The sequence below is a fragment of the Gemmatimonadales bacterium genome (genome assembly GCA_036279355.1).
GTDB lineage: Bacteria > Gemmatimonadota > Gemmatimonadetes > Gemmatimonadales > GWC2-71-9 > DASQPE01.
Genome location: DASUJH010000034.1, coordinates 56,560 through 165,677, shown reverse-complemented (window position 1 = coordinate 165,677; position 109,118 = coordinate 56,560). Strand labels below are relative to the sequence as shown.

The 109,118-nt window shown below is 69.8% G+C and carries 103 protein-coding genes, 1 pseudogene and 1 riboswitch (1 of these 105 running past the window's edge); of the genes and pseudogenes, 38 read left to right on the top strand and 66 right to left on the bottom strand.

Going from position 1 to position 109,118, the window contains the following annotated elements; genetic code table 11:
- On the top strand, positions 1–318 hold a 318-nt coding region (locus VFW66_09855; GenBank protein ID HEX5386992.1), incomplete at its 5' end, for a hypothetical protein.
- 45 nt (positions 319–363) lie between these two features.
- On the opposite strand, the gene VFW66_09850 is transcribed toward VFW66_09855, so the two are convergent.
- The 8 genes from VFW66_09850 to VFW66_09815 all read right to left on the bottom strand — a co-directional run bounded on the left by VFW66_09850 (position 364) and on the right by VFW66_09815 (position 9,731).
- The gene (locus tag VFW66_09850) at positions 364–1,782 is read right to left on the bottom strand and encodes an HD-GYP domain-containing protein (protein ID HEX5386991.1); all 1,419 of its coding nucleotides are present in this window, start codon (positions 1,780–1,782) and stop codon (positions 364–366) included.
- 380 nt (positions 1,783–2,162) lie between these two features.
- A complete protein-coding gene (locus tag VFW66_09845; protein HEX5386990.1) occupies positions 2,163–2,912 on the bottom strand; it encodes a hypothetical protein in 750 nt (249 codons plus the stop codon).
- 89 nt (positions 2,913–3,001) lie between these two features.
- Positions 3,002–4,693, bottom strand: coding sequence for a diguanylate cyclase (locus tag VFW66_09840; protein HEX5386989.1), 1,692 nt, complete (start codon positions 4,691–4,693; stop codon positions 3,002–3,004).
- Between the two features lie 240 nt (positions 4,694–4,933).
- Positions 4,934–6,460 (bottom strand): sigma-54 dependent transcriptional regulator, encoded by a 1,527-nt coding sequence (locus VFW66_09835; GenBank protein HEX5386988.1) that lies wholly within the window; start codon positions 6,458–6,460, stop codon positions 4,934–4,936.
- A gap of 52 nt (positions 6,461–6,512) precedes the next feature.
- On the bottom strand, positions 6,513–7,007 hold the full coding sequence (locus VFW66_09830; GenBank protein HEX5386987.1) for a MogA/MoaB family molybdenum cofactor biosynthesis protein: 495 nt from the start codon (positions 7,005–7,007) through the stop codon (positions 6,513–6,515).
- 37 nt (positions 7,008–7,044) lie between these two features.
- The gene (gene gcvT / locus VFW66_09825) at positions 7,045–8,145 is read right to left on the bottom strand and encodes a glycine cleavage system aminomethyltransferase GcvT (protein ID HEX5386986.1); all 1,101 of its coding nucleotides are present in this window, start codon (positions 8,143–8,145) and stop codon (positions 7,045–7,047) included.
- On the bottom strand, positions 8,138–9,106 hold the full coding sequence (gene argF / locus VFW66_09820; protein HEX5386985.1) for an ornithine carbamoyltransferase: 969 nt from the start codon (positions 9,104–9,106) through the stop codon (positions 8,138–8,140). The genes gcvT and argF overlap by 8 nt, the downstream gene beginning before the upstream one ends.
- A 7-nt stretch (positions 9,107–9,113) precedes the next feature.
- Entirely contained in the window at positions 9,114–9,731 is a 618-nt protein-coding gene (locus VFW66_09815) for a helix-turn-helix domain-containing protein (protein HEX5386984.1), read from the bottom strand.
- 238 nt (positions 9,732–9,969) lie between these two features.
- Between VFW66_09815 and VFW66_09810 the strand changes: the two genes are divergently transcribed.
- Positions 9,970–11,271, top strand: a complete 1,302-nt coding sequence (locus VFW66_09810) for an amidohydrolase family protein (GenBank protein HEX5386983.1) — start codon at positions 9,970–9,972, stop codon at positions 11,269–11,271.
- Here VFW66_09810 and hslU read toward each other — a convergent pair.
- The 20 genes from hslU to VFW66_09710 form a co-directional block, all read right to left on the bottom strand.
- The gene (gene hslU, locus VFW66_09805; GenBank protein ID HEX5386982.1) at positions 11,259–12,761 is read right to left on the bottom strand and encodes an ATP-dependent protease ATPase subunit HslU; all 1,503 of its coding nucleotides are present in this window, start codon (positions 12,759–12,761) and stop codon (positions 11,259–11,261) included. The two genes, VFW66_09810 and hslU, sit on opposite strands and share 13 nt — an antisense overlap.
- A gap of 44 nt (positions 12,762–12,805) precedes the next feature.
- Positions 12,806–13,354, bottom strand: a complete 549-nt coding sequence (gene hslV / locus VFW66_09800) for an ATP-dependent protease subunit HslV (GenBank protein HEX5386981.1) — start codon at positions 13,352–13,354, stop codon at positions 12,806–12,808.
- Positions 13,355–13,431: 77 nt separating this feature from the next.
- Positions 13,432–14,373, bottom strand: coding sequence for a tyrosine recombinase XerC (locus tag VFW66_09795; protein ID HEX5386980.1), 942 nt, complete (start codon positions 14,371–14,373; stop codon positions 13,432–13,434).
- Entirely contained in the window at positions 14,355–15,650 is a 1,296-nt protein-coding gene (gene trmFO / locus VFW66_09790) for a methylenetetrahydrofolate--tRNA-(uracil(54)-C(5))-methyltransferase (FADH(2)-oxidizing) TrmFO (GenBank protein ID HEX5386979.1), read from the bottom strand. Before trmFO ends, VFW66_09795 begins: the two co-directional genes overlap by 19 nt.
- A 13-nt stretch (positions 15,651–15,663) precedes the next feature.
- On the bottom strand, positions 15,664–18,174 hold the full coding sequence (topA, locus tag VFW66_09785) for a type I DNA topoisomerase (protein ID HEX5386978.1): 2,511 nt from the start codon (positions 18,172–18,174) through the stop codon (positions 15,664–15,666).
- 112 nt (positions 18,175–18,286) lie between these two features.
- Positions 18,287–18,805 (bottom strand): shikimate kinase, encoded by a 519-nt coding sequence (locus tag VFW66_09780; GenBank protein ID HEX5386977.1) that lies wholly within the window; start codon positions 18,803–18,805, stop codon positions 18,287–18,289.
- Positions 18,805–20,034, bottom strand: coding sequence for a chorismate synthase (gene aroC / locus VFW66_09775; GenBank protein ID HEX5386976.1), 1,230 nt, complete (start codon positions 20,032–20,034; stop codon positions 18,805–18,807). Before aroC ends, VFW66_09780 begins: the two co-directional genes overlap by 1 nt.
- A 96-nt stretch (positions 20,035–20,130) precedes the next feature.
- On the bottom strand, positions 20,131–21,990 hold the full coding sequence (locus VFW66_09770; GenBank protein HEX5386975.1) for an AMIN domain-containing protein: 1,860 nt from the start codon (positions 21,988–21,990) through the stop codon (positions 20,131–20,133).
- Entirely contained in the window at positions 21,987–22,592 is a 606-nt protein-coding gene (locus VFW66_09765) for a hypothetical protein (GenBank protein ID HEX5386974.1), read from the bottom strand. The genes VFW66_09770 and VFW66_09765 overlap by 4 nt, the downstream gene beginning before the upstream one ends.
- Positions 22,582–23,220, bottom strand: coding sequence for a type 4a pilus biogenesis protein PilO (gene pilO, locus VFW66_09760; GenBank protein ID HEX5386973.1), 639 nt, complete (start codon positions 23,218–23,220; stop codon positions 22,582–22,584). The genes VFW66_09765 and pilO overlap by 11 nt, the downstream gene beginning before the upstream one ends.
- A 2-nt stretch (positions 23,221–23,222) precedes the next feature.
- Positions 23,223–23,942 (bottom strand): PilN domain-containing protein, encoded by a 720-nt coding sequence (locus VFW66_09755; protein ID HEX5386972.1) that lies wholly within the window; start codon positions 23,940–23,942, stop codon positions 23,223–23,225.
- A 25-nt stretch (positions 23,943–23,967) separates the two neighbouring features.
- On the bottom strand, positions 23,968–25,011 hold the full coding sequence (gene pilM / locus VFW66_09750; protein HEX5386971.1) for a type IV pilus assembly protein PilM: 1,044 nt from the start codon (positions 25,009–25,011) through the stop codon (positions 23,968–23,970).
- 298 nt (positions 25,012–25,309) lie between these two features.
- Positions 25,310–26,476 carry a hypothetical protein gene (locus VFW66_09745; protein HEX5386970.1) on the bottom strand — a complete coding sequence of 389 codons (1,167 nt, stop codon included), beginning with the start codon at positions 26,474–26,476 and terminating at the stop codon, positions 25,310–25,312.
- Complete coding sequence (locus VFW66_09740) at positions 26,473–27,363, bottom strand: prepilin-type N-terminal cleavage/methylation domain-containing protein (GenBank protein ID HEX5386969.1); 891 nt, start codon at positions 27,361–27,363, stop codon at positions 26,473–26,475. Before VFW66_09740 ends, VFW66_09745 begins: the two co-directional genes overlap by 4 nt.
- A 1-nt stretch (position 27,364) precedes the next feature.
- Positions 27,365–27,754: a prepilin-type N-terminal cleavage/methylation domain-containing protein gene (locus tag VFW66_09735; protein ID HEX5386968.1), complete on the bottom strand. Its 390-nt coding sequence runs from the start codon at positions 27,752–27,754 to the stop codon at positions 27,365–27,367.
- Positions 27,751–28,230 (bottom strand): GspH/FimT family pseudopilin, encoded by a 480-nt coding sequence (locus VFW66_09730; protein ID HEX5386967.1) that lies wholly within the window; start codon positions 28,228–28,230, stop codon positions 27,751–27,753. Before VFW66_09730 ends, VFW66_09735 begins: the two co-directional genes overlap by 4 nt.
- 169 nt (positions 28,231–28,399) lie before the next feature.
- Entirely contained in the window at positions 28,400–29,803 is a 1,404-nt protein-coding gene (locus tag VFW66_09725) for a sigma-54 dependent transcriptional regulator (GenBank protein ID HEX5386966.1), read from the bottom strand.
- Positions 29,784–31,055, bottom strand: coding sequence for a HAMP domain-containing sensor histidine kinase (locus tag VFW66_09720; protein ID HEX5386965.1), 1,272 nt, complete (start codon positions 31,053–31,055; stop codon positions 29,784–29,786). Before VFW66_09720 ends, VFW66_09725 begins: the two co-directional genes overlap by 20 nt.
- Positions 31,056–31,060: 5 nt before the next feature.
- Positions 31,061–31,471, bottom strand: a complete 411-nt coding sequence (locus VFW66_09715) for a prepilin-type N-terminal cleavage/methylation domain-containing protein (GenBank protein ID HEX5386964.1) — start codon at positions 31,469–31,471, stop codon at positions 31,061–31,063.
- Between the two features lie 132 nt (positions 31,472–31,603).
- Positions 31,604–32,011, bottom strand: coding sequence for a prepilin-type N-terminal cleavage/methylation domain-containing protein (locus VFW66_09710; GenBank protein ID HEX5386963.1), 408 nt, complete (start codon positions 32,009–32,011; stop codon positions 31,604–31,606).
- Between the two features lie 425 nt (positions 32,012–32,436).
- Between VFW66_09710 and VFW66_09705 the strand changes: the two genes are divergently transcribed.
- Positions 32,437–34,059: a tetratricopeptide repeat protein gene (locus tag VFW66_09705; protein ID HEX5386962.1), complete on the top strand. Its 1,623-nt coding sequence runs from the start codon at positions 32,437–32,439 to the stop codon at positions 34,057–34,059.
- Positions 34,060–34,110: 51 nt separating this feature from the next.
- Here the strand turns inward: VFW66_09705 and VFW66_09700 are convergent, their stop codons facing one another.
- Positions 34,111–36,003, bottom strand: coding sequence for a hypothetical protein (locus VFW66_09700; GenBank protein ID HEX5386961.1), 1,893 nt, complete (start codon positions 36,001–36,003; stop codon positions 34,111–34,113).
- A 249-nt stretch (positions 36,004–36,252) separates the two neighbouring features.
- Here VFW66_09700 and VFW66_09695 point away from each other — a divergent pair, with 249 nt between their 5' ends.
- Genes VFW66_09695 through VFW66_09685 form a run of 3 tightly spaced genes read left to right on the top strand, consistent with a single transcriptional unit; the run spans position 36,253 to position 39,856 of the window.
- Positions 36,253–37,476, top strand: a complete 1,224-nt coding sequence (locus VFW66_09695) for a glycosyltransferase family 2 protein (GenBank protein ID HEX5386960.1) — start codon at positions 36,253–36,255, stop codon at positions 37,474–37,476.
- On the top strand, positions 37,473–38,186 hold the full coding sequence (locus tag VFW66_09690; protein HEX5386959.1) for a class I SAM-dependent methyltransferase: 714 nt from the start codon (positions 37,473–37,475) through the stop codon (positions 38,184–38,186). The genes VFW66_09695 and VFW66_09690 overlap by 4 nt, the downstream gene beginning before the upstream one ends.
- Positions 38,183–39,856 carry a glycosyltransferase family 39 protein gene (locus tag VFW66_09685; GenBank protein ID HEX5386958.1) on the top strand — a complete coding sequence of 558 codons (1,674 nt, stop codon included), beginning with the start codon at positions 38,183–38,185 and terminating at the stop codon, positions 39,854–39,856. The genes VFW66_09690 and VFW66_09685 overlap by 4 nt, the downstream gene beginning before the upstream one ends.
- Here VFW66_09685 and VFW66_09680 read toward each other — a convergent pair.
- The 5 genes from VFW66_09680 to VFW66_09660 form a co-directional block, all read right to left on the bottom strand.
- Complete coding sequence (locus VFW66_09680) at positions 39,853–41,220, bottom strand: sigma-54 dependent transcriptional regulator (GenBank protein HEX5386957.1); 1,368 nt, start codon at positions 41,218–41,220, stop codon at positions 39,853–39,855. The two genes, VFW66_09685 and VFW66_09680, sit on opposite strands and share 4 nt — an antisense overlap.
- A complete protein-coding gene (locus VFW66_09675) occupies positions 41,217–42,917 on the bottom strand; it encodes an ATP-binding protein (GenBank protein ID HEX5386956.1) in 1,701 nt (566 codons plus the stop codon). Before VFW66_09675 ends, VFW66_09680 begins: the two co-directional genes overlap by 4 nt.
- A 116-nt stretch (positions 42,918–43,033) precedes the next feature.
- Entirely contained in the window at positions 43,034–43,711 is a 678-nt protein-coding gene (gene nth, locus VFW66_09670; GenBank protein ID HEX5386955.1) for an endonuclease III, read from the bottom strand.
- Positions 43,712–43,787: 76 nt separating this feature from the next.
- Positions 43,788–47,096, bottom strand: coding sequence for a PAS domain-containing protein (locus tag VFW66_09665; GenBank protein HEX5386954.1), 3,309 nt, complete (start codon positions 47,094–47,096; stop codon positions 43,788–43,790).
- A gap of 58 nt (positions 47,097–47,154) precedes the next feature.
- On the bottom strand, positions 47,155–49,578 hold the full coding sequence (locus VFW66_09660; GenBank protein ID HEX5386953.1) for a transglycosylase SLT domain-containing protein: 2,424 nt from the start codon (positions 49,576–49,578) through the stop codon (positions 47,155–47,157).
- A 63-nt stretch (positions 49,579–49,641) separates the two neighbouring features.
- Here VFW66_09660 and VFW66_09655 point away from each other — a divergent pair, with 63 nt between their 5' ends.
- Positions 49,642–50,043 carry an RNA-binding S4 domain-containing protein gene (locus VFW66_09655; protein ID HEX5386952.1) on the top strand — a complete coding sequence of 134 codons (402 nt, stop codon included), beginning with the start codon at positions 49,642–49,644 and terminating at the stop codon, positions 50,041–50,043.
- 29 nt (positions 50,044–50,072) lie between these two features.
- Here VFW66_09655 and icd read toward each other — a convergent pair whose 3' ends face one another.
- Positions 50,073–51,329, bottom strand: a complete 1,257-nt coding sequence (icd, locus tag VFW66_09650; GenBank protein ID HEX5386951.1) for an NADP-dependent isocitrate dehydrogenase — start codon at positions 51,327–51,329, stop codon at positions 50,073–50,075.
- Between the two features lie 24 nt (positions 51,330–51,353).
- Here icd and aceK point away from each other — a divergent pair, with 24 nt between their 5' ends.
- Positions 51,354–53,132 (top strand): bifunctional isocitrate dehydrogenase kinase/phosphatase, encoded by a 1,779-nt coding sequence (gene aceK, locus VFW66_09645; GenBank protein HEX5386950.1) that lies wholly within the window; start codon positions 51,354–51,356, stop codon positions 53,130–53,132.
- On the opposite strand, the gene VFW66_09640 is transcribed toward aceK, so the two are convergent.
- From VFW66_09640 to VFW66_09625, 4 genes are all read right to left on the bottom strand, one after another.
- On the bottom strand, positions 53,118–53,483 hold the full coding sequence (locus VFW66_09640) for a hypothetical protein (protein ID HEX5386949.1): 366 nt from the start codon (positions 53,481–53,483) through the stop codon (positions 53,118–53,120). The two genes, aceK and VFW66_09640, sit on opposite strands and share 15 nt — an antisense overlap.
- Positions 53,484–53,585: 102 nt before the next feature.
- On the bottom strand, positions 53,586–55,151 hold the full coding sequence (locus tag VFW66_09635; GenBank protein HEX5386948.1) for a mercuric reductase: 1,566 nt from the start codon (positions 55,149–55,151) through the stop codon (positions 53,586–53,588).
- Positions 55,126–55,902: a TVP38/TMEM64 family protein gene (locus VFW66_09630; protein ID HEX5386947.1), complete on the bottom strand. Its 777-nt coding sequence runs from the start codon at positions 55,900–55,902 to the stop codon at positions 55,126–55,128. Before VFW66_09630 ends, VFW66_09635 begins: the two co-directional genes overlap by 26 nt.
- A gap of 83 nt (positions 55,903–55,985) precedes the next feature.
- Entirely contained in the window at positions 55,986–56,396 is a 411-nt protein-coding gene (locus tag VFW66_09625) for a hypothetical protein (protein ID HEX5386946.1), read from the bottom strand.
- Between the two features lie 141 nt (positions 56,397–56,537).
- Between VFW66_09625 and VFW66_09620 the strand changes: the two genes are divergently transcribed.
- The 5 genes and pseudogenes from VFW66_09620 to VFW66_09600 all read left to right on the top strand — a co-directional run bounded on the left by VFW66_09620 (position 56,538) and on the right by VFW66_09600 (position 59,819).
- Positions 56,538–57,320, top strand: coding sequence for a 5-oxoprolinase subunit PxpA (locus tag VFW66_09620; protein ID HEX5386945.1), 783 nt, complete (start codon positions 56,538–56,540; stop codon positions 57,318–57,320).
- 3 nt (positions 57,321–57,323) lie between these two features.
- Positions 57,324–57,974 carry a 5-oxoprolinase subunit PxpB gene (gene pxpB / locus VFW66_09615; GenBank protein HEX5386944.1) on the top strand — a complete coding sequence of 217 codons (651 nt, stop codon included), beginning with the start codon at positions 57,324–57,326 and terminating at the stop codon, positions 57,972–57,974.
- Complete coding sequence (locus VFW66_09610; protein ID HEX5386943.1) at positions 57,971–58,927, top strand: biotin-dependent carboxyltransferase family protein; 957 nt, start codon at positions 57,971–57,973, stop codon at positions 58,925–58,927. The genes pxpB and VFW66_09610 overlap by 4 nt, the downstream gene beginning before the upstream one ends.
- A gap of 131 nt (positions 58,928–59,058) precedes the next feature.
- Complete coding sequence (locus VFW66_09605; protein HEX5386942.1) at positions 59,059–59,322, top strand: GlsB/YeaQ/YmgE family stress response membrane protein; 264 nt, start codon at positions 59,059–59,061, stop codon at positions 59,320–59,322.
- A 20-nt stretch (positions 59,323–59,342) separates the two neighbouring features.
- A pseudogene (locus tag VFW66_09600) lies at positions 59,343–59,819 on the top strand (anthrone oxygenase family protein).
- Between the two features lie 94 nt (positions 59,820–59,913).
- Here the strand turns inward: VFW66_09600 and VFW66_09595 are convergent.
- The gene (locus VFW66_09595) at positions 59,914–61,740 is read right to left on the bottom strand and encodes an ATP-dependent metallopeptidase FtsH/Yme1/Tma family protein (protein HEX5386941.1); all 1,827 of its coding nucleotides are present in this window, start codon (positions 61,738–61,740) and stop codon (positions 59,914–59,916) included.
- Positions 61,741–61,910: 170 nt separating this feature from the next.
- Here VFW66_09595 and VFW66_09590 point away from each other — a divergent pair, with 170 nt between their 5' ends.
- Complete coding sequence (locus tag VFW66_09590; GenBank protein ID HEX5386940.1) at positions 61,911–62,690, top strand: CpsB/CapC family capsule biosynthesis tyrosine phosphatase; 780 nt, start codon at positions 61,911–61,913, stop codon at positions 62,688–62,690.
- On the opposite strand, the gene VFW66_09585 is transcribed toward VFW66_09590, so the two are convergent.
- On the bottom strand, positions 62,691–63,302 hold the full coding sequence (locus VFW66_09585) for a hypothetical protein (protein ID HEX5386939.1): 612 nt from the start codon (positions 63,300–63,302) through the stop codon (positions 62,691–62,693).
- Positions 63,303–63,933: 631 nt separating this feature from the next.
- Here VFW66_09585 and VFW66_09580 point away from each other — a divergent pair.
- Positions 63,934–64,539, top strand: a complete 606-nt coding sequence (locus VFW66_09580) for a hypothetical protein (GenBank protein HEX5386938.1) — start codon at positions 63,934–63,936, stop codon at positions 64,537–64,539.
- Positions 64,540–64,569: 30 nt separating this feature from the next.
- Here the strand turns inward: VFW66_09580 and VFW66_09575 are convergent, their stop codons facing one another.
- The 8 genes from VFW66_09575 to VFW66_09540 form a co-directional block, all read right to left on the bottom strand.
- On the bottom strand, positions 64,570–66,192 hold the full coding sequence (locus VFW66_09575) for a Do family serine endopeptidase (protein ID HEX5386937.1): 1,623 nt from the start codon (positions 66,190–66,192) through the stop codon (positions 64,570–64,572).
- Between the two features lie 196 nt (positions 66,193–66,388).
- Positions 66,389–66,634 (bottom strand): hypothetical protein, encoded by a 246-nt coding sequence (locus VFW66_09570; protein HEX5386936.1) that lies wholly within the window; start codon positions 66,632–66,634, stop codon positions 66,389–66,391.
- Positions 66,635–66,677: 43 nt separating this feature from the next.
- Complete coding sequence (locus VFW66_09565) at positions 66,678–67,040, bottom strand: P-II family nitrogen regulator (protein ID HEX5386935.1); 363 nt, start codon at positions 67,038–67,040, stop codon at positions 66,678–66,680.
- A gap of 32 nt (positions 67,041–67,072) precedes the next feature.
- Positions 67,073–68,425 carry an ammonium transporter gene (locus VFW66_09560; GenBank protein ID HEX5386934.1) on the bottom strand — a complete coding sequence of 451 codons (1,353 nt, stop codon included), beginning with the start codon at positions 68,423–68,425 and terminating at the stop codon, positions 67,073–67,075.
- A 364-nt stretch (positions 68,426–68,789) separates the two neighbouring features.
- Positions 68,790–69,311 carry an arsenate reductase ArsC gene (locus VFW66_09555; GenBank protein ID HEX5386933.1) on the bottom strand — a complete coding sequence of 174 codons (522 nt, stop codon included), beginning with the start codon at positions 69,309–69,311 and terminating at the stop codon, positions 68,790–68,792.
- The gene (locus VFW66_09550) at positions 69,308–70,213 is read right to left on the bottom strand and encodes an arsenite methyltransferase (GenBank protein HEX5386932.1); all 906 of its coding nucleotides are present in this window, start codon (positions 70,211–70,213) and stop codon (positions 69,308–69,310) included. The genes VFW66_09555 and VFW66_09550 overlap by 4 nt, the downstream gene beginning before the upstream one ends.
- Before the next feature lie 54 nt (positions 70,214–70,267).
- Positions 70,268–70,591 (bottom strand): metalloregulator ArsR/SmtB family transcription factor, encoded by a 324-nt coding sequence (locus VFW66_09545; GenBank protein HEX5386931.1) that lies wholly within the window; start codon positions 70,589–70,591, stop codon positions 70,268–70,270.
- 72 nt (positions 70,592–70,663) lie between these two features.
- The gene (locus VFW66_09540; GenBank protein ID HEX5386930.1) at positions 70,664–70,867 is read right to left on the bottom strand and encodes a hypothetical protein; all 204 of its coding nucleotides are present in this window, start codon (positions 70,865–70,867) and stop codon (positions 70,664–70,666) included.
- A gap of 164 nt (positions 70,868–71,031) precedes the next feature.
- Here VFW66_09540 and VFW66_09535 point away from each other — a divergent pair, with 164 nt between their 5' ends.
- The 4 genes from VFW66_09535 (at position 71,032) to VFW66_09520 (ending at position 75,992) form a co-directional block, all read left to right on the top strand.
- Positions 71,032–71,982, top strand: a complete 951-nt coding sequence (locus tag VFW66_09535; protein HEX5386929.1) for an ATP-binding cassette domain-containing protein — start codon at positions 71,032–71,034, stop codon at positions 71,980–71,982.
- Between the two features lie 3 nt (positions 71,983–71,985).
- Positions 71,986–74,217 (top strand): Gldg family protein, encoded by a 2,232-nt coding sequence (locus VFW66_09530; protein ID HEX5386928.1) that lies wholly within the window; start codon positions 71,986–71,988, stop codon positions 74,215–74,217.
- On the top strand, positions 74,214–75,185 hold the full coding sequence (locus VFW66_09525) for a DUF4340 domain-containing protein (protein ID HEX5386927.1): 972 nt from the start codon (positions 74,214–74,216) through the stop codon (positions 75,183–75,185). The genes VFW66_09530 and VFW66_09525 overlap by 4 nt, the downstream gene beginning before the upstream one ends.
- 216 nt (positions 75,186–75,401) lie before the next feature.
- On the top strand, positions 75,402–75,992 hold the full coding sequence (locus VFW66_09520; protein ID HEX5386926.1) for a sigma-70 family RNA polymerase sigma factor: 591 nt from the start codon (positions 75,402–75,404) through the stop codon (positions 75,990–75,992).
- On the opposite strand, the gene VFW66_09515 is transcribed toward VFW66_09520, so the two are convergent.
- Positions 75,989–76,456 (bottom strand): BON domain-containing protein, encoded by a 468-nt coding sequence (locus VFW66_09515; protein ID HEX5386925.1) that lies wholly within the window; start codon positions 76,454–76,456, stop codon positions 75,989–75,991. The two genes, VFW66_09520 and VFW66_09515, sit on opposite strands and share 4 nt — an antisense overlap.
- Before the next feature lie 182 nt (positions 76,457–76,638).
- Here VFW66_09515 and VFW66_09510 point away from each other — a divergent pair, with 182 nt between their 5' ends.
- Positions 76,639–77,016: a hypothetical protein gene (locus tag VFW66_09510; GenBank protein ID HEX5386924.1), complete on the top strand. Its 378-nt coding sequence runs from the start codon at positions 76,639–76,641 to the stop codon at positions 77,014–77,016.
- 244 nt (positions 77,017–77,260) lie between these two features.
- Here the strand turns inward: VFW66_09510 and VFW66_09505 are convergent, their stop codons facing one another.
- The 5 genes from VFW66_09505 to VFW66_09485 all read right to left on the bottom strand — a co-directional run bounded on the left by VFW66_09505 (position 77,261) and on the right by VFW66_09485 (position 83,120).
- Positions 77,261–78,463, bottom strand: coding sequence for a type II secretion system F family protein (locus VFW66_09505; GenBank protein ID HEX5386923.1), 1,203 nt, complete (start codon positions 78,461–78,463; stop codon positions 77,261–77,263).
- 16 nt (positions 78,464–78,479) lie between these two features.
- Positions 78,480–79,613 (bottom strand): type IV pilus twitching motility protein PilT, encoded by a 1,134-nt coding sequence (locus VFW66_09500; protein ID HEX5386922.1) that lies wholly within the window; start codon positions 79,611–79,613, stop codon positions 78,480–78,482.
- Positions 79,610–81,274: a type IV-A pilus assembly ATPase PilB gene (pilB, locus tag VFW66_09495; protein ID HEX5386921.1), complete on the bottom strand. Its 1,665-nt coding sequence runs from the start codon at positions 81,272–81,274 to the stop codon at positions 79,610–79,612. Before pilB ends, VFW66_09500 begins: the two co-directional genes overlap by 4 nt.
- 118 nt (positions 81,275–81,392) lie before the next feature.
- The gene (locus VFW66_09490; protein ID HEX5386920.1) at positions 81,393–82,118 is read right to left on the bottom strand and encodes a helix-hairpin-helix domain-containing protein; all 726 of its coding nucleotides are present in this window, start codon (positions 82,116–82,118) and stop codon (positions 81,393–81,395) included.
- 84 nt (positions 82,119–82,202) lie between these two features.
- Positions 82,203–83,120, bottom strand: coding sequence for a M28 family peptidase (locus VFW66_09485; GenBank protein ID HEX5386919.1), 918 nt, complete (start codon positions 83,118–83,120; stop codon positions 82,203–82,205).
- A gap of 40 nt (positions 83,121–83,160) precedes the next feature.
- Between VFW66_09485 and VFW66_09480 the strand changes: the two genes are divergently transcribed.
- Together VFW66_09480 and VFW66_09475 are read left to right on the top strand one after the other, a co-directional pair.
- Positions 83,161–84,738, top strand: coding sequence for an LptF/LptG family permease (locus tag VFW66_09480; GenBank protein ID HEX5386918.1), 1,578 nt, complete (start codon positions 83,161–83,163; stop codon positions 84,736–84,738).
- Positions 84,735–85,817 (top strand): LptF/LptG family permease, encoded by a 1,083-nt coding sequence (locus VFW66_09475; protein ID HEX5386917.1) that lies wholly within the window; start codon positions 84,735–84,737, stop codon positions 85,815–85,817. Before VFW66_09480 ends, VFW66_09475 begins: the two co-directional genes overlap by 4 nt.
- Here VFW66_09475 and VFW66_09470 read toward each other — a convergent pair.
- The gene (locus tag VFW66_09470) at positions 85,814–87,352 is read right to left on the bottom strand and encodes an FAD-dependent oxidoreductase (GenBank protein ID HEX5386916.1); all 1,539 of its coding nucleotides are present in this window, start codon (positions 87,350–87,352) and stop codon (positions 85,814–85,816) included. The two genes, VFW66_09475 and VFW66_09470, sit on opposite strands and share 4 nt — an antisense overlap.
- Before the next feature lie 51 nt (positions 87,353–87,403).
- On the opposite strand from VFW66_09470, the gene VFW66_09465 reads away from it, so the two are divergent.
- Genes VFW66_09465 through nadC form a run of 3 tightly spaced genes read left to right on the top strand, consistent with a single transcriptional unit; the run spans position 87,404 to position 90,791 of the window.
- A complete protein-coding gene (locus VFW66_09465; protein HEX5386915.1) occupies positions 87,404–88,942 on the top strand; it encodes an L-aspartate oxidase in 1,539 nt (512 codons plus the stop codon).
- The gene (gene nadA, locus VFW66_09460) at positions 88,942–89,943 is read left to right on the top strand and encodes a quinolinate synthase NadA (GenBank protein HEX5386914.1); all 1,002 of its coding nucleotides are present in this window, start codon (positions 88,942–88,944) and stop codon (positions 89,941–89,943) included. The genes VFW66_09465 and nadA overlap by 1 nt, the downstream gene beginning before the upstream one ends.
- Positions 89,940–90,791: a carboxylating nicotinate-nucleotide diphosphorylase gene (gene nadC / locus VFW66_09455; protein ID HEX5386913.1), complete on the top strand. Its 852-nt coding sequence runs from the start codon at positions 89,940–89,942 to the stop codon at positions 90,789–90,791. The genes nadA and nadC overlap by 4 nt, the downstream gene beginning before the upstream one ends.
- A 106-nt stretch (positions 90,792–90,897) precedes the next feature.
- Here nadC and VFW66_09450 read toward each other — a convergent pair whose 3' ends face one another.
- Entirely contained in the window at positions 90,898–92,232 is a 1,335-nt protein-coding gene (locus tag VFW66_09450; GenBank protein HEX5386912.1) for an amino acid permease, read from the bottom strand.
- A 138-nt stretch (positions 92,233–92,370) separates the two neighbouring features.
- Here VFW66_09450 and VFW66_09445 point away from each other — a divergent pair, with 138 nt between their 5' ends.
- Positions 92,371–93,360, top strand: coding sequence for a heme o synthase (locus tag VFW66_09445; protein HEX5386911.1), 990 nt, complete (start codon positions 92,371–92,373; stop codon positions 93,358–93,360).
- Between the two features lie 22 nt (positions 93,361–93,382).
- The gene (locus tag VFW66_09440; protein HEX5386910.1) at positions 93,383–95,233 is read left to right on the top strand and encodes an ABC transporter transmembrane domain-containing protein; all 1,851 of its coding nucleotides are present in this window, start codon (positions 93,383–93,385) and stop codon (positions 95,231–95,233) included.
- Here the strand turns inward: VFW66_09440 and VFW66_09435 are convergent.
- From VFW66_09435 to VFW66_09425, 3 genes are read right to left on the bottom strand one after another with little or no spacing between them, the layout of a single operon-like run.
- A complete protein-coding gene (locus VFW66_09435) occupies positions 95,128–96,051 on the bottom strand; it encodes a hypothetical protein (GenBank protein HEX5386909.1) in 924 nt (307 codons plus the stop codon). The two genes, VFW66_09440 and VFW66_09435, sit on opposite strands and share 106 nt — an antisense overlap.
- Positions 96,052–96,089: 38 nt before the next feature.
- Positions 96,090–97,265: a M24 family metallopeptidase gene (locus VFW66_09430; protein HEX5386908.1), complete on the bottom strand. Its 1,176-nt coding sequence runs from the start codon at positions 97,263–97,265 to the stop codon at positions 96,090–96,092.
- Positions 97,262–97,891 (bottom strand): hypothetical protein, encoded by a 630-nt coding sequence (locus VFW66_09425; GenBank protein HEX5386907.1) that lies wholly within the window; start codon positions 97,889–97,891, stop codon positions 97,262–97,264. Before VFW66_09425 ends, VFW66_09430 begins: the two co-directional genes overlap by 4 nt.
- A gap of 115 nt (positions 97,892–98,006) precedes the next feature.
- On the opposite strand from VFW66_09425, the gene VFW66_09420 reads away from it, so the two are divergent.
- From VFW66_09420 to VFW66_09375, 10 genes are all read left to right on the top strand, one after another.
- Positions 98,007–98,582 carry a sigma-70 family RNA polymerase sigma factor gene (locus VFW66_09420; protein ID HEX5386906.1) on the top strand — a complete coding sequence of 192 codons (576 nt, stop codon included), beginning with the start codon at positions 98,007–98,009 and terminating at the stop codon, positions 98,580–98,582.
- Positions 98,582–98,830 (top strand): zf-HC2 domain-containing protein, encoded by a 249-nt coding sequence (locus tag VFW66_09415; protein ID HEX5386905.1) that lies wholly within the window; start codon positions 98,582–98,584, stop codon positions 98,828–98,830. Before VFW66_09420 ends, VFW66_09415 begins: the two co-directional genes overlap by 1 nt.
- Before the next feature lie 4 nt (positions 98,831–98,834).
- A complete protein-coding gene (locus VFW66_09410) occupies positions 98,835–99,626 on the top strand; it encodes a DUF92 domain-containing protein (protein HEX5386904.1) in 792 nt (263 codons plus the stop codon).
- 158 nt (positions 99,627–99,784) lie between these two features.
- Positions 99,785–100,048, top strand: a complete 264-nt coding sequence (locus VFW66_09405; GenBank protein HEX5386903.1) for a hypothetical protein — start codon at positions 99,785–99,787, stop codon at positions 100,046–100,048.
- Complete coding sequence (locus VFW66_09400) at positions 100,038–101,264, top strand: FAD-dependent monooxygenase (protein HEX5386902.1); 1,227 nt, start codon at positions 100,038–100,040, stop codon at positions 101,262–101,264. The genes VFW66_09405 and VFW66_09400 overlap by 11 nt, the downstream gene beginning before the upstream one ends.
- Positions 101,261–101,743, top strand: coding sequence for a flavin reductase family protein (locus tag VFW66_09395; GenBank protein ID HEX5386901.1), 483 nt, complete (start codon positions 101,261–101,263; stop codon positions 101,741–101,743). Before VFW66_09400 ends, VFW66_09395 begins: the two co-directional genes overlap by 4 nt.
- On the top strand, positions 101,740–102,432 hold the full coding sequence (locus VFW66_09390) for a methyltransferase domain-containing protein (GenBank protein HEX5386900.1): 693 nt from the start codon (positions 101,740–101,742) through the stop codon (positions 102,430–102,432). Before VFW66_09395 ends, VFW66_09390 begins: the two co-directional genes overlap by 4 nt.
- 57 nt (positions 102,433–102,489) lie before the next feature.
- Positions 102,490–102,978, top strand: a complete 489-nt coding sequence (locus VFW66_09385) for an SRPBCC family protein (GenBank protein HEX5386899.1) — start codon at positions 102,490–102,492, stop codon at positions 102,976–102,978.
- Positions 102,971–104,215: a beta-ketoacyl-ACP synthase II gene (fabF, locus tag VFW66_09380; protein ID HEX5386898.1), complete on the top strand. Its 1,245-nt coding sequence runs from the start codon at positions 102,971–102,973 to the stop codon at positions 104,213–104,215. Before VFW66_09385 ends, fabF begins: the two co-directional genes overlap by 8 nt.
- Before the next feature lie 75 nt (positions 104,216–104,290).
- On the top strand, positions 104,291–104,977 hold the full coding sequence (locus VFW66_09375; GenBank protein HEX5386897.1) for an aquaporin: 687 nt from the start codon (positions 104,291–104,293) through the stop codon (positions 104,975–104,977).
- A 4-nt stretch (positions 104,978–104,981) separates the two neighbouring features.
- On the opposite strand, the gene VFW66_09370 is transcribed toward VFW66_09375, so the two are convergent.
- From VFW66_09370 to VFW66_09345, 6 genes are all read right to left on the bottom strand, one after another.
- A complete protein-coding gene (locus VFW66_09370) occupies positions 104,982–105,113 on the bottom strand; it encodes a hypothetical protein (protein HEX5386896.1) in 132 nt (43 codons plus the stop codon).
- Positions 105,103–105,840: a cytochrome c biogenesis protein CcsA gene (gene ccsA / locus VFW66_09365; protein ID HEX5386895.1), complete on the bottom strand. Its 738-nt coding sequence runs from the start codon at positions 105,838–105,840 to the stop codon at positions 105,103–105,105. The genes VFW66_09370 and ccsA overlap by 11 nt, the downstream gene beginning before the upstream one ends.
- Positions 105,841–105,850: 10 nt before the next feature.
- Positions 105,851–106,531, bottom strand: a complete 681-nt coding sequence (locus tag VFW66_09360) for a heme exporter protein CcmB (GenBank protein ID HEX5386894.1) — start codon at positions 106,529–106,531, stop codon at positions 105,851–105,853.
- Positions 106,532–106,571: 40 nt separating this feature from the next.
- Positions 106,572–107,288, bottom strand: a complete 717-nt coding sequence (gene ccmA, locus VFW66_09355) for a heme ABC exporter ATP-binding protein CcmA (GenBank protein ID HEX5386893.1) — start codon at positions 107,286–107,288, stop codon at positions 106,572–106,574.
- On the bottom strand, positions 107,275–107,643 hold the full coding sequence (locus tag VFW66_09350; GenBank protein HEX5386892.1) for a response regulator: 369 nt from the start codon (positions 107,641–107,643) through the stop codon (positions 107,275–107,277). The genes ccmA and VFW66_09350 overlap by 14 nt, the downstream gene beginning before the upstream one ends.
- A 137-nt stretch (positions 107,644–107,780) precedes the next feature.
- Positions 107,781–108,095, bottom strand: a complete 315-nt coding sequence (locus tag VFW66_09345; GenBank protein HEX5386891.1) for an STAS domain-containing protein — start codon at positions 108,093–108,095, stop codon at positions 107,781–107,783.
- Between the two features lie 58 nt (positions 108,096–108,153).
- A riboswitch (cyclic di-GMP riboswitch) is annotated at positions 108,154–108,264 on the bottom strand.
- Positions 108,265–108,492: 228 nt separating this feature from the next.
- Here VFW66_09345 and acs point away from each other — a divergent pair.
- On the top strand, positions 108,493–109,118 hold the 5' portion of the coding sequence (gene acs / locus VFW66_09340; GenBank protein HEX5386890.1) for an acetate--CoA ligase. It continues 1,330 nt past the right edge of the window; only the first 626 of its 1,956 coding nucleotides appear in the window; its start codon is at positions 108,493–108,495; its stop codon lies beyond the right edge, outside the window.

The window sequence follows — 109,118 nt, the reverse complement described above, 5'->3', positions numbered from 1 at the left end:
ATTGCACACTTCGAGGGGCGCTTTGCGATATGGACTGCACTCACAGCGGCCACCGACCAGGAACTGTCGGTGGCAACTCAGCGAATTCTTGCGCTCAAGGAACGCCTGGCAGAATTGGATTTCATCGACCAAGTGGAGGTGCTAGCCGCGGCAGCATTTGTGGCCACTCGAACGCACGATGATCCCCGGCCGAGCTATGACAGTCTCCGCCATAGACTAGCTGCCTTGCCGCCCGCTGCCGCCAACCAGATCCTGCGCCAGGGCTCGCTCGGAATCACTGCCGACGCAAGTAATCTGCGCGATGGGGTGGGCGTTTAGCCTGGATGGTCGAAGGTTGGTTCCTACGAACCTCGCTGATAACAACTAAGATTGCGCCCGGTCCACCCTCCACATCCCCGCGGCCGCCCGGCTTAGACGACCGACGCCAGCGGAGCGGTGCTCCGCGGGCGCTGATCGGGAACCTGGCTCGGCGATTAGACGCCGGACCGCCACTGAGGAAATGGCGAGCGCAACGATTCGCGGGTCGAACTGTGTGCCTTGATGCTTTAGCAACTCGGCGACTACGGTATCGAGCGGCAGCCGCTTACGATACGGTCGATCTGTCGTCATGGCGTCGATCGTATCCGAGACCAGAATGATGCGCGCCCCGAGCGGGATACGTTCGGCGGTAATGCCATCAGGATAGCCCCGACCATCCCACCGTTCGTGGTGGTGCCTGACTGCAAGCTGAATTGGGCCGCGGAATTTCGAAATTATTCCAACGAGATCTGCGCTCCGTGCAGCGTGTGTCTGCATGAGCGTCGTCTCCTCCGGGGTCAAACGGCCCTCCTTGCGGAGAAGTGGCGCAAATTCTTCGTGAATCTTTCCCACATCGTGCAAGAGCGCCGCGGTTTCGACCTGTTCAATTTCCCGCGCGGGCAAACCCAGTTCCGTTGCAATCGTTCGGGACATCTGGCTTACACGCCGTGAATGCCCAGATGTGTAGGGGTCACGGGCCTCGATGGCCTTGACCATTACTTCGAGAAGCTCTTGTCCGCTCTCCTGCAATTGTCGGTACAGGCCGTATACATGGCGCACGGCCAAAATCGGCAGGACGAGCGCGATCACACCGATTGAACCGAACCCGAACCAGTGCTCGAACACCTCGTAGGCTGAGGCCATTAGCAAAGCGAGCAAGCTCGCACAAACATCGTAGGCGAGCACGCCCCGCGCATTCAAATTCCAGACTTCGCGGAAGGCACGTCCAGAGCTAAGCGCCAGCACACCACTTACTGCAGTTGCATTCACTGCGAAGTACATCAGTGCCATTAGAAAAAAGAGTCCGAGATCGCGTTGAACCTCCGGCATCGAAAGCTCTGCACCTGACGCAAAGTAGGCCGGTGGAAATCCACCACCGAAAGCCCGATAAATGTACGCGCCGCCGAGCACGGCAAGGATGATCTGGGCTGAATTAAACACAACCTTTGGCCACCCGTTCCCGCGGACGATGCTGCCGATAACGTTTGATGAAGCAGCGACACTGGCTGCCCAGAATGGCCCCACGACCACAATGGCGGCGAGGTGAGCTACAAACACCATCGACCCCGTGCCTGACATACGCAGACGGGTCGTGAGTGTGCCTTCGAGTATCGTGGCGACCAAGAAGAAACAACCGAGAGGCCACCATCCAGGAAATGCCAATGCGCCGTGCCAGGCTGCTGCAAGCGCAGCTACACCACCTAAGGCCACAGCCGCGACATAGGCGTAGAGGCGAATCCGGAGGTGAGCCGCGATCGATGACATGGCTGTGGGGAGGGGATCCCGATTACGACTAGCTGCCCCAGTATTGCGTTTCCGACAGCCCAAGCGCCGCCGTGAAGAAGTGGACAGGGCTAGTCAGCAACCGCGCCGCCGCCGAGAGCCAGCTGATCCTCAACATGAGCGTCACCTCCCTTCGGGTACATGAGTACTCCGGGAAGTGGCAAGCCCCGCTATGGCCTACCAGACGCTCCGCTTGATCAGTTGCCCGCTCGTCTCCGCTCGATGTTTCCTACCGCGGCGACCGGGGTCCCCTCCCGCAGGTTCCTTTCCTTCGTGCGCGTGAAACAGCCTGATGCGTGACCCGTTCCACCACACCCCGCTTCAACACCCACCCTGCTTCAGCACTATGCCCATAACGCCGCTCACTCCGGCCGGCGCGCCTCCGTCCACCGATTCGTCGCGTCCAGCACGGCGAGCACCGCCGCGCGCTCCGCGCTCTCCTTGATCTGCGCCGTGCCCGTGAGCAGGAGCGTCTCCCGCCCGCCCAGCCCCTGCACCGCGGCAAATGCGAACTCGCGATCGAACGCCTCCACGATCTTTGCCCCCTCGAGCGCCACCGAATGATCGTTCAGCAGACGGTCGAGCACCCCCACCGCCGCCTTTGCCGCCGCCTCTACTCGGCTCCGCGGCGTGTCGCTCGTCTCCTCCTCCGCCGACTCGGTCTGCCCCCGGAACGACAGCGTCACCGTGATCACCACCCGGTGCGGTCGCCGACCCGGCGCCGCCGTGAGATTCTCGAACAGCACCGCGCGATGGAGCGCCCGCTCACGCACCGCCTCGCGCTCCAGCGCCTCGAGCGGCCGCACCTCCGCCGTCTGCGCGATGCTGATCTTCCGGTGATCCACCTTGAGGCCGAGCTGCGCCAGCAGCGCCGACTCGATGTTGCGCACGATCTGCTTCGGTGCCAGCCCCGACTGTGCCAGCACGTGAATCTCGCTCACCTCGCCGAGCGGGGTCGTCACCACCCGCGCCGACAGTACGCCCTCGAGCGTCGTGAGCAGATTCTCGGCGCGCCGCACGCCCCAGGGGTCCGGCAACGCCTCGGCGCCGCCCGCCCCGCCACGCCCCATCGGCTCCGGCTCCGGCGAGCGCGGACTGAACGATCCGGTCACAGTGCTCTCACCTCGAGATGCGGTCATGTCTCCTCTCGCTGGTCACCACTCGCTCCCCTGCCACGCGGCGCCGGCTCGCGGCGCCAGGCTCACGCCACCGCGTTCCGGCCCGCCGACTTGGCCCGGTAGAGCGCGCGGTCGGCCGTTACCAGGAGATCGCCGTCCGTGGGCTGCCGCGGATCGAACTCCGCGAGCCCGACGCTCACGGTGATGAGCCCCGGCGGATAGCCGAGCCGCCGGCCCACGCCCTCGATGCCGGCGCGGAGCGCTTCGGCCACCCGCGCGCCGCCCTCGAGATCGGTCCGCGTGAGGATCACCACGAACTCGTCGCCGCCGTAGCGCGCGGCCACGTCCGACGCGCGCACCGCATGGCGGATTTCGTCGGCCACCGAACGCAGGACCTCGTTGCCGCACTCGTGGCCGTATTGATCGTTCACCGACTTGAACCGGTCGAGATCGAGGAAGAGCACCGCGAAGCCTTCGCTGCTGCGCTTGCTCCGCTCGACCTCGAACGCCAGGCGATCCCTGAGCACGCGATAGGTCGAGAGCCCGGTGAGCTGGTCCACCGCGGCCGCCTGCTGGGCCTCCTCCGCGCGGCGCTCCTGGTACGGCGTGCACTGCCGGAGCGTCGCCCGGCCCACCACCGCCGCCTCGGCGAATCGCTGGCAGGTGGTGTAGCCGCACGCGCCGCAATCCCACGGCCGGCCGTTGGGCCCGAGGCCGATCTGGTCGAGCACCGCCGCCACCGCCTCCGGGTCCGGCAGGCGCGGCCGCGGCTTGATGTCGAACGCGGCGCCAACGCTGGCGACCACCCCCGTGTCCACCACCGGCGAGCGGCTCCGCGGCGGCTCCGTGCTTGCCACGAGCGCGCGGCGCCAGAACAACTCGTCCTCGGGCCCCGAGAGCGGATGGTCGAGCGCGCCCTCGCGCGAGAGCAGGTCTACGAAACCGAGATCGAGCCGGTCGACCGCCACCGCCCGGGCCAGCGCCGGGAGCGCCGCGAGCCCACGCAGCTTGAGGAAACGGCGGCTCGACTGCCGCGCCTCCTCGAGCAACGCGAGCGGCAGGCCGCCCGCGGCGCTCAGGTGGCGGCGGCGCTCTTCGGGCACCCGGTGGAAATAGGGCGGCTGCGCCGCGGGCGATACCCCGCGCACGCCAAGCAGCTCCTCGAGATCATGAAAGGTGATGGTCGCATCGAGATCGGCGCTGCCAGCGGGCAGCGGAACCCCGGCGTACACGATCCTGAGCCCGGGGCCCTGGAGCGCGCGCAGGTAGCGCGCCTCCGCCACGGCGGGCATCGTCACCGGCGCAAGATAGGGAACGAGCTCGGGATACCGGGTGCGCACGGTCTCGACCACCACGGGATCGGTGGACCTGATCAGCGTGCCCCAATCTTCCTCCCCCCAGAGCCTCAGATACTCCGCCGCGACCAGCTCGTCGCCGATCACGCCCCGCGTTACCGTGCGGAAACCCGCCGCATAACACGCGTTCACCACCTGCTCCGGTGTCGCCGGATAGAAGTGGGCCGCCGATTCGGGACTGAGAATGAGGACTCCGCCGCCCTGTGCTGCGATCGCGAGCGCCCGCCCAACCTCGCCGCTCACCGTCACGGCATCATGGGGACACGACGGCAGACAGTCGCCGCAGCGGATGCATGCCTCGTCGTCGACCTGCAACAGCGGCCGGGGCTCGCCCGCGGTGATAACGATTGCATCGGTCGGGCAGACCCGCACACACGCGAGACACGCGACGCACCGCTCCGGATCAATCGCGAAATTCACGGTTGCCGGCCCGACGAAAATTCGGTCTGAAGCACGGACCCGAGAATATACGGAAGCGACTTGAGAACTGTCAACAGGTGACCCCATGCAAGCTGTTAACTGACAAATATTTAGGCATCCAGCCACGAATGCGACACCGAACCCCCGGTGCGCGGCAGTGCCCTGCCTCCGGCGGCCCGGGTGACCACAAGATGTTCACTATCAAAGCGTTATGGCCCGAATCGGGCCCTCTGGTCGGTTTCAGCCGTCGAGCCGGTAGCTCTTGATCTTCCGGTAGAGGGTCCTTTCGCCGATTCCCAGGACCTCCGCCGCCCTGCGCCGGTTGCCCGCGGACCCCCGGAGAGCCGCCTCGATGGTTGCCCGCTCCACATCAGCCATTGTCATGCCAGCGCGGTAGATCACCTCGTTCGCGTCCTCCCGCTCGAGGTCCGGCATGAGGTCCACCACCGAGCCGTGTTCCGCCAGGTCGATCACCTGCACCCTCTGTGGGTGCTCGTCCAGCCGATGGCGCAGCTCCTCCACCTGACGCCGGAGATCTACCAGGCTCCGGAGGATGAACTCCAGCTCCCGCGCCGGCAGGTCTCGCCCGCCCAGGTCCCCACCGTTCATGGCCGGCAGCCGAGCCGGCAGCAGCCGGCCCGGGCCATCGAACACGTCGGCCGGAATGTCCGCCGCCCGGATCTCGCTCCCCGGCGCCAGCACCACCATCGACTCGATCAGGTTGCGGAGCTGGCGCACGTTGCCGGGCCACGATGCGTTCACCAGCCGGTTCATCGCCTCCGGCGTGATGCCGCGGAAGGTACGGTCGTGCTGCCGGGCCAGCTCGCGCACGAATCGCCGCACCAGGAGCGGAATGTCCTCGCGCCGCTCCCGGAGCGGTGGAAGGTAGATGTGCAGGACGTTGAGCCGGTAGAACAGGTCGTCGCGGAACTCGCCCAGCGCCACCTGCTCCTTGAGCTCGCGGTTGGTGGCCGCGAGCACGCGCACGTTCACCCGGATGGGCTGCACCCCGCCCACCCGAAAGAACGAGCGGCTCTCGAGCACCCGGAGGAGCCGCACCTGCACGCTGAGCGGAATCTCCCCGATCTCGTCCAGGAAAATCGTGCCGCCGTCCGCCAGCTCGAAGCGACCGAGCCTCCGCTCCGCGGCACCGGTGAAGGAGCCCTTCTCGTGGCCGAAGAGCTCGCTCTCGAGCAGCGTTTCCGGGAGCGCCGCGCAGTTCACCGCCACGAACGCTTCGTCCCGCCGGGGCGACAGATCGTGGATGGCCTTGGCGACCAGCTCCTTGCCCGTTCCGCTCTCGCCCTGAATGAGCACGGTGCTCGAGACCGGCGCCATCTGCTCGATCTTCACGAGCACTTCCTGGATCGCCGCGCTCTCGCCGATGATGCCGGTGCGCGCCTGCAGGCGCCGCCGCTCGATGAGCCGGCGCGCGGTGGCTACCGCATCGTCGGGCGCCACCGGCTTCGTCATCACCTCGGTGACACCCAGGCGCGCTACCCGCTCCGCCCGCTCGGAGTCGGTGGGCTCGAGCAGCGCGAGCGTCGAGATCTCGGCGTCGCGCGCGAGTGCCGCGAGCTGAAGGTTTGGCGCCTCGTGCACCGCGCCGGTGAGAATCACGACGTCGGGATTCTCCCGCCGCACCGACCCGCGCGCATCGTCGAGGGAGGAAAACATCGCGGTGGTGAAGCCCGCGGCCTCGAGGCCCGCGTTCACCCGCACGGCGGTCTCGAGATCGTCCATCGTGATCAGCACCTGCGACGCCATTAACCAGCTCCCCCGCGCGCCGCGCTACGCACAAGGTGGCTCACGACGTCCGTCACCGTGCGGGATGCTCGTGCGCCGTCCTTGCACCGCGCACCAGCTCGACCGCGTGATCGACCAATCCTTCCAGCACGCCGAGCCCGTCGCGCACGCCGCCGGGGCTTCCCGGCAGATTCACGATGAGAGTGCGGCCACGGACACCTGCGGTGCCCCGCGACAGCGCCGCGCGCGGAAACCGGGGGTACACGCTGTACCGGAGCGCCTCGGCAATTCCCGGCGCCTCCTTGTCGAGCACCGCGCGGGTTGCCTCGGGAGTGATGTCGCGAGCCGTGAGCCCGGTGCCGCCGGTGGTGAGCACGAGGTCAGCCGCGTCCTCGTCGGCCCAGCGCCTGAGCACGGCTCCGATCGCTGCCTCCTCATCCGGCACGAGCTCGCGCGAAGCCACGACATACCCCCGCGCCGCGGCCCACGCCGCAATCGCGTCCCCCGAGGTATCCGCGCGCTCCCCCCGCGCCCCCGCATCCGAAATCGTAAGAATCGCAGCTCTCACAAGACCCCTTACCGTCTCTACCGCCCCGACCGCCCCTTTACTGCCCCTTCTTCACACTGCCCTTCTCCCAAAAGGGCCTCTTCGTCACCTTCGCGGGCACGCTTTCCCCTCGTATCTCCACTTCGAACTCGGTCCCCGTGGCCACGCCGGGCGGCAGGAACGTGGTACCGATTGGCACCCCAAGCGAGGGGCTCATCGCGCCGCTCCGCACTACGTCCACCTCGCGCCCGCCATACCGTACCTGCGAGCCCTGGCGCGGAATGCCTCGGCCGAGCAGCGTGAAGGCCGCGAGCTTGCGCGTGACGCCGCGCTGCCGCTGCGCGCGAAGGGCCGCGTCGCCCACGAACGGCGCGCCCTTGTCGAGCTTCACGATCCAGCCGAGCCCTGCCTCGAGCGGCGTGATGGTGCGGTCGATTTCATGCCCGTAGAGCGCGTAGCCCATTTCGAGCCGGAGCGAATCGCGCGCGCCGAGCCCCGCCGGCGTGGCGCCGGCGGAGGTGAGCGCGGTCCAGAGCGGGCCCAGGCTCCGGTCGCGGCAGTACAGCTCGAAGCCGTCCTCGCCGGTGTAGCCGGTGCGCGAAATGAAGCAGTCGGCGCCGGCCACCTGGCCCGCTGTGAACCGGTAATAGCCGATGTCCGCGAGCCGGGTGCCGGTGAGCGGCTGCAGGAGCGCCTCGGCTTTGGGTCCCTGCAGCGCGAGCAGTCCCACCGCGTCCGAGATGTCCTTGAGCCGGATGTTGGCGCCGCCCTTATGGTCCACCAGATGCTTCCACGCAGCCGCCGTGTTCGCCGCGTTCACGACCACCATCCACTTGTCGTCGAAGCGGTAGAGCGTACAGTCGTCGACCACCGTGCCTTCGGGCGTCAGGATGGCCGAGTACTGCACGCCTCCGGGTCCGACCGCGGTAACATCGTTGCAGGTGATGCGATTGAGAAAGGCGTTCCGGTCCGGGCCGGTGATCTCGAACTCGCCCATGTGCGAAACGTCGAACACCCCGGCCCCGGTGCGCACCGCCTGATGCTCGGCGATGATGCCGGTGGGATACTGCACCGGCATATCATACCCGGCAAACGGCACCATGCGGGCGCCAAGCGCGCGGTGCACCGATGCGAGCGGGGTCTCGCGCAGCTCAGGCATCGCTTGACGCGCCGCGCGGTGGCGCAACGCGCGCGCCGCCCATCAGCACGGCCATCAGCGCCTTCTGCGCGTGCAGCCGATTTTCGGCCTCGTCCCAGACGCGCGACTGCGGTCCCTCGATGACTTCGTCCGCCACCTCCTCACCGCGATGCGCCGGCAGGCAGTGGAGGAAGATCGCGCGCGGGTCGGCCCGGCGCATGAGTGCCGTGTCCACCATGAAATCCTGAAAGGCGCGGGCGCGCTCTTCCTGCTCCGCCTCCTGACCCATCGAGGCCCAGACGTCGGTGTTCACCACGTGGGCGCCCTCGACCGCCTCGGCGGGGTCGTGGGTGAGGAGCACGTCGGTGAGCGCACGGTTTCGCTCGACGATACCGGGGTTCGGCTCGTAGCCCGCGGGGCACGCGAGTCGAATGGAAAAGCCCAGCACGCCCGCGGCGTTGAGCCAGCTATGCGCCATGTTGTTGCCGTCGCCCACCCACGCGATCGTCTTCCCCTCCCAGCCGCCGAGCGCCTCGCGCACCGTGAGCAGATCGGCCAGCACCTGGCAGGGGTGAAGAAGATCGGTGAGCCCGTTGATCACCGGGACGCTCGCGTAGCGGGCCAGCTCCTCGACGTCGGCGTGGTCGAAGGTGCGGATCATGATGCCGTCGAGGTAGCGGCTCAGCACGCGGGCGGTGTCGCGGATGGGCTCGCCGCGGCCGAGCTGGATATCGCGCGAGGAAAGAAAGAGGGCGTGGCCGCCGAGCTGGAACGCGCCCACCTCGAACGAGACGCGGGTGCGGGTCGAGCTCTTGGCGAAGATCATTCCGAGCGTCTTGCCGGCCAGCGGCCGCTCGCGGTATTCGCCGCATTTCATGCGCGCCGCGAGCTCGAGCAGCGCGATGAGCTCGGGCCGGCTCAGGTCGGGGATGGCGAGGAAGTCGCGCTTCTGTTGCCGGGGCCGTTCTCGGGAGGCATGCATGGGCCGTTCACGGAGGCGTGTGGGTACCCGTCGCGCGGATTGTAGTGGGGGAGGACGGGGGCAGCAAGGTGAGCGAAGCGGCGAATGCGCGGGTGAGTTCGGCGATGAGGTCGGCGTCGTCGAGCGCCGCCTCGGCGCCGCGGCCGAAGAGCACCGCCTCCTTCGCGGCGCCGTCGAGCATGAGGAGAGCGACGGCGATGGCGCGCTCGGGCCGCGGGTGCGTCAACTCGGCGCGGCGCGCGAGGAAGAGCGCGGTGAGCCGCGCCGCGAAGTCGGCGTCGGCCGAGGCGACATCGGCCGTGACGGCATCGGGTCGGGTGCGCGCGTGGAGGTAGAGCGCGCTCAGCAGTCGTCTATGCGCGCGGTAGCCCTCGACCAGGAGCCGGACGACTCGCTCGGCGAGGCCGCAGGCGTCGAGGCGGGCGCACCGCTCGTCGCTCAACGCACGGGCGCTTGCCCCGCGGGCGCGGGCGAAGAAGTCGGCGGCGAAGGCCGCGACCAGCGCGTCGCGATCGGCAAAGCGGGTGTAAATGGTGCCGACAGCAATGTTCGCCTTCTGTGCCACCTGGCCGACAGTGAGTCCCGCAACGCCCCGCTCGGCGATGACTTGCCCTGTTGCTCGCATCAGCCGGTCGAGCGTGGCGCGGCTTCGGCTCTGGCGGGGAGGCGCGTGGGCCACAGGCATCGCCGGGCCTTCAGTCTCAATGAATTATGAACATGAATATTGCTTCAATATCGGATAAGCTAAACCGATGTCAACCCACAGCGACCTGCCGAGATTGACTGTCGCAGCCTCGCGGGTAGTTTGACCCCGCCGACCCGCACGTCACGCCCCCACAATCCCGTTGCCCCGGAGAACGCGCATGTCCCGGCCCAAGCGTCGCCGACTCGCCTCCCGTCCCCTGTCCGTTTTGGCCATCGCTTTCGCCCTCTCCGGCGTCCCGCCCGCTGCCGCTCCCGCCACCGCGCAGGACGTCACGGTCATTCGCGCCGCGCGGCTGCTCGATGTGACGAGCGGCGAGCTGGTGACGCCGGGTGTCGTCGTGGTCGAGAAGGACCGGATCCGGAGCATGGGGCCCGACGGCGTCCCGGCGGGTGCCCGTAGCATCGACCTCGGCGACGCGACGCTCCTCCCCGGCTTCATCGACGCGCACGTCCACCTCACCTTCGACATCGGCGGCGATTGGCTCACCCGCCCGGTCCGGGAGACCGCGGCGGACGAGGCGCTCCGCGGCGCGCACAACGCGCGCACCACGCTGCTCGCCGGCTTCACCACCGTGCGAAACGTCGGCGCGGGCGGGTTCAGCGACGTCGCGCTCATGCACGCGATCGACCGCGGCCTGGTGGATGGCCCCCGGATCGTGCCGGCCGGCCACGCCATCGGCATCACCGGCGGCCACTGCGACGCCACCGGCTGGGCGCCCGGCATCCTGGAGCTCGGCCCCGAGGAGGGCGTCGCCGACGGCGTGGATGAAGCGGTGAAGGCGGTGCGCTACCAGATCAAGCACGGCGCCCAAGTCATCAAGGTGTGCGCCACCGCCGGCGTGCTCTCCTACGATGCGACGCTCGGCGCGCAACAGCTCTCGGACGAGGAGCTCAAGGCCATCGTGGACGAGGCGTATCGCCACGGGCTCAGGGTGGCGGCGCACGCGCACGGCACCGCGGGCATCAAGGCGGCCGTGCGCGCCGGCGTCACCTCGATCGAGCACGGCTCCATCCTCGACGACGAGGCGATCCGCCTCATGAAGGAGCACGGGACCTGGCTCGTCCCGACCGCGTACCTGCTCACCCGCATCAAGGCGGACGATCTGCCGCCGCCGCTCGCCGCCAAGATGCGCGAGGCCGTCCCACTCGCGCAGGCGAGTCACCGCAAGGCCATCCGCGCCGGCGTCAAGATCGCCTTCGGCACCGACGCCGCGGTCTATCCGCACGGCGAGAACGCGCACGAGTTCGCGGTGTACGTGGGCTACGGCATGCGGCCCATCGACGCGCTCCGCACCGCCACGGTGAACGCCGCGGACCTGCTCGGCGTGACCGACCGCGGCGTGCTGGCGCCCGGCAAGCTGGCCGACATCGTCGCCGTGCCGGGCGACCCGCTCCGCGACATCACCGCGACCGAGCGGGTGAGCTTCGTGATGAAGGGTGGGGTGGTCTACAAGATGTAGCGGCGGAGATCGTCGTCGTTCACGACCTTGGCCAGGCGCTCGCGCACCGTGGGCGCGTCGAACAGGATCCGCTTCTCGGGAAAGTCGGGCAGATCGAAGAGCAGGTCCTCCATCAGCGTCGCCATGACGGTGTGGAGGCGGCGCGCGCCGATGTTTTCCATCCGATCGTTCGCCACGAACGCCACCCGCGCGATCTCGGCGATGCCGTCGGGGGTGAACTGGAGCTCCACTCCCTCGGCGGCCACCAGCGCGTGGTACTGCCGGGTGAGCGCGTTCTCCGGTTCCGTCAGGATGCGGACGAAATCGTCGCGGGTGAGCGGCTGCAGCTCGACCCGGATGGGAAAGCGCCCCTGGAGCTCGGGGATCAGGTCCGACGGCTTGGACACGTGGAACGCGCCGGCCGCGATGAAGAGGATGTGGTCGGTGCGCACGTAGCCGTAGCGGGTCTGCACCGTCGAGCCCTCGACGATCGGGAGCATGTCGCGCTGCACGCCCTCGCGCGAGACGTCGGGTCCCATGGACGGGCCGCGCTCGCCCGCGATCTTGTCGATTTCGTCGATGAAGATGATGCCGTGGTTCTCGACCCGGTCGAGCGATTCGTTCACCACGTCGTCCATGTCGACCAGCTTCTTCAATTCTTCATCGATCAGCACCCGGCGGGCGTCGGGTACCCTGAGGGTGCGCCGCTTCTTCCGCTTGGGGAGCATCTCCTGCAGCATCTCGGTGAAGTTGAAGTCGGCCCCTTCCATGCCCTGCGGCGGCTGCATCAACTCGAGCATCGGGAAGCTCTGCGGCGTCATCTCGATCTCGACCTCGCGCTCGTCCAGCCGCCCGGTGGCAAGCATGTCCCGCAGCTTCTCTCTCGACCGCTTCCTTCGCTCGTCTTCGATCTCCAGCCCCCGCTCCGCCTTCGCCTGCCCGCTCGCCGAGACCACGAACACAGAGGGCTCGGCCTTCTCACCCGGTACCGCCTTTTCCGCCTTTACCGCCCCTCCCGTCTGGGGTGCAGGCGGAGGGAGGAGGAGATCCAGCAAGCGCTCATCGGCCCGTTGCTCCGCCTGCGGATATACCTCGTCCTCCCGCTCGGTGCGGACCATATTGATCGCCGCGTCGACCAGGTCGCGGATCATCGACTCGACGTCGCGGCCCACATAGCCCACCTCGGTGAACTTCGAGGCCTCGACCTTGATGAACGGCGCGCCCGCGAGCCGCGCGAGCCGCCGAGCCACTTCGGTCTTGCCGACGCCGGTGGGACCGATGAGGATGATGTTGTAGGGGGTGATCTCGTCCCGGATGTCGTCCGCGGCCTGGGCACGGCGCCAGCGGTTCCGCACCGCGATGGCAACGGCGCGCTTGGCCGCGTCCTGGCCCACGATGTAGCGGTCCAGCTCGGCCACGATCTGGCGGGGCGGCATTTCCTCGAGCCACGGGAGCGGCGGCTGCTCCTCGGTCGGCGCAGGGGCGTTAGGGGCGGGGACGGTTGTGGCCATGGCTGAAGCGTAAGGGAACCGCGGGAAACAGTAAACCGAGCGACTCAGGGCAGCTCGAGGATGGTGATGTTCCGGTTGGTATAGACGCAGATGTCGGCGGCGATGTCGAGCGAGCGCTGCACGATGTCGCGGGCGCCGACGGCCGGATCGGGCAGCAGCGCGCGCGCGGCGGCCAGCGCAAAGTTGCCGCCCGAGCCCACGGCCACGATCCCGTCGTCCGGCTCGATCAGCTCCCCGGCGCCGCTCAAGAGAAAGCTGTGCTCCAGATCCGCCGCGACGAGGAGCGCCTCCAGCCGCCGCAGCACGCGGTCGCTGCGCCAATCCTTGGCCAATTCCACCGCGGCGCGCGGAAGGTTCCCGGGATACCGATCGAGCTTCTCCTCGAACTTTTCGTAAAGCGTGAGCGCATCCGCCACCGACCCCGCAAACCCGGCCAGCACCTTTCCGCCCTTGAGCGTGCGCACCTTCACGGAGCGCGACTTCATCACCGTATCGCCGATGCTCACCTGGCCATCGCCGCCAAGGGCGATGCGACCGCCTTTGCGGACGGTAAGGATGGTGGTTCCGTGGAACGTCGGATGGACGCCGTGCATGGGACCTCGTTGTCAGCTAGGCGGTAAGCCGCTACCGCCCTTACCGCCGACTCGACCGCCTGGTCAACCTTCCTCGTTCAAGCTCTGGGATGCGCACGGGCATAGACGCCCTTCAACCTTTCCACGCTCACATGGGTGTACACCTGCGTCGTGCTGAGCGATGCATGTCCCAACAGCTCCTGCACCGCCCGCAGGTCCGCGCCGGCGTCGAGCATGTGGGTCGCGAAGGTGTGGCGGAGCGAATGGACCCGGAGCCCGTCGCCGCCTACCGCATCGAAGAGGAGATGCATCCGGCGCTGCACGCCACGCGGCGGTAAGCGCCGGCCGCGGACACTCATGAAGAGCGCCCGTGGGTCCGCGCCCTTGCCCGGCGGCTGCTGCTCCCTGAGCCGAAGATAGCGGCGGAGGGCGAGGACCGCGCGCGAGCCCACCGGCACGATGCGCTCCTTGCGCCCCTTCCCGCGCACCTTCGCCTGGTCCGACAACAGGTCCACGTCGCCCAGATTGAGACCAGCCAGCTCGGACAGGCGCATGCCGGTGGAATAGAACAGCTCCAGCATCGCGAGGTCCCGCGCGGCGAGCAGGTCGCCGCCTTCGGCGCGCTGTTCCGCCCAGGCGAAGAGCGCCTCCATCGTGGCGCGGTCGAGATGCGACGGCAACCGCTTCTCGATCCGCGGCACCTTGGCGACGCGCGCCACGTTCACGGCGAGCCCATGGTGCACCTGCAGGTACCGGAACAGGCCGCGCACTGCGGAGAGCGCACGAGCGGCCGAGCGCTTGGAGAGCCCGCGGCGCTGCATGTCGCCCAGAAATCCGCGAAGGCCGGCGCGATCGACCGACTCGCAGCTCCAGTCGGCGCCGTAGTGTCGGTCGCAGAAATCCATGAACGCATCGAGGTCGCGCCGATATGCGATCACGGTGTTGGGCGACTGATTGCGCTCGACCTCCGAGTGCGCCAGAAATTCGGACACGAGATGGCGGACCGACTCGCCGCCCATCGTCAGAGCCCTTCTGCCCATGCCTCGAACTCCGCAATCGCGCGCTCCGCCAGCCGCGCACGCCTCGTCTCCTTCTTCACCTTTTCGGGCAGCGGATCCAGCAGGCCGAAGTTCGCGTTCATCGGCTGAAAGTGGCGCGGGTCCGCCTCGCGAAGATAGCGGTAGAGGCCGCCGAGCATGGTGGTGGGCGGCGGGACCGCAGCCGGTCGGCCTTCGAGCCGGCGCGCGAGGTTGATGCCCGCGAGGAGCCCCGTGCCGAGCGATTCGGTGTAGCCCTCGACGCCGGTCATCTGGCCCGCGAGGAAAATCCGGTCGTCGTCATGAAGCGTGAGCGCCGTGCCGAGGCACGCGGGGCTGTTGACGTAGGCGTTCCGATGGATGCTGCCGTAGCGGAGATACTCCGCCGCGCCGAGGCCCGGAATCGTCGAGAACACCCGTTGCTGCTCCGGAATCCTGAGGCGCGTCTGAAAGCCCACCAGGTTCCACATCTGTCCCACGCGGTCCTCGCGCCGGAGCTGCACGACGGCGTGCGGCTCGCGCCCGGTGCGCGGATTGGGCAGGCCCACCGGCTTCATCGGTCCGAAGCGGAGCGTCTCGGGGCCGCGGCGCGCCATCTCCTCGATCGGCAGGCAGCCCTCGAAATACGGCACCTGGTCGAATTCGTGGGCGGTAAACTGGTCGGCCGTGGCGAGCGCATCCACGAACGAGGCATACGCGCCGGCGTCGAGCGGGGCGTTGAGGTAGTCCGCGCCGTCGCCCTTGCCGTACCGCGAAAGCGCGTAAAGCGCGCCGCGGTCGAGCGATTCGTCGGCGACGATGGGCGCGATGGCATCGTAGAACGCGAGCGCGGAGGCGCCGAGCCGCGCAGCGAGCGCGGCACCCAGCCGTTCCGAGGTGAGCGGGCCCGTCGCGATTACCGCGGGCGACGGCAGCTCCGCCACCTCCTCGCGCACCAGCGTGACGTTGGGGTGAGCCGACACGCGATCGTGCACGGCGCGCGAGAACAGTTCGCGATCGACGACCAGCGCCGCACCGCCGGGCACCTGCGCCTCCTCGGCGCAGCAGAGCAGCAGGCTGCCCAGCCGCCTGAGCTCCGCCTTGAGCAGTCCGTGTGCGTTGGTGAGTTCCCGCGACTTGAACGAGTTGCTGCAGACCAGCTCCGCCAGACGATCCGAGGCATGGGCCGCAGTGCGCACCCGCGGCCGCATTTCGTAGAGGGTCACCCGGACGCCCCGCTCGGCCAGGGCCCAGGCGGCCTCGCATCCCGCCAGCCCGCCGCCCACGACCGAAGCCTTCACCCGACGGCTGCCCTCACGTGAGCGCCATCTCCTCCGGTTCGACGGCGACGATGCGGTGACCGCACTTGAGGCAGGTGCGCACCTCACCCTCGGCCTTGGTCACCTTGCGCTCGAGTCCCACCCATCCACAGGTCGGGCACTCCTCGGCCACGGGGCGGTTCCAGGTGGAGAAGTCGCACGCCGGGTAGCGCACGCACCCCCAGAACGACTTGCCGCGCTTGGTGCGCCGCTCGGCCAGATCGCCCTCGAGGCACTTGGGGCACTTCATGCCGAGCGGCACCGCGCGGGTGCCTTTGCACTCGGGGTAGCGCGTGCAGGCGAGGAACTCGCCGAACCGACCGGTCTTGATGACCATCGGCGCCTGACAGAGGTGGCACTTCGCGTCGGTGGGACGGTCCGGCGCCTTGTCCTTCCGGAGCGACTTGGCGTAGTCGCAGCCGTCCTTGTACTTCTCGCAGGCGAGGTACGGACCGAACCGGCCCGTGCGGAGCTCGACGCGCCGCCCGCATTTGGGACACCGCTCGCTCGCCAGCCGCTCGGGCGAGAGGCCGTGTGCCTCGGCCACCAGCGCGTTGATGTCGACGGCCTCGAGCGCGCGGGTGAAGGGATCGTAGAAGTCGCTCAGCACCCGCTGCCAGGGCAGCTCGCCTTCCTCGATCTTGTCCAGCTCGGTCTCCATGCCGGCGGTAAACCCGACGTCGAAGATCTCGGGGAACTTGCTCACCATGACCCGCTCGACCGTCTCACCGAGGGAAGTGGGGAAGAACCGCCGGCTCTCGATCTTCACGTATTCGCGGGCCGAGAGCGTGGAGATGATGGCACTGTAGGTCGACGGCCGGCCGATGCCAAGCCGCTCCAGCTCCTTCACCAGGCTGGCCTCGGAGAACCGCGGCGGGGGCTCGGTGAAGTGCTGGTTCGGCGTGATCTTCTCGACGCCCACCTTGTCGCCGCGCTCGAGCGCCGGGATGGGCGAGAGGTCCTCGACCGCCTTGCCGTCTTCCGGCTCGCGCCCCTCGAGGTAGAGCACATGGTATCCGTCGAACACGAGCACGGAGCCCGTCGCCCGGAACAAATATTTGCCCAGGTCGAAGTCCACGATCGTCATGTCGTAGACCGCCGGCATCATCTGCGAGGCGACGAAGCGCTGCCAGATGAGCTGGTAGAGCCGGAACTGATCGGGCTCGAGGAAAGGCTGCACGTCTTCCGGCCGGTGACGCACGTCGGTCGGGCGGATGGCCTCGTGGGCATCCTGCACCTTGGCGGCGCGCCGCGCCGAATACTGGTTGGGCGCGTCGGGCAGGTAGGCCTTGGCGTAGTTCGCGGCGATGAAATCCCGGACCGACTTGATGGCGGCATCGGACACGCGGACCGAGTCGGTGCGCATGTAGGTGATGAGGCCCACCGGCCCCTCGGCGCCGATGTCGATGCCCTCGTACAGGTCCTGCGCCGCGCGCATGGTGCGCCGCGAGGAGAAGCCCAGCCGCTTGGCCGCTTCCTGCTGGAGCGTGCTGGTGGTGAACGGCGCGCCGGGGCGCTTGTGGCGCTGCTTGCGCTCGACGCTCGACACGGTCCAGGTGAGACCGGGCGTGCTCACGCTACGCGCACTCGCGATCGGCTCGGCCGGCGCGACCTGATCGGAACGCGTGCCTGCCAAGACCGCCTCGATCACCTTCCGTGCGTCGTCCGCGCTGTGGAGCTGCGGCTTGTGGCCGTCCACCTTGTGCAGCGATGCCTCGAACTCCTGGCCGTCCGCGGCGCAGAGCGCCTCGATGCTCCAGTACTCCTGCGGCTTGAACGCGCGAATTCCGCGCTCGCGCTCGACGATGAGCCTGAGCGCCACGGTCTGTACCCGCCCGGCCGAGAGGCCGGTCTTGATGCTCTTCCAGAGGAGCGGGCTCGCCTTGTACCCGACCAGCCGGTCGAGGATGCGCCGGGCCTGCTGGGCGTTCACCTTCTGCTCGTCGATGTCCCCCGGGCTCCGCATCGCCGCCTTCACGGCGTCCCGGGTGATCTCGTGAAAGAGGACCCGATGGGTGGGCACCGAGCGGTCGAGCTGGCTCGCCACGTGCCAGGCGATGGCCTCGCCCTCCCGGTCGGGGTCGGTGGCGAGAAAGACCTCGCGGGCGGACCGCGCGGCCTTTTTGATTTCGCTGAGCGTCTGGCTCTTTCCTTTGATAATGACGTATTCGGGCGTGAACGTGCCGCCCTCGATGTCGACGCCGAGCTTCCGGGTGGGGAGATCGCGCACGTGGCCCACGGTTGCCTTGACCGCGTAGCCCGAGCCCAGGTACTTGCCGATCGTCTTGGCCTTCGTGGGCGACTCGACGATGACGAGGCTCCCGCCGCGCCGACGGCCCCCGTCGGCAGCAGCACCGTTGCCGGCCGCGTGCTTGGTACGGGGCTTAGATCCGCCTCCCCGAGCCGGCTTCCCGGTAGACGTCGCGGGCTTCAGGGCAGGCTTCGAGGGCGCGCTCCCGGCTGCGCGCTTCCGCGGTTTGGTGGCCTTCTTCTTAGTGCTAGGCATGTGTCAGTGTAGCCATCCCGGTCAAAACAGGGTCAACGGCGACCCGGAGCAAGAAAGACCGGCCGCCGCCTGTTGGCAAGGAATTGCCCGTAAGTTTTAGCGTATCAGTAATTTACCACCCTGCAGCCTCTCGCGCGATGCGAGCGACGTTCTGGGCTACGACAGGCGCCGGGTCTTGGTCGGTGACGAGGACGTGGTCGGCCCGATCGTAGAACGGTGCTCTGGCGAGGAGGAGCTCGCGCATGCGGGCGACGGGATCCTCTCCCATGAGCAGCGGCCGCACCTCGCCCTGCCCGCTCCGCTTGGCGGCGGTGGCGGCGTCGCACTTGAGATAGATGATGATACCCACCCCGCGCGCCGCATCCAGCTCACCCGCCTGGGCGGCCCACCCGCCGCCAGGCACCAGCACGAGGGGCGGCCCGCCGAGCGCCGCCTGCACGGCGCCGCGCTCCATGCTCCGGAACTCAGCCTCGCCGTACTTGCCAAAAATCTGGCTGATCGGCATGCCCATCTGGCGCACCAGAAAGGCGTCCACATCCATCCCCGACGTGCCGAGTGCCTCCGCGGCGAGCTTGCCGACAGTGCTCTTGCCGGACCCGGGCAGACCCACGAGCACCACGTGGCGCGGCATCAGTCGGGCGCCGCCTCGGCCCGGAGCGCCCGCCAGCGCTCGCCAAGTGCCGCGAGGTATCCGGAAACGTTGCGCTTCATCTCACCCAGGCTGTCGCCGCCGAACTTCTCCAGCATCGCGTCGGCCACGACGAGTGCCACGAGCGCTTCGGCGATGACGCCCATGGCAGGCACGGCCGTCACGTCCGACCGCTCGCTCTGCGCGCTGGCCGGGCCGCCGGAGGTGAGATCCACGGTCGGCAGCGGTGACATCAGCGTCGAGATCGGCTTCATCGCTACTCGAACACGCAGCGGTTCCCCCGTGGTGATGCCGCCCTCGAGGCCGCCGGCGTTGTTGCTGCGTCGCTGAAAGCCGGCGCGGGCGTCGCCGCCGCGCGGCGCCGTGCCGGGCGGATCCGCATCGATCGGGTCATGCACTTGGGAGCCCGGGCGCCGCGCGGCCTCGAAGCCCAGGCCGATCTCGACGCCTTTCACGGCGGGAATCGACATGAGCATGCCGGCGAGCCGCCCGTCGAGCTTGCGGTCCCAGCTCACGTGGCTGCCGAGCCCGACGGGGACGCCGCGCGCCACGATCTCCACTTCGCCGCCCAGCGTGTCGCCTTCCTTCTTGGCGCGGTCGATCCGCCCGATGATCTCGGCTTCGACGGCAGGGTCGAGGACGCGAATCTCGGAGCGGTCCGCGGCCTCGTTGAGCGGCGAGGGCAGCTCGGCCGGCGGCGCCGCGCGCACGCCGCCAAGCGACACCACATGGCTGCCGACCTCGACGCCAAACTCGTCCAGCAACCGGCGAGCGAGGGCGCCTGCCGCTACTCGCGCAGTGGTCTCGCGCGCGCTCGCGCGCTCCAGGATGTCTCGGGCGTCGACCCGGTCGTACTTGAGCACCCCGGCCAGATCCGCGTGGCCGGGGCGCGGGCGGGTGACGCGGCGGCGGCGCAAGCCACCGGGCGTTCCCTCGGCAGCCATCACATCCTCCCAGTTGGCCCAGTCGCGATTGGCGATGAGCATCGCCACCGGCGAGCCGAGCGTCTCGCCGTTGCGCACGCCGGCGAGCCACTCGATCCGGTCGCGCTCGATCTTCATCCGCGCGCCGCGGCCGTAACCCATCATGCGGCGCGCGAGATCGCGATCGACCGCGTCGGCGGTGATCGGGAGCCCCGCCGGCAATCCCTCGACGATCGCGACGAGCGCCTTGCCGTGCGACTCGCCCGCGGTGGTGAACCTGAGATGCACGTGTCTGTCCTGTTCCGGAAAACGATCGAGCCCGACGCGTGGCCGGGCTCGATTCTACCAATTCGACCGCACCCGGCCAAGGGCCTGACGCGCCGCTCAGCTTCCCGTGGGCGCGTCGTCCACCACGCGGGGCGTCACCAGGATCATCAGATCGCGCCGCCGCTCCTGGTTCGACGTGGTCCCGAAAAGGCCGCCCACGATCGGCAGCTGCGAGAGCAGCGGGATGCCCGAGCGCGTGCGGTTCACCTCGGTGATGGTGAGGCCGCCGATGACCGCGGTCTCGCCGTCGTTCACCAGCAGCTGATTTTCGGTCGTCTGCTTGGTGAAGTTGAAGCCGAACTGCGACGCCGGCAGGTCCTGCACCGCAGAGCGCTCCGTGCGGAGCTGCATCAGGATCTGGCCGCTGTTGGTGAGGTGCGGCGTGACCGTGAGCCGGATGCCGGTCTCCTTGAACTGCACCTGCTGCACCGCGACGGCCGAGCCCTGCTGCGGCGGCGCGCCGGGCACCGGCGTTTCCTCGCCGACCAGGATGTCGGCGCGGCGGTTATCGAGCGTGCTGATGGTCGGCTCGGCTTGGATGTCGGCGAGCTGCTGCTGCTGCAAGGCGCTCAGGAAGGCGGTGATGGTGTTGCCGCCCAGGATGGTCGAAAAGACCAGGTCGAGCGCCGAGTTGTCCACCCGGCCGTTGGCGTTGCCGATGAGCGAGAGCGTGTTGCCACCCAGATCGACGAAGCCGCTCCCGCCCTGCGGGCCCAGGGGCACGCCGCCTGACGGCGGGGGCTGCGAGACCAGGTTGTTGAAGAACTGGTTGCGGGTGCTCAGGTCGTAGCGCAGGCCGAGCCGCTCGAGATCAGTCCGATCCACGAAGATGATCTTCGCCTTGATGAGGATCTGCGGCGTCTTCCGGTCCAGATTGGCGACGAAGTGGGTGATTTCGTCGATGCGGCTCCGGGTGTCGGTGACGATGAGGCTGCTCGAGGCCGAATCGGCGATCACGCGGCCGCGGCCCTTGGTGAGCAGGGTCTCGACCGACTTGGTGATCTGGCCGAGCGGCGTGTAGTTGATGGGCACCGTGCGCGACTCGAGCGGCTCGAGCGAATCGAGCGCCGCGAGCGCCTGGGGCGAGTCAACCCGGATGATCCCACCCGACATCTCGGTGGCCGAGAGGCCCTGGGTGGCGAGGATCGCCTGAAAGGCCTGGTCCCACGGCTGGTTCTTGATCTCGGCGGAGACGTCACCCTTGATGTCCTTGCCGAGGATGATGGTGCGGCCGCTGAACGCGGCGAAGCCCGCGACCACGTCCGCGACGGTGGCGTGGTCCCAGGTGACCGTGATGCGCGGCTGGTCATTCGGGAGGCGGAGGCCCGTCTGGGTGTGGATCGCGGCGGGCTCCACCCTGACTTCCGGCTGCCGAGCCGGGGCGCCGAGTTCCCGCGCCGCGTGTGCCGGCGGCTCCGGCTTGGCTGCGACCGCATCCGCCATGGCGACGGCGGGAGCGGTCGACGACCAGGCCGCGAACGACTTGTCGGTCTCGAAGCCCACCCGGACTTCCTCCGCCGTCCGCTCGAGCTTGTACGACCTGATTCCGTCGAGGTCGAGCACGACGCGCACAACGTCGGGCTTGAACTGGGAGTAGCGCAGGTTCACCACGCCGCCGCGGTTGGCGCCATCATACGCCGCGCCGCCCGCCGCGTTGAGGTGCGCGCCCTTGAGGTCGAGGACGAGCCGGTCGGGCGAACGCAGCATGAAATCGCGCACCTCCACGGCCCCCTGGATGTTCACCACCACCTCCGCGCGGCCCGGCGACGGCTGCACGCTGACGCCGGTGACCTCGCCGTTCGCGGGGCCGCCCGTGCCGGGGCCGCCCTCGGCGAGCAACGGCGAGGGAGCCCCGGCCAGCGCGGCGGCGGCGAGTACGCACGCTCCGCGGCGCAGCAAACGAGTGAGTCGCGTCATTGGGTGGCGTCCTCCTGCTTGCGCAGCGAGAGAGTTTCCTGCCGTTCGACCCCGAAATCCTGAATGGTGAACACGACGTCCTTCGCCCGGATCTGGGTCACCCGCAGCCGGCCGAGCTGATCGCCGCTGCGAAGCTTGTGGCGCTTGCCGTCGGTCTTGTCGCGGAGCACAGCGACGCTCCCGGCGGGCGAGTACATGTCTTCATAGATGGCGACGAGCTGCAGGTCGCTCAGCTCGGGGCCTACGTGCGCGCTCTTGATGAGCGACGCGAAGGGATCGCGCGGCGCCCCGCTGTAGGCAAACATTTCGCGCGCCACCTGGGTCTCAGCAGGATCGTTGAGCGAATCCACGGCGGCGCTGTCCCCGTGCGCGGGCGCGGCGGCGGGCGGCGTTGGCGCCGGTACCGTTGTCGCGGCTGGAGGCGCGGCCGGTGTGGCGGGCGACGCAGCGGCCGCCACCGCGAGCCGCGCGTGCGACACCGCGGCCGCCGCCATGGCCCTGGTGCCCGAATCTGCCGGCGCCTTCTCCTGGCCGTACGCCGCGCCGGGCGCGGCGAGGGTCGCGGCGACGAGCAGGCCTGCCACCCACCGGTTAGGTGCCACTGGCGTCTCCTTCGGCTCCGGCCGCGTTGGACTTGACGTACGTGCGGATCTGGAACTTCGCCTCGAGCAGCGCGCCGGAGGTGTCGCCCAGCGCGTGGGCCGCGGCCTGATTGGCGGCGGCGAGCGAGACGTCCTGCGGCACGATGATGCGCTGCAGGCTCGCCACGTCGGCGAGGAACTCACCGATCTGATCGTAGTGCCCGATGACCGACATCGTGTACCGATAGGTGTCGAACGGTACCGGACCGCTCTCGACCGGGAGCGGCACGACCTGCGACAGCGTGACGCCGCGGATCTTGCCGCGGGTGGAGATGTCGTCGAGCAGGTTCGGCACCTCGTTCCGCTCCGGCACGAGGCGGCGGAGGAGGCCGAGGCTCGAGCGGTAGCCGTCGAGCTTGCGGCGGAGGTCTTCGACGGTGCCGCGCGCCAGCTCCTGCTTGGCCTTGGCGGTCTGCGCCTCGAGGTCGGCGATCGAGTCCTTGATCGTCTGGATCCGCTCGCGCTTGGCGGAGATGCCGTTTACGGTGACGCCGCCGGCCAGCTCGATGCCGTAGTATCCGACGTACCCGACGAGCAGTGCCAGCAGCACCGCGCAGGCCGGGATCAGCTTGGAGTTGGAGGTGGCCACGCTTACCTCACCGACTGGCTCAAGGGAACCGTCCGGACGTAGGCCGAGTCGGCCTGCTTGAAGGAGGCCCGAATGGTGAATGCGGTGATCGCGCGGTTCTGCTCGACCACGGTGGCGGCGGAAATCGGCGTCACGTCGGTAATCCAGGGCGACGCTTCGAGCTGCCGCAGGAAGCGGGTGTAGGCCTGGATGTCCACCGTGCGCCCATCAATCTGGAATGCGAGCGGCGGGCGCGCGGTATCCGCTGGCGCGGCCGCCGCGTTCTTGGCATTGGCCGGCCCCGGCGGAGGCGGCGGCGGGGTCGGCGCCGCGGTGGGCGACATGTCCACCAGCCAGGTGAAAGGCGGAAGCGCCTTGGTCACCTCGTCGAGCACATGGGGCCAGACGTAGCGGTCGCCGTCCACGCTCCGGATGGTCCTGATCTGGGCGACGATCGAGTCGCGAATCAGCTCCTGCTTGTGCTTCTCCGCGAGGAAGGTCCGGAACCGCTGGTTCTCCGCGCGGGTGGACTCGAGCTCGGGCTCGAGCGCGCCAAGCTGGTGGGCGGTGCCGAGCCACATGCCGCCCACACCGAGCACCACGATTACCCAGCTCGCCGCCACCACCATGAGCATCGGGTCCTTGACACTGGCGCCAAGGCCCTTCATCCGCTCGGTGACGCCGGCGAGCGGCGAACCGGCGCGCTTGCGCTTGAGCCCGGGCCGGAGATTGACCGTGATCATGGGATGTCGCGTCCGATGGGAGTGATCACGCGGCCGCCCTGAGTGCGAGGCCGATGGGGAGCATCAGTAGCGGAGCCACTTCGTCCACGTCCATCGCACCGAAGACGCCCTCGGCCACCTGGAGGCGCTCGAGCGGATTGGCCGGCTGCACCGGGAGCCGCAGCCGATCGCCGAGCACGCGATTGAGCCGCGGAATACGGGAGCCGCCGCCCGTCGTGAAGAGCCGGGCGATGCCACCGGCGGAGCGGCTCGCGCTCTGGAGGAATGCGGCGGCGCGCTCGATGCCCACGGCCAGCTCTTCCCCGCGGCTCGCGAGGAACGGCTCGAGCACGTCGTTCGGCTCGTTGCCCTGGAGCAGCTTGTCGGCGTCGGCGGCGGAGAGGCCGCGCTCGCGCTGGAGGTCCTCCCGGAAGCGGCGGGTGCCGACCGGGATGTCCCGCGTGAGGACGGGAATGCCGTCGTCGAGGATGTTGATGTTGGTCGTCTCGTGACCGATGTTGACGAGCCCGACGACGCCGCGCATGGCCTCGGGGTAATTCACCTCGAAGGCGTTGTGGAGCGCGAAGGCGTCGACGTCGATGATGCGGGGCTCGAGCCCCACCTCGGAAAGCAGCGTGAGCTTGGTCTCGATCAGCTCCCGCTTGGCGGCGACGAGCAGCACGGTCATCTGGAGCCCCTCGCCCTCAGGGTCCAGGATCTGGAAGTCGAGCTCGACGTTGTCCATGTCGAAGGGGACGTGCTGCTCGGCCTCCCAGCGGATGACCTCGCGCGCCTCGGTCTCCTTCATCCGATCCATCTGGATCTTCTTGATGATCACGTCGCGGCCGCCGACGGCGGTGACGACCTGCTTGGCCTTGATTCCCGCCGAGGCCATGAGGGACCTGATGGCCTCGGCCACGAGCGCCGGGTCCATGACCTCGCCCTCGACAATGGCATCGTTGGCGACGTGGGTGAACGCCACCTTCGTCAGGACGGGCTCGCCGGAGCGATGCGACACGGCCACGAGCTTGATGAGCCCGCTCCCGATGTCGAGGCCCACGGTGGTCGAGTTGCGACCAAACAGTGCCATAGGTGCCCGATGGTTGGGGGGTTGCGAATGAGCTACGCCAGTCCGGGCCGAAGCCAATGTCCGTCGCGAACGGGCCTTTGTTCAACTCATCCGAGCGCAAAGCGTAGCATTTTCGCGATGCCCATGAGCATCGGTTTGCAGCGGAGGTGCAACCCATGTGCCGGGGGCTGGTGCGGCGCGGAAGGCGGTGAAGGCAAACGGGTTAGGCCGCTACTCCAGGGTCAAATGGTGAAGGGGGCCGAGCGGCCCCCTTCCCTTTCGCAACCGGATTCTCGCAATGCCATGGCGGGGCTTTCGGTCAGAAGACCGGCGTCCATGAGCGGCCGGCAAGCGGGCGCGCGACCGCGCTCTGTTGGAGCACATACGCGAGCGCGCACTGCGAATACGATACGACTGGTGTACCCGAGAAGCTGGTCTGGTCTCCGATGTCGGCGTTCTCGGCCAGGATCGAGCCGGTCACGTTGCTCGTGCCGTTACCGGTCTTGACCTGCCCCGTTGCGATCACGAGGCCAACCCACTGGAATCCGCCGGCGATGGAAAGATCGCCCTCGACCAGCAGAATGCCCTGGCCTCGGCCCTGGGAGTTGAACTTGGCATTGCCGTTGATGTACACCACCGGTGCGTAGTTGGTGCATGCGGACACGTACGTCCCGGTGCGGAGCGGCTCACCCCAGTTCGACATGTTGCTGCGGTCGCAGGTGGCCGGACTACCGGTGCTCACCGGCGCGATGTTGGTGAAGGTCACATAATTGCCGCTGCCGCTCCCGCCGGTGAAGTTGAGCGTGGCCACCTGCTTGAGCTGCTGGAACGGCGTTTGGAACGTCGCGGAGTTCACCGACGCGTCGTTCGGCACGGTCTGCGGCGTGCCCGCGATCGAGGGGTTGCCGTTGGTATTGATCGTACCGCTGGACCGGATACCTGCCTGGTCCGGGGCGGTCGCGCAGCCGCTCCAGCCGGATGGGTTCGTGTTGGCGCCCTGGATGGCGGCATTACCGCCCACCTGCACGTTGCCGCCCGCGGTTACCGCCGCGTTCACGACCACATTCGCCTTGAGCAGGCGGAGCACCGAGGCGAGCGTCTGCTTCGTCCCGTTGCTCGTGCCCCACGAGGTGACGACGAACAGGCTCGGGTTGACGGACGTGGTGGGCGCCACGGTGTAGCTGTCGACCGCGCCGCTCGCGAGCGCCGGCCCGGCGATCACTCCGCTCGTGCTCGGCGCCGTGAGCGAGTTCCACGCCGTGTTCCAGTTGGCCGTGGCGTCCTGCAGGCCAGCTTCGGCCGCCTCGGAAGCCTGGCTCGACGCCAGCGCGTTGTACGACGTGCGCTGCTCGAGCGTGCTCACGAAGAAGGTGCCGGCCACGATGGCACCGATCACGACCAGCGCCACGATCGCAATCACCAGCGCGATTCCGCGTTCGTCCTTGAGCTGCGACTTCCGCATGGCGTGCCCCCGGGGAATGGTCATCGCATGTTCCGGAGCTGGACCAGTGCGACGACGCTGTCGACCGCCTGCTGCTGCGTACCGTAGCCCGACGTGGTGACGTTCTGATCGGACACGCTGACGAAGGTGACCTGGATCGTGCGGACATTGGCATGATCCGTGGCGGTGTTGCCCGTGATCGCGGTGCCCGACTGGTCGTAATAGGCTAGGTTGAAGCCGTTGTTCGACGAGAGCGGACCGAGCACGGGTTGGCGCGTCGCCGAGGCGTCATTCACCGACTTGGCGCCGAGATAGTACTCGCTGCCCGACTGGTAAAGGCTGTACTGCATGCCCTCGAAGGTCCGCATCGGCGAGCCGATGGTGATCGAGGTCTGCGGTATCGGATCGCCGGTCGCGTTGAAGTCGGCGCCGACGGTGAACGACCGGGCGGCGGCGCCGCTCGGGCACGTCGTCGTGCTCGTGGCGGTGATCGCGCGGGAGACCCAGCGGTCGTCCGTGCTGATGGTCGGGTCGCCGTCGACGAAGAGCATGATGCTGTCGGTGGGCGACGTGTTCGGGGCGCGGAGGCTCGAGTAGTTGGTCGTCGTATCGACCACGACCTGGCCCGCGTTCACCTGGCAGATGATGCCGGCACTCCGCTGCGCGCGGAACGTGATGCTCGTGGCCTGCATGTCCTCGATGTCGGGGACCACCGTCGAGGGCGGGAAGACATCGTAGCCGATGGCGCGCAGCTCCGCCGGCACGATGAAGGCGCCCGCGCGCATGTTGGCCTGCATGTTCACGTGCTCGCTCTGCGCGCGCGACACGCGCTGGGTGGCGACCAGCAGCTTGTAGATGGACCCGACCACCGCCGTGAGCAGCAGCAGCGCCACCATCAGCTCGATCAGGGTAAAGCCTCGGCGAGAGCGCATGTCAGACGCACCCGATGTAGGTGGAAATCGTGAGGCTGCGCGTGCCGCCCTTGATCTTGTAGGTGGCGGTGACGCTGGCCGAGCGCGCCGAGCCCGTGGTGCCGACAGTCCAGGTGTAGCTCACGCCGCGCTTCGTGGTAGGGCCGCCGCTCGCGAAGCCGGCATCGGTGCAGCGGTTGCCGGACCCGTCCTTGATGGCCGCCGCCCGCCGGAGGTCGTCGAGCTTCTGCTCCGCGATCTGGTTGGCCAGTGTGACGACCCGCCCGCGCCCCACCTGGCGGGTGACCACCGCCGAGGAGCCCACCAGCGCGGTGATGCCCACGGTGAGGACGAGGATGGCCACCATCACCTCGACGATGGTGAAACCGCTCTGTCCGGTACGCACGCTCACTTGGTGATCCCTCCGTAGCCGTTGATCATCACCGAGTCGCTGAAGCTCCCGTTGCTCACCTTGACCGTCTGTTGGCTCGTGCCGAGCGGCGTCAGCATGCCGCGGTGGTCGAACGCCAGCGAGGTGGGGCTCGTGTTTGCGATGGTGGCCTGGTACGAGGTCGTGAGGTTCTGCATGGGGCCCACGGTGTCGGCGGTCGACCCGCTCAGAGCGACCTTGCGCGGTGAGCCCTCGATCCAGAGCGCCCCGGTGGTCGTGTTGAGCTTGACGGCCATGGTCCGGTTCTCGTTCACCGCCCGCACCTTGGCCTGCTGCAGGGTGCTGAGCACCGCGCTGCGCGCGCTCCGCAGGTTGCTCTTGATGAGCGTGGTGCGGACCTTGGGAAACGCATACGCCATAATGATCCCCGCCACGACGATGGCGACCAGGGTCTCGACCAGCGTAAAGCCCCGCCTGCTTGCTCTTGGCACCGTCACCTTCTCCTCGATCGAGTTGCACGGGTTGGTCGCACCGGCCAGAGGCAGGGCGCGTACCAGACGCTAAATGCTTGGGGAATAACGAGGTGATCTTTTTCGCGCGGGCGGGATCGTGCAGATGCGTGCGCGGAGTGCAAGAAATGGCGAGACGCTGGCCACCGCGCGCGGCTCAGTTGCGCTGCTGCCAGCGCCGCATCTTGTAGAAGAGCGTCCGGAGGCTCACGCCCAGGAGCTGCGCGGCGTCGCGGCGGTTGCCCTTTGCCGCCTCGAGCGCGCGGAGGATGATCACGTGCTCCAGCTCCTCGACCTGCGAGCGGAGATCGTAGCGGCCGTTCTGCCCCGCTGCCGCCGGCGCGTGGCCGTTGCCGCCGCCGTTGCCACTACCGTTGCCGCCCGCGGTCCCGTTGCCCCCGTTCCGGCTGGCGAACGCAAAGTCCGCCGCGTCGAGCGGCTTGGTGCCGCCGAGCACGGCCGCGCGCTCCACCGCATTCCTGAGCTCGCGCACATTGCCCGGCCACGGCTGCTCGGTGAGGAGCGCCAGTGCCTGCGGCGTCATGCTGACCGCGTGACCCAGCCGCTGAGCCGATTGCCGCGCGAAGTGGGCAATGAGCGCCGGAATGTCGTCGCGGCGTTCGCGAAGCGGCGGGATGTGGAGCCGCATGACGTCGAGCCGGTAGAAGAGATCGGAGCGGAACTCGCCCTGCTCCACCGCCTGCGCCAGCGGTTTGGCGGTGGCGGCCAGTACGCGCACGTCCACCTTCTTGTCCTCACGGCCGCCGACGCGACGGATCTCGCCCTCCTCGAGCGCGCGGAGCAGCTTCGACTGCAGGTTGAGCGGAAGCTCGCCGATCTCGTCCAGCAGCAGGGTGCCCCTGTGCGCCGCCTCGAACAGGCCCGCCCGGTCCGCGGTGGCGCCGGTGAACGAGCCTTTCACGTGCCCGAACAGCTCGCTTTCCAGGAGGTGCTCCGGGATCGCGGCGCAGTTGATGGCGGTGAAGTTCATCTCGCTCCTGGCGCTCATCCGGTGGATGGCGCGGGCGATGACCTCCTTGCCGGTGCCGCTCTCGCCGGTGATGAGCACCGTGGTGTTGTGGCGCGCCACCCGGCTCGCGAGCTCCAGCACCTCGCGCATGGCGCGGCTCTCGGCCACGACCAGGTCGCGGACGCTGTCGGCGCCAAGGCTCGTGCGAAGGGTTTCCACCTCGCGGCGGAGCCGCTCCCGCTCCTCGGCCTTGCCCACGGTGAGCACGACCTCGTCGGGGCGGAACGGCTTGCGGAGGTAGTCGTAGGCGCCTTCGCGCATGGCGGCGAGCGCCGCGTCCTCGGCCCCGTAGGCGCTCATCATGATGAGGAGCGCGGGGCCGTTCTCGGCGCGGTACGCGCGAAGGAAGGCGAGCCCGTCCATCCGCGGCATGCGCACGTCGCAGAGGATGAGGTCGAACTCTTCGGCCCGCGCACGGGCGAGCGCCACTTCGGAATCGCCTTCGACCGCGACGTCGTGGCCCGACTCCCGGAGCAGGAGTGCGAGCGACTGGCGGAGGTCGGCGTCGTCGTCAACGATGAGCAGGCGCATGGCTCGATTCCACGACTGGGGTAGCGGCTCGGAGCGCCGCCGGCAGGAACACCTTGAACACGGCGCCGCCCTCGCGGGCGCGGTCCACCCACACGGTCCCACCCGACTCGTGCACCGTTCGCGCGACGATCGCGAGACCCAGGCCGGTGCCTTCGCCCGGGTCCTTCGTCGTGTAGAACGGATCGAACACCCGCTCGCGATTCTCGTCCGGCACGCCGGGGCCGTCGTCGGCCACGTAGAGCACCACGCCCGGGGTGCCCGGCGCCACGTCCGGCCGGCGCGGGCGCGCCTGATGGCGCGCGGCACGCGCCGGATCGGCGCCTCGAAACTCGGTGCTCCAGCCGTCGCCGGCCCGGTGTGCGCCACGGTCGCGCGGCTCGTACTGATCGGCCGTGGTGCCAAGGGCCAGCACGCCGCCGGGCGACGCCTGGCACGCGTTCACCACGAGGTTCACCACGACCTGCTCCAGCAGGTGCTGCCCGCCGCAGACCGGCGGAAGGTCGGGTGCCAGATTCACGGACATTCGCTGACCCTTGAGCAGCCCCTGCGCGCCGAGAAAATCGAGGCTCGTGCGCACGGCGCCGTTGATGTCCGTCGTGCCCTCGCCGTGGTCCGGCCGCGCGTAGGCGAGGAGGCTCCGCACCGTGCGTTCGATCCGCTCGATGGCGCCCTGCATTGCCTCGGCCACCTCGAGGTCGCCGCCGCGGCGCCGGAGCAGCTCGACGTAGGTGCCGAGCGCGCCGAGCGGATTTCGCACCTCATGGGCGACTCCGGCGGCGAGGCTCCCGATCCCGGCGAGCTTTTCGACCCGAACCACCTGGCTCTGCACGTCGAGGAGATCCTCCGCCATGGCGCGGTAGCGATCGGCGAGGTGCGCGAATTCCATCGTCTCGTACGCCGGCCGCGCCGTGTCGAGCCGGCCCGCGGCCAGCGTGTTGGCTTCGGCGCCCAGCCGCTCGAGCGGGCGCAGCACGAGGCGGCCGACCAGATAGGTGCCGAACAGCACGAACACCACGGTGCTGCCGAGCCAGAGGGCGACGAGGGCCCACGCGGTGTCGCGCAGGTTGGCGCCCGCCATTGCCGCGGTGGCGACCCCGACCATGAGCACTGCCGCCGACATCAGGAAGCCGAGCTCGAAGACGAGCTGGGTCCGGAGCGACCGGGGACCGGCCGGGAATCCGAAGGCGCGTGGGCCGGCGGAGTCTTCCGCCGTCCCGCGCGCACCTGACGGGTCCGAGCGCACTTCGTGCATGCTCGTCAATAGCAGGCGGGCGCACCCTCCTGAGTCACCGCGGCGTTGGGCGAGGTGGCCGCGCCCATGAAAATTCCGCACGTCTGGATGCTGCCCTTGAGCGACGGGTTGGTCATCGTCGCGGCCCAGCCCGTGAGGCTCGCGTTCGAGATCGTCACCACGTTGTCGCCCGACGGCTGGAACGCAGTTTCGGTCGACGATTGTGACGTGGCCGTGGCACTCGCGTACGTGCTGTAGTCGTAGTAGAAGCCTTCCTCTGCCGTCGCGAGATTGCGCAGGTCGGTCTTCATGCTCGCGAGGGTCGCCTTTTCCTTCGTGTTGGCGAACTTCGGAATGGCGATCGCCGCCAGCACGCCGATGATCACGACCACGATCAGGAGCTCGATGAGGGTGAAGCCGCGCTTCGATTGTATCATGGCTACCCCCTCTCGAATGCCGGGCGGCTCGCTCCGCCCGATGGTCAGACGTTTACCGCGTGGAGCCGGGACCAAGAAAGGGCGGCGACCCGAAGGACCACCGCCCCGTCTCGGCGTCTCGCAGGCGATGGCCTAGTAGCAGGCCGGGGCGCCCTCGAGCGTGACCGCGGCGTTCGGCGCGCTGGCGCCGCCGACGTAGATGCCGCAGGTCTGGATCGAACCCTTGAGCGACGGGTTGGTCATGGTCGCCGACCAGCCGGACGCATCCACGTTCGAGATCGTCAGCACGTTGAGGCCCGAGACCTGGAACGCAACGGCGGCGCTGGTCTGCGAGGTGCCGGTGTTGCTCGCGTAGGTCTGGTTGTCGCTGAAGAAGCCTTCCTCCGCGGTCACCAGGTTGCGCAGGTCGGTCTTCATGCCGGCGATGGTCGCCTTTTCCTTCGTGTTGGCGAACTTCGGAATGGCGATCGCCGCCAGAATGCCGATGATCACGACTACGATCAGCAGCTCGATGAGGGTGAAGCCCTTACGGTTCGTCATACTTCCTCCCATTGAAGTCACCTGCGAGTGGACGCCGGAAGCCGGGTGCTCGGTCTCTCCGGGCAGGCGGAGGGGCAACACATATGCCATGGTCCGGCGAGACGATGGGAACGCGCGTTGCGACATCTAGTTAGCGGTCGCGAACAGGAAGTGCACTACCCGTCTTCACGGGAGTCGTGGCCGAATATTGCAAGACCGAACCGTGCCGCCAGTTCGGGCGGAACGATTCTCGCCATCCGGCGCAGGCCATAGAAATCTCTCGCCTCCCGCGTTCGATCAGAACAGATTGGAGCACGCACACTTCCGTGTCGTCGATGCCCGCAACGATGCCCGCGACCGATCCCGCCCGGTCCCGACTTCTGCAACGAATTGCGCCCGAGCGCGCCGCTCCGATCGAGCACGCCCCGACCGGAGGCAGCCGGTGGATGTTGTTCGCGCGGCTCTCGCTCATGGCACTCGCGCTCGGCGCGAGCGCGGCGAGCCTCGCCAACGGGTTCGCCTACGACGATCTGCCCATCATTCTGCAAAATCCGCTGGTGCACAAGCTTTCGGACATCGGGATCCACTTCGTCGAGGGTTACTGGCCGTACAACTACGGCGGCGCACTCTATCGGCCGATCACGCTGCTGGCCTTTACCATCGAGTGGGTCGTCGGGCATGGCGCGCCAATCGTCTTCCATGCGACCAACCTCGCGCTCTACTTGGCGCTCACGTTCGCGGTCTTTGCCCTGGCTCGGCGGCTGCTCCCGCCGGTCGCCGCATGGGCGAGCGCGGCGCTCTTCGCGGTGCACCCGGTTCACGTCGAGGCGGTGGCCAACGCGGTCGGTCAGGCCGAGATCATCGCGGTGCTCTCGGTCGCCCTGGGCATCCGGGTGTATCTGCGCGCGCGGGAACGCGGCGTCCTGAGGGCGCGGGACAGCATGGCGCTGCTCCTTCTGCTCTGCATCGGCACGCTGGCGAAGGAACAGGGCATCCTGCTCGGGCCGCTCCTGGCGGTGGCCGAGCTCTCCGTCGTCACGGACGCCCGGCCGCTCGCCGCGCGCCTCCGCGAGCTCTGGACCACGGCATTTCTCCTCGTCCTCGGCACGGGCCTTCTGCTCGGGTTGCGGTACGCCGCCCTCGGCGCGGTCGGCGGAGAGTATCCGTCAATTGCGCTGCACGGGACCGGCTTCGGCGACCGCGTGCTCACCATGCTGGGCATCGTGCCGGTGTGGACGCGGCTCCTCCTCTGGCCGGCGCACCTGCAGGCGGAGTACGGGCCGCCCGCGCTCGGCGCCGCCCGGAGCTTCGGCCTGCGGCAGTTGCTCGGCCTCGCGCTCATCGCCGGAACGCTTGCGATCGCCGCGGCGACGTGGAAGCGGCATCGGGTCGTGGCGTTCGGCATCGGGTGGGCCGCCGTTGGAATTTCGTTGGTGAGCAACGTGTTGATCGTGACCGGAATGCTGGTGGCGGAACGCACGCTTCTGCTTCCGAGCATCGGCGTGGTGCTCGCGCTCGGAGGCATCATGGCTGAGCTCGGCGAGCGCATCGCGTGGCCGCGCGCGGCCCGCCCGCTTGGCACCGCGGCGCTCGGGGCCGTACTCGTGGCGGGCATGCTCCGGAGCGCGGCGCGGCAGCCGGTGTGGCGCGACAACGGAATCTTCTTCAAGCAGATGGTGCACGACGCGCCGAACGCGTACCGGGGCTGGTACATCTACGGAGACTACCTGCGGCAACACGGCAGCCTCGCCCAGGCGCATGCTGCGATCACGCGGGCGATTGACCTCTTCCAGGGCGACCCAAACGTGTACGACGGGATGGGCCGCCTCACCTACAAGGAGAAGGGCTGCGCCGCCGCCATTCCATACTTCGAGAAGGCGCTGGCCATCGACACGCTGCACTTCAAGGCGCGCGGCGGACTCTACACTTGCCTGGTCCAGACCGGCGATACGGCGCGGGCCCGTAAGGTCGCGGCAAAGGGCGCGGCGCTCCAGGAAGGGTTTTTCAAGTTGATCGTGGCACAGCAGCGCGCTGCCACAACTCCCGCGGCAGCGGTCGAACGCAAGTAGCGCCGCGCGGCAATTCGCGCATACGAGCGACGCGCTCGAGAGCGGCGCGCGCTACCGGCGGAGCCCCACGCGCTCATCGCCGGCGCCGCAGTCGAGGTCGGCGGCACCCCGGTCGAGGCGGCCGAGGTCGCGGTCGGCCGGATCGAGCGCGCGGAGCCGCGCGGTGGCGCGGACCAGCTCGGTGCAGTCGCGCGCGCGAAGCGCCGCGTCGGCTGTGACCATCCAGAAGTGCGGCTCCCGCGGAAACTGCCAGGCCACCTGACGTAGCAGCGTCATGGCGCGGCGGGGATTGCCGCGCGCGAGCGCGATATCCGCGGCGGCCAGCCTGAGCTCGGGGCCCGGGCCCAGTGCCCTCAATGCCTCCGACAGGTGTACCTCTGCCGTGTCCACCGCGCCCGCAAGAACCCAGTTCTGGATCGCGCGCCGCGCGTTGAGCGGCGCATCGTGCTCCAGCGTCCACGCAACCCAATAGTTCCGCGCGGACTCGGCGTAGCGCCGCTCCTGATGCTCGAGGCTCGCGAGGTCCTGCCAGACGCTCGCGCCGAGCGGATTGATCCGGATCGCCTCGCGAAGCAGCGCCTCGGCCCGCCGCGCATCGCCCGCCTCGACGGCTTTGAGGGCACCGAGCCACGCCGCCTGGTACGAGCCCGGCGCGGTGCGGATGATGTCTGCGAACAGGACGTCATTGCTGCGCCAGGCCGGATTGCGGGTGACGGTGCGGGCCACACCGGCAACCAGCACCGCCGCGAGCGCCACCCGCGTTGCCGCCGGCGCGGCGGCGCTCGCCCGCTGCCAGAGCCACCCGCCGATGAGCACCGCCCCAACGGACGGGAGATAAAACGTCCGCTCGGCCAGCAGGACGCCGGTCGGGACCAGCACGTTGGCCACGATGAGAAGCGTGCCGGCGATCCATGCGAGGCCGAAGGTGACGACCGGTGCCCGCCGCCGCGCGCGGTACGCGATGACGGCGGCGAGCGCCAGCACGGCGGCCCCGAGCATCGCGCCCGGCGTGATCTCCGGCACCACGCGCACGAAATCCGGCGAGTAGTCGGCCGAGAGATGGACCGGAAGCACGAGCAGGCGCACGTACTGCACGACGATCGGCAGGACGGCGAGCGTCCGGTCGACCAGTCCCAGGCCCTCGAGGCCGGGCGCCACCTCACGCCCTGTGATGTCGTGCACCACGGCGGCCCGGAGCACGAGCCAGCCGACGGCGGCGACGACTACGGCGAGCCAGAGGAGCGAATGGCGCCGCACGCGATCCGCGAACGGCTCACCTGCCGCGCCCGCATCGAGCCAGTCCACCAGCAGCAACAGGCCGGGCAGCGCGAACGCGGATTCCTTCGAGCCGAGGGCGAGCGGCACCGACGCGATCGTCGCGAGCGTGGCGGCGTAGCGGTGCCATGACGCGTGATCGCCGCCCGCTGCGAGCGCGCCATCGGTCTGGTAGGCCAGCACGGCGATGAGCGTAAAGGCGGTGGCCAGAATCTCGGCTCGGCCGACGACGTTGGCCACCGCCTCCACATGCACCGGATGGACGGCGAAGAGGAGCGCTGCGACCACGCCGGGTCCCATGCCCAGCAATCGCCGGGCGAGGACGAACACCAGCACGGTCGTCAGGCCGTGCAGGACGATATTGGTGGCGTGGAAGAGGTGCGGGTTGCCGCCGCCCGCCGTCCAGTCGAGCGCGAACGTGAGCGCGGTGAGCGGCCGGTAGAGCATGTGGTTGGCCCACCAGGGCGCCGCGAGAATTTCCCGCCAGCGGCCGATGGCGTGGAACAGATCGCGCCGGGCGATCACCGGCACGTCGTCGTAGGTAAACCCGTAGCCGGCGGTCTGGAGGTAGGCGGCGCACGCGACGAGGAACACGACGACGCCGGCGACGCCTTCGCGCGACGCAGAGCGAGGCGAGGCGAGCTGAGCGGAAGCGGTCGGAGCATTCATCAGGTGGCGCGCAGGTTTAGCACGAAGCGAGCCAGCCGCGGCCGCGCTGCATGTCGTGGTCCGGGATTTGAATACTTCGGGCGCCTGTATCCCGTTCCCTATTCAGAGTAACCCGCTCCGCGGCAAGCGCTTGCGTTCAGCCGTGGGGGCTTGGCACCGGGCTTCCGCCGGCGGTGCGACACCCGAGACCCCGGAATCCTGCATGGTCAGCCCCATAGCCCGACCCGCCGCCATCGTGAGAGCCGGGTAATGCCGGATTCGGCGATCCTGCTCCCGCGAGCTACGGCTCGCACGCCGCGTCGCGCGCGTACCGGCAGCGGCATCGAGCTGTCGGTAGTCATCCCCTGCCTCAACGAGGCCGAGACCGTCGGCGCGTGCGTGGAGAAGGCGTGCCGCGCCATTCGGGAGCACGGCATCGCGGGGGAAGTCATCCTCGCGGATAACGGCAGCACCGACGGCTCGCAGGAGATCGCGGAGCGCCTTGGCGCGCGCGTGGTGCGCGTGGCGGAGCGCGGCTACGGCGCGGCACTCATGGGCGGCATCGCGGCGGCGCAGGGCAAGTACATCCTCATGGGCGATGCCGACGACAGCTACGACTTCCTGGAGCTGCCGCGGTTTCTCGCTCGGCTGCGTCAGGGTTACGAGCTGGTGCAGGGCTGCCGGCTCGAGAGCGGCGGCGGCCGGGTGATGCCGGGGGCGATGCCGGTGCTGCATCGCTGGTGGGGCAACCCGATGTTCTCGGCGCTCGCCCGCTGGTGGTTCCGCGCGCCCATCCACGACGTCTACTGCGGCATGCGCGGCTTCAGCCGGGAGCTGTATGACGCGCTGGAGCAGCGGTGCACGGGGATGGAGTTCGCGAGCGAGATGATCATCAAGGCATCGCTCCGCGAGGCGCGTATCGCGGAGGTGCCGATCACGCTCTATCCCGACGGGCGGCGGACTCGGCGCCCACACCTGCGCACCTTCCGCGACGGGTGGCGCACGCTGCGCTTTCTTCTCCTGTACAGCCCGCGCTGGCTCTTCCTCATGCCCGGCCTTCTGCTCATCGCGGCCGGCGCGCTGGGCTACGGCTTCGGGATGCTCCGGGTCCGCCTCGGGCCGGCGACGTTCGACGTGCATACCATCCTCGTGGCGAGCCTCGCCGCGATCTGCGGCTACCAATCGGTGATCTTTGCCGCGATGACCAAGATCTTCGCCATCAGCGAAGGCCTGCTGCCGCTCGACCGGCGGATGGACCGGCTGCTGCACGTGTTCAACCTCGAGCGCGGGCTGCTTGGCGGCGCCGCCGCGATCGCCGTCGGGCTGGCCCTCATCCTCGTCGTGGTCCACCGGTGGGTGTCGCTCGACTTCGGCGCGCTCGATTACGCCGCCACGCTCCGCTGGGTCATTCCCGGCGTGATGCTCGTCGTCCTCGGCGTGCAGACGATCCTCTCGAGTTTTTTCTGCAGCATCCTGCTGCTCCGCCGCGGATGACCGCGGCCGCCGAGCCAGCCGGGTTCGACGCTCACGCCGCCACGTACGACGCGGAGCTCGACGCCGGGCTCTCTGCCACGGGTGAAGACAAGCTCTACTTCGCTCGCGGCCGGCTCATGCTCGTGGCCGAGCGGCTCAGGACGCGCGGCGCCTCGGCCGCCGCGGTGCTCGACTTCGGCTGCGGCGACGGCACCGGTTCGGCGCTGATGCACGAACTGCTCGGTGCCAGCCGCGTGGTCGGGGTGGACGTGTCGGACGAGCTCCTTGCGATCGCGCGGCGCCGGCACGGGTCGTCCGTGGTGAGCTTCACGCGGGTGGACGACCTCAAGGGCACCGCTTTTAATCTCGCCTTCTGCAACGGCGTCTTCCATCACATTCCCCTGCGCGAGCGCGCCGCGGCGATGGTCGCGATCCATGGCGCGCTCCGGCCGGGCGGCTATTTCGCCCTCTGGGAAAACAACCCGTGGAACCCTGGCACGCGGTACGTGATGCACCGCGTGCCGTTCGACCGCGATGCCCTGACGATCACGCCACCGGAGGCGCGGCGCTTGGCGGCCGCCGCGGGGTTCGAGGTCATCGAAACCGCGTTCGCGTTCGTCTTCCCGCGGGCGCTGCGCTGGTTGCGTGCGCTCGAGCCAGCCTGCGCCCGCCTGCCGCTCGGCGGACAATACCTCGTGCTCTGCCGCAAAAGAGAGAGCCCCACCACATGATGCGTTTCTTCCAGCCCATCTGGCTGCTCCCCGTCGCGCTGGTGCTCGCGGGGGCGCTCCTGGCCAGCTGGTTTCCGCCGCGGTCGGACGACAGGATCGAACGCCTCCTGTCCAGCCGCGCCGCCCCGTTCGTGGTCGGCCTGGTGAGCCTCCTGGCGTACTGGTGGATCCAGGGGTCGCTCAATCCGGTCGCAGTGATTCACGACGAGGCCGCATACCTGCTCCAGGCGCAGCTCTTCGCCTCGGGGCACTGGACCGCCCCGAGTCCGCCGCTGCCGGAGTTCTTCGAGCAGTTCCATGTCTTCGTCGTGCCGCGCCTCGCCCCCAAGTATCCGCCGGGCCAGGGCCTCGCCCTCACCCCGGGGGTGCTGCTCGGCGCGCCGGGGCTCATGCCGCTCATTTTCACGGGGCTCACGGCCGGGCTCTTCTTCGCACTCGCCCGCCGCTTCACCAACGGTTGGGTGGCGTTGCTCGCCTGGGCGATCTGGCTCGTGGCGCCCGCCGACATCCGGTTCCGCGGAACCTATTTCTCGGAGACGACGACGAGCTTCCTCTGGCTGGCCGCCTGGTGGGCCCTGCTGGCTTGGCGGGAGCGGCGCGGCCGCGCGTGGCTCGTCGCGCTTGCATGCGCGGTTGCGTTCGGGATCATTACGCGCCCGCAGACCATGCTCATCTTCGCGATTCCAGTCGCCGGCGTCGTGCTGTACGACGTAATCCGCGAACGCCGTTGGGCCGAGCTCACCATGGCCGCTGCGGCGGGCGGCTGCATCCTCGCCTTGCTGCCGATCCAGAACTATGAGGTGTTCGGTGATTGGCGAGTGAGCCCGATGGTCCAGTACTCGGAGACGTACTTCCCGTTCGACGTCCCCGGGTTCGGCATCAACATGTCGCCGGCCAAACGCGAGCTGCCGCCAGACATGAAGCAGTTCACCGAGGCATTCCGGCCCGGCCACGCCGACTATACGCCGGCCCGGCTGCCGCACGCCCTCTACTACAGAGGTCTCGGACTCGCGTTCGATACCTGGGGTATCGCCCGAACGCTCGCCGGTGTCGCGTTCGGCATGATCGGGCTGCTGGTGGCGCCGGCGCCCGTGCTCTTTGCGGCGCTCACCTCTGCGCTGCTCATGATCGGCTATCTCGTGTACTACCACTCGCCGATCTGGACCGTCTACTATCTCGAGATTCAGCCGGTCCTGACGCTGCTTACCGCCATGGGCATCTGGCAGCTCACGCGGCTGGTCGCGTGGTATGGAAGGCCCCGGATGCGCGAGCGCTGGCGTGACATCCGGGCGCCCGCCGGCATTGTGGCGGTCTTCGTGCTCGTCGCTCCGCTCGTCGTCTGGAACCTGCGGGACGGTGCCCTGCACCTAAGGCAGATCCGGGAGTACCACGCCTACTTCCGCGGGCTGGAGAACCGGATTCCCGGGCCGGCGATTGTGTTCGTCCGTTATCAGCTCCACCACACCTTCAACTTCAGCCTGATCACGAATCCGCCGTCGTACGACAAGGCGAAGGTCTGGCTGGTGTACGATCGCGGCGCCGACGACGCGCGCCTGCTCCGCCTCGCTCCCGGGCGGACGCCATACCTCCTCGACGAGGCAACCGCGCGCATTTATCCAATGACGAGCGCAGTCGCCGCCGCACCGGCCCCGGAGCCACCCCGCCCCTAAACCGCTTCCTCATACCGCGACAACTTCCGGTACAGCGTCGACGGATCGATGCCCAGCACCTCCGCCGCGCGCGTCTTGTTGCCCCCCTCGGCCTGCAGGACGTACATGATGTACGCCCGCTCGATCACCTCGAGCGTCGGATTGCGATACGACCGCTCCGCCACCAGCGGCTCCTTCCGGCGCCGGGTGATCCGCTCGGGCAGCGTGGCCCCCTCGATCAGGTTGCCGCGGGTGAGCACGTTGGCATGCTCCAGCGCGTTTTCCAGCTCGCGCACGTTGCCCGGCCACTCGTAGACCATCACCGCATCGAGCGCGTCCGACGCGAGCGCCTTGGGCTGGCCGTCGCCCTCGGTCGCCAGGTTCTGCAGGAACGCCTCGATCAGGAGCAGCAGATCGTCCCGCCGCTCCCGGAGCGGCGGCAGATTGACGTTGATCACATTGAGCCGGTAGAAGAGGTCCGAGCGGAAATTGCCCCGCCGGATCTCCTCCTCGAGGTCGCGGTTGGTGGCCGCGATGATCCGCACGTCCACCGGGATCGGCTCCGTCGCACCCACCGGAATCGCCTCGCGCTCCTGCAGGACGCGGAGCAGCTTCACCTGCAGCGATGGCGGCATCTCGCCCACCTCGTCGAGGAAGAAGCTCCCGCCCCGCGCCGCCGCGAAGAGCCCCTGCTTGTCGCGCACGGCACCGGTGAACGAGCCCTTCACGTGTCCGAACAGCTCGCTCTCCAGCAGGTTTTCCGGCAGCGCGCCGCAGTTGATCGAGAGGAAGGGCCCGTCGCTCCGCGCCGAAAGATTGTGGATGAACCGCGCGAGCACCTCCTTGCCGGTGCCGCTCTCGCCGGTGATGAGCACCGTCGAATCGGTGGGCGCCACGTGCTCGGCCAGCTTCAGGACCTCGAGGAACTTTTTGGATTTGCCGATCGGCCGGCTCACCGCGCCGCGCTCGCGCCGGCGGAACTCCTGTTTGAGCTGCTTGTTCTCCACCTTCACCGCGCGATACTCGCAGGCGCGGCGGAGGATCGTCACCAGCTCGTCATTCGAGAACGGCTTCTGGATGTAGTAGAACGCACCCGAGTTGACGGCCGAGATGGCGCTCTGGAGCGACGCCTGCGCGGTCATGAGGATGACCGGCGTCATCGCGTCCTGCTCGCGCGCGGCGCTCAGGATGTCGAGCCCCGACACCTGCGGCATCCGGACGTCGGAGAGAATGATGTCATGGTTGCCGGTGCGGATCTGCTCCAGCCCGGCCTTGCCGCCCTGCGCCGTGGCGACCTCGAAGCCTTCGTTGCGGAGCAGGATCCGCAGGGTGTCGAGGATCCCCGACTCGTCGTCCACGATGAGCACGGACGGCTTCTGATTCATGCGACCTCCTCCTCAAGCATCCATTGCGCCGGCAGAAAAATCGTAAACGTGGTTCCCGCGCCCGGCGCCGATTCGACCAGCACCAGCCCGCGGTGCGCCTCCACGGCGCGCTGCACGATGGCAAGGCCGAGCCCGCTGCCGCCGGGCCGGCCGGAAACGAAGGGTTCGAAGAGCCGCTCGCGGATGTCGTCGGGAATGCCCGGCCCGTCGTCCCGCACCTGCAGCCGAACCGCGCGGTCGAGATCGCTCCGCTCGGGCAGCTCGCTGGGATCGGCGGCGCCCACCCGCACGGTCACTGCGACGGGTCCCTTGGCCGCCTGCACCGCGTTGAGCACGAGGTTCGAGAGCACGCGGTGCAGCAGGTCGGAATCGCCCTCGAGCATGGTGCGCGGACCCTCGACCGCGATCGCAGCATCGGCCGAGCAGTCGGGATGCTCCTGGACCAGGCGCACGACGGCGGTCGCGATCTCCCGCAGGTCGACCAGGCCCACCTGGGTGGCGCGCACCCGCGAGAAATCGAGAAACTCGTTGAGCAGCCGGGTCAGCCGGTCGCTCTCGCGCACGATGAGATCGGCCAGCACCCGCTCGTCGCCGGTGGCGTGGCGCCCGCGCGCGAGCTGCTCCACCGAGCTCCGGATCGACGCCAGCGGGTTCCGGATCTCGTGCGCGAGCGACGCGCTGAGCGCCGCCACTGCCTCCAGCCGCTCGGCCCGGAGGTGCAGCTCCTGGAGCTGCTTCAGGTCCGAGATGTCGGTGAAGATCGCCGTCACCGACGGCGTCTCCCGCGCCTGCGGCTGAAACACGGTGGTGCTCAAGCCGATGGGGAAGATCTTGCCCCCCTCGTGCAGCACCATGCCTTCGCCGCGGCTCACCTTGCGGCCGTTCCGGATACCGGTGGCGATCGCGGCCCAGAGCTCCGACGAGCGCAGCTTGAGCTGGTCGAGCACCGGCTGGCCCACGAGGGCATCGCCGTCGAGGTGAAGCAGCCGCTGCGCGGTCGGATTGATGAACGCGAGCCGGCCGCGCCCATCCACCGTGAGCACGCCCGAGCGGATGTTGCGCAGGATGTCGTCGGCCTCGAGCCGCACGCGCTCGAGCTCCGTGGCGAGCGTCTCCTGCGACACGCCGGCCTCGCGCAGCCGGTGGCTCAGAAGCGCCACCAGCAGGAACACGATGTTGAAGACGCCGAACTGGGCCCAGAACGCGCTGTCGAGACCGAGGCCCTGGCCCCACAAGACGTCTCCCAGAAACATGGCCGAGGCCGCCGCCGCGGTCACCACACCCCAACCCAGTGGCAGGAGCAGCGCGTAGGCCGCGACCACGAGCACATACAGCGCGGGAAATGCCGACTGCGGCTGCCCCGACACGTGCACCAGCGCGGTGACGAGCCCGAGATCGACCAGCGCCTGGAGCTGGAGGAACGGCGCGCTCGGGATCGTGTTGCGCATGAAGACCGCCCACGCGCCGTATCCCGTGAACGTCAGCGCAAAGACGACCGCAATGCTGCTGATGAACGAGACGTCGGGACGCACGGTCCAGACGAGCGAGGCGCCCACGAGCGTGGCGAGCGCCAGAACGAGGCGGCCGACGAAGAGCCAGGTGAGGAGCGTGCGTTGGGTGGGGAGCGTGGTCCGGGCGGCGGGCGCCCCGGTGGGGCCGCCGGCCGCGTCGGCCCGCACGGCCGCGGTAGAGGCCATCGTACCTCGAGGACTGCCGTCGCGTGGGGGTCGGAAGCAGCGCGGAAGATAGCCGCATGATGGGGCAAGGCGGTAGAGCCGGCAGGGAGAGATGGGATCGCCGTATCGACGGCCTTCTACCTGTGCTGCCCTACCCCTATCTGCCGACACATGTCGAGCACCGGGCAAGTGGAGCACCTTGGCAGGCGCCCGGTGCACACGTGCTTCCCGAACGGCACCAGCAGCGCGTTGAGCTCCACCCAGTAGCGCTCGGGAAGGCGCGCCTCGAGCGCCGCCATCGTCGCTTCCGGAGTTGGCGCCTCGACGTAGCCCCAGCGATTCGTCACCCGGTGCACGTGGATATCGACGCTGATCCGCCGCGTGCCGCACGCGATGCCGAGCGCCAGGTTGGCGCACTTGGGACCTACGCCCTGGAACGAGCGGAGCACCTCCGCATCGCATGGAAGACGACCGCCGTACTCGGCGTCGGTGCGCCGCGCCAGCGCCCGGATCTGCCGAGCCTTGGCCTCGTGAAACGTCGCGTCGTGGATGCAGCGGGCGATGGCGCGCTGGTCCATCCGGGCGAGCGCGCGCGGCGTGCCGGCCGCGGCGAAGAGCCGCTTGGCCGCCGGCAGGCTCACTTCATCGCGGGTACGAATTGAAATGATGCAGGCGACGACCTGCTCGAAGAGAGTGGCGTGCCCCTCCTCCGCCAGCGCGAACATGGCGGCCTTGGGAAGCGGGCGGACGGCGCGGCGGATCCGGCGGATCGCGACATCGATGTCGAACGGCCGCTTCACGCGTGACCTCGTCACCTGACCTGGCTTGCCGCTCGCCCTCACACCGGCTTCGCGGGGCGGGCGTGGTGGCGGCCAGTATTGAAAGCGAGGCTCAGGAGGGGCTGTGATGCGTGACCCCGGCCGCGCGCGCATCGAGCACGTCGCGCACCTGCCGGCTCAGACCATCGGGGGAGAATGGCTTGGGAAGGAAGGGGATGCCGGCATCGCGCAGGGTGCCGCGCGCGTGGTCGGGTTCCATGTACCCCGACATCACGACCACCCCGATGCCGGGCCGGAGCGCGAGCAATGCATCGATGAGGTCGAGGCCGCCCATCTCCGGCATGACGACGTCGGTGACCAGCAGATCGATGGACCCCGGGTACTCCCGCGCGATCTCCAGCGCCTCGCGCCCGTTTGCCGCCTCCAGCACGAGGTAGCCGAGCCCGGCGAGCACGCGGCCGGCAAGGCTCCGCACGGCGTCTTCATCTTCGACCACCAGCAGACACTCGGCCCCGCCCCGGATCGGTCTGCACTCAGGCGTCACGGGTTCAGCGGCATCGGACGCGGGCTCGATGCGCGGCAGACAGATCTTGAACGCCGCGCCCTCGCCCGGCTCGCTGTCGACCCACACGTAGCCGCCGGTCTGGGTCACGATGCTGTACACGGTGGCAAGGCCGAGCCCCGTGTTCCGGCCCGAGGTCTTGGTGGTGAAGAACGGCTCGAAGAGGCGCGCTTTCACCCTGGGATCGATGCCGCGGCCGGTGTCGCTCACCACGAGCATGACGTACGGCCCCGCGGGAATGTCGATGCCGATGTGCCGGTAGGCGTATCCCTCGGGCAGATCGACGTTGATCGTCTCGATCGTGAGGCGGCCGCCGTGGGCCATCGCATCGCGGGCGTTGAGCGCCAGGTTCATGACGATCTGCTCGAGCTGCCCCCGGTCGGCCGCGACGCCGCCCAGGCCCGCCGAGAGGCTCTCCACCAGCCGGATGTCCTCGCGAATGAGCGGCCGGAGCATCGGATCGAGCTCGCGGATCACCTCGTTCAGGTTCATCACCTGGCGCTTGAGGATCTGCGGGTGGCCGAGCGTGAGCAGCTGGCGGGTGAGGGCGGACGCGCGGTCGGCGGCTTTGCGGATTTCCAGTGCGTCGGCCCGTCGCGCGTCGTCCCGGTCGAGGCTCTCGACGAGCAGGTCGCAGAAGCCGAGGATGATCATCAGCATGTTGTTGAAGTCGTGGGCGACACCGCCGGCGAGCCGGCCCACGGCATCCATCTTCTGCGCCTGCCGCACCTGCTCCTCGGCCCGCTTGCGCTCGGTGAGGTCCTGCACCGTCGCCGCAAGGCAGAGCAGCTCGCCGCCGCCGCGGATCGCGGCGACGTCAACCAGCACCGGGAAGCCGCTGCCGTCATGCCGCAGGTGCTCCGACTCCCAGATCTGGTGACCCTGCTCGCGCGCACGCGCCATCTGCGTCGCGCACTCGGCGCGGCGGTGCGGCGCCACGAGATCGGCGAGCGGCCGGCCTTGCAGCTCGCTCGACGCGTAGCCGTGCAGCCGCGCGAACGCCGGGTTCACCGCCTCGATTCGCTGTGCGTCGGGGCTCGCGATGCTGACACCCCAGGCCGCGCGCTCGAAGATGAAGGCCCAGCGGCTGGCCGTGGACTCGGCTTCGGTGCGCCGCCGCACTTCGCGCTGGGCCGCTTGGAAGAGCCGTGCGTTCTCCGCGGCGAGCGCGGCGCGGCCCGCCACCTCCTCCGCGAGCGCCAGGTCCTCGGGCGTGTGCCGGCGGCCCGATGCCGAATAGCCGAAGGTCAGCTTGCCGATGCTCTGCCCGTGCGCGCGGAGCGGCACCACCATGAGCGAGCGCGGTGCCAGCGCCGCGAGAAACGCCGCGTCGCACTCGCGCCGGCCCAGCGCTGCGACCTCGGATTCGGAGAGATCGGGCATGAGCAGCGGCGCGCCGGTACGGAGCACCTGGACGATCGGATGGTCATCCCACGCAGGGTCGGGCGTGCAGGTGCGGGCGTCGGCGGCGAGGCGGGCCTCGACGGCCGGTTCGGCGTGCGCCAGTTGCAGGCGCTCGAGTCGACCGTCGTCATCGAAGACGTCGAGGATCGTGAAGTCGGCGAGCGCCGGGATCGTCGCTCGGGCCACGGCGGCGAGCGCGGCCTCGGGCTCGCGCGAGCCGTCGAGCAGCCGGCTCGTGTCCGCCAGGAGCCGCTGATGGGTTTCACGGCGCTGGAGCTCGGCCACCTGGCGCTCGAGATCGGCGTTGAGCCGCTGGATCTCGCGCTCGCTCTCGACCCGGCTCGTGAGGTCGCGGTTCACGCCAACGATGCCGATCACCTCGCCCGCGGCGTTCCGGAGCGGCGCGAGCGAGGCCTGCATGTGCCTGTTCCCACGCTTGCGGACCAGCTCCCACTCGTACACCACGGTCTCGCCCGCGAGGGCGCGGCGATTTGCCTCCTCGTGCATCGGCGCGGTAGCGGGGCCCACGATCTCGCCCGTGGTGCGGCCGAGCAGCATCTGCGCGGGGCTGCCCTCGCGCTCGAGCCAGCGACCGAAAATGTCGACGCAGCGGCCATCCCGATCGAGCCGGAACACGACGTCGTCGATGGATTCGACCAGCAACCGGAAGCGCTCCTCGCTCTCGCGGAGAAGCCGCCGCGTCTCCGCCATGCCGGCCTGCGCCCGGCGGCGGAGCGTCACGTCCCGTGCGTAGCAGTTCATGCCGCCCGCCACCGGCACGAATCGCACGGCAAAGCATTGATCCACCCCAGGCGGCCGGAACCAATCTTCGACCGTCACCTCCCGCCGCTCGGCGGCCGCCCGGAGCGCGGCCGCGTGGAAGCTCGTGCCGGCGAGCTCGGGCATGGCGTCCCACACCGGACGGCCGAGCATGCCGTCCGGATCTTTCCCGAGGTGACGGAGGTAGGCCTCGCCGCGGCGATTGCAGTAGGTGATGCGCCACTCGTCGTCCCAGTGGCAGAACAGCTCGCTGATGCCCTCGAGCGCGTCGCGCGCGTGCCCGGATGCCGGGTCGTCCGGCGGGATTGACTCGATACCGGTCAGCTCGCGGATGAGCGCCGAGACGCCGTCGTCGGAGGGAAAGATGCGGGCTTCGAGCACGCGGCCGCGCGGCGCATCCAGTTCGCTGGATGAGACTGGCACGCGCGCGGCCGCGGCTCGGCGCAGCGCGGTCTCGAGCGCCGTGCCGGCGAGACCTGGCACGCGATCCCAGATCACGCGGCCCGTGGGGTCACCCGAAGCCGCGCCGTAGCGCTCGCTCAGGAGCCGAATGGCGGCGCGATTGGCGTAGGTGCAGCGCCAGTCGGCGTCGAATGCGAGGAAGGCGTCGCCCAGGCGCTCGAGCATGTCGTCGAGCCGCGGCGGGGCAAAGGAAGCGGCAATATGTGTCGTCATCACGCCCGGCGCGGTATGCGCGGTGGCCGTGAAAAAGGTCGTTGTATCGAGAGCAGCCTTAAGGTAAGAACTGCGGGCGCGTCACGCCACCGGTCGGCTCGGGCCCAGTAGCTTCCCACGAATAGAGCGCACGGTAGAGCGCCTCGTTCCGTTGGATGATCCGCACGTAGTCGCGCGTCTCGACGAACGGAATCCGCTCGGCGAACACCTCGGGATCGTTCGCGCCGGTCTTCGTCTGCCAGCGCGCCACCCGAGAGATTCCGGCATTGTAGGCAGCGAGCAACCGCGGCACGTCCGGCAACTGGCGCGCGAGGTCGCCCAGGTGCGCGGTGCCAAGCTCCAGACTCACGTCCGGCTGATAGAGGAGCACCGGATCCCACTCGGGAAATCCCTGCGCCTCCGCGAGCTTCCGGCCAAGATCGGGCATCACCTGCATGAGACCGCGCGCGCCGGCCCGCGACGTGGCGAGCGGGTTGAAGAGCGACTCCTGGCGGATGAGCGCCGCGACGAGACTCGGGTCGAGCCCGTTCGCCTCCGCCGCCGCCATCAGCGCGTCCGGCCGCACCACTGGATAGAGCAGGCGGTAGAGCCGCGCATCGGCCGGCGCGCCGCGGGCCAGCGCGCGCCGCGCGAGCTGGATCGCCTGCGCGCCGAGCCCCTGAGCGCGGAACGCGTCGGCGGTGGCGAGCAGGCGCTCGACCGATCCATTCGCGTCACCGGCGATGTCCGCGTACTCCCACGCCGCCTCCCGCGCGAGCCCGAGACGATCCAGCTCGGCCGCGCGCGCCATGGCGGTGTCGAGGTCGGGATAGCTGGCGAACGAGTCCGCCGCCGCGGGCGGCGCCCAGGGGTCGATGTCCAGACGCTGATCGACGAGGCCCGCGTAGTACGACGCCGGCTGATCCGACGCGAGCGCGCTCCACCGCTCGCGGGCGCGGGCGCTGTCGCCTGCCGCCTCCCACGCGCGCCCGCTCCAATACCTCGCGGCGAGCCCCTCTTCTCCCGCGCGTCCGCTCCTGGCGAGCCCGTCCAGCTCTTTCGCGGCGGTCCTTGCGCGGCCTTCGAGCAGTGCGATGAGTCCGGAGCGGAACCACGCGGCTGCCGCGAATCGGCTCCGGGGAAACATCTTGGCCGCCCGCGCGAAGAGCCGCCGTGCTTCGCTCTCCCGATGGTCATCGGTGGCCAGATCGGCCAGCAGCACGAGCGCGGGCGCCGCGGCGGCGCTGTCCTTCCGAAAGCTGGCGGCGACCTTGCGCAACGCGCGCACCGCGCCGGGCTCGTCGCCGCCGCGCAGCATCGCACGCGCGCGCTGATACGCCGCCGCGCCGCCCAGCGAATCGCTCGCCGGCACCCGGCCGAACTCGACCGCCGCGCGGTCATATCGCCCGAGCCGTCCGAGCGAGGTGGCGAGGTCGAAGCGGTCGCTCGTCCCGCCGAGCCCGGCGTCGAAGGCGCGGTCGAATCCCTCCACCGCACGCTCCGGCGCGCCCGCGGCAACGGCACCGCGCGCGATCGCAAGCTCATCCTCCGGCGGCTGCGCGCCGAACGCGCTGTCGAGCAGCGCGACGGCGCCGCGGGCTTCGGCGGCCGTCCCACCGATGATGGCGTCGATCAGCTCGCGCCGCACCGAGTTGCGCGCCGCGCTGTCGACCGAAGGAATGCCAAGTGCGGCAGCCGCGCCGCTCCCGAGGGCGGGCGCGCGGGCGCCCCCGGGCGCGTTCGCGGCGACGAGCCGAAGGCGAAGCGCCGAGATCCGGTCGCCGAGCGCCGCGTACGCCTTCGCAGCGCCCAGATCGTCACCGAGCCGTTCGCGCAGTGCCGCCTCGGTTTCAGGGATATGCGCGCGCGCGGCGGCGCCAAGCGTGGTATACAAGCCCCATCGGCCGCTGCTGTCGGCCATGGCGCCGGCCGCGCGGAGCTTGAGCCAATCGGCCGCCAGCGGAACGGCCTCGGCGGCGCGGAGCCAGGTCGCGGCCGCGGTGTCGTGCGCGCCGAGCCGCTCGAGCGCGCGCGCGAGTGTCACGAGCGCGGCGCCGCGGCGCTCCGGCGGCGCCGCCGCCCCGAGGAGTGCGGCAGCGCGCGCGGCCGCCAGCGAATCGCGCCCCGCTTCGAGCGCCGCCCGCGCGAGCAGAATGCGACCCACGCCGCCCGCCGCGAGCGTGCTGTCGGGCTCGGCGCCGAGCAGGCGCTCGACCGCGTTCCACCCGCCCCAGCGGCTTGCCGCGGTCGCTGCAAGCAGCAAGGCTTCGGGGGTCCGGGTGGCGGAATCGCGGAGCATGGGATCGAGCAATCGCGTGGCGCGCCACGGAAGGCCGCGGGCGAGCGCTGCCATGGCTGCGGCGAGGGTAGAGTCGTCGGCGGTGGCCGGATCGGCAGCCATCGCGGTCTCGGGCGCCTGGAGCTCGGGGACTTGTGGCGTGGGCGCGGCGATCTGCACCGCCCGGGCCGCGAGCGTGATGAGGAGCTGGATTGTGAGAGTCACGGTTTCCTAATGTCGCAAGGCGGCACCGCGCGCACCAGCATGCGCCCGATGTATCGTTCGCCCATGCCGCACCAACCCGAGAGCATCGAACGCGTCCGCATCGACAAGTGGCTCTGGGCCGCGCGCTTCTTCAAGACCCGCTCGCTCGCCGCCGAGGCGGTGGCCGGCGGCAAGGTGGAGGTGAACGGCGAGCGCGCCAAAGCCTCCAAGGCCGTTCAGCCGGGCGATCACGTGCGCCTGCGCTTCGCCCCGTTCGAGCATCACCTCGTCGTGCGCGCGCTCGCCGAGCGGAGGGGGTCGGCCACGGTCGCGGCCACGTTGTACGAGGAGACGGCCGAGAGCCGCTCGGCCCGCGAGCGGTTGGCCGAACGGCTCAAGTTTGCGGCACCGGCGTTGTACGAAGAGAAAGGGCGGCCGACCAAGAAGCGCCGGCGCGAAATCGAGCGGTGGCGCGGGCGGGCGTAGCGGCGAGCCGCGCGCAACGCCCCCGGCCGCTACATATTCTCCACCATCGCCCGCGCGAAGCCGCTGGTCGAGACGAGCGTCGCACCGGTCATGAGCCGCTCGAAGTCGTAGGTCACCTTCTTCTGCGCGATGGTCTTTCCGAGCGAGGCGATGATCCGGTCGGCCGCCTCACCCCATCCCATATAGCGCAGCATCATCTCGCCCGACAAAATGACCGAGCCCGGGTTCACCTTGTCCTGCCCCGCGTAACGTGGCGCGGTGCCGTGCGTCGCCTCGAACACCGCGTGCCCGGTGATGTAGTTGATGTTGGCGCCGGGCGCGATGCCGATGCCGCCCACCTGCGCCGCGAGCGCATCCGAGATGTAGTCGCCGTTCAGGTTCATCGTGGCGATGACGCTATATTCCTTCGGCCGGGTGAGGATCTGCTGCAGGAACGCATCGGCGATCACGTCCTTGATCACGATGCCCTGTGGCAGCGCGCACCAGGGCCCGCCATCCACCTCGGCCGCTCCGTATTCTTCCTTCGCGACCTGGTAGCCCCAGTCGCGGAAGCCGCCCTCGGTGAACTTCATGATGTTGCCCTTGTGCACCAGCGTCACGCTGGGACACGCATGGGCGATGGCGTACTCGATGGCAGCGCGAATGAGGCGCTTGCTCCCCTCCTCCGAGATCGGCTTCACCCCGATGGCGCTCGACTCGGGGAACCGGATCGTCTGCGCGCCCAGCTCCTCCTGCAGGAATTCGATCAGCTCGCGCGCCTCCGGCGAGTGCGCCTTGTACTCGATCCCGGCATAGATGTCTTCCGTGTTCTCCCGGAAGATGACCATGTTCACGTCCTGCGGCGCCTTGACAGGCGACGGCACGCCCTCGAAATACCGGACGGGCCTCACACAGGCGTAGAGGTCGAGCTTCTGCCGGAGCGCGACGTTGAGCGAGCGGAACCCGCCGCCCACCGGCGTCGTGAGCGGGCCCTTGATCGCGACGAGGTGATGGTCGATGGCCGCGAGCGTCGCGTCGGGAAGCCAGCTTCCGGTGAGATTCTTGGCCTTCTCGCCCGCCAGCACCTCGAACCACGCGATGCGGCGCTCGCGACCGTACGCGCGCTCGACGGCGGCATCGAAGACGACGCGCGCGGCCCGCCAGATGTCGGGCCCGGTGCCGTCGCCCTCGATGAACGGAACGATGGGATGGCTCGACACCTCGAGGCGGCCGTCGCGCAATGCGATCGACTCGCCTTCGGCGGGAGCGTGGAGCGCGTGGTCTGCCGGCATGGAGATGGACGACATGACCCGCAACTTAGTGTCGGGCCCGTGAACGGCAACGCCTCGCCCAACATTGATGTCCCCGCGAGCGCGCCCGCGGCCGGTGACGCCGGCGGCGCCGCGCCCGACCGCGCGGCGGCAATGATCATGAACGCCTATGCGGGCTATTGCGCCGCGTTCAGCGCGGTTACCCGCCGGGCCCGCCAGCGGTTCGAAGCGCGCGACTGGCACGGCACCCAGGCCGACGCGGCCGAGCGCCTCGAGCTCTATCGCACGCGCCTCGATGCGCTGGTCGCGGCACTCCGCAACGACCCCACTCCCCTGGATCACGACCGCGCCGCGTGGAGCCGCGCCCGCGCGGCCTTTGCCCGCCTGGCCGAGTGCCGGCCCGACGCCGAGCTGGCCGAGACCTTCTTCAATTCAGCCAGCCGTCGAGTGCTCGGCACCGTCGGCACCGACGCCGATGCCGAGTTTCTTTCGTTCACCGCGGGCGGCGCGCTCGACCACCCCGAGCCGCCGGTGTACGATGCCTTTCCGGGCGAGGGCTCGAGCCGCGAGCCGGTGCGCCGGTTGCTCGCGGCAGCCGGCTGGAGCGTGTCCTACGAGGACATGGAACGCGACGCCGGCCTCGTCGCCGAGGCGCTCGACACCCGGCTGCGCGAGCTGGGATGGACCGCCGGCCCGCTCTCGGTCGAGCTGCTGCGCGCGCCGTTCTACCGCAACAAGGGCGCGTATCTCATCGGCCGGGTGCACGGCGCCGGCGAGCTGGTGCCGCTCGTCCTCCCGCTGGTGCACGGCGAGCGCGGCATCACGGTGGACGCGGCGCTGCTCACCCAGGACGAGGCGAGCATCGTGTTCGGCTTCAGCTGGTCGTACTTCTTCGTGGAGGCGCCGCGGCCGCGCGCTCTCGTCGCCTTTCTCGCGTCGATCATGCCGCACAAGCGGGTGGACGAGCTGTGGAGCGCCATCGGCTACAATAAGCACGCCAAGACCGAGCTCTGGCGCGGGCTTATGCGCCACCTGGAGCGCCCCGAGGCGCGCTTTGCCGTGGCCGAGGGCGACGAGGGACTGGTGATGAGCGTGTTCATGCTGCCGTCGTTCAACATCATGTTCAAGATCATCAAGGACACCTTCGTCGCGCCCAAGCACACCACGCGCAAGGCGGTGATGGCCAAGTACCATCTCGTGTTCCGGCACGATCGGGTGGGTCGCCTGGCCGACGCGCAGGAGTTCGAGCAGCTCGAGTTCCGCCGCCACTGCTTTCCCGACGAGCTGCTCGCCTATCTGCTCAAGGTGGCCGGAAGGAGCGTGCGGGTGGATGGCGACCGCGTGGTCGTGCGGCACTGCTACACCGAGCGGCGGGTCACGCCGCTCAACCTCTACCTTCGCCACGCCGACGACGCCGCCGCGCGCGACGCCATCGTGGACTACGGCAACGCCATCAAGGACTTGGCGGGCGCCGACATCTTCACCGGAGACATGCTGCTCAAGAACTTCGGCGTCACCCGCAACGGCCGGGTCATCTGCTACGACTACGACGAGCTGGCCCTCCTCCGCGAATCCAACTTCCGCCGCATGCCGCCGCCCCGCTCGGAGGAAGACGAGCTGGCCGCCGAGCCATGGTTCCACGTGGGCGAGCACGACGTCTTTCCCGAGGAGTTCAGCCCCTTCCTCGTGCCAGCCGGCGGCCTGCGCGACGACTTCCTCGCCGCCCACGCCGATCTGCTCACGGTCGAGTTCTGGACCGGTGTCCAGCGGCGGCTCGAGGCCGGCGAAATCTTCGACTTCTTCCCCTACAAGCAGAGCCGGCGCCTACACCGGGCGTGACCGGAGCAGGCGCTCGGTGCCCTCGACCACGCGGTGCCGGTACGCCTGCACCGATTCGCCCGCGCCGCGGATCGGGAGCACGTAGGCCGGCGTCTTGGGATCGGACGAGTCGGGGGTATTCACCATCGTATCGCCGCCCTTCGCCTCGACCGCGGCGGTGAAGCGGTCCACCGCATCGAGCAGATCGGCCAGATCCTCGCTCGAGTCGCTCGGCAGCACGCGGACCTCGCGCTGTTCCAGCATTGCCGCGGCGTGCTCGCGCGCCCGCCGCTGCTCCTCCACCCGGTGCGGGTTGAGGTCGCGCTGCACGCGCTCGTAGTCTCGCTCGTCGTTGGATTCATCGCGGGCCATGATGCCTCCGGGAGTGGGCCCGGAGCCAATCTGGTGCGGGCCGCCGGCCGGGGGCGTGCGCTCCGTTACAGCGCGCCCCTGCCGCCCACTTCCCCCGGCGGTTTACCCGAGCAGTCGGAAGTACCGCGCGAAGAGCCGCCGCATCCGCGGGGTGAGCTTGCCCCGCCGCCACGTATCCGCGGCCTTGCGGAAAACTTCGGCCTGCGTCGGATACGGATGGATCGCGTTCCCGATGCCGCCCAGTCCGACGCCGTTCACCATTGCGGCGGTGATCTCGCTGATCATGTCGCCCGCGTGCTCCGCCACGAGCGTGGCACCGAGAATCCGGTCGCTCCCCTTCGCCAGGTGCACCCGGAAGAAGCCCTCGGTCTCGCCATCGAGCACGGCGCGATCGACCTCCTCCAACGGAATCGTGAGCGTCTCGATCTCGCGGCCGGCCTCGCGCGCGTCCCGCTCGTAGATCCCGACGTGCGCGATCTCGGGGCTGGTGTACGTGCACCACGGCACCAGCAGCGCGCTCGCCTTTGCGCGGCCGAAGAAGAGCGCATTCCGGACTGCGGTGCGGGCGAGGAAATCCGCAGCGTGGGTGAACTGGTACTTCGATGCGACGTCTCCAACCGCGTAGATCCGGCGATTGCTTGTGCGGAGCCGATCGTCCACCACGACGCCTTTGGGGCCGTAGCGCACGCCGGCCGCATCGAGCCCAAGCCCCTCGACGTTCGCCGCACGCCCCACCGCGATGAGGATCTGGTCGCCCGCGATCCGCTCCTCCCGGCCGCCCCGCTCCACGACCACCACACGGTCGGCGCCGATCCGCTCGGCCGCGAGGCTCTTCGCCTCGTGGATGAAGATGACGCCGTCGCGCTCCATCGCGTGCTCCACGATGCGCGCCGCGTCCATGTCCTCGCGCGGGAGCGCGTGGGCCGAGTTGTTGACGACCGTGACCCGGCTGCCGAACCGCGCGAAGGCCTGCGCCAGCTCGCATCCGATCGGCCCCGCGCCGATGACGACGAGCCGCGCGGGCAGCTCGGTGAGCGTGAAGACCGTCTCGTTGGTCAGATAGCCAACCTCGGCGAGCCCTGGAACGCGTGGCGTCGTGGCGCGCGCACCGGTCGCGACGATCGCGCGGCGAAACCGAAGCGTCCGGCCGCCCACCTCGATGCTGTCCGATCCGGTGAAGCGGGCGTCGCCCAGAAAGACGTCCACCCCGAGCTCGCGATAGCGCGGCGCGCCGTCGATCGGACTGATCCCCGCACGGAGCCGGCGCATCCGCTCCATTGCGCGGTCGAAATCGCCGGCGCCGGCTGCCGCCGGCCCGCCGAACTCCGCGGCGCTCGCCCGCGCGTCCGCCCACGAACGCGCCGCGCGGATGACGGCCTTTGACGGCACGCAGCCCACGTTGAGGCAATCGCCGCCCATGAGATGCCGTTCGATGAGCGCCACGCGCGCGCCGAGCCCCGCCGCGATCGATGCGCTCACGAGTCCGCCCGTGCCGGCGCCGATGACGACCAGGTGATAGCGGACGCGCGGCTCCGGATTCACCCAGCCGTCCGGGTGCGCATTGGCGACGAGCGCGCGGTTGTACCGGTCGAACGGCTCGACCCGCACCGGGCCGGCCTCCGCCGCCACGGTGCCCGCGGCGCTATGCGTTGGGGCGGCCGGCGTCATCGGTCACTTCGCGAAGAGCGCGGCGGGCGGCACGGGTCACGATGGTCGTAACCACGAGCGTCGCCGCGGCGCCCAGCGCGAGCACCCCGTAGTAGCCTGGGCCGTGCTGAGGGGCGGCACCGCCGGCGAGCGCGGCCACATCGCCCACGATCATGCCGGAATAGACGTAGAGAATGGTGCCCGGCAGCATGCCGACGCAGGCGACGACGTAGTCGCCGAGCCGCACCTGCGTGAGCCCGAGTCCGTAGTTGAGCAGGTTGAATGGAAATACCGGCGAGAGCCGAAGCAGGAGGACGATCTTCCGCCCCTCACGCCCGATGGCGCGGTCGATGGCCGCGAACCTCTCATTGCCCTCGAGCTTTCGCTCCACCGCGCCGCGTGCCAGGTATCGCGCGATGAGAAACGCCGCCGTGGCACCGAGCGAGGCGCCGATGAAGACGTAGAGGGTGCCGAGCAGCAGGCCGAAGATTGCGCCCGCGGCAAGGGTGAGCAGCGAACCCGGAACGAACGCGATAGTGGCGGCGACGTAACCGGCGATGAACGCGATCGGGCCCCAGGCCCCGAGCCCGTGGACCCACGCCGTGAACGCCGGTACGTAGGCGCCGAGTTTGCGGCCGAGCAGAATGAAGGCGACCGTCGCCGCGACCGCGAGCACAATCCGAATGACGTTGCGATAGGTTCCGCTCCGCGCATTCCCGCCGGGCTGGACGTTCACCGGCAGATCCGCGGACGCGACCTGCTCTTTTGCCATGGCGCTTGCCTGCTCCTATCGACGCGTGAACTACGCTTCAAGCTGCGCGTCGGATGCGGCGGGAGGCAAGCCCGCGAGCGAGATCAGCGATCGCGAGGGACCATCACCGATAGCACCACGCCCCCCGGCTGCAGAACTACCTCGCCGAAGCGCTTGAGCCCCGCGAGCGACGAATCTCCACCCCGCAGACAGCGGAACCCGAGACTTCTGGCGTCGGACTGGACGTTCGCCGACCCGATCGCGAGCACGCAGCCGTCGAGCAGCTTGGCCTTTCCGGAGTCGGAGAGGCGCACGCTCACTCGCATGCCGGTCACGTCGTCCGGCGCGCTGCGCGTGAACTCGATACCGCGCAGGGTTCCGAGCTTGGAGCCGTCCACCTGGAACGGCAACATGGCCAGCGGGATGTCGACCGGTTCGGTCGAATGCGCCAGCGTCTTTGCGCGCAGGACGCCGTGGTGAACCGCCGCGATCAGCCCCATGCCGACGACGAACACCAGAACGGCCCCAACCGCGATACGGATCCAATAGCGCCTCATGGCTACCTCTCTGCTCCGGGAACTCGAATCGTTGCAGACAGGAACGAGCCCCAACTCCGCTTTGTTTCAGATCCGCCCCGCCGCCTTCATCTTTACCAAGTGCCGACCCCCACTCCTGCCAGCACCACGATCGACCTGAACGCCGACCTGGGCGAAGGCTTCGGCATCTGGGCCCCCGCTGCAGATGCCGAGCTCCTCCCTCTCGTGACCTCGGCCAATATCGCCTGTGGTTTTCACGCGGGCGACCCGGTGCGGATGCGGGAAACAGTGGCGCTAGCGGCGGCCCATGGCGTCGCGATCGGCGCGCACCCCGGCTATCCCGATCTTCAGGGGTTCGGCCGGCGCGAGCTCGACGCCTCTCCCGCGGAGATCGCGGCCTATGCGCTCTATCAGGTTGGTGCGCTCGACGCGGTGGCCCGCGCGGCGGGCACACGGGTTCGTTACGTGAAGCCGCACGGCGCGCTTTATCACCGGCTCGCGCGCGATCGCGACGCGGCCCGCGCGTTTGCCGCTGCCATTCACGATCTCGACCGCGAGCTTACGGTGCTCGGCCCTGAGGGTAGCGCGCTCCTCGCCGCGGCCCGCAGTGCCGGCCTCGAGGCCCGGCGCGAGGCATTCATCGATCGGGGCTATGGGCCCGACGGCATCCTGGTGCCCCGCGGCCGTGAGGGCGCCCTCGCCTCGGACCCCGTCGCCGCGGCCGAGCGCGCCGTGCGCATCGTGCGCGAGGGATTGGTCAAGGCGGTCGACGGCACCGACGTCCCCGTCGCCGCCGATTCGCTCTGCATCCACGGCGACGGGCGACATGCGGCGGAGCTGCTCCGCGCCGTCCGGGCGCGGTTTGAGGCCGAGGGAATCGCCGTGGCGCCGTTCGCGCGCTGAGCCATGGCTCCGGTCATCGCGCCGCTCGGCGATTCTGCACTTGCCGTGACGCTCGCCGAAGGAGCGGCGCCCGCGACGAGCGCCCTCGCCGCGCGATTTGCCGCGCGTGTGCGGAGGCGCATGCTCCCTGGGGTGCGCGATGTCGTCTCCGCATACGGCACCGTGACGGTGTACTTCGATCCGCGCTCGGCCGATCCCGATGGCATCGAGCCGGTGCTGCGCGCGCTGCTCGGCGCGCCGGAAACAGATGACACTCACGACCCGCGTGGCCGCCTCCATGTCATCCCCGTCCGCTATGCCGGCCCCGATCTCGCCGAAGTCGCGGAGCGGACCGGCCTCTCGCAACGCGAGGTGGTCCGCCGCCATGCGTCTCCGACTTACGAGGTGTGCTTCCTCGGTTTCGTCCCCGGCTTCGCCTATCTCGGTCCGCTCGACCCGGCGCTCGTGCTCCCGCGACGGGCGGAGCCGCGCCGCCGTGTGCCGGCCGGAAGCGTCGCAGTCGCGGGCGCGCAGACCGGTATCTATCCGTTCGAAACGCCCGGCGGCTGGCATCTGATCGGCCACACCGACGTCATGCTCTTCGACCCGACCAGCGACCCGCCGAATCTCCTCGCCGCCGGCGACCGGATCCGCTTCGAGCCGCTCGACGCGTGATCACGATCGTCGCGGCGCCGCCATTCGCCACGGTGCAGGACACGGGGCGCCAGGGGCATCGCGCCGCGGGCGTCCCGCCGGGGGGCGCAATGGACCCGGTATCGCTCGCTGCGGGCAACCTCCTCGTCGGAAACCCGCCGGACGCCGCTGCGATCGAGTGGTACATCGGCGCCGGCGAGCTGCGCTTCGATCGCCCAACCCGCTTCACCCTCACCGGCGCCGCCGTCACCGCCGAGCTTTCCGGCCGCCCCGCCGAGAATTGGCAACCGCTCTCGGCCGCCGCCGGCGACGTGCTCCGCGTCGACTCGTTCACCACCGGCGCCTGGCTCTACTTCTCCGTTGCCGGCGGCGTAGCCGTTCCCCTGTCCCTCGGCAGCCGTTCGACGTATTTGCCGGCTCATTTCGGCGGCCTCCAAGGTCGCCTTCTCCGCACCGGCGACCAACTGCCACTCGGCGCCTCTCCCAGGCATCGAGATGCCGGGCCTGTATCCCCTACCGCCTTTGCCGCCTCTGCCGCCCGTACCGCCTCCCTGTCCCCTTTCAACCCCGACCCCATCGCCGTCATGCCCGGCCCCGCCCGCCAACTCCTTCCCATCCACGCCTGGGCTCGCCTCCTCTCCGAGTGCCGCCTTTCCCCTTACGTGAGCCGCATGGGCTACCGCTTCGAAACCCCCTTGCTCCCCATCGACTCACCCCCCGATTCCCCTTCCGTCCCGAGCCTTCCCGGCTCCGTCCAACTCCCCCCGGGTGGCGCGCCCATCGTCCTCATGAACGACGGTCCCACCGTGGGCGGGTACCCGGTCATCGCCGTCGTTGCCACCGCCGATCTCGGGCGCCTGGCGCAGCGCCGCCCCGGCGAGCCGGTCCGCTTCGTCGAGATCACGCGCGCTGAGGCACGCGCCCGGTTCGCCACACTCGAGGTTGCGCTGGCTCGACTTGCGCCCTCTCCGTGACCCCGGTCACGGCGCTCCGCGCCCGCCCGTCACGTCGCACATTCCCGAGCCGGCGTACCATCAATGCGCAGGCGACCGACGCCGGCCGACTCCCGGCCCCATCGGATCGCCCCTCGGGGGAGGAAACTCGCATGTCGATCATCGCCTGGATCATCCTGGGCCTCATCGCGGGCTGGATCGCGAGCAAGATCGTGAACAAGACCGGCGAAGGCGTTGTCGTGGACATCATCCTCGGTATCATCGGCGCGGTCGTGGGCGGGTGGATCTTCAACCGCTTCGGCACGGCAGGCGTCACCGGGTTCAACGTCTGGAGCCTCATCGTGGCCATCATCGGCGCGGTCGTGCTCCTGCTAATCTACCACGCTATCGTCGGCAGCAGCCGGCGAACCGTGTGAGTACGTGGTCAGAGCCCCAAATGCAGCGTGCCCATCCGGACCCGGATGGGCACGTCTCGTATGCGGACGATTCCGGTGGCGCGTCGACGCCGCTTCGCGTCGCGTGGTTCACGAGCCTCATGCTCACGGCGCTCGCGGCGGGTGCGGTGTGCTCGCACGCCATCGAGGCGCCCGGTGCCGCCGATCTCTCCGCCGCCGTGTGGCTCGATGCGCAGCAGGTGCTCTACCGGAGCGCCGGGTTCACCTTCACGTTGCTGGAGCTGGGCGCGCTCGCCGCGACCTTGGCGCTTGCCGTGCAGTTGCGCCGCCGGCCGCGGCCATTCGGGCTCGCGGTGCTGGCGCTCATCTGCTTCGTCGCGATGATTCTGGTGTGGGTGGCCGGCATCCACCCGTTGAGCGTAGAAATCGCCTCGTGGAATCCCCAGACGATGCCGGCCAACTGGCCCGAGTACCGCAACCGCTGGGAGGACCTGCACGCGATCCGCGCCGGCCTCGTGCTCATCGCGCTCGGCGCGCTCATCCTCTCGACCATGGCCGACGCGGCGATGACCGGCGCCGAGCGACCCGCCGCGCCCGGTGGGGCGCGCGAGCTCAGCTCGCGTACGTGGCCGGTTCTGCTCCGTTGGCCGCGAGGATCGCGACCGCTTCCTCTCCGCCGATCGTCTCCCGCTCGAGCAGTGCCCGCGCCAGAGCCTCCAGAGCAGCGCGGTGCGTCTCGATGAGCTGCCGCACCCGCGCGTACAGTCCCTCGATGATCTCCTTCACGTCCCGGTCCATCGTTGCGTGCGTTTCGGTGCTGAGCGGCAGCGCCGGATCGTACGCCACGAGCCCGGTGCTCTGGCCCATGCCGAGGCTGTAGACCATCTCCTTTGCGATCCGCGTCGTCTGCTGCAAGTCGCTCCGGGCGCCGCTTGTCACGAGCGCCGGCCCGAACACGATCTCCTCAGCCGCGCGCCCTGCCAGTCCCTTGAGGATCTGGCTTTCGAGGTAGCGCCGCGAGTGCAGGTGGAGGTCGTCGGCCGGCGAGAAGAACGCCACGCCCATCGCCTGGCCGCGCGGCTGGATCGTCACCTTGTGCAGCCCGTCCTCCGGGCAGCACAGCACGCCGGCCAGCGCGTGTCCCGCCTCGTGCACCGCGACGATCTGCCACTCCCCGTCCGACGCGCGGAATCCCGTGCGCTCCTTGCCGAGCAGCAGCCGGTCGCGCGCCGACTCGATGTGTCCCCACGCGACGGCAACGGCACCCTGCCGCGCGGCCACGATCGCCGCCTCGTTCACCAGGTTGGCGAGATCGGCGCCGCTCGATTGCGGCATGAGGCGGGCAAGCCGGCCCAGATCGACGTCCTGCCCCACCGGCACCGCGCGCTCAAGCACGTGCAGCCGCAGGATCGCCTCGCGCTCGTCCGCGCTCGGCAGGCCCACGGAGACACTTCGATCGAACCGCCCCGGACGCCGGAGCGCCGGATCGAGGTCTTCGGGCCGGTTCGTCGCCCCGATCACCAGCACGCCCTCGCGCTGGGAGAAGCCGTCCATCTCCACCAGGAGCTGGTTGAGCGTGCGGTCGTCCTCGTTGTGGCTCCGGTTGGCCCCGCGCCGGCTGCCGATGGCGTCGATCTCATCGATGAAGATGACCCCGCCGCGCTTCCGCGCCCGGCGGAAGAGATTCTTGACGCGCGCGACGCCCAGGCCCACGAGAAATCCGGTCACTTCGGAGCCCGAGATCGCGAAGAACGGCACGCCGGCCTCGCCGGCCACGGCCCGCGCCATGAGCGTCTTGCCCGTCCCCGGCGGCCCGAACATCAGCACGCCCTTGGGCGCCCGCGCGCCGATCCGGCCGAACTTCTCGGGGTCGCGGAGGAATTCGACGACCTCCTTGAGCTCGGCGACCGTGCCCTCGTTCCCCGCGACGTTGGCGAACGTCGTGCTGCTCGGCGACTCCTCGCCGAGCGAGCCATGACCGCCTTGCGTCGCCAAGCCGCGCTTGAGGAGGATGCCGAGAACCGCGAAACCCGCGAGCACCACGAGCAGATTGAGGGCGGCCATCCGGTCGTGCTGCTCCCGCTCGGTGAACGCGACGGTGACGCCCATCGCCTCGGCGCGGTGGAGCACCTCGTCGAGCGTGGGCGAGGTGTAGACCACGCGGAACCCGGTCTCGCGCGCTCCGGGCGTCCCCGCCCCCGGCCGCATCCGTCCCCTGAGCTCGCGGCCGGGATCGATCTCGAGGGAGGCGACCTGCCGGGCGTCGAGCGCGCTCAAGAGCGCCGAGTAGGTGAGCTCGGCCGGCGCGAGCGGCGCGCGGAGGGTGCGGATGCCGAGCCCGAGGCCGACCAGAAGTAGCGTGATGAGGATTCCCGCCCAGAGCGACGGCTGGGTCAAGATTGCGCGCCAGAACGTGCGGGATTGCTTGCGTGCCTGCATGGATGTGACCGTTGGGAAGACCGCGGAGCTATCGCAACATGTAAGCCATGCGGTATGCCCGACACCTGCGCCGGGCGCCGATGGATTGGTCTCTGACTTTGCCAGAAGGATGATGTTCTGCGGGAGAAGTATCGCCAGAAGGCACGTTCGTTGCTACCCCGCCAGGCCCCATGATTCCACTCGCCGATCTACATAGCCACCTGGTCCCGGGCGTCGATGACGGCGCCGCGTCGCTCGATGAGGCGCTGGACTCGCTCCGGCACCTCCGCGCGGAGGGCGTCACCGCGCTGGTCACGACGCCCCACCTGCTCCTCCCGCGGCTCTCGACCGACGCCGCTATCGGGCGCGAACTCGAGCGCCACCGCCGCGCCTTCGACCTGCTCCTTGACGCGACGGAAGGGGCGAGCGACTTGCCAGCCGTCGCTCTCGGCCAGGAGATCTGGGCGCCCGACGCTGCGGCGATCCGCCGAGTGGCAAGTCGTGCGGACGTGGGTTTCGGCGGCGGCGACGTGCTGCTCGTCGAGTTCGGCTTTGTCCTCAAGGGCACGCACGAGGATGTAATCGAGGCGGCGCGCGCGGCGGGGCGGCGGATCGTGATCGCGCATCCCGAGCGCTACCGGTTCGTCTCCGGAATGGATCCGCTCGAGACCGCGGCCGCATGGCGCGGCCGGGGCGCCGAGATACAGATCAACGCCGGAAGCCTGACCGGCCACTACGCCGATTCGGCGCCCGGCTCGGAATCGCTCTCCTGGCGCCTCATCGACGCCGGCCTTGCCGATCTTATCTCCACCGACCACCACGGGACGCGCCGCGAGGGCGTCTCGCCGCGCGAAGCCCGGACCGCGCTGCTCGCGCGCAATCTGCGGGAGGCGGCGGAGCGGCTCCTGAGCACGAACCCCGGTCGGATCGTGCGTGCCGCGCTCGAGTCAGCCGCGATCCGCTCGGCCTGATCAGCGCTCAGCCAGCAACTTCTGTTTGAGCGCGATCACGATCCGCGATCCCTTGGCCACGTACACGTCGCGATCCTTGGTCTGAATGGCGCGCTGCGTGCCGACCGCGCCGCCCAGCACGCCGCCTACCACCGCACCCTTCCCTCCCGCCACGAGCCCGCCCGCGAGCGCGCCCGCGCCGACGCCGACGCCCACCTTGGCCGCGTCGTTCACGTTGGTCTTCCGCCCCGCGAGCTGCCGCTCCACGGAGACCACGCTCGCCGTGAGCGGATAGGTGTGCCCATCGGCCGCGAGCTGCTGGGTCGAGAGGCGGAGCACGCCCGGATCGCCCTTGTGCTCGGATTCGTGGATCGCCTCGATCCGGAGCGTGAGCGTAGCGCCCTCCGGTATCACCACCTGCCCGTGCTCGTCCTTCACGGCCGACGACACCGTGGCCGTCACGGACTCACCCGCCTTATTGTGGCGGGAGTGGATTTCGTCATCGAGCTTCGCGGTGACGCGGGTGCCCGCCGCCAACTCGCTCGGCCCCTGGGCAAGTTTGCCGCCCGCGCCGCATGCGGTGAGCGTCGCGAGCACCGCGAGTGCGGAGGTCGTGGTGAGGGTTCGGCGCATCGTCCATCTCCGGCGTCGGGGTAGCCTCTCATCATCGGCTGGGTGCCGCGCCTGGGCGCAGCAAGCGACGTACCCGCGGCCTATCGACCGCTAACGCGTTGTCGTCACGCCGCGTCCAGCATGGGAAGGCACGTCCAGGGGACGCGCCGACCGGGCATTCCACCGGTTGCGCCGCGGTGGGCGGCGGCAATCAACTCGCTCGGCGGCGGCATGGCGGTCCGAATGCGCGCCGCGATCGGGGTGTGCGCCACTCCGCGGACTGCAGTTCGCTTCTTCGGGTGAGATCATAACTCTGGCTACCGCTCACTGACGCCCGCTACGCGGCGCACACCCCGATCGCGGCGCACCGGCGCTCCGAAGCGCGGGGATTTGTCGCCGGCAGCCCACCGCGCATGCATTGCGAACGCCCGCGTTTCGGAGCGTGGCCGGTGGCGCCCGGCCTGGCGGGGGCTGCCCCGGACGGACGCGTCAGTGAGCGGCAGCCCCCCTTGGGATCTCTCCGCTTGAGCGAACTGCAGCGGCCGGTAGGGGCTGTCCCCGCCAGGCCGGGCGCCCCACACGGAGCCCCCGCGATCGACGTCCGTAACGCCGGTCACCGCGTCCGCGCCCGCCCGATCGCATGTAGTTGAACATGGTCGCCCAATCTCGGAGGCTCGCAGCGCTCGGCGCCGCGACCGTGCTCTTGGCGCTCGCGGGCTGTGGCAGCGTCCGCGACGACGCCGTCGAGACCGCCGCGCTCGACCGCGAGCCCGGTGCCGCAGACACAGTTGTCTTCGGCGTCGATCGCCTGCACCTCGCGGGCGACGTGCCAGCCGACCGCCGCTTCCTCGAGCGCCTGCTCGATCACTATCAGGGATTGGACTACCTGGTGGCCCGCATGGACCGGGACCCCGCGAGCGGCAGAGCCCGCAGCCACGCGGAGCGATTCGAGAACCACGAGCACCCGGAAAAGCGCCGCATGGACGAGCTGCTTCGCAGCCACTACGGCGAGCGCTATATCCCGATCGTCCCACCTCGCTTCAAGGCGGCCGTCGACTCGCTCGCCGCGCTCCCACCCGACGAACAGCCCCGCGCGCTCGTGCGCCTGCTCGCCAAGCACCACAGGGCGGACCTCACGCTGATCGACAGCATGATGCCCGCCCTGCAGGATACGGTGGTGCGTACGGTTGCGGAGGATCTGCGCGCCCACCAGGCGCACGAGCTGGACCGCCTGCTCGCGCGCCTGGCCCCGCGGTGAGTCGCTAGCGCGCGCTCACCGCCCTCGGCGTCACTGCCCGGGTTCGCCGAGCCGGATGCGCTCCACCCGGTGGGTCTTGGCCCGCGCGTTGTAGATCCGGAGCGAAACGATCTCGCCCGCCTTGTCGCCCTTGAGCGCATTGCGCAGGTCTTGCGGGCTCTTCACCGCGTGGCCCTCGACCGACTGGATGATGTCGGGGCCGCCGTTCTCCGGACCCGCAATCGACTCATAAGACGGCCCGCCCGGTCGCACGTCGGTCACGACGACCCCCTTCACGTCGTTCGGCAGCCCGAACTGCTCGGCCGTGGATTGGTCGAGTGGCGCCACGCTGACGCCCAGGGTGGCAAGCGGCGCGGATGCGCCGTTGTCGTCTGACGAATTGTTACTGTCGTTCGCGGAGGCGAGCTCGGTCTTCTCCGGCACGTTCTGCAGCGGCACGGGGAACGTTTTCCGCACGCCGCCCTTCCGCGCCACCGTGATCTTCACCGTCTCGCCAGGCTTCTGGAACGCGATCCGCTGCTGCAGTTGCGCCGTGTACTCGACCGGCTGGCCGTTCACCGCGATGATGATGTCGCCCGGCTCCAGCCCGGCGTCCTTCGCGGCCTTCCCTTCCGGCGTGAAGTCCTGCACCACCACGCCCCGCACGTCGGACAGCCCGACGTACTGCGCGTCGTTGGTCGTCGCGTCGCGCACCAGCACGCCGAGCGCGGCCCGGTGGACCTTGCCGCCGTGGATGAGCTGATCCATGACCTGGCGCGCGAGATTGATCGGGATCGCGAAGCCGTAGCCCGAGTAAAAGCCGGTCTCGCTCGCGATGGCCGAGTTGATGCCCACCACCTCACCGCGCACGCCGACGAGCGGCCCGCCCGAATTGCCCGGATTGATTGCCGCGTCGGTCTGAATGAAGTCCTGGATGCTGCGGTCCGTGCGGTTCGGCAGGTTGAGCGAGCGCGCCTTGGCGCTGATGATTCCCTGCGTCACGGTGAACGTCAGGTTGTCGCCGAGCGGATTGCCCACCGCAAGCACCCACTCGCCCACGCGGGCCGAGTCGCTGTTGCCGAGCGCCGCGGGCGTGAGGTTATCGGCGTCGATCTTGAGCACCGCGACGTCGGTCGTCGGATCGGTCCCCACCACCTTGGCGGTGAACTCGCGCCGGTCGAGCAGGCGCACGGTAACCCGCTTCGAGTCGGCCACCACATGCGCGTTGGTGAGGATGTAGCCATCGGGCGAAACGATGAAGCCGGAGCCCGACGCTTCCTGGAACTGCGGCCGCTGCTGGGGACCGCCGGGCGTGCCCGGAAATCCGCGGAAGAACGGCTCGAAGCCGGGCGGAATCCGCATCGCGGGCACGCTGTCCCGGTGGGCTGTGATCTCCGACTTGATGTACACGACGCTTGGCTTTACGTGCTCGGCCACGGCCGCAAAGGCCTCGCTCAGCGATTCGAGCCCGGCGGCGCCGGACGGCGGCGCGTCGGACACCCGGGCAGCGGGCGTCGCCTGCGCCGACTGCTGCGGGGCCGGCGCCGCGCGGGAAATCTGCTGGGCGCTCGACCAGGCGGGCAGATCGAACGCACCCGCGATGAGCAGCCCGGAGAGAAATCCTCCGGACACGAATGCCGTAATCTTGAAACGCTGACGCCACGGTGCCGACATGCAATACTCCTGCGAAAGCCGGGTGTCCGGCCTGGTGGACCATCGAAGGGAATCCGTCTCGCTCGACAGATGCATCGGGCGGATGGTTCGTCGCGCGGCCGATGCGCGGCCACAGCTCAAGATCGAAGGGTAACACCGGGGCCCGCTGTGCCCCAGGTTGCTGCGGAATGACGACGTGGAACGGGGAGTTGCGGTTTCAGCGAGACGGTGAGACCGAATCGGCGGCCACCACCCGGACGGTCCCGGTGTCGAACCCCGACTGGGTGTCGCCGGCCATGTCCCGGCCGCCGTGGGTGGCGCGCGCGGCGCCCTGGATCGCGCCGGTTTCGGTGCCGTCGCCGGTACCGAGGCTGTCGGGATTGCCGCCGCGGCCGCCGCACGCGGTGAGTGCGCCGGCGGCCATGCCGACCGAGACGAGAACGAGCAGGGTTCGGCGATGCATGCTCAAGGGTAATGCAGTCGCCCCGCGGTCACCGTGCCGAGGGTCACGCCGTGCTTTCGGCAAACGGCGTCACGGCCGCCTCGTCGCGCTCGCCCGTGCGGATCCGGTGCACCTGCTCCACGTCGAGCACGAAGACCTTGCCGTCGCCCACGTCGCCGGTACGTGCTGCGGCCAGCACGGCGCGCACCGTCACGTCGACGAAGCCGTCCGACACACCGATCTCGAGCCGCACCTTTTCCTGCAGGCCCATTTTGACGGTGGTGCCCCGATAGGTCTCCACCCGCTCGGTCTCGCCGCCGTGCCCCATCACCCTCGACACGGTGAGACCGCGGACCTCGGCCCGGTAAAGCGCCTCGAGCACGTCGTTCAGGCGCTCGGGCCGCACGATCGCGATGATGAGCTTCATGGATCAATCTCCTCGTGGGCGTGCGCCCCGCGTCAGCGCGCGATGGGGTGAGGGGTAAGCGCCGGTGCGGGCGCCACCCCGAAGTCGGAATCCGGCAGCACCAGGATCGAACCCTCGCCGCTGGTGTACGCCTCCTCGCCGTGCTGCGTCACGTCCATGCCGAGCGCCTCGGCCTGACTGACGCCGCGGAGCTCCACGACGGACCCGAGCACCTTGAGGATCACGAACGTCATCACACCCGCGTAGACGAACGAAGCCACGACGCCCACCGCCTGGATCCCGAGCTGCGCGGCGTTGCCGGCCAGGAGACCGTCGGTGCCGCCCCACGCCTTTACCGCGAATACGCCGGTGAGCAGCGCGCCGGTGATGCCGCCGATGCCGTGGCCTGCGAAAACGTCGAGCGAATCGTCCAGCCGGGTGCGCGAGCGGAGGATGATGGCGAAGTATGACGGGAACGCCGCGAGCGCGCCCAGGGCAAGCGCGCCCATCGGGCTCACGAACCCCGCTGCCGGCGTGATGGCCACGAGACCCACCACGATGCCGGTGGCCCCGCCCACGGCCGTAGCCCGCCGGGTCCGGACGTAGTCGAGCAGCACCCACACGACGAGTGTCGCCATCGGGGCCAGGAAGGTGTTGGTGAACGCCGTCGCCGCCGACCCGTTGGCCGCGAGCGCGCTGCCGCCGTTGAAGCCGAACCAGCCGAACCAGAGGAGCCCGGCACCGAGCAGCACGAACGGCACGTTGTGCGGCAGAATGGCCTGCCGCCCGTAGTCCTTGCGCGCGCCGATCACCGCCGCGGCCACGAGCGCCGACACGCCGGCGTTGATGTGCACCACCGTGCCGCCGGCAAAGTCGAGCACGCCGAGCTTGCCGAGCCAGCCACCGCCCCAGACCCAGTGCGCCACCGGCGCGTACACCACGAGCGCCCAGATCGCGATGAAGGCGATGTAGGGTCCGAACCGCATCCGCTCGACGATGGCGCCGGAGATGAGCGCCGCCGTGATGATGGCGAAGGTGCCCTGATAGGCCATGAAGAGCACGTGGGGAATGGTGCCCTTGGCGTCCGCCGTGACCCCATTGAGGAAAGCGTTCTGCAGCCCCCCGATCCAGGCCGACCCGTCGGCAAAGGCGAGGCTGTAGGCGGCGACTGCCCAGAGGATGCCGACCACACCGAGCGCCACGTAGCTCATCATCATGGTGTTGAGCGAGCTCTTGGACCGGACGAGGCCTCCGTAGAAGAAGCCGAGCGCCGGGGTCATGAGCAGCACGAGCGCGGTGGCCGTGAGCATCCACGCGGTGTCGGCGGGGACGACCGTCGGCGCGGGGACGGGGACGGGGGCGGGGGCGGCGCTCTGTAGCAGTGGGAGCAGCGCGGAGATCGGCACCGGTGTTGGCCTCAGGTCGGGGTGAACGGTCGAGCCGCACGGGCTTGGCGCCGGATACGATAGTGATTGGAGGGGGAATGCGCAAGCGAAGTGTGTGCGATTGCCTGCATCATATGCACATATTCACGGCGCTAACCGCGTACGAGCGGCGCTAGCCCTGATATTCGTTCATCATGATGTGCAATTCGCGCGCGTTTTGTTGTACATTGCTGCGACAAGAGCGGCCGCAGCCACGCTGCCCGGTAAGCTCGCATAAGTGCTGGCGATAGGAGCGGTGGACCAGCGGCAAAGCTGGGGAGGATGGCTGCTGGGCGGGGGCTGGGATGATGGTGCGACGATGCTGCGGCGCGGGCCGGTGCGCGACTCAGCCGGCCCGGTGCTCCCCGGCGGACGTCGGACCGGACGGCTCCCTGGCGATCGCGTCGACCTGCTGCGCGAGCTCGCCCCGACTCAGCCGCTCGGGCGAGAGCGCGAGCAGCCGGCGGACCCGGCCGCGGATCACCCGGAAGGCCGCTTCGAACGCGGCGCGCCGCACCGCGTCGCTGCCGCCCACCGCAGCGGGGTCCGGCATGCCCCAGTGCGCCACCGCCGGCCGGCCGGGAAGAAGCGGGCAGCTCTCCCGCGCGTGATCGCAGACGGTGACGACGCAGTCCCACTCTCGCGTGGCGGCGACATCGAGCCCGCGAGGCGCATGGCCGGGCGAGGCGTAGCCGTACTCCTCCAGCACTCGCACCGCGAGCGGATTCACCCGCGCCGCCGGCTCGACACCGGCGCTCTCCGCCACCACCCGCCCGCCGGCTTCAGCGTTGAGCACGGCTTCGGCGATCTGGCTCCGAGCGCTGTTACCGGTGCAGACGAAGAGGAGCCGGAGCGGCGGCCGGCTCACGCCGCGCCCGGCTTGGTCGCCCGCACGAACGCACCCATTACCCGCCCCGTTACCTCACGGGCCAGTACCTCGAGGTCGGCATCGGTCCCGGCCAGAAACGCGCGCGCGTCTTCCATCTGATAGATCCTGGTGGGCTCGATCTCGGCGCCGGTGAATCCCGTCTCGGCAAGGAGCGCCTTGAACTCGCCTTCCTCGAGCGCGCCCGCCACGCAGCCGACCCACAGCTCCATGCTCCGCCGCACCGGCGCCGGCAGCTCGCCGCGCACGACCACGTCCGATACCGCGAGCCGGCCGCCCGGCTTGAGCACCCGGAACGCTTCGGCCAGCACCCGGCGCTTGTCGGCCGAGAGATTGATGACGCAGTTGGAGATGATGACGTCGACCGACGCGTCGGGCAGCGGGATGTGCTCGATCTCGCCCTCGAGGAACTCGACGTTGGTGGCGCCGGCCTTTGCGGCGTTGGCCCGTGCCAGCGCGAGCATCTCGTCGGTCATGTCGAGGCCGTACGCCTTGCCGCTCGGACCCACGCGCCGGGCGGAGAGCAGCACGTCGATGCCGCCGCCCGAGCCCAGGTCGAGCACCGTGTCGCCTTCGCGCAGCTCGGCCAGCGCGGTCGGATTTCCGCAGCCGAGCGAAGCCAGCACGGCCTCCGCGGGAAGGCAGGCGGTCTGGTCGGGGCCATAAAGGTTGGCCGTGATGGGGTCATGGCCGCCACCGGTGGCGGGCGCCGCTCCGCAGCAGGAGTTGGCCGTGCCGCAGCAGGAGTCGGCGGGCCCGCAATCGGCATCGCCTTCGCCCGCGAGGACCCGCCTCGCGGCTTCGCCGTAGCGCTGGCGGACGGTGTCCCTGATCGTCGCCGGCTCGGCCCTGTCGCCCGCCGGGTTTGCGCTGTTCGTCGTCATGCATTCCTCCGGAAAACAAGATTCGTTGATATGTCGAGCAAAACTCGAATCGGCTTAGCCGCAGCACGCCTCCCGCTGCCGCGCGACGGCCGCGGGTGTGGGGCGAAGCACCTTGGACGCCTCCTCCAGCGCATCGAACGCCTCGGGCCGGAGCCAGTAATACGCCCAGCGGCCTTCGCGCCGGCAGTCGATCACGCCGGCCTCGCGCAGCACCTTGAGATGGAAGCTGAGCCGGGACTGGGCGGCGTCGAGGAGGTCGGTCAGCTCGCACACGCAGCGCTCGCCGCGCCGCAGTCGCTCGACGATGGCGAGCCGGGTCTCGTCGGAGAGGGCGTGGAAGAGGGCGGCGGTTGCGCGGACGGAGGTTTCGGTGCTCATGTCCGGCAACATAACAAGAAGTGTTGATATGTCAAGCAAGGACCAACGGCGCGGCACCACGCGATCGAAGCGTTACCCGCCATGCCCACCCCCAAAGTGCCCGTCGAGCTTCCCGTCGGACGCGATATCCATTTCCACGATGTCGTCGAAGTCGTCGCGGGCACCCCGGCCGCTGTACGAGCCGAAGCCGGAGGATGCCATTCCCGTCAGCGCTTCCCAGATGCAGGCGCTGATCCAGTAGAAAATCCCGAACAGCACGATGAGGCAGCCGGTCATGATCTTACCTTAATGGCGGACAGTGACACCGCCGCCCCGGCTTGCGACTCCCCCACCCCCCCGCGCATCCTACGGTCGGCGCCCACCGGCAAGCCCTGCCATCGGCGCCGTCGGGCCGCGACACCAGGCGCGGCGCTCCGCAACACCACAACTGCAACTCTCCCATGCCTTTGCTCGCCCTCGACCGGGTGTCCAAACACTTTGGCGCCATCGCTGCCGTCGACGAAGTCTCCTTCGAGGTGGACCGCGGCCAGGTGGTCGGTTTCCTCGGACCCAATGGCGCCGGCAAGTCCACCACCATGCGGATGATCACCCAGTTCCTGGAGCCCGACGCCGGCTCCATCCGCCTCGACGGCATTCCGCTTGACGAGGCCGGCCGCGCCGCCAAGCGGCGGATCGGCTACCTCCCCGAGAACAACCCGCTCTACGCCGAGATGCTGGTGTCGGAGTACCTCGATTTCGTGGGCCGGCTCCGGGCGCTCGACGGACCCGAGCGGCGGAGCGCTATCGACGAGTCCGTCGCCGCCACCGGGCTCGAGCCTGTCTTCCACCGTCCGATCGGTGAGCTATCCAAGGGGTTCCGCCAGCGCGTCGGGCTCGCCGCTGCCATCCTCCACCGGCCCGACCTTCTCATCCTCGACGAGCCGACCGAAGGGCTCGATCCGAACCAGCGGGTCGAGATCCGCCGGCTGATCGGCGAGCTGGGCCGGGAGCGCACCGTGCTCCTTTCCACCCACGTGCTGCCGGAGCTTCGGTACACCTGCTCGCGCCTCCTCATCATCAACCAGGGCCGCCTCGTGGCCGACGGGCCGATGGACGACCTGGTCGCCCGGGCCAAAGGCGCGGCGCGGATCGCGGTCGAAGCCGCGGGCGACGGGGCGGCCGCACACTTCGCCGAGAAGATCGCGGCGCTCCCCGGGGTCGCCGCCGTCGAGCCGCACGAGCCGGTCGAGGGACGCGCGCGCGTCACCGTGACCGCCTCCGCCGCGGAAGACCTCCGCCCGCGGATTTTCGACCTGACCAAGGCAGAAGGCTGGACCCTCTTCGAGCTGCACCAGGAAGCCGGCAGCCTCGAGGATCTGTTCCGCGAGCTTACGATTCAGCAGGAGTCCTGAGTGATGCGCATCTGGACTGTCACGCGCCGCGAGCTCAAGGCGCTGTTCGACCTTCCCACCGGTTACGTGCTGCTGGTGGCCTTCCTCGCGATCAACGCGTTCCTCTTCTTCCGCCAGGCCTACCTGACGCAGGTGGCGAGCCTCCGCCCGATGCTCGACGTGCTGCCGTGGGAGCTGCTCTTCTTCGTGCCGGCGGTGACGATGCGCTCGCTCTCGGAGGACATCCGCGGCGGGCAGCTCGAGGTGGTGCTGGCGCAGCCCCTGAGCGAGCTGGAGCTCCTGCTCGGCAAGTACTTCGCGTCGGTGCTCTTTCTCTGGATTGCGCTCGCGCTTTCGCTTGCCATTCCGCTCGGCCTCTCGCTCGGCGCGGACATGCCGTGGCCCACGGTGGCGGCGCAGTATGTGGGCGCCGGGCTGCTCGCCGCGGGGTTCGCGGGCATCGGCACCTGGGCCTCGAGCCTCTCGCGCAGCCAGATCACCGCGTTCATCCTCGCGGCCGTGCTGATGTTCCTGCTGATCCTGGCGGGGCTGAATCCGCTCCTCGTAGGGCTGCCGCCGTCACTCGCCACCACCGCCGCGCGGATCGGCGTGCTCTCGCACTTCGAGAGCATCGGGCGCGGCGTAATCGACCTGCGCGACGTCATCTACTTCGTCTCGCTCGCGGGCATCTTCCTGGCGCTCGCATACGGCGCGCTGCTCGGCCGGAAGCTCGCCCCGGCGCGCGGCGCGCTCCGCCGGCTTCGTTTGGGCGTGGGCATGCTCGCCGCGTCGCTCGTCGTGGTGAACTTGCTGGGCGGCTACATCAACGGGCGGCTCGACCTCTCGCCGGGACAGGCATACACCCTTTCTCCGGCGAGCCGGCAGGTGCTCGGTAACCTCGACGATCTCGTCACGATCAAGGTCTTCGCCTCGTCCGAGCTGCCGACCGAAGTGGCGCTCATGAAGCGCGACGTGGACGACCTGCTGCACGACATCCGCTCGGCCGGACACGACCGGGTCCGGATCATCGAGCGCGACCCGTCGAGCGACGACAAGGCCAAGAGCGAGGCCGAGGCGCTCGGCATCCAGCCGGTGCAATTCAACGTGATCGGCGAGTCGGAGCTGCAGGTGAAGCAGGGATATCTGGGCATCGCGCTCCAGCACGGCGCCGAGACGACCACGCTGCCGTTCGTGCACAACACCGACGACCTGGAGTACCGGCTGGTCTCGTCGATCCGCGACATCACCCGCGCCGACAAGCCCAGGATCGGGCTCCTCGCCACGTCGGGGGGATCGCCCGGCACGGGGTACAGCGATCTCAGGGAGCAACTCAGGAAGTCCTACGACATGGGAGACGTGTCACTGCACGACACGATCCCACTCGATACCACGATGGCCGCGCTGGTGCTCGCGGGATCGCCCGACTCGGTGCCCGCGGCCCAGCTCGAGCGGTTGCAGCGCTACGTGGACCATGGCGGAAATCTTCTCGTGCTCGCGGGCGGCATGGCGCTCTCCTCGCAGATGCCGGTGGCCGACCCGCGTCCGCTTCCGTGGAACTCGCTGCTCGATCCGTTTGGCGTTTCGGTGCGGAGTGACGTGGCGTACGACCTTCTCGCGAGCGAAGCGATCCCGGTGTCGAGCGATTTCGGCCGGGTGATGCGGCTGTATCCGTTCTTCATTCGCGCGGAGAGCACCCACCGCTCAGCGATCAACCGCGACATCGGCGCGGCGGTGCTCACCTGGGCCAGCACGATCGACACGAGCAAAGCGGCGAAGGGCACGGTGACGCCACTCCTCCGGACGAGCGCCGCCGGCGGCACGCTCACCGGTGCCACTTCGATCGATCCGCAGCGCGACTTTCCGCAGTCGGGTGCCGGGCGAAAGCTCCTCGCGGTAGTCGTGGCACCGAAGGACAGTGCGCGCGGCCGAGCGGTGGTGATCGGCAGCACCGATTTCGCGACCGACAGGTTCGTGCGGGTGGCGCCGGAAAACCTCACCATCGCGCTCAACGCGGCCGACTGGCTGGCCCAGGATGAGGGACTGATCGCGATCCGATCGAAAGACCGGCACCCCGTCCCGCTCGTCTTCGCGACGGCGGCGGAGCGGGATCTCGCCAAGTACGTGAACTTGGTCGGGCTGCCACTCCTGGTCGTGCTCGTGGGCATCGTGCACTTGGTACGGCGCCGGCGGCGCACGCGCGCACCATACCGGCCGTTCGTGCCGTCGGCGACGCCGGCGCAGGAGGCGGCAGCATGAGCGCGAGGCAACTGCTCAGGATGGGCATCGCGCTCGTGGTGCTGCTGGCGCTCTGGGGCGCGGCGGCGTTCGCGCGGCGGCACCGTGGGTCGCCGGCGGGCGAGGACGCGTTCCGGTTGCCGGCGGTGGCGCGCGCATCGGTGGACACGGTGGTGCTCACGCACGGCGCCGACACCGCGGTGCTCGCCAGGCAGGATTCGGCCCGCTGGACCGTGAACGGGCACCGCGCGGCACCGCGGGCGGTGGCCGATCTCTTCGCGGCGCTGGCCGACACCGCGCCGGCGAGCGAGCTGATTGCCGAGGAGCCCGCATCGCACGCGGCGCTCGGGGTGGACAGCGCGGGCGGGACCCACGTCGAGATGCGCGGCGGCGGCAAGATGCTGGTGGATTTCATCGCGGGCAATCGGTCGGCGCAGTCCGGCGGCGGATACGTGCGCCGTGTGGGGGAGGACCCCACTTATCTCCTGCACGGCCGCCTGGTGGACGCCGTGACCCGCCAGACCGACAGCTGGCGCGACCACAAGATCGCGGCCGTGCCGTCCGACAGCGTGGCCCGGATCGACGTGACCCGCTCAGGGCATCATTACACGCTCGCACGCGGGGAGGAGGGGTGGAGGCTCAAGCCGGGCGGCGCGGTCGATACCGCCCAGGTGGCCGATCTGCTGTCGGAGTATCGCGCGGTGGACGCGACGGCGTTCGCCTCGCCCGCGCAGGCCGATTCGCTCGACTTCAGGCGGCCGGACCGGCGTACTCGGCTCGAGCGCAAGGACGGGTCGCCGATCCTCACCCTGCTCATCGATTCCACCAAGGCCGGGTTCTGGGCCAAGGCGGATACCGGCCAGACGGTGTACCGGATCGACTCGTATACCGCCGACCGGCTGGCGCCGGAGGCGAAGACGCTCGAGGCGCAGCCGGCAGCGAAGGCGGCCAAGGCGTCGGCGAAGGTTGCGGCCAAGGCGACGAAGTAGGTGTAATGCTTCGGCGGGGCGTGCGTCAGCAGGTTTGAAGGCGACGATGCCTCAGGCAGTCTGACCGCAAACCCAAAGGAGCGATCCCGATGAGCGATTCCACGAAGCCCTCCCAGGCCTGCCAGTGCCGCTGCAGCTGTGCCGGCACCACCGAGTGCCCCTGCACGGCCGCCGAGTGCACCTGCGGCTGCGGGTGCAAGTAGGGTGGATCCGGAAATGATGGACGAGTCGGTCGAGGCACCCGGAGCTCTCCGGGTGCTTCTCGACAGCCACGCCCGGTTTCTCGCGTTCGTCGAGCGGCGCGTGGGGTCGCGCGACGTGGCGGAGGACATCCTGCAGGAGGCGTTCGTCCGTAGCCTCGACGGCACGGCGGGGCTGCGGAATTCCGAATCCGCAGTCGCGTGGTTCTATCGCGTGCTCAGGAACGCCATCACCGACCATTTCCGCAGGCAGGATTCGCGGGCGCGGGCCCACGACCGATTTGCGTCCGAGGCGGACGAGGCGGTTGCGGGTCCCGATGAGGAGCTCGAGACCGTGATCTGTGCTTGTGTCGCGGCCCTCGTCGGCACGATCAAGCCGGAGTACGGCGCGGCCATTCGCCGGGTGGACCTCGACGGAAGGAGCGTCCGCGACTTTGCCGCGGAGATCGGTATCACGCCGGGGAATGCGGGGGTTCGGCTGCACCGGGCCCGCGAGGCGCTCCGCCGGCAGGTGGCGCGGAGTTGCGGCACCTGCCTAACCCACGGCTGCCTCGACTGCAACTGCAGTCGGGGCGAGGCCGGGGCCGGCGCAGAGACATGTAACTAGCGCCGTTCGCGCACACGCACCCGCGTGTGCACGTCCCGCACGCCGGCCACCGATTCCGCGACCTCGGCGGCCACGCGGCGCATGCGGCGGTCCTCCACGCTCCCGGTAAGCGACACCTCGCCGTCGTTCACTTTCACTTCGATTTCGCTCGCGTCCACCCCGAGGTGTACGGTAAGCGCCTCGCAGACGTCCTCGGCGATTCGCCCGTCGGGGCGGCGGTGGTTCTTCGGGCCCCGGCCGGCGTAGGTGGGGTGGTCGAGCATGCGGGCTGACGAATAGTCTGCTCCGGCCAGCGCGCCGCGCATATCGATCCAGTGCGGGTCCATCCGGGTGCTGCCCGCCCGGCCTCCCCCGCCGCCCCATTCGACCGGGCCGAAGTGGTCACCCAGCGGATCGGGATGTGAGCGGGCGTAGCGCCAGCTATTCAGATCGTAGGGCATGGGCTGGGTGTAGTCGTGGTCCATGGACGGTCCTCCGTTTTGGTCTCGCATCGCTCCTTGCCGTCCGCCCCCCCCAAGCTAGGCCGCCCGCGCCGGCGGGATGGTGACCCGCGCCCCCGCGCGCCGGCTCTCGCCGCCCCAAGCTGGGCTCGGCGGCGGCCGGCGGGCGGCATGCCGAGAGGCGAATTTCGGCGGAGGCCACCACGATGGCATTGAACGAGGACCAACGGCGGCACCTGGAGCGTCGCCTGCACGAGGAGCGGGACCGGGTGCTCCGCATCCTGCGCCGCGCCGGCGAAACGCTCGGCGTGAGCGAGGCTGACCGGTCGGGAGACATCTCGCACCTTCCCTTCCACATCGCCGACGTGGGCACCGAGACCTACGAGCTGGAGATGGACGCGATGTTCGCCCAGCGCGCGGGCGACGAGCTGCAGGCCATCGACGACGCGCTCCGGCGCCTATACGAAACGCCGGACCGCTACGGAATCGATGAAAACACCGGCAAGCCGATTTCGTTCGAGCGGCTGGACCTGGTGCCGTGGGCGCGCAGCGCCGGACCGGAGCATCGGGCGCCCGAGCAGTGACCGCCGGGCGTACCGGGTGAGGCGAACGACATGACCATGCGCGTGGGGCCGGCCGGTTGGAGCTACAAGGACTGGGAGGGGCTCGTCTGTCGGCGCCGCCGACGCGCAAGGCCGCGAGCCGGGTAGCATCCGGACAAACGCCTCGTCCCGCAAAGCGGACCTAATTCGATCGCGGCAACGAAGAGGGCCCGGCGATGCCGGGCCCTCTTCTCGCGCACTGCTTGGGCTCACTGCAGTCCGAGACTCACTGCACCGCGTTCATCATATCGAAGATCGGCAGGTACATCGCCACCACCATGCCGCCCACGACCACACCGAGGAACACGATCATCATCGGCTCCATGAGCGAGAGCAGCGCGCTCACCGCCACGTCCACTTCCTCATCATAGAAATCGGCGATCTTGCTGAGCATCTCATCGAGCCCGCCGGTCTGCTCACCCACCGCGATCATGGAGATCACCATCGGCGGGAACACCGCCGACTTCTCCAGCGGCGCCGCGATGGTTTCGCCCCCGGCGATCGACTGCCGCGACGCCATCACGGCGTCGTGGATCACCATGTTGCCGGCCGTCTTGGCCGTGATCTCGAGCCCGTCCAGGATCGACACGCCCGACGAGATGAGCGTGCCCAGCGTGCGGGTGAAGCGGGAGACCGCGGACTTCCGCAGCATTTCGCCCAGGAGCGGCGCCTTGAGCAGCGCCGCGTCCATCGTGCGGCGCCCGCTCACCGTGCCGTAGTAGCGCCGGAACGCGAACCCGATGGCGCCGGCGACGCCGGCGATGGCCCACCAGTAGTGCAGCAGCCCCTGCGAGAGGCCGATCACGATGCGCGTCGGTAGCGGGAGGTCGAGGTTCACCGACGAGAAGAGGTTCTGGAACACCGGGATCACGAAGATGAGCAGCACCGCGACGGCGACGCCGGCGACCGTCATGATGACGCCCGGGTACACCATCGCGCCCTTCACCTTCCGAATCAGGGCGTCGTTCTTCTCCAGGAACGTCGCGAGCCGGAGCAGGATCGTGTCCAGGATGCCGCCCGCCTCGCCCGCGGCCACCATATTGACGTAGAGCGCCGAGAACGCACGCGGATGCTTGGCGAAGGCGTCGGCGAGGGTGTTGCCCGACTCGACATCGTACACCACGGCGCGCGTCACCTCGGCCAGCGCTTTGTTCTCGGTCTGCTGGGCCAGGATGGTGAGCGATTGCACCAGCGGCAGGCCCGCGTTGATCATCGTCGCGAACTGACGGGTGAAGATCACGATGTCGCGGATCTTGATTCGCTGCCCGCCCAGACCGAACGTGATCTTCTTGGGCGCCTGGCGCACGCTCACCAGCAGCAGGCGGTTCTTCCGGAGGTAGGCGTTCACCTCCGACTGGCTGGCCACGTCGAGCTGACCCTTCTGGATCTGCCCCGAAGGATTGCGCGCGGTATACTCGAAGACGGGCATCAGCGGTCTCCCCGGTTCAGCGACGCGCGCCGGCGGCAGCGCGGAGCGGCTTCTCCATCGGCACCGGCTCGCGATCCTCCACCAGCTCCTTGCCGATCATGCGCCCGAATTCGCGCGGATCGGAGGAGACGCGGAGGCATTCCTCCTCGGACGCTTCGCCGGCGGTGTAGATCTGGTAGAGCGAGTCGTTCATCGTCTGCATCCCGTACCGCTTGCCGGCCTGCATGGCCCCGTAGATCATATGGATCTTTTCTTCACGAATCATCGCCCGGATGGCCGGCGTGATCACCATGATCTCCGCCGCCATCACCCGCCCACGCCCCCGGAGCTTGGGCAGCAGCGTCTGGGTGATCACGCCTTCCAGCACGAAGGCGAGCTGCGCCCGCACCTGCGACTGCTGGTTGTGCGGGAAGACGTCGATGATGCGATTGATCGACTCGGCCGCGGAGTTGGTGTGCAGCGTGGCCAGAGCGAGGTGGCCCGTTTCCGCGATGGTGAGCGCCGCGGCGATGGTCTCGAGGTCGCGCATCTCGCCCACCAGGATCACGTCCGGGTCCTCGCGCAGGCAGTACTTGAGCGCCGTCGAGAAGCTCTTGGTGTCGGTGCCCACCTCGCGCTGGTTAACGATGCAGCCCTGGTGGCGGTGGATGAACTCGATCGGGTCCTCCACCGTGATGATGTGCCCCTTCCGCTCCTTGTTGATCTTGTCGATGATCGCGGCGAGCGTGGTGCTCTTGCCCGAGCCGGTCGGCCCCGTCACCAGGATGAGCCCCCGCGGCCGCTCGGCCAGCTTCGCCACGACGGGCGGGAGACCCAAGTCCTGGAACGTTCGCACATTGAACGGAATCATGCGGATTACGAGGGCCACGCAGCCGCGCTGCTTGAACACGTTGCCGCGGAAGCGCGCCAGGTTCTGAATGCCGAAGGAAAAGTCCAGCTCGTCCTCGGTCTCGAACCGCTTCTTCTGATTTTCGGTGAGGACCGAGTACGCCAACTGCAGCGTGTCCTTGGGCGTGAGGACGTCGGGCACCGAGCTGTCGGCCATTTCGCCGTCGATGCGCAACTTGGGCCGCTCGCCCGCGGTGATGTGCAGGTCGGAGGCCTCCTTCTCGATCATTTCCTCGAGCAGCGCGCGCAGATTGATGCTCATCCGGCGGTCTCCTTCACGACTTCTTCTAGGGTGGTTATCCCCTTCTCGACCTTCTTGAGGCCGTCCATCCGGAGCGTAAGCATGCCGTCTGACACCGCCTGGTCGCGCAGCTCCGCCACCGAGGCGCCGCGCAAAATCATGCGCCGAGACTCCGGGGTGAGCGCCATGACCTCGTAGAGGCCCTGCCGGCCCTTATACCCCGTGCCGCTGCACCGATCGCAGCCCTTGCCCTTCATGAATTGAATCGTCCGCAACGAGTCAAGATCCGTGCCCAGTGAGCGCAATTCCTCGTCCTTGTACTGCGCCGGCGCCTTGCAATCCTTGCAGATGCGCCGCACCAGCCGCTGCGCCACCACGAGGTTCACGGCGCTCGCCACGTTGAACGCTTCGATCCCCATGTCGATCATGCGGGTGATGGTGCTCGGCGCGTCGTTGGTGTGCAGCGTGGAGAGCACGAGATGGCCGGTGAGCGCCGCCTTGATGGCGATGCCGCCGGTCTCGAGATCGCGGATCTCACCGATCATGATGATGTTGGGGTCCTGCCGGAGAAACGCCTTGAGCGCCGCCGCGAAGGTGAGGCCGATGTCGGGCCGGACGAGCACCTGGTTGATGCCCATCAGGTTGTACTCGACCGGGTCCTCCGCGGTCATGATGTTGGTCTCGGCGGTGTTGATCCGCTGGAGGCAGGAATAGAGCGTCGTCGTCTTGCCCGAGCCGGTGGGCCCGGTGACGAGCACCATGCCGTACGGATTCAGGATGGCGCGCAGCAGGTCCGCTTCCGCCTGGGGCTCGAAGCCGAAGGTCTTGAGGTCGAGCGTGAGGTTGCCCTTGTCGAGGATGCGGAGCACGATCTTCTCGCCGAAGAGCACCGGCAGGGTCGAGACGCGGAAATCGATGACCCGCGTGCCCATCTTGAGCTTGAGCCGCCCGTCCTGCGGCACCCGCCGCTCGGCGATGTTGAGCTGCGAGAGGATCTTCACCCGGCTCGTGAGCGCCGCCTTCATCTTGAGCGGCGGCCGCATCACCTCGAGCAGCGCGCCGTCCACCCGGTAGCGCACCCGGATCTCGTGCTCGAAGGGCTCGATGTGGATGTCGCTGGCACCCCGCTTCACCGCGTCCGTAAGCAGACCGTTGATGAGCTTCACCACCGGCGCGTCGTCCACCTGCGCCGCGCTGGCGTCGTCCTCCTGCTCCTCGACGACTTCGACGTCGTCGTCGAGGCCTTCCATGTCCTTGAGGATGCTCTGGAGTTGCTGGTCCGAGCTCTCGTAGTGCCGCTCGATCAGCGAGCGCAACGTGAACTCGCCCGCGATGACCGGAAAGAGATCGTAGCGGGTGATGAACTTGAGATCCTCGAGCAGGCCGTGATCGGCCGGGTCGGCCATGGCGATCGTGAGCGTGCGCCCCTCGCGCTTCAAGGGCACCACGACGTGCTTCGAGGCGAGATCGGCCGGGAGGAGCTTGAGCAGCTTGGGGTCGACCTCGAACCGCGAGAGATCGACGGCGGGCATCCGGTACTGCCGGGCGAGCAGCTTGGTGATTTCGATTTCCTGCACGAGGCCGAGCTTCACCAGCACGTAACCCAGGCGGTGCTTGCTGATGCGCTGCTCCGCGAGCGCCTGGTGCAGTTGCTCGCGGGAAATGAGGCCCTCTTTGATCAGGGTCTCGCCAAGCCGGTCGCCGTTGGCAGCGTGGGTCGCCGTCGTCGCCAGGGTAGGGTCTCTCGGCCAGGGGCGTAGGAACGTGGGATGACGCGGATACCGATCTGGGCGTCAAAGTTCAAGGCACCCGGAGGCGGTCGCGCAGTTTCTGGACCAAGGCAGATTTGATGCCGGGCACCCGAGTGAGCTGGTCCACCGAAGCAAAGGGCCCGTGCCGCTCCCGCTCCGCTACGATGGCGGCGGCGCGCGCCACGCCGATGCCCGGAAGTGCATTCAACTCCGCGGCGGAGGCGGAGTTGAGCGCGACCAGGCCACCCTGCCCCGCCTTGGCCGGCCGGACCGGCGGCGGGGTGCCGCAGACCCGCACCGCCGTATCGAGCGGAACGGTGCCGGGCCCGAACCCCGCCAGGCAGACACCCCCTCCCGCTGGGGCCTCCGGTGCCGCGCGCCCGGCCGAGCCGCTGAATGCAACGGCGGGCGCGAGCGTTTGGAGGAGCCCGGGGCCGATGCCGGCGACCCGGTCGAGACCGGGGAGTCCGCCAAACGCGCCGTGCGCCTCCCGATCCGCCACGATCCGTTTGGCGAGCGCCGTGCCCACCCGCGGCAGGCGGACGATTTCTGCGATTGGCGCCCGGTCGAGGTCGATCCGCTCGCCGGGTTCGAGCGGGCGCGCGAGCGCGATGGTGCTGTCCTTGTGGGCCGCGGCCGAGCCGGGGGCGAGCGAAGCCAGGAGTTGAACCTCACCGGGAGCGGCGCCCGGCCGGAGGACGAACAGGCGGACGGCGTGCCCCGCCACCGCGAGGCCGAGCATGAGAACCAGGGCGCGCCGCTCGGAGGATCCCATGGTCCGAGGGTACAGGGCGGCGCGCGTGGGGCGGTAAGCGAAATGCCGCGGCGCGTGTCCGGCGAGCGCGGGACGAGCGAGTCTTCAGTGCGCCCCGGCGCCGCGGATCACGGCGGCGGCCACGTCGCCCACGACCTGCAGGCTGTGCTCGCTCACCTTGTCTATGGTGTCTTCGGGGGTGTGCCAGTAGGGATAGTCGAAGTCCACCACGTCGATGGCCTTGATCCCGGCTTTCTGCAACTCGACGTGGTCGTCGATGAGGGCGACTCCGGTCTCGTCCAAGAAGTACTGCTGGTAGCCGAGCCGCCGGGCGGTGGTCCAAACCCGGTCGACCACGTCCGGCGCGCCGGTGAGCGAGTTGCCTTCCTTCTTGATGTTGAGGTCCTTGTCCCCCACCATGTCCCACAGGATGGCGAAGGCCGGTGCTTCGCCGGACGGCGGGTGGGCCACGAAGTAGCGGGAGCCGATCAGCACGTCGGTGGGCGGGTCGGCGCTGAAGTCGCCGTAATCCTCGCCGTCGACGAACAGCAGGTCCACGCCGACCGCGGGCGGCGTGCGCTTGAGCACGTCGGCCAGGGCGACCAGCATGGCCGCGCCCGATGCGCCGTCGTCCGCGCCCGGCACCGGCGCGGTCTTGTTCTTGGAGTTGGGGCCGTCGGCGTGCGGCCGCGTGTCCCAGTGGGCGAGGTAGAGCACGCGCGTGCTGGCGCCCGGCTTGAAGCGCGCGATGAAGTTGGTGAGGTGCAGCGTGTCACCCTTAGCGGTGCGGTGCGGCCAGGCCTGCACGACGAGCGTATCGGCGCGCTGGCGGAGCAGGCTGTCGAGCCAGGCCGCCTCCTGCTCGTGCGCCGGTGTGCCGGGGATGCGCGGGCCGAACGCCACCTGGGTCTTGAGGTAGTCGAAGGCGCGCTCGCCGTTGAATTCGGGCGGCGGCGGCGCGGCTTCGCGGCAGGCGGTGGCGAGGGGTACCAGCAGGAGGGCGGCCAGCAGGAGCTTCGGCAAAGGCCGGAACGGCGCGAGTCTTGACCCGATCGGTGGGCGCATGCCCATCATTATAATTCATCCCGTGCGGCTCCTCTCGCGCTATCTCCTCCGGCAGCTCGTGGCACCGTTCTGCTTTGCGCTCGCGGCGCTCACGAGCCTCATGCTGCTCAACCAGGTGGCCAAGAAGTTCGGCTCGCTGGTGGGCAAGGGGCTGCCCTGGTCGGTGGTGGCCGAGGTGTTCGTCCTGAGCCTGCCGTTCATTCTCGCGATGACGATCCCGATGGCGGTGCTGCTGGCGGTGCTCTACGCCTTCAGCCACCTGGCGGCGGACAGCGAGGTCACGGCACTCCGCGCGAGCGGTGTGAGCGTGCCCCAGATGCTCAAGCCGGTGCTCCTCTGGGGCGTGCTCATGGCGGCGCTCAACTTCGCGTTCGTGGATCAGGTGCTGCCGCGTAGCAATGCGGAGCTCCGCGGCCTGCTCATCGACATCGGGCGCAAGCGGCCCACCTTCGAGTTGCGCGAGCAGGTGATCAACGAGGTGCCGCCGTCGAAATACTTCCTGCGCGCGGGACGCATCGACGCGGCGACCGGGCGGCTCCGCAACGTGACGATCTACGACGTGAACGACGAAACCACCCGCCGGGTGATCTACGCCGACAGCGGCGTCATGGCCTACGCGCCGGGCGGACGCGATCTGAGCCTGCTGCTCTATCACGGCTCGGTGCACCAGTACCGCACGTCCGAGGCGGACCGGTTCCAGGTGACGCGGTTCGACCGAAACGAGATCCGGGTGCGGAATGTCTTCGACGAGCTGGAGCGCAACACCGCGGATAACATCCGCGGCGACCGCGAGATGTCGAGCTGCGAGATGCTGGCCATCGTGCGCGACGCCGATCGCGACAAGCTGCACGCCGATCGGGACCGCGAGCGGCTGCTCCACCGCGACCTCCGTATGCTGCTCGCGCTGCCGCCGGCGGCGGCGGACACGACCGTGCCGGAGCCTCCGGCCGACTACTGCGTCTGGCTGGCGCACGCGCGCGGGGCGCTGTTGCCGCCGAGCGTAGCTGCGCAGCAGGGGGCCGGCCAGGCGCCGGCGCACGCGGGCAGCCCGGCACCGCTGCAGGCGGGTGCGCAGGCGCCGCATGTGCCCGCGGTTACGAGTGTGCCCACGCCTCTCCGCGCAACGGCTCCGCCGCCCGACCGTCTCACCCCGTGGGCCGAAGTGGCCCTGGCCGCCGACCGCTGGCGCGACGCCGACCTCCGCGCCGACCGGTACATGGTCGAGGTCCACAAGAAGTGGGCGATCAGCACCGCCTGCATCTCGTTCGTGCTGCTGGGCATTGCCCTCGCGCTCAGGTTTCCGCGCGGCGGCATGGGGCTCGTGATCGGGGGCGGGCTCGCGGCCTTCTCGCTCTACTACGTGGGCCTCACCGCCGGAGAGACGCTGGCCGACCGGGCGCTCCTCTCGCCGCTCCTCTCGATGTGGCTGCCGAACATCATTCTCACGGTCGTCGGTATCATCGGGCTCGCCCTGGTGAACCGGCAGCCGGGCTTGAACCGTGGCGGCGATTTCCGCGAGCTGCTCGACGCCGTGCGCTGGCGGCTCCGGCGAGGACGCGGGGGGACCTCCGCGTGATCGGCCGGCTGCTCGACCGCTACATCCTGGGCCAGTGGCTCAAGATCTTCGCGCTCACGGCGCTGGGCTTTCCGCTGGTCTCGATCGTCATCAACGTCACCGACTCGCTCAACAAGCTGCTCGATCGCGGCCTCACCCTGCACCAGATTGCGCTGAGCTACGTGTACTCGGTGCCGGAGAACATGTTTCTGGTGATGCCTGCGGCCGTGCTCTTCGCCACGGTGTTTACCGTGGGCGCGATGGCCCGGCACGCCGAGCTCACTGCGGCCAAGGCTGGCGGGCAGAGCTTTCACCGGCTGATCCTGCCGCTCGTCATCGCATCGATCGGCGCCGCCGCCCTCGGCATCGTGGTGGGCGAGCTGGCACCCGGGTCCACCGCGCATGAGCTGCGGATCCAGAAGGCGCAGCCGCAAGGGGCGGTATCGTCGCGCTACAACTTCGTGTACCGGGCCGACGAGGGCTGGGTGTACACCATTCGCTCGCTTGACCTCGCGAGCGGGCGGATCACCGGGCTCCTGTTCGAGCGGCAGGGCACCGGGCTCGAGTACCCTTCGCTCATTCTCACGGCGGACAGCGGGACCTACGACCCAGAGGCGCACCAATGGCGCCTCTGGGACGGCGCGAGCCGCGCCATCGCGGCTCCCGACCGGCAGGCCGCCTACCGCTTCCATACCATGCAGCTCCGCGCATTCACCCAGACACCCGCTGAGCTCCTCGCCGAGGCAAAAGCACCCGACGAGATGCGCTACGCCGAGCTCGGCCGCTACATCGAGGCGCTCAAGCGCTCCGGGAACGACGCCAACAAGCTGGTGGCGGAGCAGGCGCTCAAGCTCGCGATCCCGGTGACCTGCTTTATCATCGCGATTTTCGGCGCTCCGCTCGCCATCACCTCGCCGCGCGCGGGGACGGCGTTCGGGATCGCGGTGAGCCTCGCGACGACGGTGCTGTTCCTCCTGCTCATGCAGATCGCCAAGGCGGTAGGGGCCGGGGGACTGATTGATCCCGTGGCGGCGGCATGGATTCCGAACGCGGCGTTTCTGCTGATCGGGCTCGGGCTGCTGGTGCGGGCGCGGACCTAAGCCCGCTCCCGCTCCATCTCCGCCGCCGCCACGAGCGCCGCGCGGTCCCGGCCGAGCGTCACCACCGCCAGCCGCCGGCCGCCGCGGCGAAACGTGACCGCGCAGTCGCGCGCGTCGAGGTCGCCGTCCACCACCGCGTCGTCCCACCGCTCGGCGTGGCCCACGTAGCGGAGAGACACGTCGTATTGCGCGGTCCAGAAGAACGGCACGTCCTCGAACGGCCGGTTGAGGCCCAGCATGTTGTGCGCGGCCACCTGGCCCTGGCGCTGCGCCACCACCCAGTGCTCCACCCGGATGCGCTCGCCGGTATGCGGATCGGGCCAGCGCGCGAGATCGCCGGCGGCAAAGACGCCGGGGGCGCTCGTCTCCAGCCGCTCGTCGACACTGATGCCGCGATCCATCGCGAGCCCCGCCTGCTCGGCGAGCGCCAGGTTGGGACGCACGCCGACGCCGGCTACCACGAGATTCGCGGCGATCCGCTCGCCGCTGTCGAGGGTGACGGCGTCCGGTTCAACGCGCGCGGGCCGATGCTCCAGGTGAAACACCACGCCGTGCGACTCATGCAGTTGCCGGATGAAATCGCCGATCGCGGCGCCCATCACCCGCTCGAGCGGACGCCGATCCGGCGCCACGACGTGCACCTCGAGCTCCCGGTGCCGAAGGGACGCGGCCACTTCGAGCCCGATGAAGCTCGCCCCGAGCACCACGACCCGCCTCGCGCGCTCGGCCGCCGCAATGATCGACTGGCACTGCGCCAGGCTGCGCAGCACGTGGACGTGCGGCAGGTCGCCGCCCGGGATGTCGAGCCGCACCGGATCGGCGCCGAGCGCCAGGAGCAACCGATCGTACGGCAGCGCATCGCCACCCTCGAGCACGACGCGGCGCGCCGCGAGATCGAGGCGCTCGGCGCGGCGGCCCAGCACGAGCTGGATGCCGTGCTCGTCGTAGAACTCGCGCGGGCGGAGCGGAATCCAGTCCTCGGATGCCTCGCCGGCGAGATAGTCCTTGGAGAGATTGGGCCGATCGTACGGCGCCGCCGGATCGGCGCCCACCATCGTGATCCGTCCGGCAAATCCGAGGCGCCGGAGCATCTCGGCCGCGGCTTCGCCCGCGGCGCCGGCACCAAGGATCACGACGTTCCATCCGGGCTCGGGCCGGCCGGCAGACTTCGTCTGCGCGAGCGGCTCGGCCAGCGTGCGCGCGCCGGCGTAGAGGCGGCCGTTGCGCCGCTCGAGCGTGTAGCTCGCCACCGGGTTGAGCGCGGGCGCGCCGAGCGCCTCGCCGGTGCGGAGGCTGAAACAGGCGTGGTGCCAGGGACAGCGCACTGTCTCGCCCACCACGAGGCCTTCCGCGAGCGGACCGCTGTAGTGGGTGCAGACGGCGCCGATGGCGAAGTACTGCTCGCCCCGGCGCGCCACGAGCACGGGGTCGTCACCCACGTGACCGAGGATCATCCCGCCATCCGCGACGGCATCGAGCGGCACGCCCTCCCGGGCGAGGTCGGGGCCGGAAAGCTCTGAGGATTCAGCGGACATCGTCGCTCCTTCGTCAGGGGTAGGTCGAACAATACCGGTTATATTGGCGACATGTCGGCATCACCGCTGTCGGTCGCGCCACCGCTCATCGTCGGCACCGGCATCGCGGGGCTGTGGACCGCCTGGCGCCTCGCGGCCGAGGGGCGGGCCGCGCGGCTCGTCACGAAAGAGGCGCTGGCCGACAGCGCGAGCGCATGGGCGCAGGGCGGCATCGCCGTGGCGCTCGGGCCCGGCGACAGCGCGAGCCAGCACGCGCGCGACACGCTCGCCGCGTCCGATGGCTTGGCCGACCCCGAAGCCGTCCGCATCCTCACCGACGAAGGCCCCGACCGGATCCGCGAGCTGCTCGCGATGGGCGCCGTGTTCGACCGCGGGCCCGACGGGCGCTTCCGCTTCGGGCTCGAGGCGGCGCATAGCCGGCCCCGCATCATCCACGCAGGCGGCGACCGCACCGGCGCCGCGCTCGTGAACCTCCTCACCCGCGTCGTCCGCGCCGACCCGCTGATCGAAATTCTGGAGCACACCGAGGCAAAGCGATTGATTGTTGAAGACGGCCGAGTGACGGGCGTGCTGCTGGTGCAGCCCGGCCGGCCCGCGTTCGCGGTGGCCGCGCCAGCGATTGTGCTGGCGACGGGCGGCGTGGGCCAGCTCTATACGGTCACCACCAATCCGAAGGTCGCGACCGCCGACGGCTGGGCGCTCGCGCATCACGCCGGGGCGGAGCTGCGCGACATCGAGTTCCTTCAGTTTCATCCGACCGCGCTCAAGCTCGCGGGAGTGAATCCGGCGCCGCTCATCTCGGAAGCGGTGCGGGGCGCCGGCGCCACTCTGGTGGACGCGGCGGGGCGGCGCTTCGCGCTCGACGCCGATCCCCGCGGCGAGCTGGCACCCCGTGACGTGCTCGCGCGCGCCGTCGCCGCGGCCGATGCGGCGGGCGGCGCCTGGCTCGACGCGCGAGGCGTGGCGGATTTCGCGCAGCAGTTTCCCGGGATCTCGCAGATGCTCGCGAGCCACGGGCTCGACGCCTCCAACGACCTGCTGCCGGTGGCACCAGCGCTGCACTACGCGATGGGCGGCATCCGCACGGATCTCGAGGGCCGCTCCACGTTGCGGGGCCTCTGGGCCGCCGGCGAATGCGCGTCGACCGGCGTGCACGGTGCCAACCGGCTCGCATCGAACTCGCTGCTCGAGGGGCTCGTGTTCGCCGATCGGGTGGCGCGCTCGCTGCCGGAAGAGAGCGCCGCCCCAACCGCTTCGGCCCCCGGCGCTCACGCCGCGGTGGCGGGTGAAGCTGCCGCCGATGTGGCGCCGGCGGACGAGAGCTACGCCATCCGGGCCGAGATGCGTGCCGTCATGACGGCGGACGTGGGGCTCCAGCGAAGTGAGACATCGCTGCTCCGGGCCGAGCGCGCGCTGGAGGAGCTCACGCGGCGCCTTGCGCGCGCGGTGCCCGCGGGCGACTGGCGCACGGCGAACCAGCTCCTCGTCGCCATTCTGATCACCAGTGCGGCACGCGGCCGTCGCGAGAGCCGGGGCGGCCATCGCCGGCTCGATTACCCTCCCAAGGCTCGCCGGGCGAATCCGGTCTGATGTCAGAGCCGCTTGCATTGCCCGTTATCGAGCCACAGGAGCTCACACCCGGCGAGATCGCCACCTTGCAGGAGGAGATCCGCCGTCTCGCCGACGCGCGCCGAGCCGTCATCCTCGCCCACAACTACCAGCGCCCCGAAGTGCAGGACGTGGCCGACTACGTCGGCGACTCGCTCGGCCTCTCGCGGCAGGCGGCCAGGACGGACGCCGAGGTGATCGCGTTCGCCGGCGTGCACTTCATGGCGGAGACGGCAAAGATCCTGTCGCCCACCAAGCGCGTGCTCATCCCGGACCTTCGGGCCGGGTGCTCGCTCGCGGCCACGGTGACGGCCGAGGACGTGCGAAAGTGGAAGGCTAGATTCCCCGGCTACGTCACCGTCGGCTACGTCAACACGACGGCCGAAGTGAAGGCGGAGCTGGACTACGCCTGCACCAGCGGGAACGTGCTCGACGTGGTGGACGCGATTCCGCCCGATACCGGCATTCTCTTCCTTCCCGACTTCTTCCTCGGCAGCCACGTGCGCCGCATGCGCCCCGACCGTCGGGTCGAGGTGTGGCTCGGCGAATGTCACGTGCACAAGGGAATCAACCCCGACCGGCTCGAGGCCGAGCGCGCTGCGCACCCGGAGGCCGAGGTGCTGGTGCACCCCGAGTGCGGCTGCGCGGGACAGTTGATCTATGCGATGGGCCGCGGCGACATCCGGCCCGAAGGGCTGCATGTGGCGTCGACGGAGCAGATGATCCGGCTGTCAAGGGAGCGGCCGGCGCCAGCGTTTATCGTGGCGACCGAAACGGGAATCATGCACCGCATGCGGCGGGAGGCGCCCGACAAGGAGTTCTACGCGGCCGACCCCGAGGCGGTGTGCGCGTTCATGAAGACCATCACGCTCCCGAACCTCTACGATTCGCTGCTGCTCGACCGCTACGAGGTCACCGTGCCGGAGGAGATCGCCCGGCGCGCGCGGCTCTCGCTCGACCGGATGGTGAGCCTCGGCCGGTGATCGATTTCGCGGCCGACGCCGAGCGGGTGGCGGCCATCGCGCTCGCGGAGGATGGCGCGCGCGACGTGACCAGCGACGTCACCGTGGCGCCGGGCGCGCCGGGGACGGGGGTGCTCGAGTGCCGAAGCGGCGGCGTACTCGCGGGCACGCTATACGCGCGCGCGGTGGCGAAGGCGTGCGGCTGCATCATTCACTGGCGCGCGGCCGAGGGCGACAAGCTCCCGCGCGGCGCCGAGCTCGGCACGGTGGAGGGCGCGCTCGCCGCCATTCTCCGCGCCGAGCGGCCGTTGCTCAACTTCCTGCAGCGCGCCACCGGCATTGCGACCGCCACCCGAGCCTTCGTCGACGCCGTGCACGGAACGTCGGCGCGAATCCTTCACACCAGGAAGACGGCGCCCGTCCTGCGTGGCCTCGATGTCGCCGCCGTGATCGCGGGCGGCGGGTGCCTCCACCGGCTCAACCTTTCCGACACGGTGATGGTGAAGGACAACCACTGGCGTGCGCTCGCGGCGCGGGGGCTGAGCCTCGGCGAGGCGCTCGACGCGGCGCGCGCGCGCGGCGTCACGTCCCTGCAGGTCGAAGTCGAATCGGAGGCGCAGCTCGAGACGGCGTGCGCAGCGGGCGCCACGCGGCTGCTCATCGATAACCAGCAGCCCGCCACCGTCGGACGCTGGGCGGAGCGTGCGCGGCGGCTCGCGCCCGGCATCGAGATCGAAGCCACCGGCGGCATCACGCTCGCGAACGTGGCGGACTACGCGCGGGCCGGCGCGGATTACATCTCGGTGGGTGGGCTCACGCACAGCGTGCGGGCCGCCGACATCGCGCTCGCGGTGAGCGGCGCGGATTAGCCGAGCAGCTCGTCGCGACGCCGCTCACCGATCAGGGCCAATTGGTGAGCGGCGCCGGGGCCGCACCGAAGTCGAGGTGCAATTCGCCGGCGGCGTTCCTGGCTGTTTACGCGGCGCGTACGCGCCGCCACGCGAGATAGACCGGCACGCCGGCCAGGATGATGGCGAACGTCACCGCCGTGTTGCGCGGATCGGTAATGAACGCGCCGCCCACCATTGCGGCCGACGCGGCGAGGAAGACGAGCGGCACGACCGGATAGCCCCAGGTGCGATACGGCCGCTTGAGATCGGGCCGAGTGCGGCGCAACACGAACACCGCCGCCACCGCGAGCACGTAGAACGGCCAGATGCCGAGGATGAACTTGTCGGCGAGCTGCTGAAAGTCATTGAGCAGCACGTAGACCACGCCGAGCCCGGTGGCGACCCCGATCGCGGCGGAGGGACTCTGGAAGCGGGGCGACACGCGCGCGATCCCGCGGAAGAAGAGCCCGCGGTCGGCCATCGCGAAGAAGATGCGTGGCCCCGTCATCATGGAGCCGTTGAGCGAGCCCAGGCACGAGATCATCACGATGGCCGACACGACCGCCGCGGCGGCTCCGCCGAGCAGCGGAATCCGCTCGGCCGCGGCGGCGGCCACCAGCGGCGCGCCGGCCATCGCGGGTAGCGGCAGGAGGTAGATGTACGCCACGTTCATGAGCAGATAGACCGCCACCACCGCCGCCGTGCCGCCGATGATGGCGCGCGGCAGCGTCCGGCCGGGGTCGGCCACCTCGCCGCCCATCATCGAGGCATCGGCCCAGCCGTCGTAGGTCCACATGATCGGCACCAGCGCCGCGGCAAAGAGCGTGAGACTGGTGGCGCCGGTCCAGGCGGGCGCGAAATGCGCGGCGGTGCCGCGGCCCGCCGCAAAGCCAAGCAGCGCGAGCGCGCCCAAGGCCGCATACTTGACGAGCGTGATCGGGTTCATCAGTTGAGCCGCCGCCCGCGCCCCGAGATAGTTGAGCAGTCCGACCGCCACCACGGCCGCGGCGGCAACGTAGCGCACCGTGCGCGCGTCGTACGACAGCAGGTAGCCCAGGTATTCCGCGAAGATGGTGGCGATGCCGCCGAGGGCGGACGCGCGGACCACCGCCAGCTCTGACCACCCGAACAGGAAGGCGGGCAGCGGGCCGAATGCCTCGAGGATGAACGCGAACACGCCGCCCGAGCGCGGCAGCGCCGCGGCCAGCTCGCCGAACGTGAGCGCGCCGGTGAGCGCCACGATGCCCCCCACCACCCAGGCGGCGAGCACGGGCCCCGGGGCCTCGAGCGTCGCCGCGACGCCTGCCGGCACCCGGAAGATGCCGCTCCCGATCGCGGTGCCGATCAGGACCGCCATCGTGCTCCAGAGACCGAGCCGGCGGGGCAGGCGTTCGCCCCAGAGGTCGGGCTTGGTGGTCATGCGCGGGTCCTTTGCCATGTGGGCGCGGGTGTTACGAGGGCGGGAATCGCGGATAATCAGGTGCGCGATTCGCCTTGACAAGGGGGGCGGCGCGCCCATTCTTTCGCCTGCTGCCGCCGTTTCGCTGGAGGATTCGTCGTGGAAGTTGTGCCTCAGGCCGTGACCAGCCGTCGCCCGAGCCTCGCCGCGGATCTGGTCACCCTGACCAAGCCGCGCATCATCTCGCTCCTGCTGGTCACGACCGTCGCCCCCATGTTCGCCACCGACCGCGGCGCGCCGCCGCTCGGGCTCGTGCTCGTGGTGCTCGCCGCCGGCTATCTCATGGCCGGCGGGGCGAACGCGATCAACATGTGGTTCGACCGGGACATAGACCAGAAGATGTCGCGCACCCGGCTCCGGCCGATCCCCACGGGGCGGATCGCGCCACCGGTGGCGCTCGCCTTCGGCGTGGGGCTCGCGGCGGTGTCGTTCGCGCTCTTCTGGACGCTGGTGAACCCGCTGAGCGCGGTGCTGGCACTTTCGGGGCTCCTCTTCTACGTATTCGTGTATACCGTGTGGCTCAAGCGCACGAGCCCGCACAACATCGTGATCGGCGGCGCGGCGGGCGCGTTTCCGCCGCTCGTGGGCTGGGCGGCCATGACCGGGCGGCTCGACCTGCCGGCCATCTATCTCTTCGCGATCGTGTTCTACTGGACGCCGCCGCATTTCTGGGCGCTCGCGTTGATCAAGCGCGGGGAGTACGCCCGCGCCGGAATCCCGATGCTCCCCGTGGTGCGCGGAGAGCAGCGGACCAAGGTGGAGATGCTGATCTACTCGCTCATGCTGGTGCCGCTCACGCTCATGCCGGTGCTCTTCGGCGCGTTCGGCCTGTTCTACGGCGCGGCGGCGGTGCTCCTGGGTGTGCCGCTCCTCTGGTACTGCGTGCGCCTCCTGCGCGAGCCGGTGGTGACGCCCACCGCGTGGAAGCTGTACAAGTACTCGCTGCTCTACCTCGCGCTGCTCTTCGTCGCGATGGGCGTGGACCGCAACCTCCCGGGCGCGCGCGGCGCGGCGCACGAGACGCCGGACCGGGTCTTCATCCTGAACAACCCCGGTGAGCAGACGATCCTCCCCGGCGCGCAGCACTGACCCGGCCGGAACTTCCGACGCGATGACCAGGAAGCGCAGGCTCCCGTCGCCGAGCAAGCTCGGCCGCCTCTGGCCGCGGGTCCGTCCGTACCGCTGGGGTCTCGCGGCCGCGATGGTGGCGCTCATCGTGAGCGGCGCGATCGGCCTCGCCTTCCCCCAGGTCGTCCGCTACCTGCTCGACGCCGCGTTCATCAACCACGACCGGAAGATCCTCGATCGGATCGCGCTCGTGCTGCTCGGCCTCTTTGCCGTGCAGGCGGTGCTCAACTACGTCCAGACCTATCTCCTGAGCGCGACCGGCGAGCGCGCCGTGGCCGGGCTCCGGCGGGAGCTGTTCGACCGCCTGCTCGACATGCCGCCCGGTTTCTTCGCCGAGCGCCGCACCGGCGAGCTCACCAGCAGGCTCACGATCGACATCGGGCTCCTGCAGGGCGTGCTGAGCCACCAGATCGCGGAGTTCTCCCGCCAGGTGCTCTCGCTCATCGGCGGCGTCGTCCTGCTCACCCTGATGCAGCCGCGGCTCACCTTCACCGCGCTCGGCGTGGTCCCGATCGTGGTGGGCTCGGCCTACTACTTCGGGCGTAGGCTCCGGCGGATGACCACCAAGGTGCAGGACCGCGTGGCGGATGCGACGGCCGTGGCCGAGGAGGCGTTCAGCCAGATCCGCACGGTGCAGAGCTTCGTGCAGGAGCCGGTGGAGCGCCGGCGCTACGGGCAGCGGGTGATCGAGAGCGTCGACGCCGCGCTGGTCCGCGCCAACGTGCGCGGCCTCTTCTTCGGGGTGCTTACCTTCAGCACCTTCGGTGGGATCGTGTTCGTGCTCTGGCAGGGCGGCGTGCTCGTGCTCGACGGCAAGCTCACGCCGGGCTCGCTCGTGTCGTTCCTCTTGTACACGATCTTCATCGCCGCCGCCATCGGCGCGCTTGCCTCGTTCTTCAGCGCCTACCAGGAGGCGGTCGGTGCGGCTGAGCGGGTGTTCGAGATCCTGGAGATGCCGACGCCGATCCACGACCCCGCGCACCCGGTGCCGCTCCCGCGTCCGCTCCGCGGCGCCGTCGACTTCGAGCGGGTGTGCTTCCGCTATCTCGACGACCCCGAGGCGCCGTGGACGCTGCGCGACGTGGAGCTCAATGTGGCGCCCGGAGAGGTCGTGGCACTGGTGGGACACTCGGGCGCCGGCAAGACGACGCTCGTCTCTCTGTTGCCGCGGTTCTGGGACGTGAACGCCGGACGGATCCTTCTCGACGGCATCGACATCCGCGAGCTGGCACTCGCCGACCTGCGCGGGGCCATCGGCATCGTGCCGCAGGAGCCGGCGCTTTTCAGCGGCACGGTGCGGGAGAATATCGCGTACGCCCGGCCGACGGCCACGCGGGCCGACGTCGAGGCGGCGGCGCGGGCGGCCCACGCGCACGAGTTCGTGGAGCGGCTGCCCGAGGGCTACGACACGCTGGTGGGTGAGCGCGGAGTCAAGCTCTCCGGCGGCCAGCGGCAGCGGATCGCGATCGCCCGCGCGCTGCTCAAGGATCCGGCGGTACTCGTCCTCGACGAGGCGACGAGCAATCTCGACACCGAGAGCGAGCGCCTGATCGAGGATGCGATGGAGCGGCTCCTGGTGGGCCGTACGACGCTCATCATTGCGCACCGGCTCAGCACCGTGCGCCGCGCCGACCGGATCGTGGTGCTCGACCACGGACGCATCGTCGAGGAGGGCACCCACGCCGAGCTGCTGGCGCACGGCGGGGTGTACGCTCGGCTATATCAGCGTCAGTTCCGTGACGACGACGCGGTGCTGTCCGCCGCGTCCATGGTGAACGCGGCCGACCGCGCCACCCTCGCGCCGTCGAGCGTGAGCGCCACGCTCAGCTCGTAGCGCCCCGGGGGAAGTCCGGCGAGGTCGACCTTGCCCCGGAGCACGCTTCCGCCCGGGAGCAGCTCCGCCGGGAGCGGCCGAGTGCGGCGCACGACGGCGCCCGACGCGTCCCGCACCGCGAGCGACATCGCGGTGGCCCGACTCGGATCGTGCGAGCCGTATACCTCGAGCAGGTAGTACGCCGTGCTGCGCGTGGGAGTGAGGTGCAGCACCGCCACCGCGCTCACCAGCACGCTCCCGCGGCGGAACTCGCCGCGCCGCGGCATGGAATCCTCCGCCGAGGCCGCACGGATCTCCGGCGAGAGGAGCAGATCCGAGGCCCGGGGCGGAGCGTCGTAACCCACGAGATCGACCCCGGCGCGCGCCTCGCGCCCGGACACCGAGTCGCGCACCACCGCTTCCACCCGATAGCGCCCCGCTGGAAGCATGAATTCCATCGTCTCCACCGCGCAGATGCGGCCGCCGCGGGAGCGCGCCGGCACGCGGCTGCGCCAGGTCTGCTCGTCGACCGTCGACTCCGGGCGGTCCCCGCCCGCATGCATCAGGCGAAAGGTGACCTCGTAGCTGAACTGGGCATCGGCTCCCGATCCGGTGGGTTGCACCAGCGACGACGGGATCGCGAGAAACGCGGCGACGCGCGTATGGCGGTGTTTGGCGCGGTAGAAGCGGACGACGCGGAAAGGCAGCGCGGGCTCGTCCTGGCGATCGGCGACGGAAGCGGACACCGCGCGGGTGGCGGCCGGAATCGCGCGCGGCGGCGCGATCGCACCGGCAGCGAGCAGAGCGGCAGAGAGGACGCGCGGGATGGGTCGCGGCATCGCTCGAAGCCTCGCGGCAGCCTTTCCTCGGTGAGGCGCTAGGCGCGCGCCGTGATCAGCTCCCGCTGGGGTTCGCGCGGGGTCACCTGCGGTCCGTCGGGTCCCCAGTACATGTTCACTTCGCTTCGCACGCCGAACTCGCCGGGCAGGTAGACCCCCGGCTCAACCGAGAATCCGAGGCCTGGGCCGAGCCGGCGGTCGTCGTGAGTCTCGTAATCATCGAGGTGCGGACCCGAGCCGTGCAGGTCGCGGTCGATCGAGTGCCCCGTGCGGTGCACGAACCACTCGCCGAACCCGGCCTTGCTCACCACGGCGCGGGCGGCGCGATCCGCCTCGAAGCCAGCGATCGGCCGCCCGGCCTGCGCGGCATCACGCACGGCAGCGATGGCTGCGTCGCGCGCATCGCGCACGGTGCGCCACACCAGCTCGACGCGGTTGAGCGGCCGCGCGCCCGCGAATCCCATCCAGGTCTGGTCGGCGAAGACGGTGTTCGTGCCCTTGCGTCCCCATAGATCGAGCAGAACCACGTCGCCCGGGCGGAGCGTCGCGTCGCGACCCGCCACCGGCTCGTAGTGCGGGTTGGCCGTGTTGGGGCCGAACGCGACGATCGGCGGATGGTCGAAGATGAGGCCGCGCACGCCGAGCGCTTCGACCACGCGGCGCTGGACCGCCGTCTCCGTCACCGCGGGCCCATTGACCACCCGCCCCAGCTCGGCCCGCGCGACCTCCGCCAGCGCTTCGGCGGCCGCGACGTGTTCGGCGATTTCCCGCGCATTCCAGCGTGCGGCAAAGCGGGACACGAGCGGACCGGAGGGCACCACACACGCGCCCAGCTTGCGCAGCAGCTCGACGACGCCGAACGGAACGCGATCGAGATACGGCACCGCATCCTCGGGCGAGATCTCCATGGCGACGGTGCGCCCCCCAACGAGCCGGCCAAGCGCGTCGTTGAGCTCCTCCCACCGCGCGTAGGGCACGACCTGCCCCGGAAATCCGTCGACCGACTGCAGCTCGACGCGATGCGCCACGGCCACCGGATCTCCGGAGCGCGGCAGCAGGACGAAGATGCGGCGAGTGCCCATGCCCGCGAGCCCGAGCACCCGCCCCGCGACCGGATTCAAGCCATGGAAATCGAACAGCAGCCAGGCATCGGCACCGGCTTCGTCGAGCGCGGCCGCGAGCTCACTCCGGTCCAGCCCGGTGAAGGGGCTCATTCGTACTCTCCCGCGCGGTGCGCGCGCCAGACGCAGGCGGCATCGCCCCGCCCCCGACACGCCTCGTGAAACACGGCGCCTTCGAACCCGGTGACACAGCGCAACAACTCGTTGAAGGCCGCGCCGTAGAAGGCGCAGGCCCCGCCATCGGGCATGGCGGTGACCGCGACCGGATTCGCCATCGTGATCTCACCGTCGCCGGCGGCGAGATCGAGCGCGCCGCCGAACCAGACGTCGATCAGCCTGCGCGCCGCACGCGCGGCAATGCGACCGCCCACCACGCGAGGCAGGGTCCGGGCGAGCCGCTGTGCCGTGCGCGCGCGCGTGTGCACCGCATGCCGCGCCGCGCGCCGGCCGGCGTCGGCAAAGGCGAGCGCCGAGTCGGCACGCCGCCCGACGAGGCGCAGCACCGAGACGAGATCGTCCTCGGGCACCCCCTCGTCGCGGGCGACGAGCTCCCGGTACCTGGCAATCCGCGCCGCCACGGTGGCGCTCAATCCGAGCCGGCGGGTCACCATCTCGTCGGCCAGCGCCTCGAGCCCATCTCCCATCGGCGTGTCGAGGTTGCGGATCGCCTCGAGGAGGCTCAGCGGGAGGGCGGCGGGAACGGTGGCGTCGTCGGACACGGACCAGGTGGGAGTGGCGGCTGCTCGTCGGGGGAGACGGCGCGGAACATAGCCGGGACCTCACGGGCCATCCAGGGGTCCTTGCGCCCACGTCCCCGGCCGCGAACATTGCGGCATGACCGCACCTGCGCCCAACCGGGACTCCTTCGAGGCGGAGGTGCTGCCGCAACTCGACAGTCTCTATCGCATGGCTCTCCGGCTAACCACGGAGCCGAGCCACGCCGAAGATCTGGTGCAGGACACGGTCTTCAAGGCGTTCCGTGCGTGGCATCGCTTCGAGCCCGGAACCAACGTGCGGAGCTGGCTGTTCACGATCCTGCGGAACACGTTCATCAATGACTACCGCCGCCGCCAGCGCGAGCCCATTCCCATGGATCTCGATGCCGCCGAGCCGCTGGCGATCTATCGCGACGCCGAGCATGACGACCCCGAAGGCACGTACTTCAATCGGATCGTGGACGCCAAGGTGCTCGAAGCGATCGATGCGCTGCCGGAGGAGTTTCGTGAGGTGCTGGTGCTGAGCGACGTCGAAAATCTCCCATACGCCGAAATCGCCACGGTGCTGGGCCTCCCGCTTGGCACGGTCAAATCGCGGCTCTTCCGGGCGAGGCGCCAGTTGCAGGGCGCGCTTTACGACCACGCGGTGGAGATGGGATATCTCAAGCGCAAACGCGCGCCGGAGCCGCACTGATGGGCGAATCGGTGAATTGTGCCGAGGCGCTGGCCCTGCTGCACGACTATCTCAAGCAGGAGTTGACGCCCGAGGTCGCCGACCGGATCGCGGCCCACCTGGAGTACTGCCGGCCGTGCCTGGGCCACGCCCAGTTCGAGCAGAGTTTCCTCCTCATGATCAAGTCGAAGGCCGGCGGCGAATGTTGCCCCGAGCAGCTGCGGCTCAAGATCCTCCGTACACTCCGCGCCACGTCCGAGCCTGGCTGACGCCGTGCTCCCCGCTCCCACCGTCGGCGTCGCCGCGCTCGCCTCAGCTGCGGTCGCGCTGGCGGCGTGGCGCGCGCGGAGCCTTACGGCGGGAGGCGCCGCTGCCGCGGCGGCGGTCGGCACGGCGGTGCTGGCGGGCGCGGGATGGGCGGGCGGGGCGGCGCTGGCCGCCTTTTTCATTTTCGCCAGCTTCGTCTCGCGCGTGGCGCCGCGGAGCGCGCCCACTGCCGACGCCAAGGGCGACCGGCGCGACGCTTGGCAGGTGCTTGCCAACGGCGCCCCGGCGATGATCGGTGCCGTGGCCGCGAGCGCGGGCGGGGCGCTCTGGCTCGTCACCGCGAGCCTCGCGGCCGCGGCCGCCGATACCTGGGCCACGGCCATCGGTGCATGGAGCACCCGGCCTCCACGTCACCTGCTCACCGCGCGGCCGGTGCCGCCCGGGACGAGCGGCGCCGTGAGTCTGCTCGGCACCGCCGGCGCCCTCGTGGGCGCACTGCTCGTGGCCGCGGCGGGTGCGTGGGCCGGGGGCGATGCCGCGCTCCTGCCGGCCGCGACGGTACTAGGTTTCGTCGGGATGGTGGCGGACTCCGCGCTCGGCGCGGCGGCACAGGGCAGGTTTCGGTGCCCGAACTGCAAGCTGGCGTCCGAGCGGCGGGTGCACAGGTGCGGAAGCCCCACGATTCGCGTGGGAGGGTGTGCGTGGCTGGACAACGACGGGGTGAACGCGATCGTGACGGCCGCCGCCGCGGCGGCCGGATGGACCGCTTGGGCGTGGCTATCGCGGTCGCCTGCCTAGTCGCGACGCTTGCCGCGTGCGGCGGCGAGCCGACGAGTCCCACGGTCACGCCTGCGCCGCCCCCGCCCCCCGCATCCCCACCTGGTGGCGCGGAAACGCCCGGTTCGGAGCCCGCACCTGTCACCCCGCCCTCGCCGCTCATCGGCACCTGGCGCGGTGTGCAGACCGCGTTTCTTCCTGACGCGATTCAGACCGTCACCTGGCGCTTCGGCGCGGACGGCGCCTGCCTGCAGACGTTCCTCACGATCACGGGCGGCGTGCAGCTCATGGACGAGCGCCCGTGCACCTTCGTCTTCGACGCAGCGACGGTGACCGTGACCTACGCCGGCGCCACCCAGCCGGTGACCTTCTCCCTTCCGTACAGCTTCCCGGCGCCCGAGGTGCTCCGGCTCGGCGACGACGAGTTCAGCCGTGTCAGTTGATATACACCCCAGCATCGCGGACGTGCTCGTGATCGGCGCGGGCCCGGCGGGGAGCGCGAGCGCCGTGCTGCTGGCCCGGATGGGATACGCCGTCGTCATGATCGACCGCGCCGCGTTTCCGCGCGACAAGGCATGCTCGGAGTACCTGAGTCCCGAGGCGGTGCGCGTGCTTGATCGCCTGGGCGTCGTACCGGCGCTCGAGCGCGCGGGTGCGCGCGCCCTCGCCGGCACCATGGTCGTCGGCCCCCGGGGCGCCCGGCTGCACGGCATCTTTGCCGAGGCGATCCCCGCCCCGATTCGTCCCACCGGATTCTCCCTCGCGCGTTGGGTGCTGGACGGCGTGCTGGTCGACGCCGCGCGCGCCGCCGGGGTCACCGTACTCGAGCGCACCACGGCCGAGGAGCTGGTGTACGATCGGGGCGCGGTCGCCGGCGCAATGGTCCGCGGGCCGAGCGGCCGCCACACCCTCCGCGCGCGGCTCACCATCGGCGCTGATGGGCTCCGCTCGATCGTGGCGCGCCGTCTGGGTGGGCGCCGGCGCGGACCGGTGCGGCGACTCGCGTTCGTCGCCCACGTCGCCGCCGTGCCCGGCCTCGACCGCTCGGCCGAGATGCACGTGGAGCGCGGCGGATACGTTGGATTGAACCCGCTCGATGACGAGGTGGCGAACGTGGCGCTCGTGGTGTCCGCGACGAGAGCCGCGCGCGCGCGCGGGCGGCGCGATGCTTTCTTCTTCGAGGAGCTGGAGCGGTTTCCCGGCGTTCGGGGCCGCGTGGCACGGCACAGGCTCGTCCGGTCCGTCCTCGCCACCGGACCGTTCGATATGCGCTCCCGCCGGGTCACCGCAGACGGCGCGCTCCTCGTGGGCGACGCGGCCGATTTCTTCGATCCGTTCACCGGCGAGGGGATCTGCTCCGCGCTCCGCGGCGCGGAGCTCGTTGCGCGGCACGCGGGGGGAGCACTTGCGGAGCCGGGGCCCGTCACTGCCGCGGCGCTCTCCGGCTACCGCCGGGGGCGGGTGCGCGCGTTCGTGGGTAAGTGGGCGGTCGAGCGGCTCGTGGGCCATGCGATGGCGTGGCCCCGGCTCTTCGATCGCGCGGTGGCCGGGCTCGGGCGCCGCCCCGGCATGGCGCACACGTTCATCGGTGTCACCGGCGACTTCCTGCCGGCGCGCGCGGTGCTCAATCCGGTGTTTCTTGCGCGGATGGTGTTGTGAGCCTCCCGACGGTGGACCCGCCCGAGTTCCGCCAGCTCCTGGGCCGGTTCGCCACCGGAGTCGTGATCATCACGGTGATCGCGCCGGACGGGCGGCCGCACGGGATGACGGCCAACAGCCTCGTCTCGGTGTCACTCGGGCCGCCGCTCGTGTCGGTGTGCATCGATCACCGCGCCGAGCTCCACGCCGTCGTTACCGTCGCGGAGCGCTTCGTGGTCAACATCCTCGCCGCCGATCAGGAAGCACTGTCGCGCCGCTTCGCCGACCCGCACGACGACCGGTTCGACGGCGTCGGATACACTCTGAGCGAGCGGGGCAGCCTGGTGCTCGACGGAACGCTGGCGCATATCGAGTGCGCTCGATGCGCACTCCACGAGGCGGGCGATCACACGATCGTCGTCGGACAGGTGCTGGGCGGCGGGACCGGCGCGGGCCGCCCGCTCCTGTACTATCGCGGCGGGTACGCCGCGCTCGCATGACCGACCTGGCGATTCGGCGGATCGGGTTCGAGCTGCTCGACGACCCGGCGGCGGGCGCCGCCAAGGTCGAGGCGACGCTCACCGACATCGCCCGGGCAAACCGGTGGTTCGGCGGACTCGCGGCGCTGCGTTACGGCCTCCGGCGCACGCTGGGGAATCTTCCAGCCGGCGCCGCGGTCTCGTTGCTCGACATCGGCACCGGACTCGGCGACGCGCCGGGCGCGGCCGTGCGCTGGGGCGCGGCACGCGGCATCCGGATCGCGCCGGTCGGGCTCGAGCGGAATCGGATCGCGGCGCGACTGGCCCGCGCGCGCGGATTGCCGCTGGTCGTGGGGTGCGCCGGACGTCCTCCGATCGCAGAGAAGAGCGTGGACGTGGTACTCGTAAGCCAGGTGGCGCACCACTTCGAGCCGGACTCGGTGGTCCAGCTCTTCCGCACCTGCGACCGGTTGGCCCGGCTCGGCGTCATCGTCGCCGATCTGCGCCGGGCCGCGCTCGGTGCCGCTGCCTTCTGGGTGGGCTCGCGGGCGCTGCGATTCGACCCGGTCACCCGGGCCGACGGAATCACGTCCATCCGGCGGGGATTCACCGTGACCGAGCTGGCGCGCCTGCTCGAGCGGGCCGGTGTGCGCGGGCGGGTGGCGCGGCGCCCGGGCTACCGGCTGGTGGCCACGTGGGCGCCGGCGTGAGCGGGCGGGCATGACGATGCCGGCCTCGTCCGTGGGGCACGCGCGGGTGTGGGGCTGATGCGCACCGAGGACCGGATCACGGTGGCGGCGCCGCTCGAGCGGGTCTTTGCCGCGGCGGCGGACGTCGAGCGCTGGCCCGCGCTGCTCGAACACTACCGCTGGGTCAGGATGCTCGAGCGGCGCGCGGACGGCGGCGTGGTGGAGATGGCCGCCTGGCGGCCGTTCGGCCCGCTGCGTTATCCGACGTGGTGGGCATCGGAGATGTGGATCGACCGTGCGGCGCCGGCCGTGCGGTATCGGCACATTCGCGGCGTCACCACCGGCATGGACGTCGAGTGGCGCATGATGCGGGGCGCGGGAGGGGGGAGGACCGACGTGACAATCGTGCACGAGTGGGCGGGACCGCGCTGGCCGCTGATCGGGCGCCCGGCGGCGGACTGGATCATCGGGCCGGTGTTCGTGCACGGGATCGCGTCGCGCACGCTGGCCGGGATCAAGCGGGCGGTGGAAACGGCGGCCGGCGAAGCGGAGGCGGCACATGCCTGACGCCCGGCGTGTCGTCGTAACCGGCGTCGGCGCGGTGACGCCGATCGGGATCGGGGTCGAAGCGCTGTGGAACGGGCTCCGCGCCGCGCAATCCGCCGTCGGCTGCATCACCCGATTCGACCCGAGCCCGTTCCGGAGCCGCATCGCGGCCGAGGTGCGCGACTTCCATCCGAGCGATCACCTGGAGGAGCGCCGCGCCCGCCGGCTGGATCGGTTCGCACAGTTTACGGTCGCGGCGGCGCGGATGGCACTCACCGATGCGCAGCTCGACGCCCGGCGCGAGGACCCGGATGCCATCGGCGTAATGATGGGCACCGCGCTCGGCGGCGTCGCGTTCGGTGAGATGCAGTCGCGCGAATTTCTCCAGCACGGGCCCCGTGGCGTCGATCCTTCCCTCGCGCTGGCGGTCTTTGCCGGGGCCGCGAGCTGCAACGTGGCCATCGAGTTCGGCTTCACCGGCCCCAACGCGACGAACGGCATGAGCTGCGCCTCGGGGACGATCGCGGTGGGCGAGGCATTCCGCGCCATCGCGCGTGGCGAAGCCGACGCGATGGTGGCGGGCGGCGCCGAGGCGCCGCTCGCGCCGCTCTGCTTCGGCGCGTTCGCCATCATCCGCGCCATGTCGACCCGAAACGACGATCCGGCGCGCGCGAGCCGGCCGTTCGATGAGGGCAGGGACGGATTCGTGATGGGTGAGGGCGCGGCGGTGCTCGTGCTGGAGGAGCGCGGTCGTGCGCTCGCGCGCGGCGCCCCGATCTACGGCGAGATCTGCGGCTACGGGCTCACCAACGACGCGCACCACATGACCGCACCGCGCCCCGACGGCCGCCAGGCTGCCCGTGCCATGCGTCTGGCACTGGCCGAGGCGCACGTCGCGCCGACGGAGGTGGGATACATCAACGCGCACGCCTCTTCGACGCCACTCAACGACCCTACCGAAACCGGCTCGATCAAGCAGGTGTTCGGCGCCCATGCGTATCGCGTCGCGGTGAGCGGCACCAAGGGTTACTACGGCCACGCCCTGGGCGCGAGCGGCGCCATCGAGGCGGCCATCTGCGCGCTGGCGCTTCGCCGCGGCTGGCTGCCGCCCACCGTGAATCTCCAGACGCCCGACCCCGCGTGCGATCTCGATTATCTCACCGGCAACGGCCGCGACGCCGAGCCGGAATTCATCCTCAGCAACTCGTTCGGTTTCGGCGGGGTGAACGCGGCGCTGGTGCTGCGTCGCGCGGAGTAGGTCTTACTCGGATTCCGAATTCGCCGTACATTCGCGCGTCCACGCTGGCCCTCCTCTCCGCCATCGAGGCGCCGAATGCCTTCGCTCTCCCGCCGGCTGCTCGCCGAAGCCATCGGTACGTTCGGACTCATCTTCATCGGGTGCGGGGTCGTCGTGGTGAACGGCGGCTTCCCGAGCAGCGGCATCGGGCTGCTCGGCATCGCGGTCGCGCACGCGCTGGTGTTGTCGGTGATGATCACGGCGACGATGAACATCTCGGGCGGGCATCACAATCCCGCGGTCACCATCGGCGTGTTGAGCGCCGGGCGCATGAGCGTGGGCGACGCGGTCGCGTACGTCGTGGCGCAGCTCGTGGGCGCCGTGATCGGCGCACTCCTCGTGCGCCTGCTGCTTCCAGCTCAGTACGTGGTGCCGGCCGCGGTGGGCGTACCTGTCCTCGCCGACACCATGAGCGTCTGGGCCGGCATGGGCCTCGAATTGGTGCTCACCTTCTTTCTCGTCTTGGCCGTCTTCGGAACGGCGATCGCGCCCACCGCGCCCAAGGTCGGCGGGTTCGGGATCGGGCTCGTGCTGCTCTTCGACATCCTGGTGGGCGGGCCGCTCACCGGCGGCGTCATGAACCCGGCGCGCGCGTTCGGGCCCGCGGTCGCGGGCGGCGGCTGGGCCGATCAGCTGGTATGGTGGATCGGTCCGATCGTGGGAGGAATCATCGCGGCGCTCGTCTGGGAGCACTGGCTCATGTCACCCGAGGCCGAGGCGTAGATCGCTAAGGAGCCTCGGCGCCTCCGGCGCGGCGCGCCCGGCGCCAGAGCGCAATCCAGTAGCCAATCAGAATCACCGCCGCGACGATGTACGCCGCCGCGAGATATCCGCCGTTGACCGGCGTCTCAGGCGGCATCGCCCAGTTCCCGCGCGTCGAGCGCGAGCCCGATCCCGTAGCGCACCATGACGAAGCCGACGTAGAGCAGGGTGAAGCACCCGGCCGACACGAGCAGGGTCCGCAGCATCTCCCACGGCAGCGAGGGCGCGCTCGGCTTGAGCACGATGGGCTGCGGGTGCAGCGTGCGGAAGAGGTACACGCTCAGGTGGATGAACGGCACCAGCAGCATGCCCATGATGCCCACGACGGCGCTGAGGCGCGCTCGCTCCTGCGGGTCGCGGAGTGCCGCGCGGAGCGCCAGGTATCCCACGAAGAGGAAGAAAAGAAAGAGCGTGAGCGTGAGCCGCGCGTCCCAGGTCCACCAGGTGCCCCAGATCGGCTTGGCCCAGATCGGGCCGGTCGTGAGCATCACCAGGCTGAACGCCACTCCCACTTCCGCCGACGAGGCGGCGAAAAGGTCGAGCCGGGGATCACTGAGCCAGAGGTAGAGCGCGCTCGCGATCCCGACGAGGGAGAACGCGAGCAGGGCGCTCCACGCCGCCGGTACGTGCACGTAGAAGATTTTCTGCGCGAGCCCCTGGTGTACCTCGATGGGCGTGTACCCGAGCGCCAGCGCGTAGACCCCCGCAATGCCGAGCAGCGCCACCGCGCTCGTCACGAGACCCCGCCGCATCACGGCGCGGGCGTGCGCCAACGCCGCGGCGACGGCGTTCGCCGGAGCCGCGCCCGCCACGTCGGAGATCATCGCCTGAGCATCATTCGTCGACGACCGCACGGAAGGCCAGCGTCGTGAGCGTGAGGAAGACCACGTCGTACAATGCGAGTAACCTAAGCCAGCCCAGCATCTCACTCAACGGGCGGCCGGCGAGCAAACGGGCCGTCACCTGCACGGCGCCCACGATCGGCGGCACCATGAAGGGCAGCAGCAGCACTGGCAGCATCAGCTCGGCGAAGCGCGTCCGCACCGCCATGGCGCCGAAGATCGTGCCGACGGCCACGAACCCGATGGTGGCGAGCGCCGCGGTGCCGACGATGCCGGGCAGCGCGTGCGTGAGGTCTACGTTGAAGAAGAGGACGAAGAGCGGCAGCGTCACGGCCTCGACGGCGCCCACGAAGGCCAGGTTGGCGAGGAGCTTGCCCCAGAAGAGCGCCTCGCGCGGGAGCGGGGCGAGCAGCAGGCCGTCGAGCGCGCCGTGCTCCCGCTCCACGGTGAACGCCCGGTTCATCGCCACCATCGCCGCGAAGGCGAACGTCACCCACAGCACGCTCGGCGCGAGATCGGTGGCGGAGAGGGCGGTCGGGTCGCGGGCGAAGTTGAAGATCACGAGCACGAGCGCCGCGAACACGAGCGCGGAGAGCAGCGCGGTCTTGCTGCGGAGCTCGGCGCGCACGTCCTTGGCCGCCACGGCAAGGGCGAGGCGGATCGCCTCAGGCATACGCCGCGTCAGGCATACGCCCCGTCAGGCATGCGCTCCGTCAGGCATGCGCCAGCTCGTGGTACCGCGGCAGAAATTCAGCCAGCTCGCCCCGCCGCGGCGTCTCCAGCGCCCAGCGCCCGCCGGCCAGCACCGCAACGCGCGACGCCAGCGCCCACGCCTCCGGCAGATCGTGCGTCACCAGCACGATCGCGAGCCCCTCGGCGAGCCGGGCGTGCAGCATCGCGCGGAGCCGCTCCGCCGCGCCGGCATCGAGCGCCGTGAACGGTTCGTCGAGCAGCAGCACGCGCGGGCCGTGCAGCAGCGCCCGCGCGATGGCCGCGCGCTGCAGCATGCCGCGGCTCAGGCTCGGGGGCCTGTCGGCCGCGCGGTCGGCGAGCCCGACCGACTCCAGCGCGGCGCGCGCGGCACGGACCGGCGCATCGAGCCCGTAGAGCCGCGCGGCAAAGGTGAGGCTCTCGAGGATCGAGAGGTCGTCGTAGAGCAGCGACTGGTGCGATAGAAAACCGAGCGCGCGCCGGCTCTCGGGCGCCGACGGCTCCACGCGTCGGCCGAGCGCGCGCACCTCGCCGCGGGTGGGCCGCATGAGGCCGGCGAGGAGGCGGAGCAGCGTCGTCTTGCCCGCCCCGTTCGGCCCGACGACGGCGAGCGCTTCCCCGGGGCCAAGCGAGAGATCGAGACCTCGCAGCACGCGCGCGCGGCCGAAGGAACGGTACAGCCCGACGCCTTCGAGCAGCGGGCCGTCAGAGGACGGCATCGATGCGCGCGCCGAGCTCGTCGAGGCGGAACGGTTTAACGATGTAACCGGAGTGCGGGAGGTCGAGCACCTTGAGCTGCGGCTCGATGCTCATATAGGCGGTGGTGATGATGACCGGCAGCTCGGGCCGGGAATGGCGGATCCGGCGCAGGAGCTCGACCCCGTCGGTGTCGGGCAGACGCATGTCGAGCACGGCCACGTCCGGCGCCCGCTCTTCGAGCCGGGCCATGGCCTCCGCACCCGTGCTCGCGAAGACGAGGTCGTATCTGGGGGTGAAGTAACGCTCGTAGCTGAGCCGCAGGGCCGGCTCGTCCTCGACGATCAGCACGCGCCGGCGCCCCTTGCCATCATTCATGCCGCGCAACCTTAAAACACGTGGCCCGTGACGGGCCTCGCGTGGGCCTGGGGTCGTGAGTGGGGAACACTAATCCCTTCCGGCGATACCGTCCATAGCGAAAGCGGCAACGATCGCGGGGCCGTCATGCCCCCGCATCACGCCGCGGCCGACTCGAGCTGGAAAAGGTCCGCCAGTTTCGTCAGGACGAGGAGGAATCGCAGCTCGTCGCTCGGATGCCGCAGCACCACCGTCTGGCGCCGCGCGGCGGCGTGCCGCTGGATGAGCATCAACGCGCCCAGGCCGGCCGAATCGACGTGGCGGGTGCCGTTGAGCTCGATCAGGAGACGCCCGTCTCCCTCGGGGAGTTGGTCGAGGAGTGCGATGGCGGCCTTGCGGAACTCGACCCTCGTGTCGAGGCCGAGTCGTTCGGGGGCGACCAACTCACGGGCCGTCGCGTGCGCGGAGTTCATACGTCCTCCCACACCCGACAAGGCTGGCACGAACCCGCGGCGCTCGCCTTGATCCACCTTCGGCACCGAGCTATCTCACCCCCGCCTGCAGCGCCGCGCTTGGCGGACGCCGAGGATGAGACCTCTAGTTTTGCGGCCCCGGATCGCTCCGGGTGTGCTCTTATCGGGCGGTCGTGGTGATCCTTCACGGTCCCGTTGACCGTGCGGACCCGGAGGGGCGAGAGTGGTGCCATTGGACGTAAACTCATGTCGCCCGGCTCATTGGCTCGGCGTCCGAACGGATGTTGCAGCACCCGTGCGTCGCACTCCGCACGAGGGCCCGGAAAACTGCAACTGGCAGTCTAGCCGACCACCCGGTTTCTCCCTAGCTTGCGTCATCCTTTGCCACCGCGCCCTTATGACCGACCAAATCGATACGCTGCTGATCGAGCAACGCCGCTTCCCGCCGCCGCCCGCGTTCGCCAAGCACGCCTTCGCGACGGCCGAACTCTACCAGCGCGCGGCGCAAGACCGCGAGGGCTTCTGGGCCGACCAGGCTCGCGCGCTCGACTGGATCACGCCCTGGCAGCGAGTGCTGGAGTGGAACCCGCCGCACGCGCGCTGGTTTTCGGGCGGACGGCTGAATGCGGCCGCCAACTGCCTCGACCGCCATCTCAGCGGCTCTCGTCGCCACAAGCCGGCGATCCTCTGGGAGGGCGAGCCGGGCGATCGGCGCGTCCTCACCTTCGCCGAGCTCGCCCGGGAAGTGAGCCGCTGCGCCAACGCGCTCAAGGGCCTTGGCGTCCGCCGCGGCGACCGGGTGGCGATCTACCTGCCGATGATTCCCGAGGCCGCCATTGCCATGCTCGCCTGCGCCCGCATCGGCGCGGTGCACTCGGTCGTCTTCGGCGGCTTTGCGGCGGAGTCGCTCCGCGACCGCATCAACGACGCGCAGGCCGTCTGCCTCATCACCGGGGACGGCGGCTACCGACGGGGCCAGATGGTGCCGCTCAAGCGCGTCGCCGATCAGGCCCTCGCCGATTG

What these genes read in the sequence shown, in the direction of transcription:
- VFW66_09590 (HEX5386940.1), top strand. Translation starts at nt 61,911, where the DNA reads ATGATTCCACTCGCCGATCTACATAGCCACCTGGTCCCGGGCGTCGAT.
- hslV (HEX5386981.1), bottom strand. Translation starts at nt 13,354, where the DNA reads ATGCACGGCGTCCATCCGACGTTCCACGGAACCACCATCCTTACCGTC.
- VFW66_09630 (HEX5386947.1), bottom strand. Translation starts at nt 55,902, where the DNA reads ATGGCAAAAGAGCAGGTCGCGTCCGCGGATCTGCCGGTGAACGTCCAG.
- VFW66_09390 (HEX5386900.1), top strand. Translation starts at nt 101,740, where the DNA reads ATGACCGACCTGGCGATTCGGCGGATCGGGTTCGAGCTGCTCGACGAC.
- VFW66_09520 (HEX5386926.1), top strand. Translation starts at nt 75,402, where the DNA reads ATGATGGACGAGTCGGTCGAGGCACCCGGAGCTCTCCGGGTGCTTCTC.
- VFW66_09385 (HEX5386899.1), top strand. Translation starts at nt 102,490, where the DNA reads ATGCGCACCGAGGACCGGATCACGGTGGCGGCGCCGCTCGAGCGGGTC.
- VFW66_09795 (HEX5386980.1), bottom strand. Translation starts at nt 14,373, where the DNA reads ATGGGCAGAAGGGCTCTGACGATGGGCGGCGAGTCGGTCCGCCATCTC.
- hslU (HEX5386982.1), bottom strand. Translation starts at nt 12,761, where the DNA reads ATGGCCACAACCGTCCCCGCCCCTAACGCCCCTGCGCCGACCGAGGAG.
- VFW66_09530 (HEX5386928.1), top strand. Translation starts at nt 71,986, where the DNA reads ATGCGCATCTGGACTGTCACGCGCCGCGAGCTCAAGGCGCTGTTCGAC.
- VFW66_09480 (HEX5386918.1), top strand. Translation starts at nt 83,161, where the DNA reads ATGCCCATCATTATAATTCATCCCGTGCGGCTCCTCTCGCGCTATCTC.
- VFW66_09545 (HEX5386931.1), bottom strand. Translation starts at nt 70,591, where the DNA reads ATGAGCACCGAAACCTCCGTCCGCGCAACCGCCGCCCTCTTCCACGCC.
- VFW66_09565 (HEX5386935.1), bottom strand. Translation starts at nt 67,040, where the DNA reads ATGAAGCTCATCATCGCGATCGTGCGGCCCGAGCGCCTGAACGACGTG.
- ccsA (HEX5386895.1), bottom strand. Translation starts at nt 105,840, where the DNA reads ATGATCTCCGACGTGGCGGGCGCGGCTCCGGCGAACGCCGTCGCCGCG.
- VFW66_09770 (HEX5386975.1), bottom strand. Translation starts at nt 21,990, where the DNA reads ATGACGCGACTCACTCGTTTGCTGCGCCGCGGAGCGTGCGTACTCGCC.
- VFW66_09675 (HEX5386956.1), bottom strand. Translation starts at nt 42,917, where the DNA reads ATGGCCTCTACCGCGGCCGTGCGGGCCGACGCGGCCGGCGGCCCCACC.
- VFW66_09635 (HEX5386948.1), bottom strand. Translation starts at nt 55,151, where the DNA reads ATGACGCCGGCCGCCCCAACGCATAGCGCCGCGGGCACCGTGGCGGCG.
- VFW66_09640 (HEX5386949.1), bottom strand. Translation starts at nt 53,483, where the DNA reads ATGGCCCGCGATGAATCCAACGACGAGCGAGACTACGAGCGCGTGCAG.
- VFW66_09715 (HEX5386964.1), bottom strand. Translation starts at nt 31,471, where the DNA reads ATGATACAATCGAAGCGCGGCTTCACCCTCATCGAGCTCCTGATCGTG.
- VFW66_09705 (HEX5386962.1), top strand. Translation starts at nt 32,437, where the DNA reads ATGTTGTTCGCGCGGCTCTCGCTCATGGCACTCGCGCTCGGCGCGAGC.
- pxpB (HEX5386944.1), top strand. Translation starts at nt 57,324, where the DNA reads ATGGCTCCGGTCATCGCGCCGCTCGGCGATTCTGCACTTGCCGTGACG.
- fabF (HEX5386898.1), top strand. Translation starts at nt 102,971, where the DNA reads ATGCCTGACGCCCGGCGTGTCGTCGTAACCGGCGTCGGCGCGGTGACG.
- VFW66_09430 (HEX5386908.1), bottom strand. Translation starts at nt 97,265, where the DNA reads ATGAGCCCCTTCACCGGGCTGGACCGGAGTGAGCTCGCGGCCGCGCTC.
- VFW66_09575 (HEX5386937.1), bottom strand. Translation starts at nt 66,192, where the DNA reads ATGTCGGCACCGTGGCGTCAGCGTTTCAAGATTACGGCATTCGTGTCC.
- VFW66_09440 (HEX5386910.1), top strand. Translation starts at nt 93,383, where the DNA reads ATGACCAGGAAGCGCAGGCTCCCGTCGCCGAGCAAGCTCGGCCGCCTC.
- VFW66_09435 (HEX5386909.1), bottom strand. Translation starts at nt 96,051, where the DNA reads ATGCCGCGACCCATCCCGCGCGTCCTCTCTGCCGCTCTGCTCGCTGCC.
- VFW66_09415 (HEX5386905.1), top strand. Translation starts at nt 98,582, where the DNA reads ATGGGCGAATCGGTGAATTGTGCCGAGGCGCTGGCCCTGCTGCACGAC.
- VFW66_09605 (HEX5386942.1), top strand. Translation starts at nt 59,059, where the DNA reads ATGTCGATCATCGCCTGGATCATCCTGGGCCTCATCGCGGGCTGGATC.
- VFW66_09680 (HEX5386957.1), bottom strand. Translation starts at nt 41,220, where the DNA reads ATGAATCAGAAGCCGTCCGTGCTCATCGTGGACGACGAGTCGGGGATC.
- VFW66_09655 (HEX5386952.1), top strand. Translation starts at nt 49,642, where the DNA reads ATGCCGCACCAACCCGAGAGCATCGAACGCGTCCGCATCGACAAGTGG.
- VFW66_09540 (HEX5386930.1), bottom strand. Translation starts at nt 70,867, where the DNA reads ATGACCGGCTGCCTCATCGTGCTGTTCGGGATTTTCTACTGGATCAGC.
- VFW66_09585 (HEX5386939.1), bottom strand. Translation starts at nt 63,302, where the DNA reads ATGCGCCGAACCCTCACCACGACCTCCGCACTCGCGGTGCTCGCGACG.
- VFW66_09370 (HEX5386896.1), bottom strand. Translation starts at nt 105,113, where the DNA reads ATGCCGCCTGAGACGCCGGTCAACGGCGGATATCTCGCGGCGGCGTAC.
- VFW66_09755 (HEX5386972.1), bottom strand. Translation starts at nt 23,942, where the DNA reads ATGATCACGGTCAATCTCCGGCCCGGGCTCAAGCGCAAGCGCGCCGGT.
- VFW66_09350 (HEX5386892.1), bottom strand. Translation starts at nt 107,643, where the DNA reads ATGAATGATGGCAAGGGGCGCCGGCGCGTGCTGATCGTCGAGGACGAG.
- VFW66_09580 (HEX5386938.1), top strand. Translation starts at nt 63,934, where the DNA reads ATGGTCGCCCAATCTCGGAGGCTCGCAGCGCTCGGCGCCGCGACCGTG.
- VFW66_09720 (HEX5386965.1), bottom strand. Translation starts at nt 31,055, where the DNA reads ATGCACGAAGTGCGCTCGGACCCGTCAGGTGCGCGCGGGACGGCGGAA.
- VFW66_09595 (HEX5386941.1), bottom strand. Translation starts at nt 61,740, where the DNA reads ATGCAGGCACGCAAGCAATCCCGCACGTTCTGGCGCGCAATCTTGACC.
- VFW66_09550 (HEX5386932.1), bottom strand. Translation starts at nt 70,213, where the DNA reads ATGACGACGAACAGCGCAAACCCGGCGGGCGACAGGGCCGAGCCGGCG.
- icd (HEX5386951.1), bottom strand. Translation starts at nt 51,329, where the DNA reads ATGTCGTCCATCTCCATGCCGGCAGACCACGCGCTCCACGCTCCCGCC.
- VFW66_09835 (HEX5386988.1), bottom strand. Translation starts at nt 6,460, where the DNA reads ATGGCGTCGCAGGTGCTGATCACGATGGACGATCTCGAGACCGCCGTG.
- VFW66_09375 (HEX5386897.1), top strand. Translation starts at nt 104,291, where the DNA reads ATGCCTTCGCTCTCCCGCCGGCTGCTCGCCGAAGCCATCGGTACGTTC.
- VFW66_09725 (HEX5386966.1), bottom strand. Translation starts at nt 29,803, where the DNA reads ATGCGCCTGCTCATCGTTGACGACGACGCCGACCTCCGCCAGTCGCTC.
- VFW66_09570 (HEX5386936.1), bottom strand. Translation starts at nt 66,634, where the DNA reads ATGCATCGCCGAACCCTGCTCGTTCTCGTCTCGGTCGGCATGGCCGCC.
- VFW66_09505 (HEX5386923.1), bottom strand. Translation starts at nt 78,463, where the DNA reads ATGCCCGTCTTCGAGTATACCGCGCGCAATCCTTCGGGGCAGATCCAG.
- VFW66_09850 (HEX5386991.1), bottom strand. Translation starts at nt 1,782, where the DNA reads ATGTCATCGATCGCGGCTCACCTCCGGATTCGCCTCTACGCCTATGTC.
- VFW66_09470 (HEX5386916.1), bottom strand. Translation starts at nt 87,352, where the DNA reads ATGTCCGCTGAATCCTCAGAGCTTTCCGGCCCCGACCTCGCCCGGGAG.
- VFW66_09360 (HEX5386894.1), bottom strand. Translation starts at nt 106,531, where the DNA reads ATGCCTGAGGCGATCCGCCTCGCCCTTGCCGTGGCGGCCAAGGACGTG.
- pilM (HEX5386971.1), bottom strand. Translation starts at nt 25,011, where the DNA reads ATGGCACTGTTTGGTCGCAACTCGACCACCGTGGGCCTCGACATCGGG.
- VFW66_09780 (HEX5386977.1), bottom strand. Translation starts at nt 18,805, where the DNA reads ATGCCGCGCCACGTGGTGCTCGTGGGTCTGCCCGGGTCCGGCAAGAGC.
- VFW66_09525 (HEX5386927.1), top strand. Translation starts at nt 74,214, where the DNA reads ATGAGCGCGAGGCAACTGCTCAGGATGGGCATCGCGCTCGTGGTGCTG.
- VFW66_09740 (HEX5386969.1), bottom strand. Translation starts at nt 27,363, where the DNA reads ATGCGCTCTCGCCGAGGCTTTACCCTGATCGAGCTGATGGTGGCGCTG.
- VFW66_09510 (HEX5386924.1), top strand. Translation starts at nt 76,639, where the DNA reads ATGGCATTGAACGAGGACCAACGGCGGCACCTGGAGCGTCGCCTGCAC.
- VFW66_09665 (HEX5386954.1), bottom strand. Translation starts at nt 47,096, where the DNA reads ATGACGACACATATTGCCGCTTCCTTTGCCCCGCCGCGGCTCGACGAC.
- VFW66_09515 (HEX5386925.1), bottom strand. Translation starts at nt 76,456, where the DNA reads ATGGACCACGACTACACCCAGCCCATGCCCTACGATCTGAATAGCTGG.
- gcvT (HEX5386986.1), bottom strand. Translation starts at nt 8,145, where the DNA reads ATGCCTGAGCTGCGCGAGACCCCGCTCGCATCGGTGCACCGCGCGCTT.
- topA (HEX5386978.1), bottom strand. Translation starts at nt 18,174, where the DNA reads ATGCCTAGCACTAAGAAGAAGGCCACCAAACCGCGGAAGCGCGCAGCC.
- VFW66_09685 (HEX5386958.1), top strand. Translation starts at nt 38,183, where the DNA reads ATGATGCGTTTCTTCCAGCCCATCTGGCTGCTCCCCGTCGCGCTGGTG.
- VFW66_09535 (HEX5386929.1), top strand. Translation starts at nt 71,032, where the DNA reads ATGCCTTTGCTCGCCCTCGACCGGGTGTCCAAACACTTTGGCGCCATC.
- VFW66_09695 (HEX5386960.1), top strand. Translation starts at nt 36,253, where the DNA reads ATGCCGGATTCGGCGATCCTGCTCCCGCGAGCTACGGCTCGCACGCCG.
- VFW66_09345 (HEX5386891.1), bottom strand. Translation starts at nt 108,095, where the DNA reads ATGAACTCCGCGCACGCGACGGCCCGTGAGTTGGTCGCCCCCGAACGA.
- VFW66_09700 (HEX5386961.1), bottom strand. Translation starts at nt 36,003, where the DNA reads ATGAATGCTCCGACCGCTTCCGCTCAGCTCGCCTCGCCTCGCTCTGCG.
- VFW66_09450 (HEX5386912.1), bottom strand. Translation starts at nt 92,232, where the DNA reads ATGACCACCAAGCCCGACCTCTGGGGCGAACGCCTGCCCCGCCGGCTC.
- argF (HEX5386985.1), bottom strand. Translation starts at nt 9,106, where the DNA reads ATGCATGCCTCCCGAGAACGGCCCCGGCAACAGAAGCGCGACTTCCTC.
- VFW66_09500 (HEX5386922.1), bottom strand. Translation starts at nt 79,613, where the DNA reads ATGAGCATCAATCTGCGCGCGCTGCTCGAGGAAATGATCGAGAAGGAG.
- ccmA (HEX5386893.1), bottom strand. Translation starts at nt 107,288, where the DNA reads ATGCCGTCCTCTGACGGCCCGCTGCTCGAAGGCGTCGGGCTGTACCGT.
- VFW66_09490 (HEX5386920.1), bottom strand. Translation starts at nt 82,118, where the DNA reads ATGGGATCCTCCGAGCGGCGCGCCCTGGTTCTCATGCTCGGCCTCGCG.
- VFW66_09745 (HEX5386970.1), bottom strand. Translation starts at nt 26,476, where the DNA reads ATGACCATTCCCCGGGGGCACGCCATGCGGAAGTCGCAGCTCAAGGAC.
- VFW66_09815 (HEX5386984.1), bottom strand. Translation starts at nt 9,731, where the DNA reads ATGCGAGCAACAGGGCAAGTCATCGCCGAGCGGGGCGTTGCGGGACTC.
- VFW66_09690 (HEX5386959.1), top strand. Translation starts at nt 37,473, where the DNA reads ATGACCGCGGCCGCCGAGCCAGCCGGGTTCGACGCTCACGCCGCCACG.
- VFW66_09420 (HEX5386906.1), top strand. Translation starts at nt 98,007, where the DNA reads ATGACCGCACCTGCGCCCAACCGGGACTCCTTCGAGGCGGAGGTGCTG.
- nadA (HEX5386914.1), top strand. Translation starts at nt 88,942, where the DNA reads ATGTCAGAGCCGCTTGCATTGCCCGTTATCGAGCCACAGGAGCTCACA.
- VFW66_09465 (HEX5386915.1), top strand. Translation starts at nt 87,404, where the DNA reads ATGTCGGCATCACCGCTGTCGGTCGCGCCACCGCTCATCGTCGGCACC.
- VFW66_09810 (HEX5386983.1), top strand. Translation starts at nt 9,970, where the DNA reads ATGTCCCGGCCCAAGCGTCGCCGACTCGCCTCCCGTCCCCTGTCCGTT.
- VFW66_09710 (HEX5386963.1), bottom strand. Translation starts at nt 32,011, where the DNA reads ATGACGAACCGTAAGGGCTTCACCCTCATCGAGCTGCTGATCGTAGTC.